Below are 115,343 nucleotides of genomic sequence, written 5' to 3' on the forward strand. Positions count from 1 at the left end.
GACCTAAATGAAGCTTTCCTGTTATATTTGGAGGTGGCATCATTATTGTATAAGGCTTTTTATTTTTATCTACCTTAGGTGTAAAAAAGCCTTTTTCTTCCCACCATTTATATATTCTATCTTCAAATTCCTTAGGATCATAAGTTTTTGCCATTTCATCAAATTCTTTCATTGAAATCCTTCCTTTCTTCTATGTAAAATAAAAAAGCACAGAAGTCCATCAAAGGACGACTGTGCGCGATACCACCTTTATTCCTGCATAATGCAGACTCTCTATAAAATAACGGTAAGAAAACCACCGCTTCTATCTACTTAAACTTTCAATAGAAGAACTCAGAAGCTACCTTCAAAGTACTTTACATAGGAAACCTTACAGCTAAAAATTCCCCTCTCTTAATGCTATTTACTTTTACTCTTCTTCTTCAACGTTTATATTTAATTTATTAGAGCATTATAAAGCTACTCATTCTTATTATAATTAAATTTAGAATTATGTCAATATAATCATAAGCACATATACATATTTATGTAACAAATATCATTTTCTTTTATAAGCTAATATTAAGAATAACTTTATTTTGACATAAGATTAAAAAGAAGGTGTGAATAATGAAAAATAAAAAGCACAGCAATACAATAATAAAATTAGAAGAATGCAAATTTCTAGGTAAGGGGCATGGTGGAAGTGTTTACTTAATGCCAGACAATAGGGTTGTAAAAATATTTAAAAATCCAAATTCCTGCAAAGATGAATATCATATATTAAAAAAACTAGGGGATAATCCTTATTTTCCAAAGCCTTATGAATTCCACAATCATTATATGATAAGAGAATATATTGACGGTATAAATATATCAGATTATATAACTCAAAATGGCTGCTCAGAAAAATTAATACTAGAACTTATCTATTTTTTAGAATATATAAAGAATGCTGGATTTAAAAAGATAGATGTAAGATTTGTACATGTGTTCATTGAAAATAACAGTAAACTTAGGGTAATTGATCCTAGGCGCAGCTTTACAGAAAAGCTAAAAGCACCCTATCATTTAATATCTGACTTAAAACATTACGGCTGCATTGATTTGTTTTGGAGAATTTTAAAGTATGAAAAACCAGATTTATATAAAAAATGGCATTAAATAAATTTATTATTCTGTTAAATACAAAAAATAAATGACAAGTTAATAAAAACTTGCCATTTATTTGATTAAATACTTGATGTTTCTTCTACTGCAGCGGTCTCTTCACTAGCTATATTTTCAACTTCATTCTTAGAACCCTCTAAATTTTTAAAGGCAGTTGAAAGCATAAGCTTTATTCTATTTAACTGATTAACCTCACTAGCACCAGGATCAAAGTCTACAGCTGCTATATTTGCCTTAGGATATCTTCTTTTAAGTTCTTTTATCATACCTTTACCAGTAACATGGTTTGGCAGGCAAGCAAATGGCTGCATACATATAATATTTTCAGTTCCACCTTCAATTAATTCTACCATTTCAGCAGTTAAGAACCATCCTTCACCAGTTTGGTTACCTAATGAAACTATGTCAGCTACACCTTCTGCTAATTCTTTAATAGATTTTGGTGGCTCAAATCTTTTACTTTCAGAAAGCGCTTTTTTCATAGGTTTTCTAAAATACTCTATAGCTTCAATCAATACATTTGAAAGTAACTTAGCCTTCTTGTTAGTATGAAGATACTTATCTTTAAAAGTAGCATTGTATGAACTATATAGCATAAAGTCCATTAGATCAGGCATTACAGCTTCTGCCCCTTCATTTTCGATAGTATCAACTACATTGTTATTTGCTGTTGGATGGAACTTTACCAAAATTTCTCCTACAAGTCCAACCTTAGGCTTCTTTATATCATTTATTTCTAATTGATCAAATTCTTTAACTATGTCGTTAACATTTTTCTTAAAGGTTTTGATTTTTTTATTTTTAGAATCCTCTTTACATACATTTACCCACTTGTCATAAAGCTCATTTGCAGAACCTTTAACTTTTTCATAAGGTCTAACTTTAAATAGTACCCTCATTAAAAGATCTCCGTATAGAACAGCTTTTATCGCTTTTATTCCCGTAGATAATCCATATGTTATTCCAGGATTTTTTTCAAATCTTTGAGCACTTATTGCAACTACAGGTACATTTCCATAACCTGCATCCTTTAAAGCTTTTCTTATAAAACCTATATAGTTAGTCGCTCTACATCCACCACCTGTTTGAGAAATTAAAACAGAAGTATTATTCAAATCATATTTTCCTGATTTTAACGCTTCTAGCATTTGTCCCACAACTATTATAGATGGATAGCAAGCATCATTATTTACATGTTTAAGTCCTTCATCAACACACTTCTTGTCCACAGACGGCATAACAACAAGATTATAACCCTCACTTATAAGCGCTGACTCTAAAAATTGAAAATGCATAGGTGCCATTTGAGGCATTAAAATAGTATGTTTTTTTCTCATTTCTTTAGTAAATACTATTCTCTTCTGATTTTCAAATTTTCTTTCTGGCTTTACATTATTTTTCTCTCTTTCAGACATAGCTGCCTTAAGAGATCTAACTCTTATTCTTATAGCTCCTAAATTACTTCCTTCATCTATTTTTATAAGAGTGTATATTTTACCATATTGATCTAGTATTTCTTCAACTTGATCTGTTGTTACTGCATCAAGTCCACATCCAAAGGAATTAAGTTGTACAAGTTCAAGATTATCCTCTCTCGCAATAAAGCTTGCCGCTGCATAAAGTCTTGAATGATATACCCATTGATCTACGATTCTTAAAGGTCTCTCAACCTCTCCAAGATGAGCTATTGAATCTTCAGTTAAAACTGCCATATCAAAACTATTTATAAGTTCTGGTATACCATGATTGATTTCAGGATCAATATGATATGGCCTTCCAGATAAAACTATTCCTTTTTTACCTGTTTTCTTTAAATAAGCTAAGACCTCTTCACCTTTTTTCCTTATATCCTGCCTTATATTTTCCTGCTCATCCCATGCTTTATTAACAGCTTCATTAACTTCACTTTGAGTTAAATTGAACTCTTTAAGTTCCTCTAAAAGCCTTGTCTTTAATTTTCCTTTATCATCTAATGACACAAAAGGATTTTTAAAAAGTATATCCCCTTCTCTAAGTCCATCAATATTATTCCTTATAACCTCTGCATATGATGTTACTATTGGACAGTTATAATGGTTAGATGCACCCTCTTGCTCCTTTTTTTCATAAGGGATGCATGGATAAAATATAAATCTTATACCTCTTTCCATAAGACTTACAATGTGTCCATGTGTTATTTTTGCCGGATAACACACTGATTCTGAAGGTATTGTATCCATTCCTTTTTCATAAACCTTTTTAGAAGACCTCGGAGAAAGTTCAACTCTAAAACCAAGTTCTGTAAAGAAAGTATGCCAAAATGGATAGTTTTCATACATATTTAAAACTCTTGGAATTCCAACAACTCCTCTTTTTGCTTCTTCCTTCTTTAATGGAGTATATCCAAAAATCTTTTTATATTTGTAGTCATATAGATTTGGAAGATCATTTTTCTTAATCTCTTCTCCCGCACCTCTTTCACATCTATTACCGGTAACAAAATTTCTTCCATCAGAAAATTCATTTACGGTCAAAAGACAATTATTAGCGCATTTTCCGCATCGCCTCATATTTGTGTTAGCTTTGAATTTTTCAAGTTCATCTTCCTTTAATAGAGAAGATTTATAACCTTCACTTAAATTTTCCTTTGCTATAATAGCTGCTCCAAATGCGCCCATAAGTCCCGCAATATCTGGTCTAACTACTTCTCTTTCAGATATCATCTCAAAACTTCTTAAAACTGCATCATTGTAAAAGGTACCACCTTGTACTATTACTTTTTCCCCTAAATCCTCTGGATTTCTAATCTTAATAACTTTAAATAAAGCATTTTTAATTACGGAGTAAGAAAGTCCTGCAGAAATTTCCCCTACTTCAGCGCCTTCTTTTTGGGCTTGTTTTACTTTTGAGTTCATAAACACAGTACATCTTGAACCCAAATCCACAGGGTTTTTGGACATAAGAGCTGCTTTAGCAAAATCACGTACATCCATATTTAATGATTTAGCAAAGGTTTCTATAAATGAACCACAGCCTGAAGAACAAGCTTCATTCAATGTTACAGAACTTATTACACCTTCCTTTACCCTAATACACTTCATATCTTGTCCACCTATATCTAATATGAAGTCCACACCAGGCTTAAAGAAATCCGCAGCCTTATAGTGAGCAACTGTTTCAACTTCACCTATATCAATCTTCAATGCTGCTTTTATTAAGCTTTCACCATAACCTGTAACTGTACTATTGGCTATATATGCATCTTTAGGAAGCCTACCGTATATGTCATTTAAAATTTTTATAGAACTATTTAAAGGACTTCCTTCATTACTTCCATAGTGCGAATAAAGAAGTTCCCCTTCTTCCGACATTAAAACTGCCTTTGTTGTTGTAGAACCTGCGTCTATTCCTAAGAAGCACTTTCCACTGTAATCTTTAAGCTCTCTTCTTTTAACCTTGTCCTTATCATGTCTTTCCTTAAATTTATCATAATCTGATTCATCCCTAAAAAGTGGAGCTAGCCTAGTTACATCATCACTATTAGCCTTATTAAGCTTTAAAAGTCTCTTTTTTATCTCTCTAAAAGTTATAACTTCTTCACTTTTAGATGATAGTGCTGCTCCCATTGCTACAAAAAGTTGAGAGTTTTCAGGAAAAATCACTTCTTCTTCTGTAAGATTTAAAGTTTCAATAAATCTTTGTCTTAATTCTGATAAAAAATAAAGAGGTCCTCCTAAAAAAGCGACCTTACCTTTTATAGGTTTACCGCAAGCAAGACCACTTATGGTTTGATTTACTACCGCTTGGAATATTGATGCTGAAATATCTTCTTTTGCCGCACCCTCATTTAATAAGGGTTGAACGTCTGTTTTTGCAAAAACACCACATCTGGCAGCTATTGGATATATACATTTATGCTCACTTGCCAGTTTATTTAATCCAGAAGCATCTGTCTTCAAAAGAGTAGCCATTTGATCTATAAACGCTCCTGTACCTCCTGCACAAGTTCCATTCATCCTCTGATCTATATTATTATCATAAAAATAAGTTATCTTTGCATCTTCACCACCAAGTTCTATTGCAACATCTGTCTCTGGAATAATTTTTTCAATAGTGTTGGTACAAGCTATTACCTCTTGAATAAATTTAACATCCATCCATTCAGAAACAGATAATCCCCCCGAGCCTGTTACCATAACGGTAACATCATCATCTTTAAATTTTTCATAAGCTTCAGTTATAAGGCTTATAATAGTAAACTTAATATCTGAGTAATGTCTCTCATATTTGCTATATATAATTTCATCATTACTATTTAAAATTACTATCTTTACAGTAGTTGACCCTACATCTAAACCTAAATGTAAATTTTTTCTCATAGTTACCTTCCTATCTATTTTGAATTCAATTTAGTATAACACATAAATTATTTTTTTTAAACATTTTAGAAAATAATTTAAATTGTATATTCCTTAATATGCATTATCTAAGAACAACTATTATTGGAACTATTTTTTATAATGGTTGAATAGCATTACATATTTTGGATATAAATTTAAATACAAGTATAACGAGGAGGTTATTAACATGCTATATTTTAATAAGGCTACAGATTACTATAATAAAAAAGATTACAAAAAAGCACTTTCTATGTATAAAAAAGCTTTAGAGTTAAAAGAAAATGAATCTGCTTCATTATATAATTCAGCTGTGTGTCTCATAAAACTTAAAGAATATGAAAAGGCAATACCATTCATAAAAGAAGCAATAAAAACCAAAATAGATAGTAGATACTTCTTTAATCTAGGTTATTGCTATGCTATGCTTCGCGATAAGAAAAAAGCTTTAATGTATTTTAACAGAGCTTGGGCTCTTAATTATGATGATGTTGACTGCGAAAAAGCTATTACTCTTATTTTAAATGGTTATAAAAAGTTTTCCTTTTAAGTTAATATATACATCTGAATATAGTTCTTACATTGTTTCTTTTAAAATATTACCAATTAAGAGGTTCAACCCTAAGATATTTTAAAAGAAATAAGGTACTATAACTCTCACAACTTATAGCTTTGTTTTAAATATCACATATAAAAAGATTTATTTAAAACAAAGCTTTTCATAAAACACAATATTATTTAGATTTACAACTCTTAAACTTATTCAAAATTTTATTTATGAAATTAATTTTTTTATACAAGAAAATATATAATAAAATTGATAACCCTTCAAATACAAAGCTTCCATAATATATTTTTCTTAATATTACACTAATATCTCCACTTCCACTCTTATTTGTAATAAAACCAGAAGTTAATCCATTTACCGCCAAATCTCCTCTAACACTATTCCCATCTAAATTCAAACTCCAGAGAGGTGTTGTTGATTCTATATAATTTATTAATATTTTTTCTTTTTTAGAATTTGAAACCGAAAAATTTCTCTTCATTGAATCAACCCTTGAATATTTCACCTTTTTTCTTTGCACCCTTGAAGGAAAAAATTCATTAAAATTATTTCCTTCAAACATAATTAAATTATCAATGGATATAAGTTCTGAATAGTGGTAAATATTATAATTTTTCATTTCTACATATCCATCACTCTTTATATCTCCCCTACATAATATATGAAATTGCATATATGCTGCTCCCTTAGGCACCTCTACTATTTGTTGATATGAATTCCAATCCTGTTTAAATCTTTCATCAATATCATTTATATATACATCAGATATTACTCTTGAATCTTTATCCATAAATACAACTTTCATATGTCTATCTCTCACAAATTTTGATATTAAGTCAGCCTGAAATAGATATTCATTTTCCTCAATCACATCTATTTTTTTAGATGCATAATCATACCAATCAGTAGATTTAGTATTTTTTACATCTATCCTAAATATGCCGTTGTCAACGTGACTACTCATCATATTATCGTTTATTTTTTCTTCCGGCTTTTCTGCCTTCTCCTTCTTCTTATTATTTTTTTTGCCTTTGCCTTTCTTATCTGTTTTCTTTTTATCTATTTGTTCATTATATGCAAACTTATGAATATCACTAAAATCGCTTAATTCTTTAGCATTACTGTTAAAAATTACTCTTATAATATATTTTCCCTTTTTAAGTTGTATATTTTTTAATTCTACACATTTCATATAGTTCATTTGATTGGGTATATCCTTTAATGTATACTGAAAATTCGTATTTAAGGGATTTACATCTATAATTTCATTTTTATTATCATTATTTGCATTAAATTCATTACTGGATATCTGCCTCTCAATAATACTATTGTCTTTAAGATTTTCAATTTGAAAAGTTATATATCCATTATTCCCCTTAAAAGCACTCATATTTATAGCAAATGAATATTGACTATCCTTTATGATATCTAAATTACTTTTTAAAACACCATTCTGTGAAGTTATAGCTTTTCCCATACTTAATTTTGGATATCTTCTATCACTTTGAATATTGCCTGAATAATCGAAATCATTTTCTGCTTCTAGCTCGCTAAAAACATTGCAATTTTTTGCTTTTTTATAAACCTTTTTTATAACTTTCGTATATTCTGATTCAGGAACCACTGAAAATAAGTTTATAGCGTTAAACCCATCTTTATTTTCAACTTTAATATTATTCTTTCCAGAATTTAAATTAAAATCGCCTAAACAGATCCATTTAAATTGGCTTTGTGAAGTATTAACTGTATTAACACTAACAGATTTGTTTCCTATAGTTACTTTAAGCTGTCCCCCATTTTTCGAAACCAATGTTCTTATATATACTTTTGCTCTTTCAGCCTTTTTTAACTTTTTAGTCATTACAAAGGTATTAGGTATTTTATATTCACAAAGGTCATAAATATTAATATCGTGAACCTTCCAATAAATCCTATGTTTAGGATTTTTATAGGATAAGAGCTCTAATCTCATGTATTTGGTTTTAGGTGGTGTTACACACTCTCCCGTAAAATTCATAGATTCAAAACTTGTATCATCAGATGGCTTAACAACATAACTATTATATATCTCATGCATATCTGCATCATAAAATTTAGCCTTAAGATGCATCCTGTTAGTATTTTCTCCCGAAATATTTATTTTAAATTTATATGGATTATTTTCCTTTGCTTTTATTACACCTGATTTAGCAACCTCCCATATATTATGAGAATTACCTTTTTCTATTTCCCCTTTAACCTCAGGAGCATTCCTATTTTTATTTTTTGTATCAGCTTCAATTTTATATTCATCTGGGTTCTCTGATACAAAAAAACTACCGTTCTTTATAATGGTTTTAAAATCAACTATATTTTTCCCCTTGATTCTATCTACCTTATTTGGAGCTGCATTTAATTTCATAGTAGAAAATGTATATACTACCCCTGAATTAAAATCAAAATCGAAAGGAAAATTTTCTATACCAATTGAATTTAAAAGCCATATCCAATCTCCATTTTGACATAAGGTTTTAGCCCAATTCATGTACGCATCAGCACTATCTACTGCATCAAAAGGCAGCACATAATCATCATCTTTCAAATTACACATTACAATATCATCCAAATTGGAACCTTCTATATAATCTCCCTTATTTAAAAAATCTATATAAGGCTTTCTATCTATTGCAGAAAATATAACTCCAAAATTTTTAAAATTAAAGTTTGGTATACTATTATAGCTTTCCAGTCTACTAAACCCATATGGCGTATATATTTTTTTAGGCACATTGTATAAATAAGGTAAATTACTATTAACATTATAAAGCGAAGCTATTTTATTTTCATATACTTTTTTAAGAGAGGTACTATCTTCTAATATTTTTTTATTAAACTCCTGTCGTTCACTTTGTCCATTATACTCATTATGATATACAAATTGATCCACTCCAAATGCACTTATTAAATTTCCCATATTATGGGACATTCCTCTATCCATTAAGTACTGAAGAAAATTAATATAATACTGTATATTAACTGAATTGCCTTCATGTTGAAAAACAGTATTCTTTGAAGATGAGTACACTTGTATATCTCCTGTTGCCTTTTCCATACCATACTTTTCTCCATTAACATTCCAATATGGTGTTGCAACCCCTGTTTTTGATTGCGTCATATTATCTGCAATAGGAAGATATAGTACTTTACTTGTAAAATCCTTGTTTTTAAGTTTATCTTGAAGTTCTATGTATTCTTTAGGCTGCTTAACAGGACTATAAAATCCAGCTAAGTAGTGTATATAATAAGGATATATGTATATTAACAAACTTACAATGATTAAAATCACGGTTAAAGCTGAAAAAGGTTTAAAAAATTTAAATTTACTAAACCTTTTTGCTATTGAATATACGCCAAATATTAGAAGCAAACTAAAAAAGCACAACATAAGTGCTACCATTTTGTTGGGATCTCTAAATATACTGCCTATAACGGGCAAACTATTTATTCCTATAAAAATTTTATAAAACCAATCGAAATTAGGCCCCGTTGATACTATAAGAAAAATAACTGAAAGTAATGCAAAGGAAAGTATAAGATATCTTCTTTTTGTCTCAAAAATTATTGCATATAATATTGTAATTAAAATTATTCCCCCAGCTACATAAAAGCTCCAATTGAGACTTTGTATATTGAACATAGGCCACCAATAAGAAATAGCATATAGTATATTTTTTATAGAACTATACTTACCAAATAAAAAAAATGTATCAACCACATTTACATTATGCTGGGAAACTTGAGCTTTTAAGAGTATGCTAAACACATACATAGATAGCCAATATGCATTTACACATATAAATATTGGGATAAATATCATAATCTTAGCTACAAAATTCACCATTATAGCTTTAAACTTAAATTGTTTTTTTCTCTTTGCATCTAAAAATAATTTAAATAATATAAAAGAAGTTATGATAAGAATAACTATAATTCCATAAAAAAAATAATGTATTGCAGCAGCACTTAATGCAAAAACAATACTTAACATAAACATATCAAATATATTTCTCTTATAAATTTTAGGACTCCCTATATCATAATCTTTAATTATTGTCTTTTCCATTCTAGGATAAAAAGCATTTAAATAAAACATTAACATCAGTGGAAATAGGCTGTATCCACATAAAAGATATATATGTTGAATTCTTGTTATAACCCATGGATTTATAGCATAATATAAAGCTCCAGTTAAAAGCACAGATTTTTTTAGAAAACTATTTTTTTTAGGATAATATAAATTTATTACTGTATTAGCGAATACATACATAGCTATTCCTGACGCTAATATTATACCTGTAAGAAAACTTTTAAAAAATACTGCTCCACTGTAATTAAATATAGCTGATAATAAATAAAATGGAGTTACATATAAAAGACGTGGTACATTAAGAAGCGTTGAAGTACTCCATCTTTCATTCCAAACCCCAAATATTTCACCCATATAACCTTTTGAAGAAAATCCAAAATCAATATCACTAAAAACAACATGTCCACTTTTGTATAAAGGATTAAGTATAAGAATTATTAGTAAGCTCAATATTGAAATGCATATAATATCATATTTATATTTTAAAAAAAATTGTTTTAATTTAATCCTTATTTTCTTCATATATAGTAAAACTCCCTCACTTTTTATGTTTTATAATTTGAAACACTCCTATAAGCGTGAGAATCGTATACATATTTATTACACCCAGTGTTAAAATAGGATGCCTTACATATCTTTTAAGATTGCTAGCTCTATATAAAACTGGTCTGAAAAAATACCACCTTTTAAGAGTTTTCATAAATCCACCTTTTTCTGATTGTATTGTTTTATCCATTACAGAAAAATAATACTTTTTCTTTTGAAGCAAATTTTTTAATGTTACAAATTTTTCATCATGGTAAACCTTTGTAAATGTCGCTCTTTTTACACAGCCTCCCTTTTCTACATATCTTATAGTAGGTTGTGTTTCTTCAAAAGATATTTGTCCAGGATTTATTCCTCCTGACAAATCGTAAGCATCTATTTTCCAAAATCTTGCTGCTTCTATGGAGTTTTTTCCCATTTCTTCTCCTGCATTATTTATTATATTTCTTTCAAAAACCTTAACCTTTGAATAAAAATTTTTATATTCTGAAAAAGCATGCTCTGGTATTATAAGCGCTCCTACTTTTTTATTATTATTAAAAAAATCTACACACTTTTGTATAAGCTCTTCCTCTAATATCATATCTGAATCTATTATATAAATATAATCACTCCCAAGCCTTTTTGCACGAGATATTGCTTTACTTCTAGCTATTCCTCTCTCTTTGTGCTCAAGTAGTATGGCTCTAAACCTAGAGTCTGTCTTTTGAATTTTTATAAATTCCTCTTGAGCCCCATCACTTGATCCATCATCTGCTACTATTACATATAATTTATCATATTTTTGTTTCAAACAACTTTCAATACACTTTAATGCCTTTTCTTTATTGTTATAAGTTGAGAAAACTATTGATACTATGCCTTCCAAATCTATTTCTCTCCTTTTATATAATTTATGAAACTATCAAAATATTTTGATGTACTATCCCAATTAAATCTTAGTGAAAAATCATAGGCATTTTTTGCCATCATATTGTATTCATTATTATTTTCCATCACTCTTTTCATAAGCAAACATAGGTTTTCAGGTGTGTTATTCTCACACAAATATCCTGCTTTTCCATTGTCAACAGCATCCACTAAGCCTTTTGAGTTATATACTATTGTTGGTGTACCAACTGCACCTGCTTCTATTACAGTAAGTCCAAATCCTTCTCTTATTGAAGGGAATAAAAGAGCTTTCATTTTACTCATTAACACAAGTTTTTCACTATCAGATACGAAACCAAAAAAAGTTATATCTTTATTTTCTTCCCTACTTCCATATGATATATTGTTTTCTTGCAATATTGGCAATAACACTTCTTTAATATATTTCTCTTTCTTTTTTCCTATAATCCAAAGCTTAATATTCGGTTTAGATTTTTTAAGGCTGACATATGCTTTAACTGCAGCGTCAATACCTTTATAATTCACAAACCTTCCTATATATCCAAAGATATCGCCCTTATTTTTTACAAGCTTATCTTCTTCCCAAGGTTTAAAATCAATGCCCTCAGGAAAAATATGTACCTTATCCTTATTAAACCCTATATCTAGAAGATCATTTTTAGTTGAATTTGATACTGTTATAGTGTAATCATTTCTATATAATCTTAATGTAGGGGTTTCTGACAAATAGCCTATAGTGCTTATTGGAAATTTAGTATTAGCATACCAAATTTCTCTCGTAAGCTGATGTATAAAGAATATTCTTTTTTTCTTTTCAACCCATAGTGGCGTAAAGAACTTATGAGTATTACATTGATCTACTACAAAATGGATCTTTTCTTTATTGTATTTATAATACTTCCTGGCTTCTCTTAGTACTGATAAGATATTTCCACGTCTTATATATTCTATATTATCTATAACTTCTTTTTCCTTAGCTCCCTCAAACATAGGTGAAAAATGAGTTATATTATATTTATTAAAGTCTACTCTTTTAAGCATTTCATGTGTAAATACCTCTGCTCCTCCACTTTTAGGACATTTTATATCCCTCCAGGATAAAAATAATATATTAATTTTATTATCAATCATTGTTAATCTCTCCCTTCTGTCTTAAATCCTTAGCAAAAACCCCTATTAGCAACATAAGAAAGAGTACCGCGTAAAAAATTATTTCAATATATATAATAGAGCTTATACTTCTATGGAATAATGCTATTATAATAACAAATAAAATAGCTGCTACTGAAAGAGTTATGAAATGCATCCATTTTTCAATTATCATATAAATATTTATTATAATAAAAATAAAACTTAAGAAAATATATGATATTATTCCAATAAACAAATATCCTTTAGCCTGTGCATATTCCTTTCCGAAAAACATTGTAACTGTATAAGGCATTACAAATTTATAAAATATGAGGGTAAGAGTGCTTACCGCTAACATTATTAAAAATAAATTCTTAATACCCTTATTAAACTTTTTCCTATCATAAATTCTCTCAGTAAGAAGAGGAATAAATACTGTAAATATACTTGAGGATGCAAAACTTAAAAGTTGATTATATTTTAAAACAACAGCAAATATACCTGAACTTTGAGGCAAATAATAGTTAACCATTATCATATCAATTGAAGTAAAAAAATTAAAAAAGAAATTAGTTACATAAATATTAGTAACCTTTTTAACTATAGTTTTAGGTATATTTCCTTTTTGTTTTTTATTAAAAAAGCCTCTTGCTGCATAAATACCATGAATCAAAGAAAATACCATACCAAACAATATAGATAGAAGCGCTGAATGTATGCTCCTATTGTTTTTTAATAACAAAAACAGTACTATAATTTTTGTTCCTACTTCAATATAAAAACTTATATTAAGCATAAAAAAGCTCTTATTACCTTGGAAAATTCCTCTTATAACACTTAATATAATATTAGAACCAAGTATAAAAATAATTATAATAATACTTATAAAATCACTTTTTGTAGTTTTTATTATTAACGGTGAAAAAATAAGCATGCAGCACATAAAAAGTATAAAACATAATATAGAACAATTGAATATACCTTTTAATGTAATTTCATCATCTTTTCCTTTTGAAATATACTTTGCTGTATATGTCTGAAAAGACACACCAATGACAGTAAGAATTGATATTAAGGATAAAAGAGAATTAAGTCTCCCATAATCTTTAGGAATTAAATACCAGCTTACAAATATATGAAAAAAATAGTTTACTCCATTTAAACTAACATCTAATACAGGAAATATTACTTCTTGAATCTTCTTTTTTTTACCTAGCAGATTTGAGATAATTTGAATATTCAATAGTTTCCTCTATTATTTTTTTATAATTTTCTCCTACATTCAATGGTTTAGTTAAATATCTATAGACTTCTCCTTTATTTATAGCGTCTATTATGAATGAAGAATTATAATTTCCTGACAGAGCAACTCTAACTATTTTAGGGTATTTATTCTTAACTATTTGTAAAAGTTGAAGACCATTTATTCCTGGCATAAGTATATCCGTTACTATTACATCAATTTCATTATTCTCAAGTACATCTAATGCCTCATTAGCATTTGAAGCATAAAATTTGTTGAACTTCTCATCTTTCAAAAGGTCATCTAGTGTCTTTAAAATAAACTTAACATCATCAACAAACAATATTGAATTTTTGTACATAATTTTACCCCCTAAGGTTACCTCATATTTTTATGTAACTTTTTTATTTTAAAAATACTCTTAATAAATTTTAAAGAATCCTTTACTACATTCACATGTGAACCTTCTCTATCTGTACATCTAACGGGAAGCTGAAAAACCCTAAAATTAAGTTTTTTTGCAATATATAGCATCTCAAGATCTATAGCTAGCTGCATATCCTCATGTAAATACGGCAATATATATTTAGCACAATTCCAATTCATTATTTTAAGACCTGTCTGCGAATCGTCTATTTTTCCTGGAAGCAAAGGTTTAGTAATAATTCTTTTAAAGAAACTTACAAATTTCCTAATAACACTTCTATCTTCTGCCGTTTTATCCTTAGTTCCAATCACTATATCATAATATCCAAGTTTAATTGTATTGAGCATAAGAACTATATCATCAATTTTAAAAGAATCATCAGAGTCCACAAAAATTATAGTATCTGCACGTATATGACTAAGTGCTTCTATATATGTACCTGCTTTTCTAGTGTTATAACTGAGCTTGTAGTAAGATATACTTGCTTTATCATCTATCCACTCTACATTCTTTTTATAGTGGTTCAATAGCTTGTTTACTAATTCTTCTGTTTCATCAGTACTTCCATCATTTAAAAAGAAGATACTAGCATTTGTAAAGCCCTTTTCTATCATAATTTTTATTTTACTTATAAAATCATAAACATAATTAATTCTTGTTGCTTCATTATATATTGGAATAACTACTGCTATGTTTGATGCCTTTATAAAATACATTGGTTTTAAAATACTTTGAATTCCATCTACAATTTCATATGGATATTTATCCTTCCACCTAAGTAATTTTATTTGTCCGAGTCCTTTTATATTATTTAAATACTCTAGTTCTGTTTTTAATGAAGTTTTTGCATCTACTACTATAAGAATTGGCATCCACATATTTGATAGTCTTATAATATTTGCTACAGAAATACACTTTAAAGAACTATTTGCATCTATTATAACTAGAGAATAGGAGAGTTCTTTTATAAAATTTAGTTCCTCCAAATCAAACGTATCTATATCATAGAATGTTATTATATCCTTATATGGTATATTCCTTTTGCCATCAGTTATTATAAATATTTTGCTATCCAAACTTTGTCCCCCCACTGATTCTCAATTTTAATGCTTTATTTTGTCACTGACCTTAATTTAATTTAATTTTTCTATATAAGTGCAATTCATTATTAATATTGTATTCTTACCAAATTATATCATAATATGGATTAGCCTACAACTAGTGTAAATTTTTTTATTAACAAAATTATTATGTACTAGCTATTTTTCTTTGTATTATGACAAAAAAATAAAGGATAATGCTTTACATTATCCTCATTTTTTTATTTTCCTTTTTTTGTACTAAATTTTACATTTATCTATTAAATTTTTAATTACCATTCTCCAATTACTTTTGCATTTCTATGATCGATATTAAAGGAATTATTGTTGAAATAATTTCCACCCTTAGCAAATGTCGTATCAACATTAATCCATGTATTACTTTCAGGAATATATACTTGATTCCATGCATGGCTTACCCATGATGTACCATTAAATCCCTCTCCAGTCACTAATCTTACTTTGATATTGTTAGCTCTTGCCATAGCAACATACAAGCAAGAATAATCAAAACATATCCCTTTTCTAGTATTAAAGGTTGGGATTGCTCCAGATTTCACATTATAATTGTTATTCAAAACCATATTAGCTTTATCATAATCGTACTCTATATTATAGCCTATCCAATCATATAATTTTCTTGATTTACTTAAATTTCCTCTAGAATTATAGGTCATATTTCGAGCAAAATTATTAATTTGATCATTAGATTTTACTCCATCTTCTAGAGTTACACCATTATAATAAACAATTACATTAGGATTATTATTATCATCAGTATTTACATTATTTCCATCTTTAGAAACATTTCCTGATTTATTAATATTGTCTGGTTTTGTCACAATTTTAAATGAATTATCTAAAATATTAGGAAAGTTTTTAGCCACACTAGAATTTGTTACTGGAACTATGATTCTTTTACACAAATAATTATATGCCTCAGAATCCTTAAGATAGCTATTTATTTTCATGCCCGGATTTATTATGGCTACAGCATTTAACAAAAATAATACTGTCACAAGATAACATATTCCTCTTGGGAGTTGAACTATTGCCCCAAGTACTCTCTTAACAATATTGCTTTTATTAGATATCATTTTATCCACAACATCATATATGTTAAAAAAAGTAAACCTTGCAATTAAATTAAGTACTGCTCCAATAAGTTTATAAACTATATATACGAAAATGGGTATAATTACAAAATACAATATATAAGGTCTACTAACTAAAATACTTGATATTTCTTTTGGTATAAATTTAAATACCTCACTACTTTCATAATTCAAAAAAATAACTTTATAATACTTTATTCCTATGAAAATAGCTGCAATAAACGCTATGCTATTCAACAAATTTTCTGTATCCCTTTTTAAATCATAGGAAGAAAATTTAAATAAAAATCCTCTAGCTATTGGAAATAAAAATACAAATATTAAAATTAAAGTTATAGGATTAATTTTCAAATTTATCACCTCCATATTAGTTATATATAACGTACTAAAATCCTTAAATTGTGGGTTATAAAATATTCCTGTTAAAGAGGTCCTGTCAGAATCTCTTATGAATCAGAATGTAATAGAATTTACGCGTTATATCTAATAATTCTCCATAAAAATTTCTTTTAGGATATCTCCTATTTCACTCCATGAATAACCTCGTCCCATTAAATAGCTAGACAGTTTTCTCTTTATTTTGAATTTATCAGTTTCTTTTTTAGCAATACTTGTATACTTTTTTAATGCTGCTTCTCTCATTGCATTTATATACTTTTCATCCTTGCTCTCATATTTACTTAACTTCTCGTCTATAATGCTATCGTCTATTCCTTTTTTTACAAGGGAGTACTTTATTTTTAATTTACCTTGTTTAGCTATTCTCTCCTTTATATATAATTCTGCATATTTTGTGTCATCTACAAAATTATATTTTCTAAGAAATTCAATCACACGATCTATTACTGTATCATTAAACTCTTTTTCTTTTAATTTTACGCGTATTTCATTTTCAGTTTTAAAGGTCCTTTCAATAAAACTTAACGCCCTACTTTTAGCATATAAGTAATTATCCTCCTCGATTATATCCTTAAGATAATCCATATTGACAATTTTACCCTTTTTCAAGGCGTGTATATATATGAGTTCGGCATTGCAAGAAAAGGAATATTCACCATCTATATATACGTTAACTCTATCCTTTTTCTTCTTTTGAGTTTCTATTTTTGTTATAGTATTATCCATACTAAACACTTCCTTTTGCTTTTACTATATAAATTGAAGGATTAGAAAGAACCTTTCTAGCTATTTGTCTAACATCTTCATTTTTTATAGTATCAACATATTTCATATCTTCTAAAAACTCATATATATCTTCATCATCAATATATTGATGGACCACATAATTTCCTATATCTGTTGTATCTTCTATTGTAAACGCGAGAGATGTTTTCAAAACCTTTTTCATAAGTAAAATAGAATCCTCATCTAGAGTTTTTTCGTCCTTTTTTATCTTTTCTATAGACTCATTTATACTATTCATAGCTTCTTTAACATTTTCATTATCTACAGCCGTATAAATGTACATTGTTTTAACATGCTTCGATAAATTAAGATCTGAATATATATCATATGCAAGTCCTTTATTCTCCCTTATTTCTCTAAACAATATACTGTTTGCACTCTCCCCTAATTTATAATTTAATATTTTTAGTGCTGCTTCTTCAAATCTATTTAAATTATAGGCAGTAAACATATATATTATACTACTTTGTGTTATATCTTTTTTATAATTAGTAACAATCTTTGGTATATTTTCCTCAACTATTATTGATTTATCCTCTAGTTTTCCTTCAGTCCATGAATTGAAATGTTGTTTTACTAAATCAAAAATTTCTTCATGATTAAACTTCGATACAATGACTATATAAGAATTATTAGGTAAATAATATGTCTTATAGAAATCCTTAATAAATTCCGCTGTAAAACCTTCGATATTTGATTTTGTACCTATCGTGTCATATTTTAATGGACTTTTTGAAAAACCAATTTCATGTACCTTGGTATAACAATAATCTTCTATATCATCTTTATTACTATTTATTTCTGATAGTATTACTTTCTTTTCCTTTTTAAATTCCTTTTCATCAAAAGAAGGATTTTGAAGCATGTCTGAAATCAGTTCTACTGCCTTATTAATTTCATCACAAAGTGCAGTTATGCTGTATACTGTACAATTGTAGTCAGTATAAGCATTGTATTCTCCTCCAAGATTTTCAAAACTCTTATTCAACTCTTCATTAGTAAGATTTCTAGTTCCTTTAAACAGCATGTGCTCTACAAAATGTGCTGCTCCTCTTTGTTCATCGCTTTCATATATAGATCCTATTTTAACACCTGCATGCAGTGAAAATAACTCTGTTTCTTTTTTTATAGAAACAATTCTTAGTCCATTATGTAATTTTAATTCCTTTGAATCAAAAATATTGTTATTCATTAATTTCTCCTTCTATTAAACCTACATATTCAAATTTAAGCTTATTAAATTTGATATAATAAATTATACCCTAAAATCTTTATGACCTGATATAAAAAAGCAAAAAAATATAGGGCTTAATTATCACCTTACTCTATACCAGCTAAACAGAATTTAGAAATGCTTTAAAATACTAGTTTAAAAGCATAATTCTATTGCCAGTTAACTAAAAACCTATTAAAGTGATTTTAATATTTAAACCCTATACCCAATAAATCATTATATTTTCGCTAAATGTACAATTTCTTTAGAGAAAGTATACTCTTCACTTCATCATTTAATTTATCATAATTGGAAAATAACTTTTCCACCATATCTCTTCCATACATGTTAACAATAAAATACTTTTTTGCAATTTCTCCCATTATCCCCTTATCTATAGGATCATCGCTTACAATTAAATAATTACTTATTTGATCTGTGTATTTATCAATAATATCCATTATGTTCTTACTTGAGGTTATTTCCGAATTTTTTAAAATGCAAACTCTAATTATGTTTTTACTAAAATTAAGCTTATCCTCGCTTATAATAAGATATGAGTTTTTATTATCATTATCAAAATGTGAACTTACCTTGTATTCCATAGCTGTTAAAATTTCTTTTAAAATCATATCAAATTTGCTGCTATCCATTTTGTAAATTATTGTTTTAATACATTCAATTACATCATTATATAATCTCTTTTCCTTTTCTATTATATCATTTACATTACCACTAGAAACAAGTAATCTTCCTATTTCTGCTTCACATCCGAAAACCATGTAAACACAACTATTTGACTTTAATGATTTTTTAAGCTCACTTGACATATCATCTTCATTTATTTGCTTACCAAGCCATTTTACTTTAAACGTGTTAGGACAATCCGGATAACCAGATGGATCATAATTATAATTTGATTCCACTACACCTATATGATATTCTCTTTTTTGTGAATCATATGCAAACAACTTATCTCCCTTTAAAATCTCTCTAGCGAACTTCCATATATATCCTTCACATTGAATTCTCATCATTGGTGTTTTATCACTATAAACCTCATCACATCTAACCAAAAGCTTATCTTTTGTATCATATTTCATAGGATCCCCTATTTCAGGAAATCCTAAAGTTACCACGCCATTCTCTATCCATTTTTTTACAATGTCCTCATTATCGTTAACATTGTTTATCATCCACCAGTTTGCCACTCAAATTCCCCCCTAATAATTTACCATAATACATTGTTATATATCAACTAATATACTTTCTTATCATAAAAATATCTTATAAGCATTCTATAACATTATATTTATTTAAAAGTTACAAACCTATTAAGTATCTTACTCTTTTCTATAAAAGATAATAATGGAAGGCCCAAAACAAAGCAAGCCACTATCTCCCCAATTCCAACCCATATTGCATTTACAAAAAATGGTGCATGTGTTGCTATTTTTAATTCTAATCCTACTATTACTGCATTAGATATTATAGGTGGAAGTGGTGCAATATATTTTTTAAATGGTATATTACTTTTTCCAATAAAGTATGTTAAACATGCTGCTATAAAAGTAGCCAATGTTCCAAATATCATATCAAGCTTCATAACACTAAATATATTTGCTATAAAACATCCTAAAGTCAATCCTATAACATAGTATCCAGAAAAAAACGGTAACACCGTTAACGCTTCTGATACCCTAATTTGAATCTGACCATAACTTAAAAAACTTAATCCAAGTGTTAAAACAGCATAAATTGCTGCTATAAGAGCATTTACTACTAAAATCCTTAAAGTATTTCTTTTTTTCACGTCATTTACCTCCATAGTTTTATTTATAGACAGGATGGTTTCGAACTGTCTTAAATATTAATTATTAGCATATATTTTATAGTTAATTTTAGGAAATATATTATCTGTACTTTCCATCTTTTCAAGTTCACTTACTTCTATTGTATTTTTGGTTATATCCTCATAAAGTCTCATAAATCTCTCGATATGAGTATTTATTCTTTTTATAGCATAATCAACAGTAGTATTATTCTTTATAATAAAAGACCAATCTGAAGCTTCTGCCAGCATAAGTTCTCTTGACGCCTGATTTAAAACTCTCCTCTGAAGATCAGAAGGTTCAGTATACGTATTAGCAATTCTTACCATTGCCTCTTCACATTTATGAATATCTCGGTATACCCAGTGATTTGATGGATTTATCCAAACAGAATAATCTCCATTTTCTCCCCAACTGGAAGGACTGGGGCTACTACATTGAACTACAGGATTTTGCTTTAAATACTCTGTAGGTGTTATAAGTTCATACTCAGTCCATTCTTCCGCACTTTTTCTTATAAATGCATTTATAAAATCAGGTCCTTCAAACCACCAATGTCCATATAACTCAGTATCATAAGGACAAGTTATTATTGGAGGTTTATCCATACTAAATGATGCTGCATTTATTTGCTCATGTCTGCAATTAGCAAAATGAGATGCATGTTCCCAAACCTTATTCATAGCATTTTCTCTATTATATATTTCTTTATTTTCTCCAGTACCTGTTATTCTATAATACTTAAATCCTGTATCAATTCTTATTCCATTTTCATTTATATATGGTGCTATATAGTCCATCGGTAATTCAAAACCTATATCTCTATAAAATTCCCTATAATTAAAGTCTCCCGGATATCCCATAAAATCGCTCCATACCTGATAAGAGGAATCCATATCCCTACCAAAAGCACATACTCCACTTGGTGTTACAATAGGTGCATTAGTTCCATACCTAGGTTTTGGAGAGGCATAATTAATTGCTGTACTTTCAGAAATAAAATACTTTATTCCACATTCTTTAAGCATGCTATCAATCCCATAAGCATATGCACATTCAGGAAGCCATATCCCATTTGGTTCGTGCCCCATAGTATCTACATAAGATTGAACTCCTGTAGCTATCTGTGCTTTAACAGCTTCTCTATTGACTAAAATAAGAGGAAGCAGTGCATGTGTTGCTGAACAAGTTATTATTTCAACACAACCCAACTTATCATACTTTTTAAACGCATTCATTAAATTATAATCATACTTTTCATATATTTTAAGGGTATTTTCAGCTCTTTCATTATAAAAAAGTGCTACTTTATTTTCGTCCTTATTATTTTTTGTTCTTACTATTTCTTTCTCCGAAAGTTCTATAGTTTTCTTTAAATAATTTAAATATCTAGAATTTAAATATTCATCTTGAAGCATTGACATAAGTGGCGGTGTTATAGACATCGTCATTCTAAATTTTATATTATCCTTCAAAAGGTTATCATATATTTCAATCAGTGGAATATAGCACTCACTTATAGCTTCAAAAAGCCATCTTTCCTCAAGTGCATCCTTTATTTCTGGATGTCTTATAAATGGCATATGGCTGTGTAAAACGAAATTAACATATCCCTTTTTCAAATTATCCCCCTCCGTTACTATTTCTTTACCTTAGATGATCCAGGTGATATTTTGCGATACTTTGTTTCATTTTCTTCCATTTGTTTTTGAAAATATTCATTATAATCACTATAAGAATATATATTTATGCGAGGATAGTTTCTAATTTTTTTTTCCTTCCATAAAGGTATATGGCTTTATTCCCTTATGGATATATTCTTTATTTACTTTTTCCTCAGTTGTTAAAGCTATTGTTTCTTCTTCTTTTTCAAAATTTTGAGAAACATCCATATAGTACACTGCTGAGTCCCCTGATATATGATTTCTTGGGGTCGTTACTGTATTTGAAGCAACCACAGCTACAAATGTATCATCCGGAAGCTTTCTGCCAAGCTTTACAAAAATGTCCATATCATCTCTATCCAATTTTATATACCAATTATCAGCCATAGAATCTATGTATAGAGTTTTAATTTCTTGTGCATTTCCATTTATAATTTCATATATTTTCAAAACAGGCTTTGAATTTTCCCACAAATTTTCTCCATATCTATACTCAAATTCCTTAATTGTAATAGGTGAAACATTAAAATAGCAAAAAACATTATAAGCATTTTGAACAAGCAGAACTAATTTTGTCTCATAATTTCCTAGCATTAACTCACCTCTTTGTCATTACATAAATTTATAACAATCCCTTTTGTGTGAAAATATCAACGTCTATTCTATTATTCAATTCCTCTTTTGTTAAATTTATTATAACTTAAAACTATAAACATGTCACGCATAAATTACCAATTCCTCCTTAAGCTTATATTTTAATTATATATACTGCTATTACATAATATTATTGCCATAACTAAACGTTAATTTTCACACTTTACACAAATCTAGTATATTACCTTAGGTAGAAAAATATAAATAAATATAAAGTTTTTATAGAATTATTTTAATTTTAGAGAAGCTGTATGAAAATTAATTTAAAAAATATCAAAATCAAGGAAGATACTTTTAATAAACTAATTTAATAAACCATTCAGTCTCTCTATATAAGGAGGTACATAAGACTTGAAAATATCAAAATTCCAAAAAATTATTTTCATTCTCACCCTTATTTTAATTATAGAAGTAATATTAATAATTAAATTTTACAAGCTAAACCCTACTGGTTCTACAATTTCTGGATATAGTCCTAATAAAAAAATGCTTATAGTAGTAGATGTGGTTAGCAGCAAACTATGTGTATTTCAGAACGATACTCTCATGAAAACCTATACTATTTCTGGCGGAAAATCTAGTACTCCATCACCTATTGGTACATGGACAATTGTTGGAAAGGATACTTGGGGTGAAGGTTTTGGAGGTAGATGGATGGGATTTAATGTTCCTTGGGGAAAATACGGAATACATGGTACAATATATCCGGAACTTATAGGTTCTAATTCATCGCACGGATGTATAAGAATGAGAAATTCAGATGTAGCAGAGCTTTATAAAATAATTCCTGTAGGCACAAAAGTAATCGTTCAAGGTGGTCCTTATGGAAATTTCGGCTCCTACTTAAGAAATATACGTCCTGGCATGCGGGGATCTGATGTTTATGAAATCCAAAAAATTTTAAAAGAAAAGGGCTATTATAATGGTAATCCTGACGGAATTTATGGGGAAGGCATGAAATACTTCATACATAAATTTCAAAAGGATAATAATTTATATGTTTCTGATATTATAGATAAAAAGTTCTACAAAAAATTAGGTGTTGAATTAGTTGAATAAGCTATTATAGCTGTTGACATTTAAGATTACATTTTTTATAATCAACTTAAACGTAGCAGAGTAGATATTGTGCGTCAAGTGTTAGAGGATGGGAAGTTGTCTCTAAACGAAAAGCTTAGTCTTGCGGTACAATATCGCTTCCGCTGTTACATTAAAGGGATTTTGGAAATACTTTTACTTCTTCCACTCTTTAATGTGGCAATCATTAAGGAGAGAGGAGGTTTTTTTGTTTTTTGAAAAAAAGCTGCGTAATACTTAAAGATTGGGGTAATAAATATGAACAAAACAAATACAAAATTCCTTGTAACAACAGCATTATTTATAGCTATATCTATTATAATAAAAACCTTTGGAATTTCTATAACCGGAGGTGGAATTGTAATAATGAAAATAAATTTCAGTGCTGTTTTCTACATACTTCCTGGTATACTTTTCGGACCACTTTATGGAGCTATAGCTGGTGGTTCCTGTGATTTACTAGGCTTTCTTATAAATCCTACTGGTTCCTACATACCAATTTTCACTCTTACAAATATTCTAGCTGGCTTTCTTCCTGCTGTTTTATGGAAAAAAGTAAAGTTGACCTCAACAAGTAAGTTGAAGAAATTATATATTTCGTTTTTTGTTTCTCTTCTTATTTTAGGTATAATCTTTAATTTTATACTTAAGATCAATATATTAAATAGTTTATTTAAACCTAGTAATACTTTTAGCAATACCACTGTTAATATTATATATGCTAGTCTTATAGGAATACTTGTATTTATAATTAATTCAATTATAGAAAAGACTTTAAAAAAGACCTATGGATATTTATTGAAGGACTTTTTCAAAATATTCATTTCCGTTGGTTTTTCTGGAATAATTGTATCAACATTAAATACTATTTTTATGCTTATATTCACTCCAGCTCTTCTTAAAAATGGTTTTGCCATCTTATGGTTTCCACGGATTGTACAAACTATAATAATGACAATGATAAATTCTTATATATTATCTTTTTTAATTTATTTATATAGTTTTGTGGATAAAAAATCCTTAAGCAGAGCTTAAAATTCTACATCACATATAATTTAATAAAATACTAGCATTGTGACTTATCGATTATTCTTATATAAGACTTTTTACCTTTAAATCTTCTATAAGTCATAATGTTTTAGTATTTTCCCATTATACCTATACTTAATTTATTAAATCTTTTATATTTAATTTTCAGCAATTCACTTTTTCTTTTTTATGCGAGTTTTGCTGTTACTTGGTATATTTTGCGTTTTGTTGTAAAAAAACATTTTTTATTCCCGATAATATTATTGTATATTTTTTTCAATAAATTTATTTATATACAATGACATTTGGAGGGTTTAAAATGAGAATGAGAAAAAAATCAATAATATGTATGCTTTTAATCAGCATAGTTCCTTTACTTGTAGTTTCTATATTTTCAAATCTATATTTCCAAAAAACTCTGACTAAAGAAATAACAGATAAAAATTTAAATTTAGTTTCTCAGACTAAATTTAAGGTAGAATCTTTTATAAGCGAACCTATTTCCCTTATAAAAACTTTATCTAGTTATCCTGTAATAACTTCATTCAACACATCTGATTCCAAAGCAATTTTAGTTAATGCCCAAAATAATGAAAAAAGTAGTTCAGGAGTGCAGATTGTTCTAGATGATGCTTCTGGTAATCAAATTGTACGTGGAGATGCTAATAGCCTTGTTAATATATCTAAACGTAGTTATTTTAAAGATGCTATTAATGGTGTTAACGAGAGTAAACAAATAGTACTTGGTAAAAACACAAATATTTTAACCTTAAACGTTGGTATACCAATAAAAGATTCTAATGGTTCAATTAAAGGAATTATACAAGGTGGTATACCACTAAAAAAAATAAGTGATTATGTTAAAAGTTTATCTAATAATGGTTCAACTGTTTATATAGTAGATAATGATGGTTTAATAGTTGCTCATCCAAACAATAATTTAGTAGTTTCTAGGAAAAACTTAAGTAGCCTAAATTATATAAAAGCTGCACTTTCTAGTAAAAAAGATGGTACGTATACCTATAATGATAGTAAAAAAGGTAAAATGCTTGTAAGTACTACTTATGATTCTCATACAGGATGGGTTATTTGTAATGAGATTCCTTATTCTGTTGCTATGAAAAGTATAACAACTTTAAATACTTTCATGTTAATATTTTGCATTTTGATTTGTATTATTATCATTGCTATAGGTATTATTATTTCTAACAAATTAACTAACCCAATAATAAAGCTACAAAATTTATCAGAACGTATTGCAAAGGGAGATTTATCTGTAGATGATTATGAAATAAAAACAAAAGATGAATTTGCAAACCTAGCACATTCCTTCTCTACTATGTCACAAAATTTAAAGTCACTTATACTTCACATTAAAGAGAGTTATTCCAATCTTGAAAATGTGTCTAACGAAATGTTAAAAAGTTGTAGTGAATCAGCCTCAGCTTTTTCAGACATATCTCAAAATATTGTCAATGTAGCTGATGATTCTAATATATCTGTTAATAAATTAAACGAAGCTAATAATAGTGTTTTAGAATTAATGAATGTATTTTCTGATGTTATTTCTAATGTAGATGATATAATTTCTAAAGTAAAACAAACCTCCTCAGTATCATTAAAAGGAAAAACAGACATAAATAAAATAACTGAGCAAATGACTAATATAGACAATAGAGTTAATTCCTTATCAGATTCTATTGCCAAATTAAAAAAGCATTGTGATAACATACATGAATATAGTAAAGTTATTTCAGATATAGCTGAGGAAACAAACTTACTTTCACTAAATGCGAATATCGAAGCTGCCCGCGCTGGCGAAAATGGAAAAGGCTTCAGTGTAGTAGCTGATAAAATAAGAAGTCTTGCAGATGAATCAGGTAAAGCCGCTAGCGAAATAGGTGATTTGATAAATGAGATGAATGATGATTCAATAAAAGCTATGGAATCAATGAATATTGGAAAAACTGAAGTTAACACAGGTAAGGTTATTGTAAAAAATACTACTTTGACATTTAATGAAATAGAAAGTTCAATCAATTCTATTTTATCGAGAGCATCCAAGGTAACTTCTTCAATGGAAATTGTAAAAGCTTCAAGTGAAAATGCCACTTCTAATATGAATTCTATAAAAAATATAACTTTAAATAATTCTAGTAAAATACAAAATATAGCTGCCTCCTCTGAGGAACAATCAGCGTTTTCTGATGAAATTAAAAATCAAGCCTCAAAACTTCAAGAAGTATCTAATAAACTACATGATAACATATCCATATTTAAGATATGATAAGAGTTGGGATAAAACCCAGTTCTTATTAATTAAACCATTCTTTTATTACCTCTTTGCTCTCCTTTGATGGATAATAATTTTTTATTCCCTCTGTATTACCAATAGCAAAAACAGAGAAGCCTAAAAACCAACTTTGAGTAAATACCATTTTATACGCCTTAAAACATCTTGCTTGTTCATTACCATCTTCTATATTGGATGGTTCCGGGTTCCAGGGCTCTTTGGATGCAAAATCTCTTCTTGGGAATCCTAATTCTCCAAAAAATATAGGTTTATTCCACTTTTCATGTAATTCATTTAATTCATCAACAATTCTTTGCCCTCTTCCATTTATCGTTGTTGCGTATAAACTATTTTTTATGTAATCTACATTGTTAACAGCATTTGGGGTAATCTCAAAATATGCTGCTACTGATATATAATCTACCTTAGAAAAAATCTTATTATTTAATTTATCATTAAACTTTTTTTTCGATTCTTTATCCCAAGTTGCAGTATACCACCAATTAGTTTTATATGTAATTAAACCTTTATATCTTGAACGGGAAAAATCTATTATATCACACCACTTATCACTATAATTCTCTAAATTCACAAAATTTGAAGCAATACATAAAGCATCCACTCTTTTGGGTACTGCTACCTCATCTATAATTTTGCCTACAACTTGATTTTTCCAAACATAGAAGAACTTATTTATATCTTTAGGCTGCATTTTTGTTTCATAATCTTGTCCTTTATTTATCCAAGGGTAGGGTTCTAATATAACATTTATATTCCTCTTATTTAATTTATCTATAATAATTTTAGCCTTTTCAATACTTTTTTTATTTACCGATATGGAATTAGCACTTAAATCTGATATATCAACCTCGATTGGAACATTTACAGTATTTAATTTCATACTGTCTACATCTTTGAGTGTTTGATCAACTGTATAATCTACAGATAAGTTTCCTGACTTTATTTTTGTCTTAAAGAATGAATTAAGAGTTTTTCCATGAATTATATTTAATACCTTTGATTCATAAGCTCTAAATAATTCAGAATTTTTATTACTCAATATTGCTCCCACTATTATTACAACAAGTACTCCTGCTAGTAATTTTATTCCAGCTTTTTTCTTAAACAATTATTTTCTACCTCACAATCAGTTATAGCCTTCTTAATTCTTCAATTTTGTAATTATATTCTCCTTTAAGAATAACACTAATTACATTCAGTATTTTATTTTTATCCTCTGGTAAAGTTCCACCCACATCAGCATAATTAGAAGCATGATTACTCCTAAAAATACATTTTCCTTTTACATCTATGTTTTCAATTAGCTTTTTCATTTCAAGCATATTTTCTTCGGGTTTTAAAATTTGAAATTTTCCTTCCCTTATTTTTTCTTCTAACTCTGTTTTTCTTTGAATCATAAGTGTTAAAATCCCTACATAATCAGGATTTATTGAATTTATAACTTTTGCAGATTCTATTGCATTTTCGTTTATGTCATTTCGACCACCTATACCGGATATGAGAGTTACGGATAATTTGATACCACTTTTTTTAATCTTCTGACCCGCTTCTACTATATTATTTGAAGTAACTCCTTTATGTATTTCTCTAAGCACTTTATCACTGCCACTTTCTATTCCCATATAAATCATACCAATTCCAACTTTTTTTAATTCTAATAAATCTTCATATTTCTTATTTAAAACATCTCTAGGAGCTGCATACATTCCAACTCTTTTGCACTCCGGGAATAGTTCTTTTATCTTTAATAATATTTCTTTTAAAATCTTTGTCTCAACTACAAGCGCATCACCATCTGCTAAAAATATTCTGTTGACTCTAGAATATACCTTTCTCATTTCATATAAATCCTCAAATATTTCCTTTATGCTTCTTATCCTGAATTGTTTTCCTTTATACATACTACAAAAACTGCACTTATTATGAAAACATCCTATGGTAACTTGTATTATTAAACTATAAGCCTCACTAGGAGGTCTATAGACAATTCCTTCATACTGCATTTGCTTCCTTCCCTTCTATATAAAACCCAAATTATTCAAAGCATTATATATTCCATCCTTATCAGCGCTATCTGTTACCATATCTGCTTCTTTTTTCACTTCCTCTACTGCATTACCCATAGCTATACCTAGGTCTACCTTCTTAAGCATAGTAACATCATTTTTTCCATCACCAAAAGCTACAGTATCTTTCATATCTCTTTTAATATATTTAACAAGATATTCTATACCCTTAGCTTTATCCCAATCTTTAAATGATACATCAGCCGATAAATGTGGTTCGTGAGTATTAAATATCAATTTATCCTGAAAATATTCAACACATTTTCTCAAGTGTTCTCTGTTTTTAAAAAACACATCTATATTATTCGCCTTAATTTCCTTAAGGTTCCAGTTTTCTAAAATATACGGTTCTTCATTTTTATAAAATCTATTCATTTGACAAACTGTAGCTTTATCCATATTATATGCGTAACCATTATATGCACCACTAAAACTTACACCCATGTCTAATTTCAAAAACTCTTCTTTCAAAAATTCTATTGTCTCTACATCAATAAGTCTATTGTAAATACATCTATTTTTATACACAATGAATGTACCATTGCAGCCAATATATCCATCAATCATTCCCTTAAATTCTTGAATTATAAATTTGGCTGGTCTTCCACTACAAATAAATACTTCATGTTTATTTTCCCTAAGCCTATTTAGTGCCTCTTTAGTGCTATCGAGCACTATATATTCATTATTGCTGTGAACTATCAAAGTACCATCAATATCGAAGAAAAATATTCTTTTATTCATTAAAAGCCTCCTATAATTTTATGACTATATCTTTTACAATAGATTTATTACTTATATTATATCCTTTTTAAGAACTTCATGTAGTACATAATTATATATAATAAATTATTACTTTACAATCCTCATAAAAATATTATAAAATTTATTAAAAGGCAGGTGTTTATATTGAACAATATAGGACTTATATTAGAAGGTGGCGGCATGCGTGGAGTATATACTGCCGGTGTTCTTGATTACTTTATGGACAAAAACTTATATTTCCCTTACGTTAGCGGTGTATCCATGGGCGCTTGTAACGCAGCTTCCTATATATCTAAACAAAGAGGAAGAACAAAATCTGTTACTGTAGACTTAGCTAATGATTCAAGATATATAAGCGTTAAAAACATCATTAAATACAAATCTATATTTGGTATGGATTTTATATTTGATGAAGTACCAAATAAACTAGTTCCTTTTGATTTTAACACTTTTTCAACCTCTTCACAAAAACTTGTTATAGGTGCTACAGATTGCTTTACTGGAAAAGAAGTTTACTTTACTAATTCTTCTTCTAATGAAATTTTAAACATAATAAGAGCTTCAAGTAGTTTACCTTTCATTTCTAACCCAGTAAAAATAAATAATTATATCCTTATGGATGGAGGTATAGCTGATCCCATACCTGTGAAAAAATCTATAAGTGACGGAAATACTAAAAATGTTCTCATACTCACAAGAGAACCTAAATACATAAAAAAACCTTTTAACCATAATTGGATACTTTCAAAAAAATATTCAAATTTTAAAGGGCTTTGCTCATCAATTTTAAACAGACATAGACTATACAATGAAACCTTAGATTATATTAACGATTTAGAAAAACAAGGCAAAGTTTTCATTATACGCCCTAGCTTGCCTCCAAATGTAAAACGCATTGAAAAGAACAAATCTAGATTAAACAATCTGTACCTTCAAGGCTATAAAGATGCAGAAAAAAATTACACTAGCTTACTAAATTTTTTAAATTCATAGTCCTTTAAGATGTTGTAAACAACTTTTACAACATCTTATTTTTTTATAAATTCTTTTAAAATTTCAGTATTGCCATTCCCAATAATTTAAATGCGCTTTGAATATAAATTTCAATTAAGGTTAAAATAATCCAATGTAGTTATAATCTTTTTAAAGGAGGCTTACTTATGAAAATAGGTTTTCCAAAAGGTCTTTTATATTGCGATTACTCCCCTTTCTTCAGTACTTTTTTTACCGAATTGGGATGTTCTGTTGTAAGTTCACCGGATACAAATAAGACTATTTTAGATTTAGGTGTTAAGCATTGTATTGATGAAGCTTGCCTTCCAATAAAGATATTTCATGGTCATGTAGCATATTTAAAAGATCAATGTGATTACATATTTATCCCCAGATTTATGTCAATTAGCACTAATGAATCAATATGCCCAAAATTCTGTGGACTTCCTGAAATGATTGAAAACAATATAAAAGATTTACCCAAAATTATATCCTATCCAATCTATATGGATAATGAAAAAAACTTTATGAAATTTATAAAAAAGTGTGGTCACCACTTTACAATGAATAGTTTTAAAATTCAAAAAGCTTATTTAAAAGCTAAAAATGCTCAAGAGGATTTTATTTCTAAAAAGACTACTCATAAAATACATAATATAAAGGTAGCCTTAGCTGGTCATCCCTATAATCTATATGATTCTTATATAAACCTAAATCTAATAGAAAAACTCGATAAATTAAATATAAGCGTATTAACTGAAAAGAATATAGATGAAAGTCTCATCAATAAACAAATGACACACCTATTTAAAAAACCTTTTTGGACCTTTGCTAGAAAATCATATGGATTTTCAACATTTTGCGCTAAAAACCATCTTGTTGATGGCATTATATACGTTTCGTCCTTTGCCTGTGGTATAGATTCTGTAGTACTCGAATTAATAAAAAAGGAAGTGGAAAACTTTCCTATATTGGTGCTTAAAATTGATGAACAAACTGGGGAAGCTGGCTTTAATACAAGACTTGAAGCTTTCTCTGATATGCTAGAAAGGAGATACAATTTTAATGAAAATAACATTTCCTAATTTAGGTAATACTATTTATGCTGCAAAAGCAGTTTTTGATAATCTAGGAATAGATTATGTTCTTCCTGAGGCTAGCAGTAAAAAATGCCTTGAACTAGGCTCCCTTTATTCCTCAGAAGATATTTGTCTTCCTTTTAAAATAATGCTAGGAGCCTACATAGATTGTATAAAACGAGGTGCCGATACCATACTCTTAACAGGGAGTTGTGGTCCTTGTAGATTTGGCGAATATTGTGAACTTCAAATGAATCTATTAAATAAATTGGGTCATAACATAGATTTTATAGTATTAGATAGGCCTTCTGCCATTGGTAAAACTGAGTTTTCAAACAGATTAAAGAAGATATCTAATGAAAGTCATGTTAGTAATTATAAAAAGTTTAAAACACTATATTTAGCTTATAAAATTATAAATTTGATTGATTATATTGAAAAAAGTGCTCGTTTTAAAGCAGGTTTTGAATTAAAAAAAGGTGAATGTAAAAGAATACTAGAGTCTTGTAAAAAATCAGCCATAAAATGTAATACAGCTGAATCTATGTTTGATATTCTCATTAAGTATAAGCATATGATAAATCATGTTCCTATAGATGTAAATAAAAAACCATTGAAAATATCAATAATAGGTGAAATTTACACAATACTCGAACCGTTTTCCAACTTTTATATTGAAAACAAATTAATGGATTTAGGAATATCAACAACAAAAACTTTAACTCCAAGCTGGTGGTTTAAAGATGCTATTTTATCTTATTTAAAACTAAACTCTCTAAATTTAAAATTTAATTCGAGAAAATATCTTCCTTACTACATAGGCGGACATGGTAGAGAATGTATAGGTGAGGCTGTCATTGCAAGTAATTCAGGCTTTGATGGTGCAGTACAGCTATTTCCTATGGGCTGCATGCCAGAAATTGTATCCAAATCAATATTACCTACAATATCAAAAGATAAAGACTTTCCAATATTGTCATTAATTATAGATGAAATGACAGGTGATACTGGTTATATGACAAGGATTGAAGCATTTATAGATTTACTAGAAAGGAGAAAAGATAGATGTATTATATAGGTGTTGATGTTGGTTCTGTAAGTACCGATATAGTTATGTTAAACGAAAATATGGAGGTTATAGATAGTTTATATTTGCGAACTAAAGGTAGACCAATAAGCGCTATTAAAGAAGGCTTCAAATTTTTAAGCACCAAATATACTGATGATGAAATACTTGGTGTTGGAACCACTGGCAGTGGAAGAGAGATAGCTTCTTATGTTCTCGGTGCAGATGCTGTAAAAAACGAAATAACTGCTCATGCAGTTGCTGCATTAAATATAAATAAAAATGTAAAAACCATAATTGAAATAGGCGGACAGGATTCAAAAATTATAATACTAAAAGATGGAATAGTTACTGATTTTGCTATGAATACCGTTTGCGCTGCTGGAACAGGTTCATTTCTTGATAGGCAAGCAGAACGATTGGATATTCCTATAGAAGACTTTGGTAAATATGCTCTTAAAGCAACTTGTTCTGTACGTATTGCTGGAAGATGCGCAGTTTTTGCAGAATCCGATATGATACATAAACAACAATTAGGCTATAGGGAAGAAGATATAATAAAAGGATTATGTGATGCTCTTGTTAGAAACTATTTAAGTAATGTTGGTAAAGGCAAAGAAATACTTCCAGAAATTTTTTTTCAGGGTGGTGTAGCTTCAAATATAGGAATGAAGACTTCTTTTGAACATTACTTAGGTCTAAAAATTACAATTCCACCACACCATAAGGTTATGGGTGCTATTGGTGCTGCCTTAATAGCTAAAGAAACCTTATTAAAACAAAAAAAGCATACAAATTTCAATGGATTTTCTCTATCTAATACAGATTTTAACTCTCAAAGCTTTGAATGTAAAGGCTGTTCAAATAGGTGCGAGATAGTACAAATTAAAAATAATAATTCCATAATAGGTGCTTTTGGTGATAGGTGTGGTAAATGGAGTAAACGTAATGCTGTATAGAAACTTTAATCACATTTAAAATTAACAAAATAATTAGAAATTATTTTGTTAATTTTAGTTCTATATTGTATAATAACATATATATTATACAATATAGATTCTTTTATAGTACTAAGGGTGGTTGATTTTATGAGAAAAAAAATTGAACAAAGAAAATTTAAAAGAACAGATTACAAATATAACATAGACTCTTATATACTAAATGGAGAACTTCAATATGAACAAGTTGAAATCCTTGATATAAGTGAATCTGGGGCAAGGATTCATGTTCCTAAGCGTCTTAATATTAATGACAAAATCACTTTTAATTTTAAGATGGGTTCTTTAAATGTAACCTGCAATGCAACAATTGTTTGGGGTACTAGTGATTTAACTGATGGATTTATAAACGGTTGTAAATTTGATCTTATTGCTACGGATAAACGTCTATTAAAACTCTTTATAGACTCACTCTATAACAAAAAATTTATTTCTTATTATAAAGACAAACAAACTTATATAGTACCTAATATGTATTGTACATTAAACATTTCAAATACTGATATATATAGAATATTTCAATATTCTACTTACCAATTAGGTACTCTAAAAAAGCTCAATAACAAATATGATTTATGTATTCATAATAACTTAGTTAACAGACTAAATGATTACCTCAATAAAAATTTAGATTTCTTTATAGTAAGCATATATGAATATGCTCAATTTAATAAAATAATCGATTTTTGTGTATTAAGTCTTCAATATAATGAAGAAAACATAGCCGCACTTAGATTACGTGAATTAGATTTATCTGATTTAGAAAATGAAAGTGCAGAAAAATACAGGAGTGATTTTGAAGTATTTTCTGAAGACATAAAATTAGGAATTTTAGATGAAATAGCTAAATCCTTAAGTTCAAAAAACTTAAACGATATAGATACGATTTAGTATTAAAGTATAAAATTCTTGAAATAAGTTGAATTTAGTAATATTATATATATAGAGAAACTAAGTTAAATACTATATTAAAAACTATTTTTAGCTTCAGTTTCGTTATATAATTATATTCTTGAGTTAAAATATACATATAATATATGTATATTTTTTATGTGGAAATCAATATACATATGCTTAAATTGATTTTTCATTTATACACAAAATTTAAGATAGTGGGTGTTTATTAATGAGTAGTAAGATTTTAACAGAATCAGGAAAGAAAAAGCTTGAAGAAGAACTTGAATACCTAAAAACCGTTAAAAGAGCTGAAATTAAAGAGGCTTTAAAATTTGCTCGTTCTCAAGGTGATTTAAGCGAAAATGCTGATTATAGTGCAGCAAAAGATGATCAATCAATAAATGAAACAAGAATTCAAGAAATCGAAGATATACTAAAAACTTCTACAGTAGTTGAGAGCTCTGAAAATGAAAATATATTTGATTTAAACAAAAAGGCATTGGTTAAATTTTGTGATACTGACGAAACAGAAGAAGTTACATTAGTAAGTTCTGTTGAGGCAGATATTAAAAACATGAAGGTAAGTATAGATTCTCCTCTTGGAAAAGCTTTATATAAATCAGAACTAAATAAAAGAACTGTTGTCCAATCACCTGATGGTAATTACGAAGTTGAAGTTATTAAAATTTTATAAAAAAAAATAGCTTAAATGATTTATCATTTAAGCTATTTTTTTATTTTGAAAAAGATTTAAGCAAATTATGATTTAATAAATCATCTGAATACTCTAATTGAGTAGTAGCTGCCTCTTTCTTTTTCTTAAGTTCAGGGGTTTCCTTTATTTTCTTACCTGTCTTTATATCATAATACGTATTAGTCCAAGACACATAAAATACATTACCATCTGTAAATGATCCATTTCTAAATGTAACATTTGTGCTATCACCATCATTTACATTTAATATGTCTCGTCCAAACATATATTTATTATCAATATTATACATATTTGCTATTGTAGGATATAAATCCATTTGACCCGAATAAGTATGATTGACACCTTTATGATTATCATCTGGGAAATGAATAAACATAGGTACCTTTTGATATTCATACCAAGTAAGATCTGTAGGATCTTTTATTCCTTCAAAACTATAAAGTTGATTTATATTTTCCTTTGGTATAGCAAAGTGATCTCCATATAAAACAATTATAGAGTTTTTCGTTATTCCTTCTTTATCAAGTTTGTCCAGGAATTTACCTAATTCTTCATCTGTATAGTGTATACCTTCCAAGTAATTTCCTAAAAGAGTGCTCTTATACTCACCAACATCTAATTTATCAGTAGTATATTTTTCATAACCATCCGTGTCATTAAATGGATAATGGCTACTTAAAGTTATAAGGAACGAAAAATATGGCTGCTTAAAAGTTTGCATTTTTTCTAAAGACTGATTTAAAAACGACTCATCACTTAATCCCATACCAACTGTTTGATTATTTTTATAGCTAGTTTGACCATAAAAATCATCAAATTTTTCTGATTTGTACATTACATTTCTATTCCAAAAACCTTCACTATATCCATGAAGTGCTGCTGTATAATATCCCTTTTCCCCTAAAGCTTTGGGAATGGAATCAAAGGTATTACCCGCATATGTATAATATGCAGCTCCTGATTGTGCAGGATATAAGGAATTTAACGACATAAATTCAGCATCAGAAGTATTTCCTTGAGCAACTTGATAAAAATAATTATCAAAATACAAACTTTTATTTACCCACTTATTTAAATTAGGTGTTATTTCTTTTCCATTTATACTTTTATTTACTACAAATCCCTGAAGTGCCTCTACTTGAATCATTATTAGATTCTTTCCTGATCCTTCTGATTTAAACTTAATGCCACCAATGGAATTATTATTTTCAAGATAATTACTTATTGCGCTTTTTCTTTTTTCTGGTAACTTTTTAGAATTTTTAACTTTTGTACTTGTAAAATTATACGCATCTACTACATGGAAATTTAAATTTCCAATCATCTTTGTTAAATAAATTCTATTGCTCATTGCAGTAAGCAGCGTTGGTTGTTCAACATTAACTTCATGAAATACCTTTATATCTAATCCTACTCCTAAAGCGAGTATAATCAAAAATAAGATTACTCTAAATTTTAGCTTTATACTGTTTTTATTTATACTTTTAAAATAAATAAAAACTGGTACAAGTATGATAATATCTAATAAATATAAAAAGTCCTTAATGCTTAAAACATCTGCCACACTTGATTTTACTCCTACCAATAATTTGGCCGTTTGTACAGCAGAAACTGTTATAATATCCTTATTATATCTAAAATAAGCTATATCAGATATGAGAATGAGGCTTATTATCAAATCAATTATAATAAGATATGCTGTTCTTCTTTTTCCTTTGAATAAAAAAGAAAAGCTAAATATCACTAAAAGCGATGCAAATATTGGTTTTGTAACTGAGGAATCAAAGTACTCTGGCGAAATTTCTCTACCATAAGTAACTAATTTTAAAAATAAAATTATAAAAAACAATATAATATCGATATAATTTAATATTTTTAATGGTATTCTTCTTGTTTCATTCGATACGTAATCTCTATTTACTACGGAAAATCTCATTTATTCATCTCTTTTCTAATTTAAAAAATATGACAACACTTTATAAATATAATATAAAAAAATTAATAATACATAAATAACTTATTAACTTTCAATAAATTATTTATGTATTATATTAAATATAAAGGTTACTTTTTTAACTTTGCATTGTCATGAAACCTTTACTTCAAAAACATCAAGTACAAACATAAATAGCGGTATACCTAGTAATAATCCCCAAGTTCCCATAAAATCACCTGAAACAATGAGTATTATAAAAGTAAAAAATATTGGTATTTTGGTTTTGGATGACATTAATTTAGGGTTTAAGAAATAACTCTCTATACAATGTATAACTATGACCATAAGTATTACATATATTACCTCTGTAAATCCATTAATATTAAATGCAATAAGTGACAACGGTACAAGTGAAATTATTACACCTGCTACTGGTATAAGACTCAACACAAATATCATAACACCTAAAGTCATTAAATTAGGGAAACCCATAATTGCAAGCGCGATGGATGATAATATCGCATTAACCATAGCTATAAGTATTTGAGCTTTTATAACTTTACCAAAGGAATTCAAAAAATTATTTCCGTAATAAACGAAATATCCGTACATAGTAGCTAGTTTACTCTTCTCAAATTTTTTTCCGAATTTTTTTATTGTTTTTTTCTCAAGTACGAAAAATAAACTCAATACAAATGCTAAAAATAAATTTAAACTTACCTTTCCAAAACTCTTAGCAAACTCTATTACATAACTTAACCCCTGCTTAGTGTAAGACCCTATATCAAACTTATCAAGCATTGGTTGTATGTATTTACCTAGTGCACCAAAATCACTATCATTTACAGTATTATATACATCAGTTGCTTGATTTACAATATTAGTAGTTTCTCTAATTATTATAGGAACATAATTATAGAATACTAAAACTATTACTGCTATTATAATTATATATAAAATCACAGCAACTAATCCTTCTTTTACTTTTACAAACTTACTGAGTTTTGATACAATAAATCCGTGGAGGCTGCTTATCAAATATGTAATTAAAAATGTCAATAAAATAAAATTCATTATTGACCTACAAAAATAAAAGAATGCAGCTAACAATACTAAAAAAGCTCCCCTTTTAAAGGATTCTTTATGAAAAAGCTCTATAATATAACTCAATTTGTACCCTCCTTTTATAAAGTATAGTTTACTATGAAACTTACTTTATTTCAATGTTATAAATTTCAATTCTAAACAACTATTTTACAAAATTGTCACACAGCTGTCACACTCCCAGTTTATTATTAAAGCATAGAAAACAGAAACAATTTAGGAGGTAACGATAATGGACAATTTAAATGGTTCTTCAAATAATATAAACGAAAATGATAATACAATTGAAATGGATAATAATGATACTAATTTAAATACAAATGTACCTGTTCAATATAACCCAGAAAATAATAACAAAACAAAAAAACCCTTCAATAAAAAAATTGCATCTTACATAGCAGTAGGTTTAACCTGTGCTATACTCGGAGGTGGTATATCAACTGGTTCAGCTCTATACCTTCTCCCTAAATCAAACTTCTTCAAGAAAACACCGTTATATAAAACACTTGCTAACAGCGGAACTTCTTCCTTAGGCTACATTAATGCTTCAGCTACTTCGGCAAAAACCTCTACTTCAAATGGAAGCGGATTAACAGTATCTCAGATTGTAAAAAAAGTTAGTCCAGCAGTAGTTGGTGTGTCTACAAAAACAACTGTAACTCAAAATGATTATAATTCCTTCTTTGGCTCAGGTAACGGTGGTAATTCTACTCAAGAAGGAATGGGATCAGGAATAATATTCAATAACGATGGCTACATTTTAACAAATTATCACGTTATAAAAGGTGCTGATAAAATATCTGTCATCTTAAGTAATAAAAAAGAAGTCTCTGCTAAAGTAGTAAACTACGATGAAGCTAATGATATAGCTGTAATAAAAATGACTGGAAGCTTTACAGTTCCTGGTGTTGCAGAACTTGGAAGTTCAAGTTCCTTAAATGTTGGTGATTCAGTAGTTGCTATAGGAAATCCTTTAGGAAAAGAATTTTTAGGAACAGTTACTACTGGTGTTGTAAGTGCTGTTAATCGTGAAGTAAGCGTAAGTGAAGGTCAAAAGCAAACATATATCCAGACAGATGCAGCTATAAATCCTGGAAACAGTGGTGGTCCTTTAGTAAATTCATTTGGTCAAGTAGTTGGTATAAATTCTGCAAAAATAAGTGAGAGTGGTGTAGAGGGTATCGGGTTCTCTATTCCAATAGATAGTGTAAAGAGTAAAATTCAAAATCTTTCTAAGCCAATATTAATGCTTGGTATAAGTGGTGAAGCTGTAGACAAAAATACTGCACAAGACCACGATATACCTCAAGGTGTATATATTGAACAAGTACAAGACTTTAGTTCTGCCCAAAAAGCAGGTCTTCAGGTTGGAGACGTAATAACAAAATTTGATGGCAAAAAAGTAGCTTCTACAAACGATATCGATTCAATAAAATCAAAGCATAATGCAGGTGATACCGTTGATGTAGAAGTTTATAGAGATGATGCTTATAAGACTCTTTCATTAAAATTATCTGATAAATAACTCAACATAAATTTAATGTAAAATAAAATTTAACTCCATCTTTAATATTTAGAACTCCATAGCTTCCATTGTGGAGTTCTATTATGTTTTTAACTATTGAAAGACCTAAGCCAGTACCTCCAACTTTTCTATTCCTAGATTTATCTGTTTTATAAAACTTATCCCATATTTTATCTATTTCACTATCTTCTATGTATTCTCCATCATTTATAACTTCTACTGTAATTTTACTCTTATCCTTAACTATATTTACATATATTTTAGCCTTTGCATATTTCAATGCATTATTAAGTAAATTTGTAAAAACCTGTTCTAATCTATATTGATCCCCACTTACTACTCCATTCACTATATTTATATTAATCTCTATTTTCTTTTCATCTAATATAGCATAGTATTTTTTACAACACTTAAACACCATCTCTCCTATATCAAATTCTCCAATTGTAAGCTTAAAATTCCCACTTTCTAATTGTGATAAATCAAGCATGTCTGACACAAGATTTCCCATTCTAGCAGCTTCATCTATAATTACATCTATATAATAATCTTTTTCTTCTTGTGTTCCAACTACATTATCCTTAAGTCCCTCTGCATATCCTTCTATTATTCCTATCGGAGTTTTTAGTTCATGAGAGACACCTGCTACAAATTCTTTTCTCATTTTTTCAAGTTCTTTTTCCTTTTCTATATCCTTTTTAAGCTGTCTATTTGCTTCTTTTAATGAGTTCATTGACTTATTCAAATTCTCGGCTAAGAAATTCAAGCTTTTTCCCAGATATCCAATTTCGTCTTCAGATGTAACACTGCACTTTTCACTAAAATCTAATTCTGCCATCTTAGAAGCTGTTTTATTTATTCTTTTTAAAGGATTAGTAATCATTTTGGAATATATAAAAGCTAAAATAATTACAACCACTACAGCACTAAAGAATATATAACTAAAAAATTCTCTCATTACTGAAGATGCCTCTGTAATTGATTGAAACGAAGATATTGCGAAAATAATATCATTGTTTGCCCCTGGGACTACACAAACTATGTTTTTCACATTATATGTCTTACTTTGAAAAACATACGTCTCACTTTTTCCTGTTCTTCTCATGCTTAAAAAATCTGCTGGATTAGAAACCCAAGTATGCATTATGTCTTTAATTATATTTATCTCAGAAGAATTATCTCCATTACTATTTTCAAAATACTTTAAATTTCCATAGCTATTAAGTATTGCTACCTTACAATTATTTTTTTGTTCAAACTCCTTTATTATACTGCTCATATCATCATATTCATTACTATTATTAGCGTTGTATTGTTTTTTTAGTTCGCTAGTTGAAGACTCAAGACTTTGCATTTTTTTATTTTGATAGAACTTGCCAAAAAGTGCGCTTTGAAAAATAAGTATTGCCAATATAAAAAAAACATAAAAAGTCAAGGTTATAACAAACAATTTAGTTGTTATACTGTTCTTTATTTTCATTTTTTCACCTCAAATTTATATCCACATCCTCTAACTGTAGCTATAAGATATGCCTTATCTTGAAGTTTTTCTCTGAGTCTTTTTACATGCGTATCTACCGTTCTAAGATCACCATAATAATCATCTCCCCATACATTATCTAGAATTTTATCTCGTGTAAGAGTTATACCTTTGTTTCTAGAAAAATATATAAGAAGATCATATTCCTTTGGCGAAAGATAAATCTCCTTACCTTCAATAGTAACTTCATGAGAAAGAGTATCAATTTTAAGTCCATCAAAGTCCTGAACCTTTGGTTTTTCGTTTGCTTGTATTCTTTTTAAGAGAACCTTCACCTTAGCAGTAAGTATCTTAGGGCTAAATGGTTTGGTAATATAATCATCTGCCCCTAGTTCATACCCCAAGAGTTTATCATCCTCTTCACTTTTTGCTGTTAACATTATTATTGGGACCTCTGATTTTTCCCTTATATGTGTACATACACTCCATCCATCCAAAAGCGGAAGCATTATATCTAAAATAACCAGTGAAACAGCGTTTTTATTAAATATATCTAAAGCCATTCTACCATCAGCTGCTTCAAGCACATTATAATTTTCTCTTACTAAATAAGCCTTTATAAGCTCTCTCATTCTATCTTCATCTTCTACTATAAGAATACTCTCAGACATTGTATCTCTCCCCTTATTTTTAATCACACCACTATTTTTCTTCTATAGTACTATTATCTTCACTTTTAATTTTTATCTTTTCTTTTTTTAGTATCATTGCAGAACAAACAGCTGTAAGTGGTATTGTAAATATAAGTCCAATACTACCAGCTAAGGTTTTTACAAGTTCAGAGGCTATTACATCTTGATTTATAATTCTGTATATTGGAAGATCATAAGAAGAAATCCATATCATAACATACATAGCTCCGCCTGCATAAGCTAAAATAAGTGTATTTGCCATAGTTCCCATCATGTCTCTTCCTACATTCATTCCTGATTTTATAAGTTCTATAACTGTAGCCTCTTTATGTGTTTCATGAAGTTCATTAATTGATGATGCTATAGACATACCTATATCCATTACAGCACCAAGCGCACCCATTAGTATTCCTGCAAACAATAAGCCGCTAAAGTTAAAACTTGTATTTTGAGAAATATAAATTATCATCTGTTCTTCTTCATCTGTTAATCCAGATAGCCTAAGTGTAAGTATACTGAAGGTAGCAATCAATGCTGATAATATAAGACCTCCACTGGTACCTATTATAGCCGCAAGTGTTTTTTTATTTTTTCCACTTATTATTATAAGATTTATAGTACTTACAATTATACAAATTACAATTGATACTACGGTAGGATTAAAGCCGGCAATTATAAGAGGAATCATCACTTTCAATACTGCAAATGCTGTTATAGCAAGTGCAATAACTGATTTAATTCCTTTTTTTCCTCCAACTACACAGAGTAATATTACAAATGCAATCATAAGTCCATAAACAAATTTATATCTTACTACATCATATATGTATGCACTACTTATATTTCCTTTGCTATCCTCATCTATGTTAATTAATACCTCATCACCCTTTTTCGTAAGAGTTTCATGAGCGGTTTTTTCATTAACTAAATTTTCAAGCCTTATTATCTTACCTTTATAATCTCCATTTAATATTTTAACCAAAACATAGGATCTATTTAAAGAATTTTTATTCTTCTTTGATTTTTTGTTCTCTGGTACATTTATTACATTCTTTTTAGTTGTATTCTTTTTACTATTTGCAGCTAATTCCTGTATTACTCTACCGTGTATAACTGTATCTGATTTATTGTTATCACTAAGGCAAAAATGCCATATTGAAATAAGTGCAATAAATATAGCTATAGCTACTGACCATATTATTATTTTTTTCTTGGTCATAACTCCATCCCCTTTTTATAATAAACTTCTAAGCATTTTAAATATATCACAGCTTAACATAATAAAAAAAGTGATTTTTTAAATGTTAATCATATGTTAAAATTATTACTATATAAAACATTGTGTAAAAAGAATAGAGGAATGTTACATGAGCAAATTAAATTTTAAAGGCAGTGTTATGCTGAACCCAACTCCTGTAGTATTAGTCACTTCAAAAAATACAGCAGGAAAACTCAATATTTTTACTGTTGGCTGGGTTAGCACTGTATGTACTAAGGATCCTATAATTGCTATGGGAATAAGACCCGAAAGACTCTCATATGAGTATATTAAAGAAAGTAGTGAATGTGTTATAAATTTACCAACTACAAGCATGGTTAAAATTGTTGATTACTGCGGTGTTGTCTCTGGAAAAAAAGAAAATAAAATAGAGCATTTTAATTTACCTTTAAGTGAAGGCGCAGCTATATCAACTCCATCTTTAGAAAATTGTCCTGTTGCCTTGGAATGTAAAGTCAAATCAATTACACCTCTCGGCACACATGACTTATTTTTACTTCAAGTATTAAACGTAAAAATAGATGAAGCCTTATTAGATGAAAACAACAAAATATGCTTCAATAAAGCAAACCTCATTTGTTATAACCATGGAGAGTATTATGGTCTAACAGAAAAAGCCTTAGGTTCTTTTGGATTCTCAGTTAGAAAGAAAAAGAAAATGAAAAAAGCACACAAGAAGAAAAAGGACTAGAAAAAGTCCCTTTTCTTAATCCATTTCTTCTATATACTCACTTGGAATACTATCCGCAAGCCAAATATTATCATTTCCTGTATAAAATTTCACTCCAGCCTTCCATGCACAGTATGAGTCTATTTTAAGGATAACTGGCACATCATCATGTCGTTTTCCTACCTCCATGGCAGTTTCAAAATCTAATGAAAGATGTACATACTGTCTTTCCTTAGGAAGTAGTCCCTCTTTTTTTATTGAATTTACGAATCGTCTTGCTGTTCCATGATATAATAATCTTGGCGGCTCTTTTTCTTCTTTTTTTATTTTTTTTGACACAGAATGTCCATATAGAGCTCTTATCTTGTCACCTATTATTTCATATCTTTTTTTCTCTGAACTCTTAATCATTTCTTTTAAATCATTTTCCTTAACTTTTTTCCACTTGCTATGTTTTTTTAAAGCTTCTAAAAGATCTAATTTTTTTACAAATCCACTATCATCAAGTTCTAAACCATATTTAAATGGATTATGTCTTAATGCATATGCAACTTCTTTACTTAACTCTTTATAGTCCATGCTCTATCCCCCCAAACCATAATTAAACCTATTCCATATAAAGTTTTGTACTAAAACAACATAAACATAAATATTTATATTGATATATTTACCATTTATTATAACATAAGGTTTCCTAAGGTCAACTTATAATAAAATTTACTTTTCCATAACCTTAATTTAATAATAATTTCATAAAATAATATAGATAGCTTACCTAAATTTATTTTTAAAAGGGAGATATTGATATGTTCTTATTCATAAGAAAATTAGATAATTTCATAATTTCTCGCTTAACCTTTAGATCCAATAGACGTTTTCTAGATAAAATTATGATCTTTTCCTCATATTTGGGTAACGGAGGAGCAGTATGGCTACTTATATCAGCTTTTCTTATTGCATATGAACCCTATAGAATTGCAGGCATAAGTGTTTTATTATCATTGATAGTTAGTTCAATTGTAGGTGAAGGCATAATCAAACATTATGTGAAAAGGATTCGTCCTTTTAAGGCTAATTCCAGCATAAATATTTTAATTACAAAACCTTTATCTTACTCTTTTCCATCAGGTCATACTTTTTCATCCTTCGCTGCTGCAAATATGCTTCACTTTTATTTTAATAATTTAGGAATTATTTTTTTTATATTAGCAACTATGATTGCAATTTCAAGGGTATACCTTTGCGTACACTATACAACGGATATAATTGCTGGTTTCATCCTTGGAATTACCTTATCACAGATTCTTTTTACTTTAATAAATTATATTTTTATATACTGTACTTAAATTAATTAAATATTGCCCTTAAAATCAAACTAAAAAGCATTATAAAAAAGAGTATTATCATAGATATTTCAAAAAAGCCTAATATAAGTATTCCTATTCTAATTATATCAATAGCAAATGAATAATTTGATAAATTAAAAGCATCAATAAAATTCAATATAGCAATAAAAATAAATATAACACAAAATCCCCTTAAAATACCTCTTATGTCACCTTTGTCCGGTGACATACTTAAAACTATATATGCTGCTAATGCTAAAAAAGCAAAAAAGTGTACATTATAAGCGTTAGTTACACTAAAAAACACTTTGAGAAGCTCTTCATCAGCATTTTTTATTCCATTTAAAGTGTCAAAATCCAAAGTTAAAGAATTCGCATTTTTTGATACTACTACACAAAAATCATTAAACACATTCGGAATACTAATTTTCATTACAATAAAAGTCACTATAATTCCAAACAAAAAAGGCGTTAAGCCTATAAAAAAATCCCCTAATCTTTGATAGAAATTTTCATTCTTCTTAAAACATTTTACATATCCAAGTGTATTGTTTTTATCAGGCTCTTTAATTAATTTAACATCTTCTATATTATGAGCATATACAACAGCCATAAAAACATGCATAAGTTGATGAAAGGTGGAGCCCACTGCCCCCATTATCATTACAGCTTTACTTCCAATACTATTTTTAAGATTACTTACTATAATACTTCTAAATCCTCCCATAACAAAACTAAAACTAACTATTACAACTATAAAATATACAGCTTCAATTAAGGTTCTAATAAGTACAGCTATTTCTGTTATTGAGTATCTTTCCATTTTTACACACCTCTTATGACTTTAAAACTCTAAAAATCAAACTAATTAAAAATGTAATGCATGAAAATACTATTGCTACTGAAAGAAAACCTGTCATTAAAACATTATACTTAATCATTAATGCTCCTGATATATACTTAGATAATCCAACTACATTTACAACAAGTATAAGCATAAATATTGATACAAGTCCTACAAATGCTCCATTTACATCTGCTTTACTTAAAGATATATGTGAAGATATGCATATAGCTACAAGCAAAAATAAATAGAAATATGGATTTTTAAAATTAGAAAGAGCAAATATACTTTTTATAACTGCTATATTAGAAATTAAAACACCATGAACTGAATCACTGTTTAAAATATTTATACTCAAATTTTGTTTTAAGGTCATCATAAAATTATCAAATGCAACTGGGGTAGTCAATTTAAGAAGCGCCATTATTACAGTTATACCCCCAAATATTGGTGCAACGCCTATGAAGAAATTTCCTATTCTTTGATATACATTTGATGGATTATAAGTATGATTAACATATCCTAAGGTTCCTGTTTTATCTGGATTTTGAAGTAACTTTATATCCACAATTCTATGTCCAAATATAATAGCTATTAAGGCATGACTTAATTCATGAATTGGAGTTCCTATTAGTGCGGTTATCATAACAGCTTTCATTCCAAAACTTCTTTGTAAATTTGCTATGGTGTTATTTCTAAGAAAACCTAATATAAAACCAGCTACTATTATAATTCCTGTTAGATATATTGTTTCTATAAACGTTCTTATAATTAAATTTACTATTGGATTCATTTCTTCACTTCCTATTCGGTTATCTCTACTCTATTATTATCAACATCTAAAACTATACTTTCATAATATCCATCACCTGTCATTCGAGGTTCTCCTAGTATTTTATAATCATCCTGTCTAAGCTTTTCAGTAATTTCATTTACCTTCTCTTTGCTTCCTACTGAAATAGCTATATGTGTTAAACCAATATATTGCTCTACAGTATTGTTTAAATTATCTGGTATTGATGCCATACTCATTATTTCAAGTCTTGCAGTCTCATCAAATTTAATAAAATAGGATTCAAAATGTTTTTTCTCATTTATATACTTCTCTCCTGTAGTTCCATTAAAATACTTAATATAAAACTCTTTTAATTTTTCTATATCTCTAGTCCAAATTGCTACATGTTCAATTCTCATATCCATCCTCCTATATTTCTATTTACAAAATCTTAATTCTTTTAACTTAAATCACAGCATTAATTATACCATAACATAAGGTAGTTACAATTTACATTTTTTGAATATACGGTTAATTGTAATTCACAAAATAACATGATATACTAAGCATAAATATAAAAAATGTAATACGATGCTTTAGGCACCTAATTTTTAGGTTTAATAGGGAAATCGGTGAAAATCCGATGCAACCCCCGTTACTGTATACAGGTACAAAACCAATATCCACTGGACTTATTCTGGGAAGGATGGTAGAGGCTAAACTGTGAGTCAGGAGACCTACCTAAAGTATTATGGAACTTCGGAGGGAAGTAAAATCCATAAACATAATTATTATAAATATATGTTTGTATATGTATATGAATTGGCTCTCCGCAATGGCGGAGTTTTTTATTTTGCATATAAATTTAGCTCCTCTTTGAAGTCTTAATTAACTCATTTGAAGGGAGAACTCTCATGTATAAAAAAAGAAATACTTTAATTTCAACGTTACTTCTTATAATGATGCTTATACTAGCCTCATGTTCTAATGCTCAAAACGAAAATAATTCCTCAGCTAATAATTCCAATGTAAACAAAACCAATATAGCTTTAATAAACTACAATGGAAAGACCTATATTTCCTTAAAAGATGCTTTCAAAACCACTGGTGGAAATGTATCAATAAAAGGAAATAACGTTACCGCCACTAAAGACACGGATGTTATAAAATTATCTACAAATAATACTACAGCATATTTAAATTCTTCAAAAATATCAATGAGTGATTTACCCAAGGTAAAAAATAAAGATGTATATGTTTCAATGGACTTTTTAACAGATATACTTGATGCAAAAATAACCTATTCTGACGGTAAAGTAAGCCTCTTAGAAGAAGTACCTTTAAAATATACAAAAGCCTTTAAAATACAATACCTAAAAGGTGGATTTAAAAAAATTACTGACGGCAACAATAAAGTTATAATACTCGCACCAAAAGGAAAAGCTGTTCCTAATATATACAAAAATAATACAATAATAAACTATCCTACTTCTAATATACTTGTATCTTCTTCTACTGAAGCCGCATTACTTCGTCCACTTGATGAAATAAAAAGTATAAAAGCTGTGAATTTAAAAGAAGCTGAATGGGAAATAAATGATATAAAATCAGCACTTAAGGATAATAAAATAACCTATGTTGGAGATACCACTTCTCCTGATTACGAAAAAATTTCTTCTTTAAAACCAGATTTAGCTATTCTTTATGGTGGAAACTACGGTCTTAATAATATGATGAAAAAATTTGATGAACTTAAAATACCTTATGCCGCTGATAATGAATACTTAGAAGAAGATCCTCTTGGAAGATTAGAATGGATTAAATTTTTAGCTGCCTTTTATGATAAAGAAGATATAGCTGAAAAGTATTTTAATTCTGAAGTATCAAAGGTTAAGGCTATTGAAAATAAAATATCCTCACAAAAAAAGACGAAAGTTGCTTTTGGAATGGTTGATAACGGTAAAGTTTATGTTCCCGCTAAAGATTCATATGCTGCTAAAATGATTGCTTTAGCTGGTGGAGATTATGTTTTTAAGGATTTAAATACAAAAAGTGGGTACATAACTCTTGAAAATTTCTACGCAAAAGCAAAGGATGCTGATGTACTTATTTATTCCTCTTCAAAAGAATACACTCCATCCATTAAATCTGTATTAAATGAAGCTCCAGTACTAAAAGACACAAAACCTGTTAAGGATAAAAAGGTATGGTGCCTTGGACGGGATTATTATCAGGCTACAGACAAAACCTCTGAACTCATAGAAGACTTGTCATCAATATTTCATCCCGAAAGCTTTAAGGGTTACAAACAAAAACACTATTCACACTATTAATTTTAGGAGGCTCTTATGGATCTTAAGCCTAAAAGAAATACAAAAAATTTAGTTATTTTACTTCTATTATTTATAATTTTCTTTTTAACTTTTATATTTTCTATCAGCATGGGTTCACTTAAAATATCCTTTAATGAGGTTATTAAAATTCTCTTTAGAACTAGCTCTTTTAAAAGTGGCAACTATCAAATCGTATGGAATATCCGCTTTCCAAGAGCTGTTGGAGCACTTATAGGCGGTTCTGCCCTCTCCGTATCTGGACTATTACTTCAGGTATTATTTAAAAATCCAATAGTAGAACCCTATGTACTTGGAATTTCCTCTGGTGCAACCTTATTCGTAGCCTTAGTAATGCTTTCTGGTATAAGCTTTGGTTTTAATGCTGCTTCACCTTTTTTAGTATTTAGCGCTGCTCTAATTGGTTCAATTTTAATAATGCTTATAGTAATTTTGTTTGCAAATAAGGTTAAAAATGTAGTAACCTTACTTGTTATAGGTATTATGGTTGGTTACATATGTAGTGCTGTAACAAATGTACTATCAGCTTTTGCAGATAAACAGCAGCTTCAATTTTTTACAATGTGGACACTAGGCAGTTTTTCTGGTTTTACTCTAAAAAACATATACCTACTATTTTTTATTGGAGTACCAACACTTTTAGCTTCTTTTCTTATTATAAAGCCTTTAAACGCTTTTCTTTTAGGTGAGGCGTATGCTAAAAGTTTAGGAATAAAAATACAGTCATTTAGAACCATTGTCATTATTATTTCAAGTATTCTTTCAGCTATAGTAACAGCTTTTGCAGGACCTATTGCTTTTATAGGTCTTGCTGTGCCACATATAACCAGACTTATTTTCAAAAGCTCAAATAATATGTTTTTAATTCCTGGAACAATTCTTATGGGAGGAATAATAACCTCCTTATGTGATGTTATATCGCGAACGGTGCTTGCACCAACAGAACTCCCAATTAGTGCTGTAACTTCTTTTATAGGTGCTCCTATTGTAATATTTTTAATACTAAGGAGGAGAACCCTATCATGATATTATCCACTAAAGACTTAACAGTTGGATATAATAAAATTCCTACTATCCAAAATATAAATTTTAATGTAGAAGAAGGAGAAATAGTTTGTCTATTAGGTCCAAATGGTGCTGGAAAAACCACACTTATTAGAACTCTATCCGGGCTCCTTTATCCAATTGAAGGATCTATATATATAAATGACAAAAATGTTATAGGCATAAAAAAAGATGTTCTCGCAAAAATAATTTCAGTGGTATTAACTGAAAAACCAACTTTTGACCTTATGACAGTTTTTGAAGTTGTCTCACTTGGACGCTATCCTCATACTGGATTTTTCGGGGCTATTTCAAAAGAAGATGAAACAAAAATAGAAACAGTTCTTAAAAATGTTGGAGCGTTTAATCTCATAAATAGGTATTTTCAGGCGTTGAGTGATGGTGAAAAGCAAAAGGTTATGCTTGCAAGAGCCCTAGTTCAAGAACCTAAACTAATAATTTTAGATGAACCCACAACTCATTTAGATATAAACCATAAAATTGAACTATTGAACACCCTTAAAGATTTAAGTCGCAAAATGAAACTTACTGTAGTATTATCTCTTCATGAAATAGATTTGGCGCTTAAATATTGTGATAAACTATTACTTATACGTGATAAAAAGGTTCTTTCTTTTGGAACGCCTGAAGCTACTATAAATAATACTAATATAAATAATGTCTATAATATAAAAAATGCTGCTTTTAATACCCTTACCTCTTCCATAGAACTAAAAAATTTTATGCACAATAATATATTTGTTGTTGGCGGTGGTGGAGTTGGCACTCCTATTTATAGAGTTTTAACTAAATACAATTTAGGTTTTTCAACAGGAATACTTCATGAAAATGATATTGATTATGAAACAGCTAAAACAATGTCTGTGAAAATTCAAAGTGAAAAACCATTTGATAACATAACAGACACTTCCTTTAAAAATGCTTTAAAAATGATTGATGACGCTGATGTAATTATAGATTCTGGCTTTCCTACTGGAGAAATAAATAATAAGAATTTGGAACTTTTGAATTACGCTTCAAAAAAGCATAAGAAGATAATTACTTTCAGAAAAAATTCAAAGTATGATGCAATATTATGTAGTAATATAGATGATCTAATAAAATATATATTGAAGGTGATAATATGAGTAGTAATTATAAATTTTTCAAACACGAAAGCTGTGAATACTTTCCTTGCCACAAAACACAAAATACTAGTGATTTCAATTGTTTGTTTTGCTTTTGTCCACTTTACTTCTTAGAAGATTGTGGTGGAAATAATAAAGAATCAAATGGGATAAAGGATTGTTCAAACTGTCTTATTCCTCATTCTAAAAATGGTTACAAATATATTGTAAATAAAATTCGTGAAATTAACAAAGACAAAAGACTTTCTAAATAATTTGACTTATATTTTCATATATTATATAATTTTAGTAAAAAAAGAAGATCATGCAACTGGCGGAAATGGAGTTCACCATAGGAAGCATGATTAATAAAAATCGACCGCCTGGGTAAATTAGTATTTTATCCAGGTTTTTTTGTATTTAAATTTAGGAGGTTTTATAAAAATGAAGGTTCAACAAATAGAATTAAAATATGGCTGTAATCCACAGCAAAATCCTGCTAGAATATATGTTAATAAAGGCACACTACCACTTGAGGTTTTAAATGGAAATCCAGGCTACATAAACTTTATGGATGCTCTTAATTCCTGGCAGCTTGTAAAAGAGTTAAAGAAAGAAACTGGCTTAACTTCCGCTGCTTCCTTTAAGCATGTTAGTCCTGCTGGTGCAGCTGTAGCAATCCCTCTAAGCGATACTCTAAAAAAAACTTATTTAGTAGAAGATATCGATCTTACTCCCCCTGCAATCGCATATTCAAGAGCAAGAGGTGCCGATAGAATGTCCTCCTATGGTGATTTTGTAGCTATAAGTGACAAAGTAGATGTAGCTACAGCTAATATACTAAAAAAATCTGTTTCTGATGGAATAATAGCACCTGATTATGATAAAGAAGCTTTAGAAATATTAAAATCAAAAAAAAGAGGTAAATATAACATAATAAAAATAGATGCCGATTATGAACCACATGCACTTGAAAGAAGAGAAATTTATGGTATAACCTTTGAACAAAAAAGAAATACAACCCCACTTAATGAAACACTTCTAAAAAATATAGTGACTAAAAATAAGAATCTTTCAGAAGAAGCTAAACGTGATCTTATAATTTCTATGATAACTTTAAAATATACTCAATCAAATTCTGTTTGCTTTTCTTTAGATGGTCAGGTTATAGGAGTTGGTGCTGGACAACAATCAAGGGTTCATTGTACTAGGCTTGCAGCTTCAAAGGCTGACATCTGGTACCTAAGACAGCATCCTTTAGTTTTAGCTCTTCCTTTTAAAGAAGGGGTATCAAGACCAGACAGAGATAACTTAATTGATCAATATCTTAGAGATGATATTACTAAAGAAGAAACTGTCAACTGGAATAGAGTTTTAGAATATATACCAAAAAAACTTTCCTTAGACGAAAAAAATAAATGGCTTTCTAATTTAAAAAATGTTTCTCTTGCCTCAGATGCATTTTTTCCGTTTAGTGATAACATTGATAGAGCAGCAAAAAGTGGAGTTAAATATATCGTTCAACCTGGTGGTTCTATACGTGATGACTTAGTAATAGAAGCCGCAGATAATTATAATATGGTAATGGCATTTTCTAATACTAGATTATTTCATCACTAATACCATTCAAAAAGAGGACTCTAAAGTTCTCTTTTTCTATTAACATAAATCTATTTTTATTCATATAAAATATACAGAATACAATTTTTTTAAGGAGTTTTGTATGGATAGCAATAAAAATTCTATTGAAAGTAAAATAAGTCAAGCCTCTGATACTATATATTATGGAGAATACGAAAAATTAATAGTTAATATTCTTACCATGAAAAAGCCAAATTATCCAATACTCGCCATTGATAATACTAGTAATATTGTTACAATAACCGATGCCAAAATAGATTCACCAGTAAGACAGGTATCTGAAAACTGGAAGGGTAGTATTCTTTTAGATGGATATGTAGACAACACTATAACTTATAGAACTGCTTCTAACACTTCCTCTAGTACCATAAGTGGAAATATTAATTTTTTAAGTACTAGAATATACTTTCAAATTAAATCAACTGTTATTTCTTCTTCTAAATTCAGCAAAAAATCAAAGGTAGAAGTTATTTCAGCTTATGTAGAAAATGAAAAAAGAGACTTACTTGATAAAAATCCCATTCCCGAAAATTATCCAACCTGGGCTATAACTTATAATAAGCTATCACAAAAAATATTAGTTAAAATCCAAGTAAAAGTTATAGATTCATAGATTTGAATTGTATACGTTACAATTCTTATTTATAGTTTGTCCCTATTAAATAGGAAACAGAGTTATAAAAATTAAAACTCTGTTCCTTATCTAGTTTATTGATTCATAAATTTCCTTTAATCTTTTCAAATCCATGTCCATTAATTCATTAATCGAATATCTTCCACTATCAAATTGTAGAATTTCTTGTCCTTCTATAGTTTTTGTTTTATTGATCTTAGTAGCCTTCTTCATATAATACTGAAATTTTATTTCACCATACACTTCAATATTTATACTGTCTCTATGTCTTCTTTCTTGTGGCTCTACTATTTTCACAGAAGGTTTAAAAGAAAGCCCTGTAATATTACCAACGGTATTCGTGTTTATTTTATTCCCTAATATGTCTTCCTCTGGAATTACAACACATAAATCTCTAGTTATAAGTCTACCCTTATAATTATAAACTTCATTTTTATACCCAAATTTTTTATATAATAAATATATATTGTAATGTCCATAGATATATATTCCCTCATTAGCAATATTTTTAGAATAAACTTTTGAATTTTCAACTTGGCTATCTACTATCAAACTTCTCTCTCCATTGTCCTCTACTTTTATGATATTGGAAATTTTTTTAGTAAAAGATGCCATCTAAATCGCCTCTTCTTAATAATTAGTCTCACTAATATAATATTTATATTTTTAAATTACTGTTACAATATTTAATTTTAATTTATTAATTGCCTCTACTAGCATATAATTAATGTAAAAAGTATTTTCGTATTATATCTATAAAAAACAAGATTTCAGATACAATAATACTTATAAAGAACATGATTATGGAGATGATTTATATGAAAAGCGTACAAATTTTAATTATAGGCTCTGGTCCTGCTGGTTTCTCTGCTGCAAAAACTGCTTTAGGTAAAGCTAATAATATGACTATGTTAAACAATGAAAGCTATTTGCCATATTATAGAACACGTCTTAATGAAGTGATAGCAAATAATAAATCTATCGATAATATATTAATAAAAAACAGTGATTGGTATAAAGAAAATAATATAGACATTATTACCTCTGTAATAGCAAATAATGTAGACACAGATAATAAATTAGTAACTTTAAATTCTGGTGAAAAAATAAAATATGAAAAACTTATCATTTCAAGCGGTTCTACTCCAAATAAAATCAAAATTCCACATGCAAGTGAGGTTTTAAGTTTATACTCTTACGATGATGCTTTAAAAATAAAAGAAATGTCCAAAAATAAAGGAAGGGCTTTTATAGTAGGCGGAGGCATATTAGGTATTGAACTTGCTCATGCACTTATTACCTCAGGAATTGAGGCTTCAATCGGAATAATATTAGAATATCCTCTAGAAAGACAGCTCGATAAAATCGGAGGATTATTTTTGAAAGATAAACTAGATAAAATAGGCATAAAAATATATAATAATTCTAACTTTGAAACTATGGGTGATTTAATTGAAGGTTCATGTGTTATTACAACTGTTGGTGTTAAACCAAATTTAAATTTTTTAAAAAACACTAATATATCTATAAATCGTGGTATTGTTGTAAATGAACACATGGAAAGCTCAATACCTGATGTTTATGCTTGTGGTGATGTGGCTGAATTTAACGGAAAAAACCCTGGTTTAATAAATATAGCAAACAAACAAGGAGAAATAGCTGCTTTAAATGCCTGTGGTGAAAAAGCTTCTTATACTGAAATAGTTCCTTCTCCTATATTAAAGGTTTCTGGTATTTCTATCATATCTTGTGGAGATATAGAACATATTTCATCCTCAAATATTTTTAGGTTTCAAGATGAAATGAAATACATCCTTTGCAGTATAAAAGATGATAAACTCGATGCTGCCGCTGTTATAGGTGATGTAAATCTTGGTATGAAACTAAAAAAAGCAATTGATACAAAAAAAACCTTTTCATCACCTAACTCTTTAAATGAAATACTGAATAGTTTATAAAGGCTTTAACTATGTATACCCTTGTAATTTTTGTGACATATTAATCCTGTAGAAGTTAACCAAATTTAATTCTACTATGGAGGTATTAAAATGAATAACGATTTAGAAATCTATATATGCAAAAAATGTGGCAACGCAGTTCTTCTAATTGAAGAAGGCGGTGGAACTTTAACTTGCTGCTCTGAGCCAATGACTAAAATAACTGCAAATACTACTGATGCTGCTCAAGAAAAACATGTACCTCACATTACTAAAAACGGTAGTGATATTGATGTTTCTGTGGGATCTGTAGAGCATCCAATGACTCCTGAACATTTTATTCAATGGATTGTTTTAGTTTCTGGAGATAGAATGGAAATGGTAAAGCTTTCTCCAGATAAAAAACCAACAGCACATTTCAAAAATGTTACTAACGGAACTATTTACGCTTATTGTAATCTTCATAGTTTATGGAAGGCAGACATATAGCTAGAGCATTTTATAACAATTTATTAAAATTAATAACAAAACCGCTCCCTACGTTAGGAGCGGCTAATTTTTATTTATGTAAATATCCCCAGTAAAATCAAGCTATCTATTAATAATTAAGCCTTTCTATTTCTTTCAAATAATTCATCTATAATTGTAGCGAATTTGGCATCTGAAAGATTATACAAAACTCCAACTATAAGTGCTGCTACAGCTGTTGCACATGCAGGGTAAAGTAATAATAGTCCTTTTATTCCAATCAAAGTATGTTCTGATTGGTGTGCGTTAGCAATATATCCTACAAAAGCTAATCCTACACCAGAAGCAGCACCCGCTATAGATTGAGCTATCTTTCTTGAAAAATTAAAAACTGAATAAGTTATTCCTTCTCTTCTCTCACCATTTTTCCACTCACCATAATCTATTGAATCCGAAACAAACGCCCATGTAACACCATTGGTTATGCTTATTGACATAAATGATATACTAGCAAGTATTATAAATATAGTGAAATGGGTGCCTGGAAGTAAAAAGTTCACCGCATCTGAAATACTACTTAACGAAAAGGCTATAACAGCTGTTCTCTTTTTTCCAAATAATTTAACCAATTTAGGAAGAAATGAAACTCCTATTACTGCACATCCTATTGTAAAGAAATTTACATAAGATACTAACTTAGCATTTCCTAAATTGTATTTGCAATAATATACAACCATAGCTGTTTTTATATTATATGCTGAAATTGAGAATACAGTCATAAGAATTAATGTAAGTAATGCCCTATTGTGAAATATTGCATTTGCTACCTTACGTAATGTGATTTTTTCTTCTTTTTTAGGATCATGAACAATGATTTCTGTTGTATTTTTATAAGTTGTATAAAATGCTGCCACTCCAACAATTGACATAATAGCAGTAACAATTGGATATGCTATTCTTGGATTTCCGAATAAGCCTAAAAGCGGTATGAATACTATACCTGTTATTAATAGTGCAGTAGATGAACCCAATTGCCTAAATGTAGATAATGCTGTTCTATCCTGTGTATCTTGGGTAATAACTGAACCAAGAGACCCATAAGGTACATTAGTAAATGAGTACAAAACTCCCCAAAGCATATATGTTACATATGCAAATGCTAATTTTGAACCTGGTGTCTTACCAGGATTAGTAAAGGTTATAACTGTCATTATAGCTAAGAGTATACTTGACAAAAGCATTACAGCTTTAAACTTACCATTTTTACCTGGTTTTTTTGAATCTATTATAGTTCCTGCTAAAGGATCCATAAATGCATCAAATAATTTAGTAATAAGAAATATACTCCCTGCTGCCGCTGCCGCTATTCCAACAACATCTGTATAAAATTGTAAAAGATATGCTTGACCCAAATCAAACATAAAACCATTTCCTAAATCTCCAAGTCCATATGATATCTTTTCTTTTAAAGTCAACTTCTTGCTTTTATTAATCATAATTTATTTCCTCCAACTTTAATTTGATATACGACTAAATTTCTTATTGCAATTCTTTACTCGATAATTAATGCACACGTTAACAGTAGGTGCAGTAGTAATAATAAGTATAATTTCAAATTGTTCACATGCAGAATTATATGATCATAATAACATCATTCTCTACTTTTTACATTTCTCCTTTCGTTTGAAGTATTTTTTGTTAACGTTTCCAACCTATAATTTTATTATATACTATTTTCGACAATTTTCAAGCTTTTTTTGTACACGTTAACATTTTTATTTTATACAATCTAAACCATCACTTATCATGATATTTCTATAATAAATGTATAATTAACTACATGCTGATATATAAGTTTTTTTTCTAGTGATTCGACATAATTCTTCATTTCTTCAATATCAGTATAATATTCATCCTCTATTACACCCCACTCTTTTTCTCTTTTATTGGAAATAAACCACTTCTTTTTTCTTTCTCTCTCTTCTTTATTTAAAAACATTAAATCTGCAATGACTATTTTTCCATTATTTTTAATATATCTAAGCAAATTTCTTACTGCAACTTTTTTTTCATCTGGTTTTAGATGATGAAGTGCAAAGGAAGAAATCACAACATCAAATTCATTTTCTATAAAAGGTTTATCGAGAAAATTTCCTAATCTAAGTTTTATATTTTTATTTTTTTCTTTAGCAAGTATAAGCATTTCTATACTTTGATCAATACCTGTATATTGAACATTTTGATTTAACTTTTTAACTATATTGGCTGTACCACATCCAATATCAATAACTTTTCTCCTATCGCCTATTTTTCGTACTATACTTTCAAGTATAAAATCATATTTGCTAAATAGCCCAAGAGTATCTGCTCCATCCTTTTTTACACAATCATCATAGCTTTTTGCCCATGTGTCAAATCCCCACTTATCTATCCATGTGCTCACATTTTTTGTACTTTCCTTTATGCTGTTATCTATTTTATCAAAAAAGTTTCCATACTCTATATTCTTGTTTAAAGCTTCATTAATTCCTTCCTTGAGTACATTTTCCATCTTTCTTAATTGTATTCTTTTAGCTTCTATAACCTTTAACTGCAGATATAGAGTGTGAATTATCTTATCACTTTCATATGTCCCTTTGTCTAATATTCTTTTTATATTTTTTAATTCTAATCCTACATTTTTTAATATAATAATCTGTCTTAATTTTAAAAGATCATCATCACTATAATTTCTGTAGTCATTTTTATCCCTTTGGGGAATTACTATATTAAGTTTTTCATATACCCTAAGTGCTTTGTAGGAAATCTTTAGTTTTTCACACACTTTTTTTGTATTCAAAAAAATCACCTCAATAAAAATATAACCCCTGCCTTTAGGACAGAGTCAACACTTATTTATCAAAAATTTTATTTTTAAATTATATTATAGCAAACTATGGCATAAAATAAAAAAGTAGTGTATAATTAATAAAAACAGTTAAATAATAATAGTTATTATATAGGAGGAATTATCTATGAAAAAAATCTCTATAATTTATTCAAGTAATGGTGGAAATGTGGAAGTTTTAGCTAACGAAATATACGAAGGTGCAAAAAGTGTTAGTTCAGATGTAACTATAAAATTAGTTTCTGAAGCAACTAAAGAGGATGTGCTTTTAGCTGATGCTGTAGCTTTTGGAAGTCCTTCAAAAAACAATAATAATATAGATCAAGAAGAACTTGCTCCATTTTTAAAACAATTTGAACTCACTCTTAATAATAATAAACCAGTTCTTTTATTTGGTTCCTATGGATGGGATAATGGCGAATTCATGGAAAAATTCAAAAAATTAATGAAGGATTATGGCTTTAATGTAATTGGAGACCTTACTGTAAATGAAGCTCCTAACAAAGATGAACTAAAAAGAGCTAAAGAACTTGGGGAAATGCTCGCAAAATAATTTAAATAAAGATTTCTATAGAGCTTTTAGTTTTATAACCTCTATAGAAATCTTTATACTATATTTTAAAAAGCTTACGTGCATTATCACCCAGAATATTATTTCTTGCTGTTTCGTCATTGCATAGTTGCTCAATTGAAAATTTATCTATAGTTAAATTTCCATAAGGCAAATCAGTACTAAATAAACACTTATCTGGTATTTCGTTTATTGCCATACTTAAAGCTACTGCAGTATAACTGGCTGACAAATCCATATATAATTTTTTTCTTTCCTTTATCGCTTCAATTACCTCCATCCAATTGGCACCACCTAAATGTCCAATAATTACTGGAATATCTGGATACTCATCATAAAGTCTTATAATCTCTTTTATATCATTTAAAGTCAGTGGAAATAAACAATGAATCCAAATTGGCAAATTAGAAAATTCTTTTGAAGCTTTAAATATATTTTTAAGTAAAAAAACCTCTCCATTTGGAATAGTAAATTCGCCTAGTCCAACTAATTCATTTTTTATTATATAATTTTCTATAAATGAGGTTGTATCTTTATAATTCATACCTAATGGAACTGATGAAGCACCACAAAATCTTGAAGGATATTTACGAATAACTTTAACCAATTCATTTATAGAAGCTATCTTTGCATCAATAGGACTTGTCTCTCCTGATATAATTTTATTCAGCTTATTCATTTCCCCTTTAAATTCTTCTAAATTTTTAGCATTTTCAGGATGAACCGTAGTTGAAAATAATATAGTTTTATTTATACCTTCCCTGTTCATTAAATCTATATGTTTTTCAATTGGCAAATTTACATGTGCATGACTATCTATTAACATTTAAACATCTCCTTTAATTAAAAGGATATCACCTAATATTAAAGACTTGAAGTACGCACAAATTTGATATATAGTTTCAAAAATGATACTATTGATTATATAATTTCTGAAAGATTGGAGAATAAAATGTCAAAGACCTTTAATTTAGATAACAATTGTCCTATGGATCTAACAATAAATATACTTAGTGGAAAGTGGAAACTCTCAATACTATGGATTTTGTCCAAAAAAATCACACGCTTTAATGAACTTCAAAGATCCTTACCAAATATAACACAAAAAACCCTAACCATGCAGCTCAGGGAATTAGAGGTGGCTAAAATAATTTATAGAAAGGTTTATGCTGAAGTTCCTCCAAAGGTTGAATATGGTTTGACTAGTATTGGAGAAAACTTGAAACCAGTTTTAAATGAAATGTGTAACTTCGGGAAATACTATAGTGAAAACTTAAGCTAAATCAATATTTTAGCCTTAAAATCAATTCAATTTAATGCTATATCCCAAGGTGTCACGATTCCCAAAACCTTTTCTCTTACTTTTCCTGTTTCTGTGATAAATATAAGTGTAAGCTTTTTCTTACCTTGAAGCCTTTTTTTAAACATATCCTCAACTTCCACAGCCGTAGTTCTTCTTGAAACAAAAGCAAAAAATTCATTTTCATGCTTATTAATTGGTATAAATTCTTTAAAATCATTGATTTTAGTATCTCTTTTTATTTGAACACCTTCATTTTCTACCATATATGAAAAGACCGTGTTCTTACTAAAAACTCCAACTAACATACCTAAACTATCTACTACTGGTACATTAGCATAATTATTGTCCTTCATAACTGTCATCACATCTAATACACTTTCGTTTTGAGTGATAAAATAAATATTTTTTCCTTTTACAGCTATACTTTCTAAAGCTAGTGGTGGATTTAAAATTTCATCTCTTATCTTAGAATACTTTACAATTATCTTGTCATGTGGTTCTGCAATGGGATCTATATCTGCATTATAAGGATTATGAATTATTGCATTTCTAAGTCTTGAAAACAGCATCAGTTCATCTTTATATTCATCAAATACTTTATCCCTTTTAGCCATTTTCTTTATCAAATCTACATTTCCAGTTCTCTCATTTTCATCAAGTGCTTTTCTCATGTGTCTATCTATTTCATTGTATATCGTTAAAAACTTTTCAGCATTGGATTTTACATTGTTTCCCATTTAATTCCTCCCCCTTAAGAAGTTTTCATATATTTTATATTTTATCCTGTAAACTTTATCATATTCCTTTTTATCATCGTAACAAATTTAACTTTTCTAAAATTTCATCTACAGTATCATAATATTTTCTATTAACTATACTTGTCTCCACTTTATTTGAAAAAAGTATTTTCTTTTCAACATCATCTCTATCTTGATTATAATCATAAGTTTCTTCTAGATCCTTAACCTTTTCCTGACTAAAAAATTTATTATTTACAAAATAAAAATATGATTCCACATTAACCTGTTCTTTACTATTTGATATTAAATTAGATTTTTCTATTTCATTCATAAACTCATACATCCTAGAAGCTATTTGATTTTTATCTGATATATTATTATCATCCACCAAAATATATAAAATGATTGTGAAATCACCCTTCTGCTTTAAAATACTATTAATATTAAAATCACTTTTATCAGAGCTTTGATAATTTGCTTTAATATTGACTGCATACTTAAAATCATTAAATTTATTTTTTATAATTCCTTTAAGCCTCTGCTTTACTAGTGGCCTTAATAAATAGTCATAATATCCATCATCATAATCATTAGATACTCCTATTAGATCATGTGATCTAGATACTATAAAGGTTTTAGAAGGCTCGTTTATAGGATACATTACACATTTATCACTTTTCCCCTTAAATCCATGAGTAAATAGATTATATCCTACAGACATACTTTTAATATCAAACTTCATTGAGTGCTCATTTTTCATATACCCTTTAAAATCCCTTTTCATATCATCTTTTGATTCAGAATTACAACTGCACAGAATTATTAATAAAGTTACTATCATGCATGTACCCAATATTTTCCTTAGTTTATTCAATCAAAAAATCCTTTCTATCCATATAATGCATTAAAATTCTTACATTGTGGGTTATAAAATATTCCTGCAAAAGCGGTTCGACCTCAGAATCTTTTATAAGTCAGAATGTACTAGCATTTATGCTTTATATCTAGTAATCTGTAAATTGTACTTTTATGCCATTTTTATAATCCTCCCAGTTTTGAAATTTAATATAGACTGATTTTTCTGCCTCCTTTTTCTTTACCATATCAAATTTGTATCTTTCGGGCTTGATTTTTTTATAATTCTTTTCACTTACAAGGTAGAATATAAAAGATATATTTATATTCTTATTCGAGAATCTATTATCCATGATTATATATGCAAAATCTTTTATTTCCTCAGATAATTTTTCCTCATCAAGCTTTTCTCCATAATTTATAAAAGCTTTTATTTCAATTGAAGATTTACTCTCTTTATTTAAAAAGTCCTCTAAATCTGGTATACCCTTATAATTATAATTCGTAACAGATAAAAGACCATCCTCATCATGAGATATCATAACTGAGAACTTTAAATTTTTAAAATCATTATTTTTTATTCCTTCTATTCTTTCTTTAAGCTGAGGTTCTACTAATCTATAAGCATACCCATCTCTATAGTTTTTGCCATTTTGTTCTGCATAAAAAATTTTGCTTTGATCATTTCTAGGGTATACTGTTATTCCTCTATAGCTTGTTCTATAGTTTTTAATCTTTAAATATAATGCATACTTATCTTCTTCGTGTTTAACAATTTTATAATTCTTATATTGAGTAGCTACTGATATTATCAAAATTATAAACATTATAACTAAAAATGCTGCAAATATTGTTTTTGCCTTTTTCTTCATTTTTCCTCCAAAATGTGTTTTTACTTTAATTCATTTCATATTTTATCATCTATTTGTTTGCTTTTCTACGAAAAAGTAAAATTCAATTAAAAATGTACGTAAAAAAGGATGCTTATCAATTAAAGCATCCTTTATAATTATATTACTGTGCAAACCTTCTATTTAATATATCACAAATATCATTTACATTATTCTTCTGCTCTTTTATTCCTGGTATATACTTCTTAAGCTCAAGTTCCAATTTAAATTCATCATTAAAATAAACATTAATTGTAAATCCTGTATTTAAAAGCCATTTGGAAATTTTAACATATTTTATTTTCTTGTAATCAACTGTTATGGCTTTTATAGGCTCCTGTGAAGCATTTAACTTAACTATAATAAATTTCTTATCTGTAAATCCCATTATATAACTTTTGTCATCCGCAGTTATCATATTTCCTATTATCGCATTTATAATACCATAACAATAATATAAAACCGAATCATTTTCGTTTAAATATTGTGATAATATCTCTTCAAGCGTATTGTCATTAATCTTCATAGCTTTCCCCTCAATTCATCTTTCGTCCTTTGGCTGTATACTGCCTTTGTATCCATAGTCATAAAAGCTTTTAGAATATACCTCTAGCTCTTTTCATTTTTTCATTAAATCTATAATCCCTTATTGCCTGCAGTGTACATGTCCATTCCTGTGGTGCAACTTCTGGTTCCTTCTTTTCTTTACTTATATTATCCAAGTGCTTATTTACTATTTTCCCTATAGCATCCTCGTTCAAAATATCCATCTTTATTTTCTTTTCCATCTGCAAATATAATTCATCGTACATTAACTTACTTATCCTGTTTAATCTTATCTCCCTATTATCCATTTTATTTTTCCTCCGTACAAGATATTTCAAAAATCCTGTCAACCCTTTTAACTACCGAAGGAGTATATACCATATATATTATGTTCTATTATTTTCTTTTAATTTTAATTGTATATCTTCTAATTTCTGCCTAATATTGGAATAAGCTCATACAAAAATACAATTTCCTTATTCACATTCAATAGCTTTGTTTTCATAATATTACTTTTTATTATGTACATTTTTAATAAACAACCTATCAGATAACACATAATTTAAATATAATAATATATTTAAATTATAATTTTATTATTATTTATTTTATTTTTGTCTTATGTATATAATACTACTTTTTATATCATTTTTCCACTTTTTTTATTACTGTTTAATAAATTTATAAAACTTTTTTGAATTTTTCATTAAATTTTATATTTATATAATTTATAAAATTTCCGAGATTAATGATTTTATAATAATATTATTTTTTTATAAATTTAAAAGCACAGTATTCACCTGTGCTTTTAAATTTATCCACTATATATAGTTCTGATATTCAAACTTATCCGATACTATTTTTTTCATCTTACAAAGTATTTCTTTCGTTTCTTCCAATAAATAAATACCACCACTCAAGTTCTCCAATAAATCACAAATAAGCATACAAATATCATTAGCTTCTTCTGCCATAATTAGTTTTTTTAATTTTTTCAAAAAACTATCTCTAGATTTAAATTCTTTGAAGATATAATCATAAGCTATAATATCCTTATACTTCTTTATATTTCTCATTGTAACAATTACCGCACATAAAAATCTTCTATCTTTAAAAAGCTGCTTAAAATTCTCTCTTCTTTTTCCATCCTTTTTTGTAAGTAAAATATTATATATACCATCTGCAAATGCTGCTCCTTCTTTTTTTCCTTCATAAACTGATAAAATATTAGTAAGAAGCGTAATTTCTGAAAACAATATATCTTTACTTTTTTCACCACCATATGAATTATTAAAATTTTTATAACCTATCGCATCGCCAGATTCATTATATATAAGCTTGAGAAATATATTAGGTTTATGATTATCTCTGAGAGTACTCACTTTATCAGTTTTTAAACTTATTATATGACCTGATATATTGTTTAAAACGGATGAAACATAATCCCTATAGCTCATGTATGCAATTATTTTACTTCTTATCTCACAAATTTTCCTTTTATTACTTTCAATAAATTTAAAATTAAAACCTGGTGCATCAAAGGTAACTGTTCTTTTTATTATATCTTGTCCAACTTTAACTGCAACATATTGTGCATCGTTACCACCCTTTGAATGTCCTATAGTAGAAAATTCAGTATAACCATATCTATTCTTTACACACTGAAAAAATTCAAGCGCAGCTTTCTGTTGTGGTGTATCTATCTCAAAAGCCAATAAAAAATTATCATACCAGTCTTCTCCACCTATTTTATCTCTGGTTTCACTTCCTCTATAGTCGATTATAGCCTTATAATCACTTGTTTCAAAACAATAAGCCACTAGACCATTTGCTTTAGGTTTTAAATTTGTATAACTTGTAGAATCTTGATTTGTATATGACACTATTTTTAGACTGCATAATTTATTTGAACTCTTTATTGCTTGAAGTACGTGCTTCCATTCATCATAAGACATATTACATCTGCCTTCTAATTTCAAGAGTTTTTTTTCATCTTTAAGATAATCTGACACCATATCACCTATATAATAATTTTCTATTCCATTAGAGCTTTTTATACTACTTGGCAAATCTACATAAGACAATATGGTTAGCATATTATAGTCATTATCCTTTATATCTCTCATATTAACCTTCATAAGTTTCTCCTAAAGACAATTAGCTATCTTATGTATTGCATGCGTTTTAAAATCTCTGAGGTATCAAATTTATCACTTGAAGTTAATCCAAATGACCCAATTACATATTTTTCTGTTGTATCCTTATTTTCATATCCCCACTTGGAATCCATTACTCGTCTACTTTCTCTATTAGAAATATACTCTGGACTTACCTTATTATAATTATTAGACTTTACAAGGTAGAATCCAGCATCAACATATACCTTTGAATCTTCCTTTTTAAGATCATCCACTAATCTTTGCATTAAACTATTTATCTTTTCAGCCATAACATTTTTGTTAAAGTTATCATCACATTTAACAATAGCTCTTATTTCTAGTCTCTTATTTATACTATCATTTTTAATAAATCTATCGTAATCACTTTTATCTGTATACTTATCAAATTCTTGAAAGCTTAACCCTGCAACATGGACTGCAAATTTAACATCTGGAAAGTCTTTACTTAAATCGTCTTTTATTTTTTGATCATACAAGGGTTCTACTAATCTACAAAAATAGTCATCATCATAAGTAATCTCTGTAGATGTTCCTAGTTTAATTCTTTCAACTGTAAAAGCTTTATTTTTGTTATTTACAGCATGTGCTACCATTTTTGCACGCTCAACATCTTTTCCATTGTCGCTATTTTGATATCCATCAATTACAAATTCTGTTCCATATTTTTTCTTTAAATAACTCAAAGCTTTATCATCTTTAGCCGCTGTTCTATTACATCCGCTTAATACTGCTATAATCAGTACTGCTAATAATCCGCTTAATATTCTTCTTTTTTTCATTTATTTTCCTCCTAGTTTTTAATTCTGTAGGATATGGTAGCATATTTTCTATCACTTTTCCATGTTTTTTTGTGTATTTTGTATTTAATTAAAAATGTTTTCTATAAAAAAAGAAAGTCAAATGCTTCAACTTTCTTCTACTTTCCAAATTTATCAATTAAAATTTTACATATATTTTTTAAATTTTCTCCTTGCTTCTTTATTCCTCTAACTCGTCCATAAATACTGAATTTCACTTTCGAAGCATCATCAAATTTAATTGTTACCTTCTTTCCTAATCCAACAATCCAAGTGGATATTTTCACTTCTTTTATATGTTTATATTCAATAGTTTTCGATTCTTTAAGCTTACCTGCCATACTCATTTTAGTCATTATTAATTTATTATTAGTAAAAGTTAGAATATAATATTTCATACCCAATATAGCAAAGTCTCCAAATAAAATCTTTTTTCCTAGACTTGCGAATACAATTCCATAACAATAATATACTTCCAAATCATTTTCATCTAATAGTTCTGCAATAGTTTCTTCGATAATTTTATCGTTAATCATAATGTTAATTTCTCTCCATTCATTTAAAGTTGTATTTTATATATTACCATGGAATAAAAAAAAATCCTATATGAATTCAATATATTCATATAGGATTAGTTTATTTTACATAAAATCTCTATGAGTAATTTCTCCTTTAGGTGAATTGACTTTTATGTCAAATTTACCACTTGCATTTTCTCCAACTATTCTTATTATGTACTTCCCTTTTTCATCTGTTTTAAAACTAATTTCGGATTCTTTATTTTTCTCTTCGATTTTACCTATAATTTTATAATTAGGATCAAGTACTACTATGCAAAACTTTCCCTTTGTAACTTTTGTGTTATCATGTAAAGTTACCTTATCTTTACTTTTAGCATTAATCTCTATCAATGACCATTTACCATCAAATCCACCAAAATTAAAGCTTTCACTTTTACCGGTCTTTTTGTAGTTGGTATTGTATACAAAGCTCGTTTTGTTATCAGATTTTGTTGATAAGTACCCATTTGTAAATTGGCTTCCAATAATATTTTCACTTAAATATATTCCTACTGCCACTACTATTACTATTACTCCAAATACAATCGCTTTACTATTTATTCTCATTATACCCTCCAAATTATATAAAATTTCAATCTTATATTTTACGAGGCTTATTATAACACCAATTACATAAAAAGTAAAAACCTAGTATTCTCTATCTGTTCTAAAAGGACCTGCTGGTAGTCCTGCTTTATTGTATAGATTCACTTCATCATAATTTCTCCAACCGTATCTCACTGCCTTAGGACACTTTATATCATTATTATAAACCACAACTTTATCATCCTCTATATAGGCTGAAGCTTTAACAAATTCCATCTCCCCACATATTTCAAAACCTTTTAAAGCTTCTCCATCTTTTACTGTAAGCTCTCCTTTTTTTACAAAATCAAAATTTATGATCACTTTATCTTCCTTTATTTCAAAGGATTTATAAATTGGAGAATGTGCTGCAATATCTTTTTTGTAAAGCTTATTAATCACAAGAAGTGCTAATCTTTCTCCTACAGGCTTCTTTTTTGTGGGATGTATATTAAACTCTTCTCCACAATCAAGCGCTACTACCATATCTACATTATCTACTTTTCGCATAACAGAAAGCTGCTCATCTCTCAATATTGCCCAACTATTCTCCATTTTGCCTTTCTTATCATCATTATAATAAGGGAGTTGTACAAATATAAACTCAAGCTTATCATCCTCAAAGTCTTCTCTAAAATTTTCTATAAGCCTTCTAAAAAGCTTACCATATAAAGTGCAATTTTGAGTATCCTCTTCTCCTTGATACCAAAGGACAGCATTTATATTATATGGAATTACTTTTTTTAACATGGTATTATAAAGCCCTGATGGCCTTAGATAAGATTTTTTTCCAAATGGAGGTGGCCAAGGAGTATGTCCAACTGATTTTTTAACTTCACTGATAGATTTCTGAGGATTATCTTTTTTATATTTTTCTATCTTTTTATTATAGGCTTCTAATGTGTTTATATATTCATTATTTTTTCTATCCTCCTCCTCCTCTGTCAAGCCTTCTACCGCTTTTAAATACTCTTCTAAATATACTTTTTTGATCTCCTTATCATAACTTAAATATTTTTCACTCATCCAACAGGAAGCTGAAGTTCCCCCCTTGTTACAATTTATTATTCCTATAGGAATTTTTACTTCATTATAAAGTCTTTTAGCAAAATAATGTGCTACAGCTGAGAAATCTTTTGATGTTTCTTTTGAACATACCTGCCAAGCACCATCCTTAAAATCAGGAATTCTCCTACTTTTATCTTCATACTCTATTTGAGGTACATTATAATATCTTATGTTTTCATTGTAAGCCTTCTCTATTTCTTCTCTTCCGTCTTCATCATCCTTCAATCTATATTCCATATTAGATTGTCCCGCTGCAATGAACACATCACCAACTACTATATTATTTAACCTTATTTCCCTATTGTTACTTATAACTATCATATGCAAAGCTTCTCCACACTTTAATGGGTCCAGTTTTATTAAAAACTTACCATTTTGGGCCACTGTGCTTTTTATTTGATTTCCAATTTCAATTTCAACCCTACTGCCACTTTGGGCTTCCCCCCATATATTTAACGAACAATCTCTTTGAAGTACCATGTTATCTGTAAACATACTATTTAATCTAAATTTTTCTTGCATAAATAATACTCCTTTCTATGAATTCAGAAAATTATAAACTGCACCAATAATATTGGCATCATTTCCAAATTCACACTTTTTTACTGTTGGTTTTATTTTTGCAATTTCAACTTTTTTAAGTATGTCATCCACATTTTTATCTATATTATCTATAAAATCTTCTCTTTCACTTATAGCCCCACCTATAACCACCATTTCGGCGTCATAAGCGTATTGAAGATTATATATGGCAGTAGCTATATTGTAATACATTTCTTCAATGTGCTTTTTAGCCACTTCATCGCCATTTTCCATAAGCTTAAAGGCTTTTTCCCCATTAAACTCATCTAAAGGTATACCTTTTTCTTTTGCAATTTTCTTTGCAACTTCAACAGTTGAAGCAGCCTTACTTAGCGTCTCACAACTCTTTGAAAAAATCATATATCCAAACTCTCCACCATGAAGATTTGCTCCTTTATGTATTTTTTTATCCTTGACTACTGCACCTCCAATACCTGATCCACATATTATGAAAAGAACATCCCTTAAACCTTTTGCCGCTCCCTTCCATACCTCTCCTAGCGCTGCACAATTGGCATCATTTTCTATAGTTACAGGCAAGTTAAGTGCTTCACTTATTTTTTTCTTTATGTTAAAGCCATGTATGCAAGGCACTGCACTGTATCCACCTATCACTCCTGTTTCACTATTAACTGAACCCGGCATACTCATTGCTATACCCTCTATATGGTATTTTCCCCCATATCCACCCTTTACTTCTTTTAGTTTATTTATAAGTTCCTCTATATCTTCCTTTGGTGTTTTAAATTTACCCTTTTCTAAAATCTCCCCATTATTATCTACAATAGCATATTTTACACTTGTTCCTCCCACATCAAAGGCAAGTAAATTCATAAATATCATCTCCCTAATTTTATTAATATAAAAGATTGGTTACAAATAATTACACCAATCTTTTAACTTATCAAAAACCTCTATTTTCAGTTAACTTCTTAAACCAGTAACCAGATTTCTTTATAGTTTTTATTTGAGTCTTTAAATCAAGTGCTATAAATCCATATCTGTTTTTGTAGGCATTACTCCATGACCAACAATCTATTGGGGTCCAAAGGTGATATCCAAAACAATTAGAACCTTCCTTTATTCCTTTATTTAAAAACTTAAGGTGTTCCTTTATAAAATTTATTCTGTAATCATCTTCAATTACTCCCTCTTCATTTTTAAACTTCTCTTCTCCCTCTACTCCTATTCCATTTTCAGAAATATACCAAGGTATGTTATTATAATTATCCCTTATATTAATAGCTATATCATAAATAGCCTTTGGATATATCTCCCAACCTCTATGTTTATTTATTCTTCTACCAGGCATAATATAATTATCAAAATATTTTTCTGGTATCCAAGTAGGCATATCATATAATTTTTCTTTTTCTTTAACTCTTCTAGGTTGATAATAATTAATTCCTAAATAATCTACTGTATTTTCTTTAATTATTTCAAGCTCCTTTTCTGATGAATCCCATAGAACCTTATCCTTATCTAAAACTTCCACAAGTTCTTTGGGAAAGCTTCCCTTCACTGCTGTATCCAAAAACATTCTATTATAAAACATATCTGCAAAATCAGCTGCTTTCTTATCCTCCATACTATTACTTCTAGGATAAGAAGGTGTTAAATTCAAAACAATTCCTATTTTTCCACCTTCCTTATGGTATCCTCTCTTCTTAAAAGCATTTATAGCTTTTGCAGAAGCTAAATTAAGATTGTAAGCTACTTGAACAGCTTTTTTACCATCTACAAGCTTTGGATAGTGAAATCTCCATAAATATTCACCTTCAACTACAACTATAGGTTCATTAAAGGTTATCCAATGTTTTACTCTATCTGAAAAAAGCTCAAAACATTTTGAAGCAAACCCCTCATATAAATCCACAACATGTTTTGATTCCCATCCACCATACTTTTTATAAAGCTCTATTGGCAAATCAAAATGATGTAAGTTTATAAATGGTTCCATTTCAAGTTTTATACATTCATCGATAACACTATTATAAAACTTAACTGCTTCAGGGTAAACCTCAAAAGTTTCGAAATCCTTAATAAGTCTAGTCCACTGAATCGAAGTTCTAAAGGAATTAAAACCTATACTTTTCATCATTGCTAAATCTTTCTTATAACTATTGTAAAAATTCGAAGCAACATTAGGTCCAACTCTATCAAAGAAAGCTTCTGGTTCTATATCATACCAGTAATCGAATACACTGTCATGATGCTTTTCAAACCTACCTTCAGCTTGAGGTCCAGAGGTAGCTGCTCCCCATAAAAAATCTTTTTTAAATTCACACTTCAATTTACAAAACCTCTACTTTCATAACAAATTATTATTTTCTTTCGTACATCCTTATAAATCTTTCTGTAAGCTCTATTACAGTACTAGCGGACATAAAGTGATCCTGTGCATGTATTAAAAGTATGGTTTTTTCTATAACTTCACCATTTACTTCTTTATTTAAAAGCGTGGTTTGTATATCGTGGGCTTTATGAAGCTCCTCTTTAGCCTCTTTAAATTTTTCTTTTGCTTCTTTTATTTTTCCATCTTCCGCAAGTATTATTGACTGAATAGCAATCGATTTGGCATTTCCTGCTATATATATAAGTTCCATTGCTCTTTCAGCATCTTTTTCATTCATACTAGAGTCCTCCTTTATTTCGCTTCTTTATTCTTCTCTTTCCTTAATTCCATTGCATCTGCAATTTTTACAAAAGGCAAATATATTAATGTAGCTATAACTAGATTTATAAGCTGCACTAAAGCTCCTTTAAAGGTACCTGTAAACAAAATTCCTGATATAAGTGGAGGTACTGTCCAAGGAACATTATTGGTTACAACAGGTATAAAACCTATTTTAGTAAAGAATACAGCTATATAAAAGCAAAGTGGTTGTACTACTACAAATGGTACGAAGTATATGGGATTTAATATTATAGGAAGTCCAAAGGTTATCGGTTCACTTATGTTAAATATAGCCGGTGCTAGGGCTATTTTACTAACCTGTTTATTTTGCTTTAATTTAGAGAATAAAAGTAAGGCTAGAACAGGTGCTAAAGCAAAAGTTCCAGAGGCAATAGTGGAAAAGTTCATAAATAAAGTAGAATACATATGATGTGCTGTTCCCATCATATTTTCAGTATCTGCAATACCCCAAGTCACTCCAAATATAGGTCCCCATATAGAAGTCGGATGAATTCCAAACCACTGAAATAGTGGCCAGGTTATTTGAGAAACTAGTGCAAAGGCTGCTGTACTTGATATTGCCATAGCTGGCTGTTGAAGTACTTTTAACAATAGCTCAGGCATAGAAAGTCCTGAAAACTTATTGCTTAAAGTAGTAAGTATTATAAATATAGATAATGTTATTAAACCCGGTACTAAAGATTCAAAACTTCTAGCAACTGCTGGTGGTACTGAATCAGGCATTTTTATAGATATATCCTTTTGCAAAAGCTTATTGTATATATATACAGCAGAGCCTGCTATAAGAAGTCCTGCAAACATTCCCTGTGGTCCTAAAAAATTAGGGTTTATAATTCCACTTAAAGGAACATTTTTTTTATTTATTATGGCAGTATAATTCCAAGGTAAACATATAAAATAAGCTGATATTGCATATAACACTGATACTATATGCTCCCTATTTTTAGGAAAGAACTTCTTAGAAATTACATATGCAAATACAACTACTATAAGCAGCGTATTTATTGACATTGCGCCTTGTACAAAAAATGAAAATAATGATTGTACATACTTTAAATTATTCATAAATCCGGAAGCTTGCCACGCCTTATCGCTTCCATACATTATTTTACCTAAATTTAATCCTGAACTTCCAAATATAATTCCATTGGGATCTAGAAATACACTATTAATCATTGTAGCAAAACCAGCTATCATAATTACTGATCCTACAAGAACAAAAGAATCCCTAAATGCCAAAAGCAACTTATTGCCAGCTATTTTTCCTACTATCATGGTGAATTTTTTTTGAAATTTATCGAAATTGTAACCTCTTTCCATATCATTTCACCCCTAATATCTATAACTCGTTTTCGAGTTTTTCAATTATCTTGTTGCCATTCATTGACCCAAATTCAGCCATAGTAAGTAATATTACCCTTTTATTTGGGTATTTCTCCTTAACTTGATCATATGCCCATGAAATTTGAGGTCCAATCATTATAATATCTACATCCTCCTCAACTTCGTCTATCATGGCAAAATCAAAGGCCTCGATAACATTATCTGTTATTCCCTTCTCCTCATAAGCTTTTTGCATTTTTTTAGCTAATAAACTAGTTGAAAACCCCCCACTGCAAAATAATGAAATTTTCATAATAACTTCCCCTTTCGTAATATAAGTTTCACACTATTTTATAGAGCAATTCTCATGCCAACTTAATAAAGCTTAGTTTATCTAGGTTCTTTTACGTAGATTTTGTACACAACTAAAATTTAATTGTACACATCTATCTTTTTTTGTACACATGGCTTTTTTATTTTTACAGATATACTTTTTTGTACACTTCCTCTTACAATGTGAATCCATTTATTAAGATAATAATATATATAGCCTGTCCTAATGAAAATTTCACTTTAAAGGCCTCTTCTATAAGAACCATTTCTTCACTTATTATTTTTATTTCATCCTTATATTTTTCAATAAGCTTATCTGAATTTTTGTTTTCTTTTAGTTCTTCTCCCATCTTAAGCTTTTCTATACCGCAAGCTATATGAAATGCCAACCCTATCTTCTTATCACCCTCTAAAGTTATATTAAGTCTTCTTTCAATATTTTTTATAAATATTAAAATTAAGCTCTCATATCTATTAAAATCATATGCCGTTATGTCTTCCTTTAAATTATCAAGCATAGAAATAACCACTTCATCTGACACATCAACCTTTTTATTGTTAGCAGTAACACTGTTTACAAGTAGCTGTATCTTATTATATTTATTATCCCTAAACAGTTCACTTACAGAAATATAAGGAATTCCATATATCTCAGGATTAACAGTTCCTACTATACAAAGAATATTTTTTTCTTCTGCTATTTTGTTAATCTTAAAATTCATGTCCTCCTTATTTACTATTGCCATAGGAAAAACTTCTATATTTTTATTCTCAAAATTTATATTATCCTCAATCATTTTTCTTAGCTTTATGGCACTTCCCTCTCCTGTCATACACATAGTTATTATCACGTTATTCATGTTCATTTCAGTAGTATTAAAGGATTTTCTCTCATAATATATACTGTACCCTATTTTATCAACCACCTCATCAAAAATAACATCTATATTACTTTCAAGCACAGCTTTCCTTGAACACTCTAGTCCTATAACTGTAGTAGCCATATCTATAACTTTTATCTTAATCCCCGTTTCCTCACTTATCATTTCTCCGAACATACCTAAAGATCCCATATCCACAAGAAGAAGTATTCCACTTCCTTGGTCTATATCCAAAATTAGCTCTTTAAGCTCATAATAAGCAGTATCTGTAGACTTACTTAAGGGCATATCATAAGCATATGTATTATTTTCTCCTACTAGTTTATTAACAACATCTGCCATAGAAGATGCTGTACTAACACCATGCATAGCTATTAAAACCACAGGATTGTTTTCTTTCTTATCCTGACTTATTATGTCACTTAATATGAACATTGCTAAAAATCCTACTTCATCTAAAGGAAGCTTTATTCCTTTTTCCTTTTCAAGCATAGTTGCAAATCTCATACTTACTGCATACTCATCCGGATGATTTTCTATTATTTCTTTAAGTTTATAATTTATTATTCTCTTACCGTGTCGTATCCTTTCAAAAGATGAGGAAAGATGCATACTTAATCCATAAAATACCTTCTGCGAGAACAGTCTGTTAAGTTCTTTTGTTGCATAATCTAAAAAGTTTTCTACTAAAGAAATAACACCTTTGTCTACAACCTTAGATAATTCTTCTCTATTTATAGTACTGTCTATTTTATATATGTATCTTTTAAAATAGTTATCTACATCTATACTCATTAGCATCTGTATATCTTTTTCGCTTATTCCCCTCTTTTTTAATTCCGCAATCCTTTTTTCTATTTCTTCGTAAAAGCTGCTTGTAACACCATATTCGCCCTTTTCTACTAGTTTTTCCACTCCTCTTGGTGTATACACATATCTTATATTTTCATTAATTAAATTATCTATGTTTTCTTTATGTTTTTTATAGTTTAATATTCCACGTTTAACATATTGATTAAAATCTGATATATCCACCTGTATTTTCTTACTTCCTTTTGATACACATCTTAAAAAGGCGTTTGCACAGCCTAATTGTATATCATTTTTAAGTTGTCCAATATTTCCCACGCAATTATAGAGCAGCAGCGATTTAATTATTTCTGGTGTTACTGATATTTCCTTATTAATTCTTGTAGATTCAACTTTGAAAAACTCCCCTATTAATTCAAATCTTTCTGTAAGCGTTCTCTCTTTTAAGTAAGGCAGTGTTATTATCATAGGAATTCTTCTTAAAAGCGTAGGCAAAAGAAAATCTTCAACACTTTCTGTAGTTGCACATATTATGAGTAAATTTACTTTCTCACTTTTTTTAACCTCTCCTAAAGGCTTAAATTCACCTTTATCTATTATATAAAAAAGCATCTCCTGACCCTCTGGCGGAAGCCTATGTACTTCATCTAAAAATAATATTCCAAAATTGGCTTCCTTAACAATACCACTTTTATCCTCATTAGCTCCTGTAAAAGCCCCTTTCTTATAACCAAAAAGCTGTGACATTAAAAGCTGAGTATTATTGGCAAAATCAGCGCAGTTAAAAGATATAAAAGGAGCGTCATAATTTAAAATTCCATCTTCCACTGCAAATTTATACATACACTCTGCAAACATAGTTTTTCCAACCCCTGTACCTCCTAAAAGAAGAGTATGAAGCCCACTAGGTGGGTAAAGCATAGCTGCTTTTGCTTGCTGTACACATTTTTTAAGACTTTTATCACTTCCTATAAGTCCCTTGAAATTAAGCAATAAACTTCCTTTTTGTTTTTTGATAACGTTATCATCGCTCTTAACAATATAAATTACAGGTTTGTGCTTAAGTTTTATTACCTTATCATTTTTGTACATACTATTTAATAGTGAACTTACATATGTCCTTTGCATATTTAAAGCTTTGGATATGTATTCTGTGGTACATCCTAATGCTTTTCCCTCACGTTTTTGCCTTTCACAATTTTCCTTTAGAAAAGCAAAAACTATATTTTCTCTATTATCTTTCATAATACCATCTCCCCAAAATATGTTCGTACACATTTTAACACAGATTGTAAACCTTTTAAACAAAATAGAAATACACTAAAACTTAGTATACATTTTAAATTAGTGCCGAAAATTGATATTTAAATGTGTACGTAACATATATGATAGTCTATAAATTATGTTATAATAAGCATTATAAAAAACTTCAATTAATAAACAATAATAACTCATATTATGATTTTAAGGATAGTAAGGTGATTATTTAATGAAAAAGGAAAAGATAAAGATAGAAAAGCAGGTAGAAATTTTATTAAATGAGTTTAAAGAAATGTATGAACCTAAAAACAAAATTATTGATGAAATTATATTGAAGGGACAAAATGAATTGATGAAAGGTCAAATTCCTCAGGTTATTTTACAACATATAGTCAGTGCAATTTATAGAGTAGTTTTTATTGAAAAAGTCACAGTTGGAAATAAAGCAGGTGAAATATTAAAAAAGATGGACAAACTTTCAAGATCAAATGGTTATTTTTTAAATTTCTTTTATCGCCTGTAAACCCATTATTCTTGACTTTCAAAATTAAATATTTATTTCATTTTTATTGAGCATGTGAAGAAAAGTCTGTAAATAAAAATAATAAGGCTTTCTATGGTAAAATAAAATCATAGGAGGCCTTTTATTATGGCAAGAAAAAAAGATATTTATAAGGTAAAACCAATGAATGAAGGAAAAAGAAATATTATATCAGCTCTTATAGACGAATATGATATTCAGTCAGCTGAGGATATTCAGGAAGCTTTAAAAGATCTATTAGGTGGAACTATTCAATCTATGCTTGAAGGTGAAATGGACGAGCATTTAGGTTATGAACCATATGAACGAGCCGAAACTACAAACTCAAGAAATGGGAAAAAACAAAAAAGGATTCGAAGCAAATATGGTGAGATGAATATAGATGTACCACAGGATAGAGAAAGTTCTTTTGAACCTAAAATAGTACAAAAACACCAGAAAGATATTTCTGGTATAGAAGAAAAAATTATTTCTATGTATGCTAAAGGATTAAGTACCAGACAAATTTCAGAACAAATTGAAGATATATATGGGTTTGAAGTTAGTGAAGGAATGGTTTCAAATATAACCAATAAACTTCTTCCTGAAATAGAAGCATGGCAACATAGACCTTTATCTACAGTATATCCAATTGTTTTCATTGATGCAGTTCATTTTTCCGTAAGGGAAAATAACGTTATACGTAAGCTTGCAGCTTACATTATTCTTGGTATAAATAATGAAGGCAGAAAGGAAGTACTTTCTATAAATATTGGAGAAAATGAAAGCAGTAAATATTGGCTTAGTGCTCTCAATGAATTAAAAAATAGGGGTGTTCAAGATATCCTTATCCTTTGTGCAGACGGTCTTACAGGGATAAAGGAATCTATATCAGTAGCTTTTCCAAATACTGAATATCAACGTTGTATAGTTCATCAAGTAAGAAATACATTAAAGTATGTTGCTGATAAAGATAAAAAAGAATTTGCAAAAGATTTAAAAACTATATATCATGCACCTTCTGAGGAAATTGCATATAAGCAATTAGAAGAAATCACTGAAAAATGGGAAAAACATTATCCTAACTCAATGAAAAGCTGGAAATCAAATTGGGATGCTATTAGCCCTATTTTTAAGTTCTCTGCTGATGTAAGAAAAGTTATTTATACTACAAATGCAATCGAAAGTCTCAACAGCACATACCGTAGATTAAATAGACAAAGAACTGTATTTCCAAGCGATACATCACTTTTAAAAGCTTTATACCTTGCTACTTTTGAAGCTACAAAAAAATGGCGTTTGCCACTAAGAAATTGGGGTAAAGTGTACGGTGAATTATCCATTATGTATGAAGGACGACTTACTGAATAAAAAGCTTAATATGCCAAAAACGCCTGTTTTTAAAGGCGTTCTTGACATACATATTTTTAGAATGTATATTTAAAACAAGATAGAAAGTCACTTTTGACAATCTTGTCTTTTAAAACTTACCATAGAAAGTTATTTTACAGAAAGAATTTTACACTCTCTTTTTATTTAACCTTCGTATTAAAAAAAGCTGCACTAAAACTTGATGCAGCTTCTCTAACTTTACCTTACCTCTATAGCATATCTTGCTGTGGCTGCCACTTGATTGCCTCTGCCATAATTTAATACTATAGTGTCTCTTCCCATTTTAACTGCTTTTATTACCCATATGTCTCTTCCAGGTGTTCCTGGTATAAGTGGTGCTGGTGGCAAATAAAAATGCCTATCAACTGTATAAATTCCTTTGTTATTAGGTATTAATCTCCATGAATATCCTGTTGATGCAGTATTACTTTCTAAAATAATCCATCCCTTTTGTCCTACCTTTAATACATTTAGTCTATTTGGCACAAGCAGTACTTCATTATATTGTGCTCTTTCATTACGCATTTTCTCAATATACGGACAAACCATGTTTCTTCTCCATTTTTTCATATAACTTTCTATATTATTATATTAAAAATCCTAATTTATGTGATTCCATTATATATATTGCCCCACTACATCCTTTATTCTCTTCAATTGAATTTTTAAGGACTCTCTAATATAATCTTCAGTTTCACCCTTTATTCCTGCATATTCTAACGTTACAATTTTAGGTGTTGCAAATTTCAAAACCCATTCAAGCATTTCATAATCTATTTTTTCCATAGATTGATGAGTATCCATGGGAAATCCATTTTTATCATAGCCTGAACCGTTAACATGAATTTCACGTACACGGTTAAGTGGAAGTTCTTTCAAGTATTCTTTAATATCTATCCCATGATACTCTGCCGCTATTTTCGCATGGCTTATATCAAGCAAAAAATCCACATCATTTTCCAAAAATAATCTAGTAAGCTTCTCTGGTTGAAAATATGGATAACAATTAAATATAGTATGTTCTGTAGGGCAGTCTGGAACATTTTCTAATAAAAGTGGAACATTTATATTAGTTTTAAAAATTTGAATCTGCTTACACATATGCTTATGTATATCTTCTTCATTCATGCCCTCAAGCATATCTGATTTTTTTATCTCAATGTGTATACCAAAATGCGGAGACTGGCACTTATCAAAAAGCTTATTAGCGCGCTTAAAATCTATAACATAACTATCCTTCATTCCTGTACGCTCGAAATTTCCAAGACCATGAACTAGAATTGGCTTAAAAGAGCGCATGATAGAATACTCCTCATCAAAATCTCCATAAGCTCCTGCTTTTATATAATCTACTTCTATCTCTTCTTTTTCTAAAAGAAATTTTAAGTGTTTTGAAAAATTACATCCAATAAGCATATTGCATCTCCTTTAAGTATCTTTTCACTATGGCTTACTCTACTACAATTGAATAAGCAACATTTTTTATAGGTTTTTTATCAAAGCTCCTAGCATAATTTAAACTTACTACAGTCTCTCCCTTATCAGTTGCCTTTAAAATCCATATTGCTTTACCTTTAGTTCCTACCGACTCTGTTCTCGAAGGTAAAAAGAAACTTTCTTGAACCCTGTATATACCTGAATCCTCAAAATTAAGATTCCAATTATAACCTGTTGAGGGATTTTCATCCAATATAATCCAAACTTCTTCCCCAAGCTTAATTTTGTTAATACCAGTAGTTATAAGCAGTATTCCATAATCCTTACTATTCATCGCTCTTCCCCCATCTAATAATACAGTTTACGAAAGCCTTTAACACCGTCTTTAAATCCAAGTCTTTCATAGAATTTATGTGCTCCCTCTCTAAAATCCGAGGATACAAGAATTGCATAAGCACAATTTTTTTCTTTTGCGAACTCGTCCATCTTCTCCATTAACTTCCTTCCTACTCCTTTTCCTCTAATCTTCTCTTTTACTATTACAGCTTCAATTACCAAGAAAGATTCTAATAAGCTCTTACAACGTATCCCCAGCATTGAACCTAAAATTTCATTTTCTTCCTTGGCTACAAGTAAAATATAGTTTTCATTTGCTGTTATTTCTTTATATACTCCAGCTGATTTTTCATATTCAATTTCAAAAGGCATAAGTTCTTTATACAATTCTAAGAGTTCCATAATATCCTGAAACTTTAATTTCTCTATAATCAAAATATAACATCCCCTTTGTATTATCTTATTTATTATTAATACATACATTATACTTCAATTGAACCTTTTTACAATAAAATGCCTCAAATTATAATATAAATTTCATTATTGATTTAATTCTTTATCGCAGTAATTGCCTTATATATATTTCATACTCAAAATTACATTTTTCCTAAATTATATAGAGAATTTATATGTAGTAGAAGTTTTCATTCTTATTAGTTTCTAAAGATAAGCTCTCTTGGAAGCTTATATACAAATAGCCTCCATTAATTATATATTATTACTTAGATTATATATTATTACTCCATTTCCATTATTGTATAGTAAAGCGTAGTTTAAAAATATCGATACATTAACGTAGCTAAAAATCATGTTGTATATTGTAAAATAAGTCCAAAGCAACTTGATTTTCGGTAGTCAATAGGTTTAATTACAACAAATAATATACTAGGAGGTAATAAATTTTGATACAATTGTTTAAAAATTTAAAGGTAATTCATAAATTAATTTTGTGTTTTGGGATGATAATTATAGTTATCATAATAAATGCAATCATGAGTTATCAAAAGATGACGGAGGTTAACGCTAATCTAAATACTATATATTCTAAAAGCTTGACGAAATTGTCAATGATACAAGATATCAGAGCTCATATGGCTGATTTAACTTCTGGATCTCTTATTTTAGTTAATCCTGATAAAAAAGCAGTTGTTGATAAAACCATTTCAGATATGAATGGTTTAATAGAAAAAGATAATGACCTTACCCAAAAATATGAAGTGCTAATTAATGATGAAAAAGATAGAGCTATATTTACTCAATATTCAGCAAATCTTAATGATTACAATAATGCAAAAGATAAATTTTTTGAAACAGCAAAAAACGGAGATTACAATGCTATTAAAAATCAATTTGCTATTTTTGATGGGTATAGAGCTAAAATAAATGATTTACTTGATGAAGAAATAGCATATAATCAAAAAATCGCAAACTTAAAATATGAAGATAGCCAAATAAAATATAAGAAAGCCACTCTAATTACAGTGATACTTGCCATAGTTGCTATTGGTTTAAGTATTATATTTTCATACTTACTAATAAAAAATATCGATGATGCATTAAAGAGAATTAAGCAATTTGCTGGAAGAATTGCAAAATTCGATTTTTCAAACAATATAAACATATTAGGTAAAGATGAATTTGGAGAAACATCAGTATCACTAAATGAAGCACAAAGTAATGTAGTTAATTTGTTAAAAAACATAAGTGATAGTTCAGATGAATTGAAGTCAGATAGTGAAGATTTATCTTTAACATCAAATGAACTTATGTCAAAAATGGAGGACATGAATACTGCCTGCAAGACTATCAAGATAGCTATAGAAGAAAATAGTGCTGCTTCAGAAGAAATAACTGCATCTATTGAAGAGATAAATTCGGCAGTAAACGAATTAGCTCAAAGGGCATTAACTGCAAGAAATGTAGCAAGTAAAGCCAAAAGTAATGCTGAAAATGTTCAAGAAAAAGGAAAAATTGCAGCAAATACTACAGAAAATTTATATAAAGAAAAAAAGGAAGCGATACTTAAAGCTATTGAGGAGGGCAAAATAGTTAATAAAATAAAAGATATGGCTTCCGCTATTGAAAGTATAGCAGATCAAACAAATTTACTTGCACTAAATGCAGCTATTGAGGCAGCAAGAGCAGGAGAAAACGGTAAAGGTTTTGCAGTTGTAGCAAATGAGGTAAGAGAGTTAGCAGAACAATCAAAAACAGCGGTAAATGATATTAATGAAAATATATGGAAAATCGATAAAGCTTTTGATAACATTTCTTCAGGTAGTAATGATATTTTAGTATTTATGAATGAAAAAGTAATACCAGAATTCAATGGCTTTGTTGAAGGTGGACATCAATACTATATGGATGCAGATTACATTAATAAGTTATCTGAAGAACTAGCTTCAACCTTGGGAGAATTCTCAGCAACCATAGGTCAAATAAGTGAAGCAACTCAAAATGTAGCACTTAATGAACAAAAATCTTCTGAAAAAGTTGAAGTTGTAGATAATATTGTTAAAGACACTACAGGAATGGCAGTTACCGTATCTAACACATCACAAAATCAGGAAGGATTAGCTCAAGGATTACATGGGCTAGTTGGTAAATTTAAAATAGATATATAACTTTAAGGGATGTTGCCTAGTATATAATTTTTACATTCTCTCACTTCACATTAATGATGGGAACTTATTAAACAAGTTCCCATCATTAATATCATATTTTAAATATTATTCCATGCAGGAAGCTTAGACATCGTATCCTTAGCAATATTTTCAGCTGCTTTAATATCAAAACCTTGAGTTTTAACTATAAATTCGGTCATGCTTTTAAGTTTTTCATCATAGGACTGCATTGTTCCGTCTTCTCTAGCACAATATTTACAGTAATCCTTCTTTTCATCCCTCTCTGCAAAATCCTCTTTTTTACTCATTGGCATACCACAAGCTATACATCTTTTCATAATTTTTCTCCTTTCACTGACTAATTACTCATTGACTATATACTCATTATATTTTATATACTTCTTAATGTCAATAATATTTTATATAACAAAAAAGTCCTCTGCAATTAAGCTGAGAACTTTTTTAACAGTAACCTATTTCTTTATAAGCTCTATAAAATTATTTATTAATTCCTCTTTATGTGTATCTATAACAGATTTTCCAGGAGAAAAAAGTTCTCTATTTACTATATAGTAATTAACAAGACCTATCCAACTGTTAAAAATAAAACTTAGTGGAAGTTTTTTTATACTTTCTGCCTCTACTTCTATTTCTAACGCTTCACTTAAATGCTTTGAAAGTGCTGATTGTATGGATATAAATGTACTTTTTTCTTCTTTTTCAAGAAAATTAATCTCAAGTATAAGTCTACCATAAAATTCTTCAAATTCCTTTATTCCTTCAAGATGAGCACTTAAAACCTCTTTTACTGTATATGCTTTTTTTGAGGCAAGATGTGTATTCATAACTATCTTTGTACAAAACACCTCAATAACTTCCTTTACTAACTCCCCTTGAGTTTTAAAATGAGCAAAAATTGTACCATGAGATACACCTGCCGCCTTTGCAATATCTGAAGTTGTTGTTTTTATGATTCCTTTATTTTTAAATTCTTCATAAGCAGAATATATTATTTTTTTTCTTGTTTCCCTTTTCTGAATTTGTCTCTGAGATTCCTTCATTTTACCGTCTCCATCCTATGTATTCCTATACTACATATCAATTTATGCTCATTATATTTTATAGAATTATATATGTCAACAATTTGATTTTAACCACACAAATAGCTTGACACAAAAAAATCCACATGTTATATTTTGGATGTACATTTAGTACAATAAAAACTTTTTTTAGAGGTGTTATTTAATGGCATTAAGACAAATTAGGCTTTCTGACGACGATATATTAAGAAAAAAAAGCAGAACTGTTGAAGTAGTGGATGCTAAAATAAAACAAATTTTAGATGACATGGTAGATACACTTAAAAATACAGAAAACGGTGCTGCCATAGCTGCTCCACAAGTGGGAATACTAAAAAGACTAGTAGTAATAAATCCTGGTAACGGTGAAGATATAATAAAATTAGTTAATCCTAAAATAATTCAAAAAGAAGGCGAACAAGAAGTTATAGAAGGTTGTTTAAGCATTCCCAATGTATTCGGTAAACTTAAAAGGCCTTCTAAAGTTGTGGTTAAAGCTTTAGATGAAAATGGAAAGCCCATTACACTTACAGGTATCGGTTTTTTAGCAAAATGCTTTTGTCATGAAATTGATCATTTGGACGGAATTTTATTTACAGACTTTGTTACTGAATATCTAAAATAAACAGAAAAACATAAGGAAATCTAAAAAATTAGACCTCTTTATGTTTTTTCTTCTTTACCTTCTTAACTTGAAATGGAAGTTCTTCATAGGTTTCGTATACAAGCTTTGCTAAGTACTCTCTATCTTCTAAGTTTTCAATTAAAAAAGAAGGTCTTGCTCCATTATAAGCTGGTGCTTCTACAACTTCTTTTAGCAATTCTCTTCCAACCTTTGTTACCTTTAAAAAGAACTGATTATCACATACTAACCCTATTATTTTTCCGTTACAGTAAACTCCATAATCTCCAAACATTTTTCTATAAGTTATTTTGCCTGCACCACTTATTTGTTCGCTAACATATTCCATAAATTCTTCACTTGAAGCCATTATTTTTTCCTCCTCTAGTAATTCTTTTTATATCTCCATTATACTATTCAAAATCATCCCTGCAACTACTAAAAGAATTCCTAAAGCTGCTAATATCATAGGTGCTTTATCATGAAATATTAAAACTCCACCTAAAAGTGTAAATATAACCTCTCCTGATTGTGTTGACTCTATAACCGCAAGCTTTCGTGTATTATTTTTCACTATATCCGTTGCCTTAAAAAATAAAATAGTAGCAATAATTCCTGAAAATACTGCAACTATAAAAGCTTCAATCAGTTGACTTTCACCTGGCATACCCACAGATAGAACTCCAGAAAACAATATAATTATCCAAAAGGGCATACTACAAAGCGTCATTCCAAAAACTCTTTGAAAGGTATTAAGATCACTTCCACAAAGCTCCATCATCTTTCTATTGCCAAGTGGATAAGAAATTGCTCCTACAATAACAGCTGATATTCCTAAAAATGTTTTTACATTTAATATATCTCCTTTTGCTTGTTCAAATTGCATTAAAAATATACCTATTAAAATTATTGAAGACATTAAGAGTGCTTTTTTAGGCAGCATATTTCTAACTTTAATACTGCCTTTATCAGTTTCTACAGTTTTAAAAAATAAAGGCGACATAAGTGCTCCACAAATTATGGTTATCTGCCAGGTTCCTGCAATTAACCATGAACTTCCATAAGCTGCTGCAAAGCTAAGTGGAGCATAAAAAAATCCAAAGCCTACCGTACTCCACACCACCCATTTTAAAGGACTTTTTATTATACTTTTTACTACATCTAATACATCTCTTTTTATTATAAGTATAATGAACAATAAAGGAAGGGTTAAAATATATCTTAAAGAAGAACTAAAAAGCCAGCTGCCGCCAGATACATTCATTTGTTTGTTTAAGATAAAAGTAAATGCAAAAAAGAAGGATGCTGCTATTCCAAGTATAAGTGCCCTTATCATTTTGCGCCCCCTTTTGTATACTATATTATATATTATACGTTATATTGTACAATATAAAATTTACAAATGCAATAAATTATTATAAGATACTAAGGTATAAGTATTGATTTATTTTTAATGCTTACTTAAGAATTCAAAGGAGTTTAATGATATGAGTAATCAAATTATAAAGCTTAAATTGCTTGAGAAACAAGATCTACAAAAAATTATTAACTGGAATGTTGATAAATCTGCTGATGATCTAATGCAGTGGGCAGGTCCTAAATTTAACTATCCTTTAACACTTAAGCAACTTGAAAATTATTTTTTAAGTGAAGTATTCATAGAAAAAGTTTTTGTTTATAAAATACTACTTGCTAGTACTGACGAAATGATTGGCACAATTGAAATTAGAGAAATAGATGAAACTAATAAGATAGGCAAAATATGTAGATTTCTAATAGGTGAAAAAAATAATAGAGGCAACCATATAGGTACCGCCGCATTAAACGAAATATTAAAAATCGGTTTTAAAGATATGAATTTTAAAAAAATAACCCTTGGTGTATTTGATTTTAATTATTCTGCTATTAGATGTTATGAAAAAGTAGGCTTTGTTAAGGAAAGTTTATCAAAAAATATACGGAAAGTATCAAATGCTTATTGGAATTTATATGAAATGAGTATTTTAAAACCTGAATCCTAGTTAGTATTAACATATTATTCAAAGAAAAGAGGTGAATTTTAGCTGGAGTTTTGTACTTATTATACCTACCCTAGCTAAATATTAGACAATGCAGGATTTAAATTTGATTATAGGAAACAAGTTAAAAGCTATAAGAACTACTAGAAATTTAAGCTTAGATGAAGTATCAAAGCTTACTGGTGTTAGCAAAGGAATGCTTGGTCAAATAGAAAGGGGGCAATCAAATCCAACAGTTTCTACCCTTTGGAAAATTGCCACTGGTTTAAAGGTATCCTTTTCACTATTTACTTACGAAAATCAAGAGGAACTTAAAATCATATGTCAAAATAATATTGCTCCAATACTGGAAAACAATGACAAAATGAAATTATATCCAATATTCCCCTTCAATGCAAATAACGGCTTTGAAATATTTACAATAGAGCTAGAGCCGTCTTGTAATCATATGTCTCCTCCACATAACAAAGGTGTTGAAGAATACATAATAGTTACAGATGGAGAAATTGAAGTTTCTATAGCTGAGAAAAGTTTCACTTTAAAAAAAGGAAATTCTATAAAGTTTATGGCTGATAAGCCCCATACCTATAGAAATCTAACTAGCACAAAATCTACTTTTCAAAATATCATACTTTATTTTAAATAGAAAAAGAGAAGCTTAAAAACTTCCCCTTTTCTAAAATGTCATTATTCTTCACTTAAAACTTTAATCTTATAGCATTTCCTTAAATTTAAGATTAAAAATACTAAGTACATAATAAAAAATATAATTCCTACTATTAAAGTTGCTGTACTAACAAGTGAATCACTTGAAGTAGTTGCATTCGAACTACTCTTTGCTCTCTCAATAAAAAAAGTAATGCAATTATTAAGGGCATGTAAACATATGGCTGGTACTAATGATTTATATTTATAAGTTAAAATAGCTAAGGCCATACCTAAAAAGAATATTATAAAATTAATTGTAAAATGTAATAGAAAAAATATAAGGGAAGACAATAAAATACCTATTATTATGCCAAATTTACTATATAATCTCCTAAAAAGTATTCCCCTAAATATAAATTCTTCCACTATAGGCGCAGCGACAACTGTACCTAAGAATGATATAACAACAAAAATATTATTGCTTAATATTGTTGGCTGTTCTTCTACATTAGATTGTACACTACTTAGTAAATTTGGAGTTAATTTAGAAACCATAAAATATAGTATTAAAATAGCTCCTAAAGCCCCAATATAAGTTATTATCCATGTCAATGGTACCTCAAGTACAAAACTTTTCTTTGGAAATTTTCCTAAGAATGACTTCATACTTATATTTTTCTTCCTTACAAATACTAAAGCCATAACAAACCAGGCTAAGGTTACAATTAAACTATATACTTCAGCATAATCATTACTGAAACCTAATCTTAAAGCTGCTTCAATAAAAACTAAAGCTATACTACTAATTATTGTTACGGCTGTCATAGCTATAAATAGATATCTAGTTTTTATATTTTTAAAAAGATTAAAATCCAAGCCAATTCCTCCTAAAATTTTTCTTATGTATAATTTTCAAACCTTGCTATATGTATTTCTAAAATTAAAGCATTTTCTATTTTAGCATTACTTCTTTCTTTTTCAAAATACTTTCTACATAAATTGCATCCATTACTCTAGTTACTAGGCTCGACATACTAACTAGTTTTTTATTTAATCCATTCCCTTTTTAGCATAGAGTATATAAGTTGGTCATATCTGTTTTCATCAATAAAATAATGTTCTCTAAGCCTTCCATCTAGCTTAAATCCACTTTTCTCCAAAAGCTTTATTGAGGGATAGTTATTTGAAGCTGTTGTTGCATAAATTTTATTTAAGTTTAATTTATCATCCTCAAATACTGTTTCAATAAAACTCTTTAACATAAAACTGCCAAGACCTTTGCATCTATTTGGGGAGGGAATATAATATCCTACCTCTGCACTTTTATTTCTAGTGTTAAAATCGAATAAGGTTATTTTACCTAAAACCATATCTTCTTCTACCAGAATATGGACCATTTGCTTTTTCGTTGAAATCAAATCTATTATTCTGTTTCTATAGTCCTCAAAAGTTTTATGCTCATTTAGTGGTCTACAAGTATAATATTCATAATGCTTTTCATTTATATTCCAATTAAATAGTATTTCTATATCCTCTACTTTTAGTAATCTAAGCTTTTTAATCATAGAAACTTCCTTTCTCCCCTTTTCCAAGTATTTCATAAGAATTTTTATCCGCATAGAAAATAACGGGAAATTCTGTACTACCTAAATGTGATTGAAATTTAACCACATAAACTTCTCTATTACTTAAATCTTCCTTGTTGGAAAAAATCGTAACCGGCTTATCCCTATTAAATTTCTCTTCTGTCACCTCAGAATTTTTCCAATTCTTAATTTCTCCATCTTCGTATGTAACCTTTTCATATGCTTTAAGTCTTGCAATATCTATAGCTGTAGTGGGCTTATAATTTTCAATGTCTTGCCTTTTTCTTTTTTCTAAGATTTTTTTTGTTTCCTTTGGTGATAATATTTTCAAGGTAAAATTTTTGCTTTCAGGTTCAATCTTCTGTTTTTTGCCAATAACTGTAACCGCAATAATAGTTATAAAAACAATACCTATAAAAATAATCTTTTTTCTCACAATACCTCCTAAAGAGATTTTATAAAATTATTTGAATCATTTCTCTTTTTAAAAATTATAATTTTCTTATTACTATTTTCATTTATAATTTTAAGGTTCCTTTCTCCAAAGCTTTTAGGGAAATCCCATATATATTTTGCAAATTCAAAATCAAAATTTTCCTTGCAGCCCTCTGCCATATCATCTCTTACTTTATTTATATTTGATATATATCTCTTAAAAGCTCTAAAAAGACAAATGGTTCTTGGAAGATTAAAACATACAATAGTATCTGCTTCTTTAAGCCTTATATCCATTGTAGAACCATAATTTCCGTCTATAATCCATTTGTCTCCTTTTATAAATTCCTCCTGCTTTTCTCTCCACTCCTCTTTAGGTGTTTGAGCCCAGCCAGAGTTCCAATATTCCTTATCCAAGTGTATTAATGGAAGCTTTAGCATCTTAGCTAGCTTTTTAGAAAAAGTGCTTTTCCCACTTCCCGGAGAACCTATTACTATTACTTTGTTGCCTACTTTTTTCATATTAATCACCTATATACAATTATAGCATTTTACATTATAAAAAGTACCGTAATTATAAGTTTAAGTTTAAATAAAAGAAAGAGGAACCCCCATTATAAGAATCCCCTACTAATACAAATATTTACTTTAAAATTTTAACCTCACCAGCTTCATGAAAGTATTTCGCCTTTACTATTTTAATTTCATCTTTTTCATAAAGTTCTCTAAGCATTTTACTCTGAAGGAGTTTACTTGCTGAAAGCTCTACATTTTTATCCTCTATAACGTCCATAAGTTCACTTTGTGTAAAGTTTTTATTATGTTCTATAGCTTCAACCACTATATTCTCTAATGGTTTAATAAAACCCTCCAGTTTATTATAAGTTTCTATTCCTTTAACAGCCTCTTCAACTGCACCACATTTTTCATGCCCCATTACTAAAATATATTTTGCATCTAAATGACTTACTGCAAATTCTACATTTCCTATTACATTTTCATCTACAACATTACCTGCATTCCGAACAGTAAATATATCACCAATACCAAGATCAAAAACTATTTCAGGAGGAACGCGTGAATCAGAACAGGAGATAACAACAGCCATAGGTTTTTGTCCATTATCTTTTAAATCTTTCCTATGTTTTTTTGAAAAATCCTTATTTTCTAATTTATTTGATATAAATCTCTTATTACCATCCATAAGTTTCTTTTCTATAGCTAAAAATTCTTCCTTCATATTTTCACCTCATTAACACAATATATTATTTAGTCTGATAAATTTGTTTTTTTCTATTATAAACAAGCAAACATAAAAAATCAATCTACACTAATTTAGTCTATAATTATTCATAAACTTTACCACCTTAAGCTAATGAAATTTATGTCGAAATTTAATATATAATTTAAAACGTTAAATTTGATATTAATCTATTTTTTTATATAAATTTAAGGAGGTTTTACTATGAATACATGCTGCGGATATAGTTTTTCTAGTAGTGCTGAAACTGCTGTTAATGAAGCTTCAAAAGATATTAAGGCTCCAAAACTAATTATATATTTCTCAAAAGTTAGTTTTTTTAAGGATGTTACTACATTACTCAAACAAAAATTCCCCAACTCAACTATTATAGGAGGTACGTCCTGTGGTGAAATATCTAAAGATGGAATAAACGACGGTCTATCTCTTATAGCTTTTGGTGAAAACATTGAGTGTAAAACAATGATTATGGAAAATATAAGTGGAGCACCTATTACGTACATTGAAAAATTAAAGGAATTCAAAAAAGGCTTTAACACACAAAACACTATAGTTTTTGAAATGACAGATGGCTTGTCAAATTCAGAAGAAAAAAGCATTGCTGTTCTTAACAGTGTTTTTGAAGATGACAATATTCCTATTGTTGGCGGTAGTACTGCGGATGATTTAAGTTTTACTAGAACTTTTATTTCCTATAATGGTGAAATTTACTCAAATGTAACAATTGTAACTATGCTGCATAACAATAACGGAAAAATACGTGTTTACAAAGAAAATATATATGAACCCACTGAACGCGAATTTGTTGTTACCAAAGCAAATCCCCATGAAAGGAAAATATATGAACTGGATGGTAAACCTATAATCGATGTATATGCAAATAGCTTAAAGATATCTAGAAACGATATAGCGAAATACTTCATGTCTAATCCTATAGGAAAAATTATAGGTGATGAAACTTTTATATCTTCTTTTAAAAAAATTGAAGATGATGGCTCTCTATCACTCTATGCAAGAATATATCAAAATTCCTATGTAAACATTTTAAAGCCTAAAGATCCCATGAAAGTTTTAACAAACACTATAAATAAAGCAAAAAAAGAAATACCAAAAATATCTGGTTCCATTGTAGTTAATTGTATATTTAGAACTCTTCTTTTTAAGAATACCAACTTTACAAATAAGTTCACAAATAAGCTTCAAGATTTAGGTGAATTTGCCGGAATTACAACTTATGGTGAGCAGCTTAACAATAAACATCTTAACCAAACAATGGTTTTAATTTGTTTTGAATAGGAGGGATTTTCATGTCATGGTTTAATAAAAGCAAGGAAGAAACTAATCCTAATAATGTAAATTTACATTCTCAAATAAATACTTTATCTCAGGAAAAATTTTCATATACAGACAAAACTATAAACGAAACAACTATACTCATAACAAAAAGAGTGTCTTCACTTATGGATGCAGAGGCCGATTTTATAAAATTTATTAGTAAAATTCACAACTCTGCTAAAGCTACTAATTCTAGTTTGGATCATATCTCCGCTTCTGTTGAAGAATTTCACTCAAATATACAACTATTAGTAGAAAACTCAAAAACAATCGATGATACTGTTAAAAATGGCAATTCTCTTATATCTAAAGGTGAAAATAGTGTTACTTCTATAAATGCTGAAATAATTTCAATATCCGATTCTATAAAATCCTTTGAATCTAACTTTAATGATCTTCAAAATAGTATAAAAGAGATTAATTCTTTTTCAAATAAAATTATTGATATATCTGAACAAACTGATATGTTATCCTTAAATGCAAGTATTGAAGCAGCTCGTGCTGGTGAAGCTGGTCGTGGTTTTGCAGTTGTTGCTAATGAAGTTAAAAATTTAGCTAACGAAACAAAAAATTTATCAAGTTCAATATCTGCAAATTTAAAAAATATAAGTTCTTCCGCTAGTGAACTAAACAATAATTTAGTAAGCATCCTAAAAAAACTAGAAAATGGAGTAGAGAAAACAAATAATTCTCTTGAAATTTTTTCTAATATAAAAGAATCCAATGGTAATATTAGTAACAAAACCGCAGCCATGACCAATTCCTTCACCGAGTCAGTTTCTGCTATGGATGAAATAAATAACTCTGTAATGGAAATTTCACATAAAACAATAGATGATATAAACCTCGTAAAAGGACTTCAAAAACAAGAAACCTTAAAGACAGACTACTTTACTGATATTTTAAGCTTCTTAGAGCAACTAGAATATGTAATTAAAAACAAACCCAAATATTAACTCCTTTAGGGAATGAAATTTATATTTTTCATTCTCTATTTTATTTAGCTATACAATATATTCAACGACTGTTATAATTACCATATTATATATTTTATGGAGAGTGATTTAGAAGTGAACTTTATTGACGTAGAAAGCTTAAAAAGAAAAGATCATTATAATTATTTTAAAAGCCTAGATTCTCCTCATTTTAACATTTGCGCAAATGTAGACATTACTAATTTTTATAATTATATAAAGAAAAACAATCTACCGTTTTTCGTATCAGTTCTATATGCCGCTACTAAAGCTGCAAACAGCATAAAAGAATTCAAACTCAGAATAAGAGGAGATAAATTAATAGAACATGAATTTGTAAATCCATCCTTCACTGTGATGGCTAAAGATGAGGTATTTAATTTTTGTGAAGTAGACTTTCTGCCGGAATATAAATCCTTTAAGTCCAGCGCCCTAACTGAAATTGAAAAAGTGAAGAATGCTAGAACTTTAAACAAAGATTCAAATCGTGATGACCTTTTATACATGACTAGTATACCTTGGATTTCATTTACAAGTATAACTCACCCAATTAGCTTAAGTCCTGCTGACAGCATTCCACGAATAGCCTGGGGTAAATACTTTAATGAAGGCACTACAATTAAATTACCTCTTTCTGTACAAGTTCATCATGCTTTAGTTGATGGTGTTCATGTGGGCCATTACTTTAATAATATACAACAAATTTTAGATAATCCTGAAAATGAGTTATAAAAGGAAGGAAAAAATACACTTCCTTTTTATAATTTAATCCAATATCTCTTAACTAATGTTCCACCATTTAACACTTCATTTTCTAATACTCCACCACAAGCCTTTATTGTTCTTTCAGAGGCAATATTATTAGCATCACAGGTAAGTAGTACCTTATCCATTTTAAATTTTATACAATGCTGAAGTGCCATTTTAAGCATTTCTTTAGCATACCCCTTTCTACGTTCACTCTTCTTTACACTATATCCTATGTGACCTCCATAATTATACAAATATCCATTTAATGCATGTCTTATATTTATCATACCAATCACTCTATTATCATTTTCTCTGATTAATAAAAATTCATCAGCAGTAACTTCAGTATGTTTTGTGCTTTCTTCTTCATTATCCTTTAAAAATTCTAGCCACTGTTCATATGAATCGTATTCTTGAAGATATGATGCCCCTGCTAAATTTTCTTTATAGTCTAAAAATTCCTTTTTATATTCTATAACTTGATTTTTGTATTCAATATTTGGTTTTACCAATTTCATAAACTCACTCCCCTTATCTAAACATTCTCTTTCTTTCTTATAAATTCTCTTTTTATTTCAAGAAAATATTCCAAATCATTTAAAAATTGAAACAGCATTGCTCTATTTTCAAATTCTTCTCTTATTTCTGGCAGCTTTTGATCTTTAAAGGTTTTAAAAAGTCTTTTTAAATCTTCTATAAGAGTATCCACTGGATTTTCTTCATGAAGTTGTTTGCCTATTTTTTCAGTCACCTCTGCTACCAGTTCTGTTTGCTCAAGGGTCATATAAAATTTTGTAAAGTGATTTCTCATGTACTTCAAAATTTCAAATTGCATATTTCGCATTTCCATGTACATAACATAGTATTTATCATAACTAATTATGTTGTTATTAAGATTTCTATACGCTCTTTCACTTCCACTTTTTATTGCCAATGAAAGCTCATTAAATAATTTATGGTTTTCGTCTTCTATTTTTTTTCCTCTAAGTTCATCTGCCATATTTAAAAGTATTTTTCTCATAAAGCCTTCTATCTCAATTTGATTTTCCTTTATCTTTTTATCTATTTTAGGCATATATGTGTTTAAAAGTATTGCTATACCTGCACCTATTACCATTAATAAAAGTTCATTTTCAAGCCAAAATAAAGATATACTTTTTTCAACTAAAAGATGGGTAACTAGTACAGAGCTAACTGCAATCCCCTCTGTAAGGTTTAATAATACTGTAAGTGGAATAAAAATAGCCAGATAAACTCCAAAACTTACAGGATTGTAGCCTGAAACTTTAAATATTATACAGCTTATAGTAAGCGCGAGTACTGTTGATGCCAACCTTTGAATGGCTATAACAATTGAAGTTTTCTTTGTGTTTTGAACGCTAAGTATTGTTATAATTCCCGCTGCTGTTGGATATTTCAAGCCCAAAACTCCTGCAATTATAATTGCTAGTGCTGCACCTACTGCTGTTTTCAGGGTTCTAAGTCCAATGATTCTCATTAACGTCTCCTATTTTAAAACATTATTTTAAGAACTATTATACACTATATATTTTATAAAACGTAGGTAATATATAAAAAACATCTCGTCCCCATGGACAAGATGTTTTTCTCCCTAATAAATTGATTTGTAAATTTTATATATTTCTTCAATGCTTGTATCCCTTGGATTTCCAGGTGTACATGCATCTGCCATAGCTGATTCTGAAAGTGCATGAAGATCTTCTTCTTTAACGCCTATCTCTTTTAATGTTTCAGGAATTCCTACATCCTTTGAAAGCTTTTTAACTGCATCAATAGCTGCTTTTCTATATTCCTCCTGTGACATTGAATCTACATCTTTAACTCCCATCTTGCGGGCTATTTCTCTATACTTCTCTCCTGTAGCTGGTGCATTGTATTCCATAACATATGGTAATATTACAGCATTTGCAACTCCATGTGGTGTATCATAAAAAGCTCCTAGTGGATGCGCCATTGAGTGAACAATTCCAAGACCTACGTTACTAAAACCCATACCTGCAACATATTGACCCAATGCCATATCCTCTCTACCTTTAGGCTCATTTTTCACAGCACTTCTAAGTGAACGAGAAATAATTTCTATAGCCTTTAGGTGAAGTGTATCTGTTAATTCCCAGGCTCCCTTTGTAACATATCCCTCAATAGCATGTGTTAATGCATCCATACCTGTTGCAGCTGTTAAGCCCTTTGGCATTGATGACATCATTTTTGAATCCACAATAGCTATAACTGGTATATCATGTGGATCTACACATACAAATTTACGTTTTTTCTCTTCATCAGTTATTACATAGTTAATTGTAACCTCCGCCGCTGTTCCTGCTGTTGTTGGCACTGCAATTATTGGAACACATTTATTTTTAGTTTCTACTGCTCCTTCAAGACTTCTTACATCTGAAAATTCAGGATTATTTATAATTATTCCTATAGCCTTAGAAGTATCTATTGAAGAACCTCCTCCTATTGCTATTAAGTAATCTGCATTTGCAGTTTTATATTTTTCTATACCACTTTTAACTACCTTTATAGTTGGATTTGCTTTTACCTCATCAAATATTTCGAAGTCTAGGTCATTTGCCTTTAAAAGCTCTGTTACATTGCTAACTACATTAAACTTTATTAAATCCTTATCTGTAACCACTAGTGCTTTTTTATATCCTCTTATTTTAGCCTCTGTCACAATATTTTCAATTGCGCCTTCACCTATATAGCTTGTTTCATTTAAAACCATTCTATTTGCCATAATACCTAATCTCCTTCACAATATAATTTAAAATTAAATCGTTTACTTATTTTTAAATTATACGCCCAATATTAGCGTATTATAATATCCAAAACAATTAATTTATTTATCCTTATGTGCAAGTCTTTGAAAAAAAAGCCTAAGATTAATAACTCTTTGGCTTCGTAAACATTTTTTATTATATGTATTTTTTAACTCTATACAGTATATTATTTAAGTAACATCCACCCTGGAATCTCCACAACTGTTTTATCGTATTATTTATTATATCCATATATGAAAATATTATAATTTTTTATTTATAAGTTACATCTCCATTTTCATCTATATCTATATTCAACATTTTTTCAAATCTACTCATATTTTTCACATAAACACTATAAGCTCTACTTAATATCTTTAGGTTTTCGTTAAAGTTTTTATGATAATTTATATTTTTCATTTGCTTTTTTATTTCCTTATCCATAACAAAAGTTTTTTTCCAATTATCTTTGACTTTCTCATCATGTTTAACTTTTTTCATAAAATCAAGTAGCACTTTTTTTTCTTCTAAAAGCTGCTCATCTGTAATAGAAATCCATTTTTCTACTCTCTTTTGCGTTGTTATTTCAATTTTTTCAATCTCTTCCTTAGTTAGCTTTTCATACATTTTTTCAAATCCAACAGGATACCTTATTTCTTGGGCTTCATCCATAAATTTGACTAGATTTATAAATGCCTCTTCCTTTTCTTTTGTATCTATAGGTTCATTTAAAAATGGACTGTAATTTGCAAACATTAGTTTACCAAAGTCCCCAGGAAAAATCTTCAATATTTCACGTTTCATAAAGCCACTTCTGTTTTTTTCATCCATATCAATGCACTTACTTAAAGTTACAAGCTCTTCCGTCATATCCTTACTATCGTCAAATTTTTTTATAAAAGCTTCTATAACTTTTTTACTTCTATTAATTTTGCTTATCTTGCTTTCAAGCTTTATAAGATGTTCTGTAAGTGCAATTTTTATTTTTTCTGGCTCTTCCAATATATTTTTTATTTCTCTAACCGTTAAATCAAGTTCTCTTAGTACAGCTATCTTAAGAAGTTTATCTACATCCTTCATAGAATATTCTCTATAGTTATTTATCTTATTTATAGCTGGTTTTATAAGTCCCTCATCTTCATAATAATTTACTGCTCTTCTTGTTAATCCCGATATTTTCATAACTTCATTTATTTTCATAAGTCTCACCTCTAAAACTAAATATAAACTAATACGTTAGGTACTAGTCAAGTAGTATTTTATTTTTAGATAAAAAAAAAGCGTTAGGTAATATAATTAATATCACCTAACCCATTCTATTCTACCATGGTAAATCTGGAAATGATGCTAAAAATGAACTACCAAAAAGCTTTACTCCTACAAACAGTACTCCTAAGCCTAATATAGCTAACAAAAACTTATGTTTTCTAAAAAACATAATTATCACATCCTTCGTAATTTTTATTTAAATTTATCATTAGTTTGTTACTTTTTTATAGTTTCTCTTTAATAAATTTTTCACTAAACTCGCATATTTCATTAATGCTTTGAAAATCTGATATACTTGTATAATACTTTATCATCTTAATCATAAGTCTACTATTTATTTCATCAAGCTTACTTGTTACCATAAAAAATTCCTGCTTAAGCTGAGACATCTCTTCACTACCATATATGTCGATTAACTCAAAAATAATATCTTCTATTACAAAGTAATACTTAAACTTTTTGGCATACTCCAAAGCCTTTAAGTAATATTTTTTAGAATTATTTAAATCTTTTAAGCCATAATATCTGCTTCCAAGTTCAAAATATATATTAGGAATTTTAGGATGGGTTTCATCAAGATTAACCATGTTTTCTTCAACTGTTTTTAAGTATTCCATAGCTTTTTCTATATTAGACTCATCTATAAATATTTCCGCAGCATTAAGCATTACTATTACACTATTTGCATAGTCTCGTTCTTTTGCAAAATGTAACAATATATTATTATAAATATCAAGGCTCTCATCATATCTTTGTTGGTATTGTAGACAAACAGCCTTATGAATCATGGCTCTATAGTATTTTTCTGTACCTATTTCTATTATTCTTTCAAGCTTTTCTAATCTTTTCAATGATTTATCATACTGTTTTAATTTTGTATAACATAAAGCACTATTATATAGGAATATAGCAGTATATTCTTCATTCATATCGTCAAACCTATCTAAGGCAAACTCACAGCATTTAATATCATATTCGTATTTTCCCATATAAAAATAGACCATAGATAATTTTCTCAAAATAGGTATTACCATATTTTCAGGCATGTCTAAACTTATAAGTGATCTAGCTTTTTCATAGTAAATAGAACTTTTATAAAAATCATTTATGCTACAAAAATAATCTCCTGCTAAAGTATATATAGATATCTTTTTATCTTCAAAGCTCCATTTTACTAAAAAGTCTTCCACTTCATTTAGTCTATTTACAAAACTTATGTCTTTATACAAACTCAAATCTTTTAATTCGTCTATGTACTTATCAAGTATTTTTTTTGCCTGTGTTTTTTCGTCTTCAATTAAGTATTCTATATCTTCATTAAATTCTACATTTCTTTCGCTGCAAATTACTCTTAAGTTTTTAAACATTACTTCAGCAGATTTTCTAGTTAACCTGGCTTTATTATGTTCAATTTGGCTTATCAGATTTCTAGTTATCTCACTTCCTGCCAAATCATCTTGATTTACTCCATACTTTTTTCTTAAACTCTTAAGCTTGTAACCTACAGACACTATTTCGTATCTTGCCATAGTATTTCTCCTTATCGTACATATACTTTCTTCGACAATTATACCACTATTTAGTGGCTATGTTAATAATAATCGTATTTTTTTACAAATTCTTAATTATTTTTTTATGTTTATAATTTTTCCATATAATAATTTATACAATTCGGTTACATATTATGTAAATATTTATTTGCATATTTGCATTTAATTTAATTTCTATGTATAATTAAGTAATTATACAGCTTTAAATTAAAGTTCTTATAAATATGGAGGTCTAAATGATTTATAGAAAAGCAACAGAAAATGATATAGAAAAACTTATTGAATTAAGAAAAAAGCAATTAGCAAACGATAGTTGTCAAACTAATATTAACATAGCTGTTGATCTTAAAATTTTTTTAAAAAAGGTTTTAAGTTAGGTTCATTTTTTTCATGGATTGCTGAAGAAGATAACAAAATCATTGCTGCAAGTGAAATTTGTTCTTTTGAGACTCCACCATCTTACTCAAATCCTAGCGGAAAAATTGCATATTTGACTAACGTCTATACTGAAAATAAATATCGCTGCAAAGGTATTGCTTTGGCTCTTCTAAAATTAATAATTTTAGAAGCAAAAGAAAAGAAATATACTTTTATACGTCTTAATCCTTTTAAAAATGATACTCGCATATACCAAAAACTTGGTTTTAAATTTTCTAAACAGTTTATGGAAATAACTATATAAAATAAAGGCTGCAAACCTAAATTAAACTTAGATTTACAGCCTTTATAATTCATCTATATCTAATGAAACAAGATTCTTGGAGCAAAAAAAATAAATATAAGTTCACAAAGTACTAAAGCTAAGTTCATTATCACTCCTAAAAGTCCTGTCATATTTTTATTTTTTATAAGTGATAGTATTCCTATTATAACACCTAAGGGAGACACATATATAGGTATTAATAAGGGAAGACCCCCTAACTTAATAAAAGGTATTACCATAAGAAACACATTTAAAATCAAAATAACACTAATTATTGCTATTACCAAGGATAAAACTGCTAATATTCTTTTTAACTTATTAATACTCATATTCTCATACTCCTAAAATACTGGATCTTCCAAATTAGTTACGCCTGAAAAATCAGCATTAAATTCTGCTGTACTATTTTCACTTGTCATCCATTCATTTGGTTCTGAATTTAAGACATCATTTCCATTAACATCTATTTTTAAACCTTTAAAAAGCCAGTTTGAGGCTATGGAACCTGTACTTTCTTTTCTAACCCATACTTTATCAACCATTTTAGGCAAGAAATCTATATCGTTTATATATAAATAATATTCATCAGTAGCTCCGTTTTCAAAATCATTATAGGTTTCCTTATCTAAAAGCCACTCTTTTTTAATACCATTATTCAAATGAATTCCAAAATAGATATTATCATCTGTACCAGATCCTATGTTTGTTCCCGTACTAATTATTGTTGTAAGTGAACTTATGGGTGAATTACTTTTGCCAACATCTAAATTCCATCTATCGGTAAACTTTGTATAATCTCCATTTTCAGAGTAATTTAATAGTTTGTAACATTGATTTATTCCTTGACTAAAAGCGCATTTAAGGTTAATTTCTCTATTATTACTTGATAGAAATTCTTTTGACTCATTATAGTCTGTATAACTGTATCCCACTCCAGTTTTAAGACCTGCTAAAAGCGTTGTAGCCCACAATTTTTCTTCTGCTGTTGAAGGACTTTGTCCATAAACTTCCTCTGAGGTTTCATTCATTAAATCAAAAGGTATATCATCTACTCCTTTAAAAATATTGCCTGCCATATTACTAGAATTATAATCCGCTATGCTGTGTCCAGCTATATTAACCCAAGCATAAGGTTCTGCTTCTGATTCCATGTGCTTATGCTGCTTTCTTCCATCCTTATTGTCAAGATAGACTCCACACTCAAGATTAACGTAGATACCATGACAAGCCAAATCTCCCGTAACGTGTGATATCCAACCAGCTGCAAAAGCTATTTTTTTCATGTCCTTTGATTTAAGTGCATTTTGAAGTTGTTTGGATGCATAGCTTCCTACCTTATAATAATGATATCTATCTCCCCAAGGAGAATAATCACCTAAAGAACCTATTTGCATATATCCTAAATCCGGTCCAACACTTCCCCATGCAGCAACGTTAGGATAAGCCTTTACCGCCTTACGTATCAAACTATTCTCTGATAATTTACTTGTTGCTTGTTCAATAACAACATAATGAGAGACAGGCTGAAAAGCTTCAACTTTACTTCCAAAAACAAATATTATTCCTAAGGCTATAATTAAGGTTAAAAATTTATTTATATTTCTCATTATATCCCCCCTTTTTTATGTAATTTTATTCATTTTGTTTATACCATTATTTAGCCTTATATGTCAATATTTTATTTTATTAAATAAAATTTACATATAAAAAATAACAGCTGAATAATCAGCTGCTAATATCTTTTATGATAAATTATTACAAGTAAGAAATAAACTATCGGCATAAAAATCAAAGTAATTATTAAAAAATTATCTAATGATAATAATAGCTCTCTTTTCAGAACCACTACTAAAACCATATAAAAATATGAGATCCAGAAAGCTTTTTGTGCTGCTTTTGAATTTATAAATATATTTCTCTCTTCATTCTCAAGTTCTATATTTTTAAGCATACCCTTCTTTTTTTCACTAATACTATAAACTATAATACTAAAAATCCCCAATGGAATACATCCAAGTGAAATTCCAAGCATAAGACTTTTTTCATATCCAAAAAAATCCCCTAAAATTAGCGCTATAACTCCTACAAAAATAAATATAATCGAGTATATTTTTTGTCTTCTTATATAATTTGCTATTTCCATATTAAACTCTCCTTAATTTTCAAATTATTCTTCAAATATAAAAACTTCTTCAATATTAAGCTTAAAAATCTTTGAAATTTTATGTGCTAAAAATATTGATGGGTTATATTTTGAAGTTTCAAGTGATATAATTGTCTGCCTTGATACACTTACTTTATCCGCCAAATCCTGCTGTGTAAAACCAAATTGTTCTCTTAAATTTCTTATATTATTTTTCACACTGCTTCTCCTTTACATGTAAAGTTTACTTTACACTATTAGTATAGTAATATTTCATATATATGTCAAGCTGACTTTACATTTATCATGAAATTTATGCATGCTAGATTAATCACTACTACTCAAGCATGCATAGTTATTTTCCATTATATGTGTACTATCAATCGCAAATTAATTTTGAAATATCAGATTTAGGTTCATAATACCAATTATCTACATTATTTATAACAAATTTATTTACATTTTTATAATATGTAATTTTCACATAAGAACCATCTTTATAACATACATTAATTTCCTTACCATTTCCCTTTTTATCTACTGCTAATCCTATATTATGTACTGTTGAATCTTCAAGAACATTTAAAAATTTTTTCATCAAATTACCATCAAGTATTTTAATTTTACTATTTCCAAGCCCATCATTTATATCATTTATTTCCACGTCATTCACATTTCTAAATTCTAATTTAGAAGGATCTAGCTTTTCAGGTCGCGGTGGTAAATTTTCATTTAATGAGGTTACACCGCAAACTTCTCTAAACACTTTTAAATATGCACCTATTACACTATTATTTTTATATATAACAACTGCTTTAAGTTCTTTACCATCCATTGGCTGTGATTTTTCATGTACGCTATAAGTTACTGATTTGACCTTTTGTCCTGCATATTTTTTAAGATTCAGTCCACTTAAGCTTGATGCAGCATTATATATATTTAACCTATAGCTGCCCTTACCTGGAAGTCTATTTTCTCTAATCTCTTCTTTCTTATTTATTTCAAGACCATATCTGGCAAGTAAACTTTTAGCTTGTCCGTTAGTCTCCTCTGATTTTACCTGCTTGAATGAAACTATTGCTATTATTAATATAAAAAACATAGCTAATACTACTATTTTATTTCGTTTATTCATCTCAAAACCCTCTCAAAACAAAGTAAATAACTTTTTTTACTTTATTATAGCATATTTCATAAAATGTCATTATAAAGTTTTTATGAATTTCTTTACCTTTTATTAACAATTTCAAAATTTTTCTACTTGAATTTTGCGTATAATGCAATAACAAGCGAAATATCATTTTATATATTTATTTATTAAAATTATTATTACCTAACATTAATGCATATGTAAAAAAGTAAGCGAACCGTTTCAGCTTAAGTAAATTTAAGTATTTCAGCGTATATTCATATTTCTATAGGCATTTTTTGCTATTATGGCTGTTTTTTGTAATCGATAACATTGATTTTTAATTTCACCTTATCTATAATTAATTACATGGTTGTTAACGTTTTCAGTCATTATTATATTTTATTGCTAGGAGGTATTATAAAATGAAAAAAAAATTTATAGCCGCTCTTATTTTAGCCGTAACTACTACTCTTTTAGTTTTAGGTACAGGTAATTCAAGAGCGTATGCTGCATCAACTTATAATTCTATAGTAGATAGCTCTTTTAAAGGTACTGATGGAACAAAACTCAATGGAATACCAACTTATAAAACTATAACTTCAGCTCTTAATAATGCTCCAGCTTCCTCCAATGTAAGCTACAAAATATACATAAAAACTGGAACATATTATGAAAAATTGAATATAAATAAGCCCAATATATATTTTGTAGGCGAGAATGAAAATACTACAAAATTAACCTATAATGTTGCCAGTGGCTCTAAAAAAAATGATGGAACAACCTATGGAACTTCTGGTTCTGCTAGTCTAAACGTTTCTTCTCCAAGTTTTGGTGCTGAAAATTTAACTATAGAAAATAGCTTTGATTATCCAAAAAACCTGGCAAAAAAAAGCAATGATCCGTCCAAACTCCAAAGTGCACAAGCCGTTGCCCTGAATTTATCCGGTTCTAGCAATAAAGCTTATTTTAAAAACTGTAAAATAACAGGCTATCAAGACACTTTATGCAGTAACACTGGAACCTCTTATTTTACAAATTGTTATATCTCTGGTTGTATTGATTTTATTTTTGGAGCTGGTCAGTCTTTTTTTAATAGCTGCAATATTGTATCAGTTGATATGAAAACACCTTCAAACAACGGTTATATTACTGCCGCAAGTACAAATATATCAAATAAATATGGTTTTGTTTTCTACAAATGTAGCCTTCAAAAACAAACTTCAACAATGGCCACAAACTCTGTTTCCCTTGGGAGACCTTGGCATCCTACTATAACACTTAGTAATGGAACTAGAGAAGCTGACCCTAATGCCATTGCCAGCGTAATCTACATGTATTGTAACATGGATAATCACATTAAAAGCTCTGGTTGGGATTCTATGACTGGAATTGGTCCAGATGGTAAAACTAAAATATTTACACCTGGAGAATCTAGATTTTATGAGTATCAAAATAAGGGACCTGGAAATATAGTTAATTCCTCAAGAAAGCAACTTAATGATACTGACGCTTTAAAGGTTACAATAAAAAATGTTTTAAATGGATGGAATCCACAATAAAAATATTATTAAAGGTGGTATATAAAATGAAAAAGAATTCTATTCTTGCAATGACTGCAATATGCGGTACTTTATTAATTGGTGGCTTAGGCATTTCTACAAAAGCTCATGCTGCTACTAATTATAATTCTATTGTAGACAGTAAATTCACTGGAGTTAATGGTTCAAATGTAAATGGTGTTCCAACTTACAAGGACATGACTTCTGCACTTACAAATGCTCCTTCTGATTCAAAAAAACCTTATACTATATTCATTAAAGCTGGTAGTTATCACGAAAAAATAACCGTTGATAAACCAAACATTCACTTTGTAGGTGAAAGCGAAAACTCAACAAAATTAACCTATGATGTGGCAAGTGGAACAAAAAAGACTGATGGCACAACTTATGGTACCTTTGATACTGCAAGTGTATCCGTAATAGCTCCAGATTTTAGTGCTGAAAATGTAACTTTTGAAAATGCTTTCGATTATCCAGGAAATGCAGCTAAATCAGCTGATGATCCAACAAAGATAGCTGATGCTCAAGCTGTTGCTTTAAAATTAGATGTAAACAGCGAGAGGGCTTACTTTAAAAATTGTAAAATGACAGGATATCAAGATACCTTATATGCAAATGAAGGAACTGCTTACTTTAAGAACTGTTATATTACTGGAAATGTAGACTTCATCTTTGGTGCAGGACAAACCTACTTTGATAAGTGTGATATTGTATCAATTGATAGAAAAGATCCTGTTAATAACGGTTATATAACTGCTCCAAGCACTCTTATTAGTAATAAGTATGGTTTCGTTTTCCATAAATGCAATATAAAAAAGCAAACTAATGTTATGGCTGCAAATACTGTTGGTCTAGGAAGACCTTGGCATCCAACTACAACCTTCCCTGATGGAAGATATGCAAACCCAAATGCCATAGGAAGCTCTGTCTACATTAATTGTCATATGGATAATCATATTACAACTGTTGGTTGGGCAAGTATGTCCGGAAAAGATATAAACGGAAATAAAATTTGGTTTACCCCTGCAAGTTCACGTTTCTTTGAATATAAAAGTAGAGGTGAGGGTGCTACTATAAATGCTGATAGACGTCAACTTACTGAAAAAGAAGCAAAAGATTACTCTAAAAAGAAAGTTTTAAATGGTTGGAATCCAGAGTAGTTTTAATAAAAATGCTGCAAAACAAATAGTGTCTTGCAGCATTTTTTATTAATTTTATTGGTTTTCTAGTTCTTCTATTTTTTCTTTAAATTGAGGTAGATGATTTTTATGGGCAATTAGCATTTCATCTAAGAGATCTTTAGCAATTTGTCCACTAGGTATAAGAGGGTTTATTGTGAAAGCATGCAGTGCCTTATTATAATTTCCTGTGTAGGCTGCTTCAATTACAGTTTCCTCCATACCCTTCATGTGCTGAAGTAAAGCTCTTGGTGCAGAATGGAATTTCCCCCAATTAAGAGGTTCTGGACCCTTTGAAGTTATAATTGATGATACCTCTACAATCGAATCATAAGGCAGTTCTGATATAGTTCCATTATTTCTAGTACTAACAACCATCTCTGTCTTTTTATCGTTGTAAATAGAATTAATCACTTCACAGGCAGCATCTGAATAATAAGCTCCACCACGCTTTGAAAGCTGTTCTGGTTTATGGTCTAAGTTAATATCTTTATATAATTCAAATAATTGTGCTTCTAACTTTTTCACCACTTCAGCTCTTGTTTCACCCTTTTTAAATTCCTCCAATTCATTTTTTAACATATCATCTGAAACATAATAATAGCGGTGATATGAACATGGGAGAAGTGCTAAATCTTTGATTTGTTCATAAAGCATTTTTATATCCTTTATATTTTCCATTCCTTTAAATTTCTTAGTACTATTTGGATTATAAACAGTTTCTATAATTTCATTAGTTCTTTCTTTTCCTGTTTTATCCCAAACACGATGCCAATGGAAATGATTCAAGCCCGCAAATTTAAAATTCAAATCTTCAACTGGTATGTCTAAAGCTTCACTTGCCATCATCATATATCTTATAGGAACATTACATAATCCAACAGTCTTTTCAAATCCACCATACTTGATGGCTGCTTCTGTAATCATTCCTGATGGATTTGTAAAATTAATAAGCCATGCATTTGGACATAATTCTTTTATATCTTTAATAATATCAAGTATAACTGGTATAGTTCTAAAAGCTTTAAAAATACCCCCAGCTCCATTAGTTTCTTGTCCTAGAATTCCATGACTTAATGGAATTCTTTCATCCTTAATTCTCGCATCTAAAAGTCCAACTCTAAATTGGGTTGTTACAAAATCTGCATCCTTTAAAGCCTCTCTACGATCTAATGTTAAATGAACCTCACATGGATATCCTGATGCCTCCCACATTCTTTTTGCCATATCTCCAACTATTTGTAATTTCTCTTTTCCCTCTTCAATATCAACTAACCAAATTTCTGTAATTGGTAATTCCTTATAACGCTTGATAAAACCCTCCATTAGTTCTGGAGTGTAACTGCTGCCTCCACCAATTGTAACGATTTTTAATTTTTTCATACGCTCTACCTCCTCATAGACAAAAAGAAACTTTGCTTGTCTTTCTTATGCCTTGAGTTTATCACAATATGAAAAAATCTGACCCATCTAGTGAAATCGTTTTTTTCACAATCTGAAAATTTTACACTAAATCGTCATGATAATAAGTCAAATAATATCTATTTAACATAACCTCTATAAAAACCATCAATTTATATCTTCCACCTTTTGAGGAATCAAAATCACCCATATAAAGAATTTCATCAAACATATTTGATAGCCTTATCCTTGGATTTTGAGTTATAAGCACAAGCTTCTCCCCTTTTGTCTTAGCTTTTACTATAATTTCTCTAGAAGACTCTATAAAATTTCCATCTACTGAAAAAAACAAAGACAGCTTACTTTTTTCCGGTGCACTCAAATCTAAATTTGATAAATCATAATATTCACAGTACTTTCCAAAGGAGATCATGGATAATTGATAATGCCTAGCTAAAGAACCTGGAAGTAAAAAACCATATATTGATATATGCTCACTTGAATAAATCATTTCATTTATTTTATCAATTTTTTTGAACTCCATATTCCCTTTTAATCTTTTTAGTGAACTGCAAATTATATCTATATAATTATTAAAAATCTCCTCATCATGGAGCTTATCGAATTTCAAATCTTCAAGATTGTCATTCATGCTTATAAATCTATTAACCTTACTAGATTTAGATAATTCCTTTAATTCAATAAAATTTCTATACCCTATACTTCTAACAAATCTTGATATTGTAGATGTTGAGGTAAACGATAACAAAGCCATTTTTTCAATGGTCATATGCTCAAACTTATTTATATTTTCTATTAAAGTTTTTGCTATGGCCCTATATGGATCATTTGCATCAGATTGATTTATTATTTTTTGCAATTTAAGATACAATTCACTGTTATAATTTCGCATAAATACCTCCAACACTAATTAAATATATTTCCATATATATATATTATCATAAAATAACAAATTCATTAACTTAATTGTTTTGAGTAAAATTTTTGTTTAATAGAAGAATTTTCAAGTATTTTAACGCATATTCATATTTTTCTAGGGATCTTTTGCTAAAATGCCTGTTTTTTGTAATCGATAACATTGATTTTTTCTTTTCCGCTTTATATAATTAATCACATAACTGTTAACGTTTTCAGGTGTTATGTATTTTAAACTTTCATAAAACATAAAAGGTGGTATATAAAATGAACAAAAAATCTATTCTTACAATAATCATGACTATATGTGGTACTTTATTAATTAGTGGATTCAGTACTTCCACAAAAACTCATGCTGCTACTAATTATAATTCTATTGTTGACAGCGCATTTACTGGTACAAACGGTTCGACTGTAAATGGGATTCCAACCTATAAAGACATGACCTCTGCACTTACAAATGCCCCTATTAATTCAACAACACCTTATAATATATTTATCAAAGCTGGTACTTATCATGAAAAATTAACTATTGATAGGCCAAATATACACCTTATAGGTGAAAATGAGAACACTACAAAATTAAGCTACGACGCAGCTAGTGGAACTAAAAAAGCTGATGGAACAACTTATGGTACCTCTGGTTCTGCAAGTGTATCGGTTATAGCCCCAGATTTCAGCGCTGAAAATGTAACCTTTGAAAACGCCTTCGATTATCCTTCAAATGCAGCTAAATCCAATGATGATCCTACAAAATTAGCTTCTCCACAAGCTGTTGCCTTAAAATTAGATGTAAATAGCCAAAGAGCTTACTTTAAAAACTGTAAATTAACTGGATATCAAGATACTCTAGAAGCAAATGAGGGAACTGCTTATTTTAAAAGATGCTATATTACAGGAAATATAGATTTTATTTTTGGTGCAGGACAAACTTATTTTGATAAATGTGATGTAGTTTCAATGGATATGAAGAGTACAGTTGACAACGGATATGTTACTGCACCAAGTACCCTTATAACAAATAAATACGGTTTTGTTTTTCATAAATGTAGGCTAACAAAAGAAAGTAAGTCAATGGCTGCAAATACTGTTGCCCTAGGAAGACCTTGGCACCCAACTACTACCTTCCCTGATGGGAGATATGCAAATCCAAATGCCATAGGAAGTTCTGTATATATTAATTGTCATATGGATGATCATATAAAAACCGACGGTTGGTCAAGCATGCCCGGTAAAGACATAAATGGAAACACTATTTTATTTACACCTAGCCAATCACGTTTTTTTGAATATAAGAGCAGAGGAAATGGCGCTGTTACAAACACTGACAGAAGACAACTTACTACAGCTGAAGCTAAGGATTATTCCAAAAACAAAGTTTTAAATGGCTGGAATCCACAGTAGGTATACATACTGCAAAGCTAATATGTGTTTTGCAGTATCTTTTTATATTTCTTGTTTCATTAATTTTAAATGAATAAATTTTAACCTCTACATAATTTTTATATATATGTATTCATGTATAATTACCTTGTAAGTATTTAAAAGAAGGCTCCATATGAATAAAATTAAATTCTTATTTTTATTTATTATTGCACTCATTATTACTACTATATTGGTTTCTACTCCTGAAAGTACCTCAAAGGTTTCAGCTAATCATATTCTACAATACAGCTTTAGTGTTATTTCTGATACTCACATAGGCGTTGATGAAAGCAAAAACTCTTCTAAAATTGCTAAAAACAAATTGGCTATCGCTCTAAAATGTATAGAAAAAAACTTTCCAAAGGATAAATGTATAGTAATAAATGGAGATGTAGTTGATAATTACTACGAATCTTCCTATAATGAATTGACTAACATTATTTTAAATGTAAACTACTCTAAAAAACTTCCTTACATTTATTTTAATTTAGGAAATCATGAATTTAAATATAATGGTGAAGGTCCATCAATATCAGAATGTTATAATGAAAATCTCAATCGATTCATAAATAAAACTCAAAATATTCAAAGTAAATTAACTGCGAACAAAGATATATCCCACACTTTTCGTAGTACCAATAAACCGTATGATTTACAATACGTAAGCAATACTCCTTTTTTCTTTTTAGGAAGTGATTCTGTAGCTAAAGGAAAAACTAATGACTGTGCTTATCTTAAATTTAATGATCAATTAAAATCTTTGAACGACAGTATTGGTACCGGATTGTCCTTTATTTTTTGTCACCAGCCTCCCTTTAATACTGTAAAAGGCTCAAATGCCTCCAATTGCATATCAAATACAAATGAACTTCTAGAGGTATTCAAAAAACATCCCAATGCAATAATGTTCACCGCTCATACTCATAGAACCTTTGATAATTCACCTCTTACCTTTGGTAATAACTACAGTAAATTAGGCTCATGTCCTGTAATAACCTCTCCTTCTGTTTTCAGAAGTCTAGAGGGCATTCATGTTAATGTATATGAGGATATGATTTCTGTAGAAGGTGTAAAATATCATTCTGATTATCACTGCACAACTAAACCTGATTGGTGTATAACTTTTAGATGATTATTGAATATTTTTATTTCTTAATCTGGAATGCTTAAAAGCTTATCTACATCATGAATACATTTTTCTATTCCACTGTCTATAATGTAGATAACTTATCATAACTATAACGGCAAGTACAGCAATAAATATGCATAAGGAGTATTTCATACTTATACCTAAAAAAGTGTATAAAAGAATAATAGGAGTATCCGCTATAAATATTGTTAAAATGTACTTGCCAAAAGGCATTCCAGTTAAAACGGAGAAAAAACATACCACATCTGAAGGTACCACTGGTGATGAAACCCCTAAAGCTAAAATTTTAATATTATTCTTTTGAATCATTGAATATATTTTAGGATATTTATTAATTATTTTTTCTTGATATCCCATACCAATTGTAGCCTTCACAAATAAAAACAAAAATATCTCACTCAATAAATTTGCTATTGAAACTAATATAAAAGCTTTTAGTGGATCAAAAAGTACTCCTGCACTAACTATAAAAACAGTACATGGAACAAGAGTAAAAATTCTTAAAGACGCAATTACCAAAAATAATACTGTACTATACTTAGGATATGCTGCTAAAAATCTCGTGATTTTACTCATGCCATTAATATACAATTGATATTTAAAAAATATAACTAAAATTACTATCCAAATAAATAAAGCTGTCCATTTAAATAATTTATTCATAATTACACCTATACCTTTACTATTATTTTTGCTACTTGAAAATTATTTACCGTTTTCACTATAAAACTTATTATAAAGATTATTTATTAAATAAAGGTATAAAAAAATATTAAGATTTATTAAGGTTTCAGCTAATAACCCCTTAATTACAATCAGGCAATTCAATATTAAATTCAATTTCATTGTCATTGCATTTAGCCCAAATTCTTCCACCGTGAAGTTCAACAATTTTTTTTGAAATAGCAAGGCCTAATCCTGAACCTTCAATTTCAGCATTTCTTGATTTATCTACTCTATACATTTCATCAAATATTTTCACTAAATCTTCTGTGTTTATATTATTGCTCTTATTTATAAAAGAAAATCTAGTACTATTATTTTCTTTCCGCATCACAATTTTAAAAATAGAATTTTTATAGCTGTACTTTTCTACATTCTTTATTAGATTTTCAATAACTCTAATAAATTTTTGCATATCAATTTTACATATTAACTCATTTTCAATACACTCAATTTGAACCTTTATGTTCTTTTCTGATAAAAATATAATATGTTCACCTACGATTTGATTTACTAGAACAGCCACATTAAATGGAACTTTGTTTAGTTTTATATAATTATTTGAAAGCTTGGTATACTCGAACAATTCTTCAATTAGTTTTTTTAGATTTTTGCTTTTTTCATAAGCTATTTTTAAAAATTCTTGCTGATTTTCTGTAAAAGTTTCTTTTTCTTTATTGAGAAGTTCTAGATAGCCAATTATAGATGTTAGAGGTGTTTTTAAATCATGGGAAACCGCAACAATTAGTTCATTTTTAGCTTCTTCTTGTTTTTTTTCCTTTTCATAATTTTGTTTAAGCTTTTCAGACATTGTATTTATATCTTTAGCCAAGTGAGCAATTTCATCATTGCCTTTTATATCTATAGGCTTTAGGTATTTTTGAGTCTTTATATTTTTAACATTTTCACCAATATATTTTAAATATTTAATTCTTCCATTAATTGCAACCAAAAAAATGACTCCAAAAATCACCAACTCAAATATGAAACTTCCCATAGCCATGATAGCTCCATATTTTTCGTAAAAACCAGGAGTAACGTTAGCTATCTTACTAAACATATTCATAAAAAAAACAAAAATCAGCCAACTTATTATTATATCGATAGGAATTAATATTAATAACTTTATTCCTACCTTATTAATTATTCTCTTCTTCATATCTTATAGCCAACTCCCCAAATTGTCTTAATATATTTAGGATTTTTAGGATCTAGCTCTAGCTTTTGTCTAAGATTTGTTATGTGAACCACAATAGAAGTATCTGATACTGCAAATTGTTCATTCCAAATAGTTTCGTATAATTTTGGGACAGAAAATACTGTACCTTTATTTTTAGCTAAACATTCTAGTATATCAAACTCTTTTGGTGTTAGCTTAACCTTATTCCCTCTTACTGTAACTTCATGGGCATCAAAATCAATAACTAAATCATCAATAGTAATACTACTTTTATTTTCAGGTTTTGAATTAAATTTTTTATATCTTCTAAGCTAAGCTTTTACTCTAGCTATAAGCGCCATAGAGCCGAAGGGTTTTGTAACATAATCATCTGCCCCAACTGTCCTTGGATTTTTTATATATTGTTTTACAAAATTAATAATATCCATTTTATCTTGCCCCCTAAGTTAATATGTGAACAGTATAAAATGTAACTATTAATCTTTTACCAAAAAAACTCTTAAGATTTATTAAGACTTTTATATTAAATATTTGAAACAAAAAATAAAATATCAAATTTAAGTTTAATATGAATTCAATTTCTCTCCTTTGTAAATACTAAATATCAGGATTTATAGTTAAATGGATTAAAGTACTGAAATTAAAGCTTCTATACCTTTAACTATAAAAACTAGATTTAAAAATTTCTTTTTTACAGGGAGGAATAAAGTATGGCAAAAAAATTAAAAACCATGGATGGAAACGAGGCTGCTGCTTATGCTTCATACGCCTTTACGGATGTCGCTGCAATTTATCCTATAACTCCATCCACTCCAATGGCTGAATTAGTAGATAATTGGTCATCGCATGGGAAAAAAAATATTTTTGGGCAGTCTGTTAAGATAGTTGAAATGCAATCAGAGGCTGGTGCTGCTGGAACTGTCCACGGCTCCTTAATTGCAGGTGCACTTACAACTACATACACCGCTTCTCAAGGTCTTCTTTTAATGATACCTAACATGTACAAAATGGCTGGAGAACTTCTTCCTTGCGTATTTCATGTAAGTGCTCGTGCCCTTGCAACTCATGCTCTTTCTATTTTTGGAGACCATCAAGATGTTATGGCAACAAGACAAACAGGATTTGCTCTTCTAGCATCTTCAAACGTTCAAGAAGCTATGGATTTAGGTATGGTATCTCATTTATCTGCAATTAAAGCTAAGGTTCCTTTTGAACACTTTTTTGACGGTTTTAGAACCTCACATGAATAC

115 protein-coding genes, 3 riboswitches and 1 other annotated feature (2 of these 119 running past the window's edge) are annotated in these 115,343 nt (G+C 28.9%); of the genes, 40 read left to right on the forward strand and 75 right to left on the reverse strand.

What is annotated here, in order from left to right; all coding sequences use genetic code 11:
* Positions 1-172 carry the beginning of a valine--tRNA ligase gene (locus CLFE_RS15100; RefSeq protein ID WP_077851242.1) on the reverse strand. 2,474 nt of this gene lie to the left of the window's left edge, so the window shows 172 of its 2,646 coding nt (coding positions 1-172); it begins with the start codon at positions 170-172; the stop codon falls past the left edge of the window.
* 48 nt (positions 173-220) lie between these two features.
* Positions 221-435: a binding site (T-box leader), on the reverse strand.
* Between the two features lie 174 nt (positions 436-609).
* Here CLFE_RS15100 and CLFE_RS15105 point away from each other — a divergent pair.
* Positions 610-1,143, forward strand: coding sequence for an RIO2 family protein (locus CLFE_RS15105; protein WP_077892799.1), 534 nt, complete (start codon positions 610-612; stop codon positions 1,141-1,143).
* 68 nt (positions 1,144-1,211) lie between these two features.
* Here CLFE_RS15105 and CLFE_RS15110 read toward each other — a convergent pair whose 3' ends face one another.
* The gene (locus CLFE_RS15110; RefSeq protein ID WP_077892798.1) at positions 1,212-5,507 is read right to left on the reverse strand and encodes a 2-hydroxyacyl-CoA dehydratase; all 4,296 of its coding nucleotides are present in this window, start codon (positions 5,505-5,507) and stop codon (positions 1,212-1,214) included.
* A gap of 208 nt (positions 5,508-5,715) precedes the next feature.
* Here CLFE_RS15110 and CLFE_RS15115 point away from each other — a divergent pair, with 208 nt between their 5' ends.
* On the forward strand, positions 5,716-6,075 hold the full coding sequence (locus tag CLFE_RS15115; RefSeq protein WP_077892797.1) for a tetratricopeptide repeat protein: 360 nt from the start codon (positions 5,716-5,718) through the stop codon (positions 6,073-6,075).
* A 184-nt stretch (positions 6,076-6,259) separates the two neighbouring features.
* On the opposite strand, the gene CLFE_RS15120 is transcribed toward CLFE_RS15115, so the two are convergent.
* From CLFE_RS15120 to CLFE_RS15180, 13 genes are all read right to left on the reverse strand, one after another.
* Positions 6,260-10,741 carry a hypothetical protein gene (locus CLFE_RS15120; protein WP_077892796.1) on the reverse strand — a complete coding sequence of 1,494 codons (4,482 nt, stop codon included), beginning with the start codon at positions 10,739-10,741 and terminating at the stop codon, positions 6,260-6,262.
* A gap of 16 nt (positions 10,742-10,757) precedes the next feature.
* Positions 10,758-11,633, reverse strand: a complete 876-nt coding sequence (locus tag CLFE_RS15125) for a glycosyltransferase family 2 protein (protein WP_077892795.1) — start codon at positions 11,631-11,633, stop codon at positions 10,758-10,760.
* Positions 11,634-11,635: 2 nt separating this feature from the next.
* Complete coding sequence (locus tag CLFE_RS15130) at positions 11,636-12,787, reverse strand: glycosyltransferase family 4 protein (RefSeq protein ID WP_077892794.1); 1,152 nt, start codon at positions 12,785-12,787, stop codon at positions 11,636-11,638.
* A complete protein-coding gene (locus CLFE_RS15135) occupies positions 12,780-14,030 on the reverse strand; it encodes an oligosaccharide flippase family protein (RefSeq protein WP_077892793.1) in 1,251 nt (416 codons plus the stop codon). The genes CLFE_RS15130 and CLFE_RS15135 overlap by 8 nt, the downstream gene beginning before the upstream one ends.
* Positions 13,996-14,391 carry a response regulator gene (locus CLFE_RS15140; protein WP_077892792.1) on the reverse strand — a complete coding sequence of 132 codons (396 nt, stop codon included), beginning with the start codon at positions 14,389-14,391 and terminating at the stop codon, positions 13,996-13,998. The genes CLFE_RS15135 and CLFE_RS15140 overlap by 35 nt, the downstream gene beginning before the upstream one ends.
* Before the next feature lie 17 nt (positions 14,392-14,408).
* Positions 14,409-15,533: a glycosyltransferase gene (locus CLFE_RS15145; protein WP_176091528.1), complete on the reverse strand. Its 1,125-nt coding sequence runs from the start codon at positions 15,531-15,533 to the stop codon at positions 14,409-14,411.
* Positions 15,534-15,829: 296 nt separating this feature from the next.
* Positions 15,830-17,023, reverse strand: coding sequence for a transglutaminase domain-containing protein (locus tag CLFE_RS15150; protein ID WP_077833024.1), 1,194 nt, complete (start codon positions 17,021-17,023; stop codon positions 15,830-15,832).
* A 132-nt stretch (positions 17,024-17,155) separates the two neighbouring features.
* Positions 17,156-17,797: a recombination regulator RecX gene (gene recX, locus CLFE_RS15155; RefSeq protein WP_077892791.1), complete on the reverse strand. Its 642-nt coding sequence runs from the start codon at positions 17,795-17,797 to the stop codon at positions 17,156-17,158.
* 1 nt (position 17,798) lies between these two features.
* Entirely contained in the window at positions 17,799-19,049 is a 1,251-nt protein-coding gene (locus CLFE_RS15160) for a M16 family metallopeptidase (RefSeq protein WP_077852581.1), read from the reverse strand.
* Positions 19,050-19,318: 269 nt separating this feature from the next.
* Entirely contained in the window at positions 19,319-20,281 is a 963-nt protein-coding gene (locus CLFE_RS15165; RefSeq protein ID WP_077833027.1) for a restriction endonuclease, read from the reverse strand.
* Positions 20,282-20,382: 101 nt separating this feature from the next.
* Positions 20,383-20,883, reverse strand: a complete 501-nt coding sequence (locus CLFE_RS15170) for a QueT transporter family protein (protein ID WP_077833028.1) — start codon at positions 20,881-20,883, stop codon at positions 20,383-20,385.
* A gap of 57 nt (positions 20,884-20,940) precedes the next feature.
* The gene (locus tag CLFE_RS15175) at positions 20,941-22,524 is read right to left on the reverse strand and encodes a glycoside hydrolase family 57 protein (protein WP_077892790.1); all 1,584 of its coding nucleotides are present in this window, start codon (positions 22,522-22,524) and stop codon (positions 20,941-20,943) included.
* A gap of 141 nt (positions 22,525-22,665) precedes the next feature.
* On the reverse strand, positions 22,666-23,160 hold the full coding sequence (locus CLFE_RS15180; protein WP_077833030.1) for a DUF4912 domain-containing protein: 495 nt from the start codon (positions 23,158-23,160) through the stop codon (positions 22,666-22,668).
* Positions 23,161-23,577: 417 nt separating this feature from the next.
* Here CLFE_RS15180 and CLFE_RS15185 point away from each other — a divergent pair, with 417 nt between their 5' ends.
* The 3 genes from CLFE_RS15185 (at position 23,578) to CLFE_RS15195 (ending at position 27,613) form a co-directional block, all read left to right on the forward strand.
* Positions 23,578-24,279: a L,D-transpeptidase family protein gene (locus CLFE_RS15185; RefSeq protein ID WP_207651368.1), complete on the forward strand. Its 702-nt coding sequence runs from the start codon at positions 23,578-23,580 to the stop codon at positions 24,277-24,279.
* A gap of 54 nt (positions 24,280-24,333) precedes the next feature.
* Positions 24,334-24,427, forward strand: a riboswitch (THF riboswitch).
* A 128-nt stretch (positions 24,428-24,555) separates the two neighbouring features.
* The gene (locus tag CLFE_RS15190; protein WP_077892788.1) at positions 24,556-25,332 is read left to right on the forward strand and encodes a folate family ECF transporter S component; all 777 of its coding nucleotides are present in this window, start codon (positions 24,556-24,558) and stop codon (positions 25,330-25,332) included.
* Between the two features lie 313 nt (positions 25,333-25,645).
* A complete protein-coding gene (locus tag CLFE_RS15195) occupies positions 25,646-27,613 on the forward strand; it encodes a methyl-accepting chemotaxis protein (protein WP_242951571.1) in 1,968 nt (655 codons plus the stop codon).
* A gap of 28 nt (positions 27,614-27,641) precedes the next feature.
* Here the strand turns inward: CLFE_RS15195 and CLFE_RS15200 are convergent, their stop codons facing one another.
* From CLFE_RS15200 to CLFE_RS15210, 3 genes are read right to left on the reverse strand one after another with little or no spacing between them, the layout of a single operon-like run.
* Positions 27,642-28,748, reverse strand: coding sequence for a glycoside hydrolase family 113 (locus CLFE_RS15200; protein ID WP_077892786.1), 1,107 nt, complete (start codon positions 28,746-28,748; stop codon positions 27,642-27,644).
* Positions 28,749-28,770: 22 nt separating this feature from the next.
* Positions 28,771-29,643, reverse strand: coding sequence for a radical SAM protein (locus CLFE_RS15205; RefSeq protein ID WP_077892785.1), 873 nt, complete (start codon positions 29,641-29,643; stop codon positions 28,771-28,773).
* A 15-nt stretch (positions 29,644-29,658) separates the two neighbouring features.
* Positions 29,659-30,450 (reverse strand): Cof-type HAD-IIB family hydrolase, encoded by a 792-nt coding sequence (locus CLFE_RS15210; RefSeq protein ID WP_077833036.1) that lies wholly within the window; start codon positions 30,448-30,450, stop codon positions 29,659-29,661.
* A gap of 165 nt (positions 30,451-30,615) precedes the next feature.
* Between CLFE_RS15210 and CLFE_RS15215 the strand changes: the two genes are divergently transcribed.
* From CLFE_RS15215 to greA, 6 genes are all read left to right on the forward strand, one after another.
* Entirely contained in the window at positions 30,616-31,464 is an 849-nt protein-coding gene (locus CLFE_RS15215) for a patatin-like phospholipase family protein (protein ID WP_077892784.1), read from the forward strand.
* A gap of 167 nt (positions 31,465-31,631) precedes the next feature.
* Positions 31,632-32,549, forward strand: a complete 918-nt coding sequence (locus tag CLFE_RS15220) for an acyl-CoA dehydratase activase-related protein (protein WP_077892783.1) — start codon at positions 31,632-31,634, stop codon at positions 32,547-32,549.
* Positions 32,530-33,621 carry an acyl-CoA dehydratase activase-related protein gene (locus tag CLFE_RS15225; protein ID WP_077852578.1) on the forward strand — a complete coding sequence of 364 codons (1,092 nt, stop codon included), beginning with the start codon at positions 32,530-32,532 and terminating at the stop codon, positions 33,619-33,621. Before CLFE_RS15220 ends, CLFE_RS15225 begins: the two co-directional genes overlap by 20 nt.
* Positions 33,609-34,568: an acyl-CoA dehydratase activase gene (locus CLFE_RS15230; RefSeq protein WP_077892782.1), complete on the forward strand. Its 960-nt coding sequence runs from the start codon at positions 33,609-33,611 to the stop codon at positions 34,566-34,568. Before CLFE_RS15225 ends, CLFE_RS15230 begins: the two co-directional genes overlap by 13 nt.
* 129 nt (positions 34,569-34,697) lie before the next feature.
* A complete protein-coding gene (locus CLFE_RS15235; protein ID WP_207651361.1) occupies positions 34,698-35,498 on the forward strand; it encodes a PilZ domain-containing protein in 801 nt (266 codons plus the stop codon).
* A 235-nt stretch (positions 35,499-35,733) separates the two neighbouring features.
* Positions 35,734-36,198 carry a transcription elongation factor GreA gene (gene greA / locus CLFE_RS15240; protein WP_077833042.1) on the forward strand — a complete coding sequence of 155 codons (465 nt, stop codon included), beginning with the start codon at positions 35,734-35,736 and terminating at the stop codon, positions 36,196-36,198.
* A 40-nt stretch (positions 36,199-36,238) separates the two neighbouring features.
* Here greA and CLFE_RS15245 read toward each other — a convergent pair whose 3' ends face one another.
* Positions 36,239-38,155, reverse strand: a complete 1,917-nt coding sequence (locus CLFE_RS15245; RefSeq protein WP_077892780.1) for an LTA synthase family protein — start codon at positions 38,153-38,155, stop codon at positions 36,239-36,241.
* A gap of 150 nt (positions 38,156-38,305) precedes the next feature.
* A complete protein-coding gene (locus CLFE_RS15250; RefSeq protein WP_077892779.1) occupies positions 38,306-39,325 on the reverse strand; it encodes an AI-2E family transporter in 1,020 nt (339 codons plus the stop codon).
* A 166-nt stretch (positions 39,326-39,491) separates the two neighbouring features.
* Here CLFE_RS15250 and CLFE_RS15255 point away from each other — a divergent pair, with 166 nt between their 5' ends.
* Positions 39,492-40,784, forward strand: coding sequence for a S1C family serine protease (locus CLFE_RS15255; protein WP_432706051.1), 1,293 nt, complete (start codon positions 39,492-39,494; stop codon positions 40,782-40,784).
* Between the two features lies 1 nt (position 40,785).
* Here the strand turns inward: CLFE_RS15255 and CLFE_RS15260 are convergent, their stop codons facing one another.
* From CLFE_RS15260 to CLFE_RS15270, 3 genes are read right to left on the reverse strand one after another with little or no spacing between them, the layout of a single operon-like run.
* Positions 40,786-42,264 carry a HAMP domain-containing sensor histidine kinase gene (locus tag CLFE_RS15260; RefSeq protein ID WP_077852572.1) on the reverse strand — a complete coding sequence of 493 codons (1,479 nt, stop codon included), beginning with the start codon at positions 42,262-42,264 and terminating at the stop codon, positions 40,786-40,788.
* Complete coding sequence (locus CLFE_RS15265; protein WP_077892777.1) at positions 42,261-42,935, reverse strand: response regulator; 675 nt, start codon at positions 42,933-42,935, stop codon at positions 42,261-42,263. The genes CLFE_RS15260 and CLFE_RS15265 overlap by 4 nt, the downstream gene beginning before the upstream one ends.
* A gap of 31 nt (positions 42,936-42,966) precedes the next feature.
* Complete coding sequence (locus CLFE_RS15270; RefSeq protein WP_242951570.1) at positions 42,967-44,175, reverse strand: YibE/F family protein; 1,209 nt, start codon at positions 44,173-44,175, stop codon at positions 42,967-42,969.
* A 148-nt stretch (positions 44,176-44,323) separates the two neighbouring features.
* Here CLFE_RS15270 and CLFE_RS15275 point away from each other — a divergent pair, with 148 nt between their 5' ends.
* Entirely contained in the window at positions 44,324-44,926 is a 603-nt protein-coding gene (locus CLFE_RS15275) for a flavin reductase family protein (protein WP_077833048.1), read from the forward strand.
* A gap of 15 nt (positions 44,927-44,941) precedes the next feature.
* On the opposite strand, the gene CLFE_RS15280 is transcribed toward CLFE_RS15275, so the two are convergent.
* The gene (locus tag CLFE_RS15280; protein ID WP_077892776.1) at positions 44,942-45,484 is read right to left on the reverse strand and encodes an RNA 2'-phosphotransferase; all 543 of its coding nucleotides are present in this window, start codon (positions 45,482-45,484) and stop codon (positions 44,942-44,944) included.
* A gap of 227 nt (positions 45,485-45,711) precedes the next feature.
* Here CLFE_RS15280 and CLFE_RS15285 point away from each other — a divergent pair, with 227 nt between their 5' ends.
* Positions 45,712-46,251, forward strand: coding sequence for a phosphatase PAP2 family protein (locus CLFE_RS15285; protein ID WP_077852570.1), 540 nt, complete (start codon positions 45,712-45,714; stop codon positions 46,249-46,251).
* A gap of 1 nt (position 46,252) precedes the next feature.
* On the opposite strand, the gene CLFE_RS15290 is transcribed toward CLFE_RS15285, so the two are convergent.
* From CLFE_RS15290 to CLFE_RS15300, 3 genes are read right to left on the reverse strand one after another with little or no spacing between them, the layout of a single operon-like run.
* Positions 46,253-47,074 (reverse strand): hypothetical protein, encoded by an 822-nt coding sequence (locus tag CLFE_RS15290; protein WP_077892775.1) that lies wholly within the window; start codon positions 47,072-47,074, stop codon positions 46,253-46,255.
* A gap of 13 nt (positions 47,075-47,087) precedes the next feature.
* Positions 47,088-47,888, reverse strand: a complete 801-nt coding sequence (locus tag CLFE_RS15295) for a hypothetical protein (RefSeq protein ID WP_077833052.1) — start codon at positions 47,886-47,888, stop codon at positions 47,088-47,090.
* Positions 47,889-47,899: 11 nt separating this feature from the next.
* Positions 47,900-48,289 (reverse strand): VOC family protein, encoded by a 390-nt coding sequence (locus tag CLFE_RS15300; protein WP_077892774.1) that lies wholly within the window; start codon positions 48,287-48,289, stop codon positions 47,900-47,902.
* Between the two features lie 162 nt (positions 48,290-48,451).
* Positions 48,452-48,629: riboswitch (cobalamin riboswitch) on the forward strand.
* A 155-nt stretch (positions 48,630-48,784) separates the two neighbouring features.
* Here CLFE_RS15300 and CLFE_RS15305 point away from each other — a divergent pair.
* The 6 genes from CLFE_RS15305 (at position 48,785) to CLFE_RS15330 (ending at position 54,646) form a co-directional block, all read left to right on the forward strand.
* The gene (locus CLFE_RS15305; protein ID WP_077892773.1) at positions 48,785-50,203 is read left to right on the forward strand and encodes an ABC transporter substrate-binding protein; all 1,419 of its coding nucleotides are present in this window, start codon (positions 48,785-48,787) and stop codon (positions 50,201-50,203) included.
* 15 nt (positions 50,204-50,218) lie between these two features.
* Positions 50,219-51,247, forward strand: coding sequence for a FecCD family ABC transporter permease (locus CLFE_RS15310; protein WP_077892772.1), 1,029 nt, complete (start codon positions 50,219-50,221; stop codon positions 51,245-51,247).
* Entirely contained in the window at positions 51,244-52,413 is a 1,170-nt protein-coding gene (locus CLFE_RS15315) for an ABC transporter ATP-binding protein (RefSeq protein ID WP_242951569.1), read from the forward strand. Before CLFE_RS15310 ends, CLFE_RS15315 begins: the two co-directional genes overlap by 4 nt.
* Complete coding sequence (locus CLFE_RS15320; RefSeq protein WP_077833057.1) at positions 52,410-52,667, forward strand: cysteine-rich small domain-containing protein; 258 nt, start codon at positions 52,410-52,412, stop codon at positions 52,665-52,667. The genes CLFE_RS15315 and CLFE_RS15320 overlap by 4 nt, the downstream gene beginning before the upstream one ends.
* A gap of 42 nt (positions 52,668-52,709) precedes the next feature.
* Positions 52,710-52,788: riboswitch (ZMP/ZTP riboswitch) on the forward strand.
* A 48-nt stretch (positions 52,789-52,836) separates the two neighbouring features.
* Positions 52,837-54,012 carry a phosphoribosylaminoimidazolecarboxamide formyltransferase gene (locus CLFE_RS15325; RefSeq protein ID WP_077892770.1) on the forward strand — a complete coding sequence of 392 codons (1,176 nt, stop codon included), beginning with the start codon at positions 52,837-52,839 and terminating at the stop codon, positions 54,010-54,012.
* Between the two features lie 103 nt (positions 54,013-54,115).
* Complete coding sequence (locus tag CLFE_RS15330; protein ID WP_077833059.1) at positions 54,116-54,646, forward strand: hypothetical protein; 531 nt, start codon at positions 54,116-54,118, stop codon at positions 54,644-54,646.
* 90 nt (positions 54,647-54,736) lie between these two features.
* Here CLFE_RS15330 and CLFE_RS15335 read toward each other — a convergent pair whose 3' ends face one another.
* A complete protein-coding gene (locus tag CLFE_RS15335) occupies positions 54,737-55,282 on the reverse strand; it encodes a hypothetical protein (RefSeq protein ID WP_077833060.1) in 546 nt (181 codons plus the stop codon).
* Positions 55,283-55,485: 203 nt separating this feature from the next.
* Here CLFE_RS15335 and nroR point away from each other — a divergent pair, with 203 nt between their 5' ends.
* Both nroR and CLFE_RS15345 read left to right on the forward strand, forming a co-directional pair.
* On the forward strand, positions 55,486-56,625 hold the full coding sequence (gene nroR, locus CLFE_RS15340) for an NADH-rubredoxin oxidoreductase NroR (protein ID WP_077892769.1): 1,140 nt from the start codon (positions 55,486-55,488) through the stop codon (positions 56,623-56,625).
* 90 nt (positions 56,626-56,715) lie between these two features.
* Entirely contained in the window at positions 56,716-57,093 is a 378-nt protein-coding gene (locus CLFE_RS15345; protein ID WP_077833062.1) for a desulfoferrodoxin family protein, read from the forward strand.
* A gap of 116 nt (positions 57,094-57,209) precedes the next feature.
* On the opposite strand, the gene CLFE_RS15350 is transcribed toward CLFE_RS15345, so the two are convergent.
* Entirely contained in the window at positions 57,210-58,568 is a 1,359-nt protein-coding gene (locus CLFE_RS15350; protein WP_077892768.1) for a glycoside-pentoside-hexuronide (GPH):cation symporter, read from the reverse strand.
* A 308-nt stretch (positions 58,569-58,876) separates the two neighbouring features.
* Positions 58,877-59,920: a MerR family transcriptional regulator gene (locus CLFE_RS15355; protein ID WP_242951942.1), complete on the reverse strand. Its 1,044-nt coding sequence runs from the start codon at positions 59,918-59,920 to the stop codon at positions 58,877-58,879.
* Between the two features lie 166 nt (positions 59,921-60,086).
* On the opposite strand from CLFE_RS15355, the gene CLFE_RS15360 reads away from it, so the two are divergent.
* The gene (locus tag CLFE_RS15360; RefSeq protein WP_077833064.1) at positions 60,087-60,512 is read left to right on the forward strand and encodes a flavodoxin; all 426 of its coding nucleotides are present in this window, start codon (positions 60,087-60,089) and stop codon (positions 60,510-60,512) included.
* 58 nt (positions 60,513-60,570) lie between these two features.
* On the opposite strand, the gene CLFE_RS15365 is transcribed toward CLFE_RS15360, so the two are convergent.
* Positions 60,571-61,356, reverse strand: a complete 786-nt coding sequence (locus CLFE_RS15365; protein WP_077892767.1) for an amidohydrolase family protein — start codon at positions 61,354-61,356, stop codon at positions 60,571-60,573.
* A gap of 126 nt (positions 61,357-61,482) precedes the next feature.
* On the opposite strand from CLFE_RS15365, the gene CLFE_RS15370 reads away from it, so the two are divergent.
* A complete protein-coding gene (locus CLFE_RS15370; protein WP_077833066.1) occupies positions 61,483-61,812 on the forward strand; it encodes a winged helix-turn-helix transcriptional regulator in 330 nt (109 codons plus the stop codon).
* A 26-nt stretch (positions 61,813-61,838) separates the two neighbouring features.
* On the opposite strand, the gene CLFE_RS15375 is transcribed toward CLFE_RS15370, so the two are convergent.
* The 16 genes from CLFE_RS15375 to CLFE_RS15450 all read right to left on the reverse strand — a co-directional run bounded on the left by CLFE_RS15375 (position 61,839) and on the right by CLFE_RS15450 (position 77,926).
* Positions 61,839-62,570: a CBS domain-containing protein gene (locus CLFE_RS15375; protein ID WP_077833067.1), complete on the reverse strand. Its 732-nt coding sequence runs from the start codon at positions 62,568-62,570 to the stop codon at positions 61,839-61,841.
* 73 nt (positions 62,571-62,643) lie between these two features.
* On the reverse strand, positions 62,644-63,414 hold the full coding sequence (locus CLFE_RS15380) for a hypothetical protein (RefSeq protein ID WP_077892766.1): 771 nt from the start codon (positions 63,412-63,414) through the stop codon (positions 62,644-62,646).
* Positions 63,415-63,577: 163 nt separating this feature from the next.
* Complete coding sequence (locus tag CLFE_RS15385; protein WP_077892765.1) at positions 63,578-64,300, reverse strand: hypothetical protein; 723 nt, start codon at positions 64,298-64,300, stop codon at positions 63,578-63,580.
* Positions 64,301-64,442: 142 nt separating this feature from the next.
* Positions 64,443-64,844, reverse strand: coding sequence for a PH domain-containing protein (locus CLFE_RS15390; RefSeq protein ID WP_077833070.1), 402 nt, complete (start codon positions 64,842-64,844; stop codon positions 64,443-64,445).
* A gap of 70 nt (positions 64,845-64,914) precedes the next feature.
* Positions 64,915-65,172 carry a hypothetical protein gene (locus CLFE_RS15395; protein WP_077833071.1) on the reverse strand — a complete coding sequence of 86 codons (258 nt, stop codon included), beginning with the start codon at positions 65,170-65,172 and terminating at the stop codon, positions 64,915-64,917.
* A gap of 513 nt (positions 65,173-65,685) precedes the next feature.
* The gene (locus tag CLFE_RS15400) at positions 65,686-67,002 is read right to left on the reverse strand and encodes an Mbeg1-like protein (protein WP_077892764.1); all 1,317 of its coding nucleotides are present in this window, start codon (positions 67,000-67,002) and stop codon (positions 65,686-65,688) included.
* A 23-nt stretch (positions 67,003-67,025) separates the two neighbouring features.
* Entirely contained in the window at positions 67,026-67,823 is a 798-nt protein-coding gene (locus CLFE_RS15405; RefSeq protein ID WP_077892763.1) for a hypothetical protein, read from the reverse strand.
* A 137-nt stretch (positions 67,824-67,960) separates the two neighbouring features.
* Complete coding sequence (locus CLFE_RS15410) at positions 67,961-68,377, reverse strand: PH domain-containing protein (RefSeq protein WP_077892762.1); 417 nt, start codon at positions 68,375-68,377, stop codon at positions 67,961-67,963.
* Between the two features lie 105 nt (positions 68,378-68,482).
* On the reverse strand, positions 68,483-68,968 hold the full coding sequence (locus CLFE_RS15415) for a hypothetical protein (RefSeq protein WP_077892761.1): 486 nt from the start codon (positions 68,966-68,968) through the stop codon (positions 68,483-68,485).
* 81 nt (positions 68,969-69,049) lie between these two features.
* Positions 69,050-70,576: a sialate O-acetylesterase gene (locus tag CLFE_RS15420; RefSeq protein WP_077892760.1), complete on the reverse strand. Its 1,527-nt coding sequence runs from the start codon at positions 70,574-70,576 to the stop codon at positions 69,050-69,052.
* 15 nt (positions 70,577-70,591) lie between these two features.
* Positions 70,592-71,470, reverse strand: a complete 879-nt coding sequence (locus CLFE_RS15425; RefSeq protein WP_077892759.1) for an ROK family protein — start codon at positions 71,468-71,470, stop codon at positions 70,592-70,594.
* A gap of 70 nt (positions 71,471-71,540) precedes the next feature.
* Entirely contained in the window at positions 71,541-72,929 is a 1,389-nt protein-coding gene (locus CLFE_RS15430) for a glycoside hydrolase family 1 protein (protein WP_077892758.1), read from the reverse strand.
* 31 nt (positions 72,930-72,960) lie between these two features.
* Positions 72,961-73,269, reverse strand: a complete 309-nt coding sequence (locus CLFE_RS15435) for a PTS lactose/cellobiose transporter subunit IIA (protein ID WP_077892757.1) — start codon at positions 73,267-73,269, stop codon at positions 72,961-72,963.
* Between the two features lie 14 nt (positions 73,270-73,283).
* The gene (locus CLFE_RS15440; RefSeq protein ID WP_077892756.1) at positions 73,284-74,654 is read right to left on the reverse strand and encodes a PTS sugar transporter subunit IIC; all 1,371 of its coding nucleotides are present in this window, start codon (positions 74,652-74,654) and stop codon (positions 73,284-73,286) included.
* 19 nt (positions 74,655-74,673) lie between these two features.
* The gene (locus CLFE_RS15445; RefSeq protein WP_077892755.1) at positions 74,674-74,970 is read right to left on the reverse strand and encodes a PTS sugar transporter subunit IIB; all 297 of its coding nucleotides are present in this window, start codon (positions 74,968-74,970) and stop codon (positions 74,674-74,676) included.
* A 196-nt stretch (positions 74,971-75,166) separates the two neighbouring features.
* Positions 75,167-77,926 (reverse strand): sigma-54-dependent transcriptional regulator, encoded by a 2,760-nt coding sequence (locus CLFE_RS15450; RefSeq protein WP_169850893.1) that lies wholly within the window; start codon positions 77,924-77,926, stop codon positions 75,167-75,169.
* Positions 77,927-78,170: 244 nt separating this feature from the next.
* Between CLFE_RS15450 and CLFE_RS15455 the strand changes: the two genes are divergently transcribed.
* Positions 78,171-78,464 carry a hypothetical protein gene (locus CLFE_RS15455; protein WP_077833808.1) on the forward strand — a complete coding sequence of 98 codons (294 nt, stop codon included), beginning with the start codon at positions 78,171-78,173 and terminating at the stop codon, positions 78,462-78,464.
* Positions 78,465-78,626: 162 nt separating this feature from the next.
* Positions 78,627-79,832, forward strand: coding sequence for an IS256 family transposase (locus tag CLFE_RS15460; RefSeq protein ID WP_250944770.1), 1,206 nt, complete (start codon positions 78,627-78,629; stop codon positions 79,830-79,832).
* A gap of 219 nt (positions 79,833-80,051) precedes the next feature.
* Here the strand turns inward: CLFE_RS15460 and CLFE_RS15465 are convergent, their stop codons facing one another.
* Genes CLFE_RS15465 through CLFE_RS15480 form a run of 4 tightly spaced genes read right to left on the reverse strand, consistent with a single transcriptional unit; the run spans position 80,052 to position 82,061 of the window.
* A complete protein-coding gene (locus CLFE_RS15465; protein ID WP_242950847.1) occupies positions 80,052-80,423 on the reverse strand; it encodes a protease inhibitor I42 family protein in 372 nt (123 codons plus the stop codon).
* 48 nt (positions 80,424-80,471) lie between these two features.
* Positions 80,472-81,269 (reverse strand): multinuclear nonheme iron-dependent oxidase, encoded by a 798-nt coding sequence (locus CLFE_RS15470; RefSeq protein ID WP_077833809.1) that lies wholly within the window; start codon positions 81,267-81,269, stop codon positions 80,472-80,474.
* A 34-nt stretch (positions 81,270-81,303) separates the two neighbouring features.
* Positions 81,304-81,624: a protease inhibitor I42 family protein gene (locus CLFE_RS15475; RefSeq protein WP_077894897.1), complete on the reverse strand. Its 321-nt coding sequence runs from the start codon at positions 81,622-81,624 to the stop codon at positions 81,304-81,306.
* A gap of 14 nt (positions 81,625-81,638) precedes the next feature.
* On the reverse strand, positions 81,639-82,061 hold the full coding sequence (locus tag CLFE_RS15480; protein ID WP_077894898.1) for a GNAT family N-acetyltransferase: 423 nt from the start codon (positions 82,059-82,061) through the stop codon (positions 81,639-81,641).
* Positions 82,062-82,528: 467 nt separating this feature from the next.
* On the opposite strand from CLFE_RS15480, the gene CLFE_RS15485 reads away from it, so the two are divergent.
* Positions 82,529-84,250 carry a methyl-accepting chemotaxis protein gene (locus CLFE_RS15485; RefSeq protein WP_077894899.1) on the forward strand — a complete coding sequence of 574 codons (1,722 nt, stop codon included), beginning with the start codon at positions 82,529-82,531 and terminating at the stop codon, positions 84,248-84,250.
* A 98-nt stretch (positions 84,251-84,348) separates the two neighbouring features.
* On the opposite strand, the gene CLFE_RS15490 is transcribed toward CLFE_RS15485, so the two are convergent.
* Positions 84,349-84,588 (reverse strand): zinc ribbon domain-containing protein, encoded by a 240-nt coding sequence (locus tag CLFE_RS15490; RefSeq protein ID WP_077833813.1) that lies wholly within the window; start codon positions 84,586-84,588, stop codon positions 84,349-84,351.
* 135 nt (positions 84,589-84,723) lie between these two features.
* The gene (locus CLFE_RS15495) at positions 84,724-85,311 is read right to left on the reverse strand and encodes a TetR/AcrR family transcriptional regulator (RefSeq protein WP_077833814.1); all 588 of its coding nucleotides are present in this window, start codon (positions 85,309-85,311) and stop codon (positions 84,724-84,726) included.
* A 184-nt stretch (positions 85,312-85,495) separates the two neighbouring features.
* On the opposite strand from CLFE_RS15495, the gene def reads away from it, so the two are divergent.
* Positions 85,496-85,954 (forward strand): peptide deformylase, encoded by a 459-nt coding sequence (def, locus tag CLFE_RS15500; protein ID WP_077894900.1) that lies wholly within the window; start codon positions 85,496-85,498, stop codon positions 85,952-85,954.
* Between the two features lie 28 nt (positions 85,955-85,982).
* Here the strand turns inward: def and CLFE_RS15505 are convergent, their stop codons facing one another.
* Both CLFE_RS15505 and CLFE_RS15510 read right to left on the reverse strand, forming a co-directional pair.
* On the reverse strand, positions 85,983-86,321 hold the full coding sequence (locus CLFE_RS15505) for a TfoX/Sxy family protein (RefSeq protein WP_077853343.1): 339 nt from the start codon (positions 86,319-86,321) through the stop codon (positions 85,983-85,985).
* 27 nt (positions 86,322-86,348) lie between these two features.
* Complete coding sequence (locus CLFE_RS15510; RefSeq protein ID WP_077894901.1) at positions 86,349-87,287, reverse strand: DMT family transporter; 939 nt, start codon at positions 87,285-87,287, stop codon at positions 86,349-86,351.
* Between the two features lie 151 nt (positions 87,288-87,438).
* Between CLFE_RS15510 and CLFE_RS15515 the strand changes: the two genes are divergently transcribed.
* Both CLFE_RS15515 and CLFE_RS15520 read left to right on the forward strand, forming a co-directional pair.
* Positions 87,439-87,972, forward strand: coding sequence for a GNAT family N-acetyltransferase (locus CLFE_RS15515; protein ID WP_242951704.1), 534 nt, complete (start codon positions 87,439-87,441; stop codon positions 87,970-87,972).
* An 88-nt stretch (positions 87,973-88,060) separates the two neighbouring features.
* A complete protein-coding gene (locus CLFE_RS15520) occupies positions 88,061-88,615 on the forward strand; it encodes a helix-turn-helix domain-containing protein (RefSeq protein WP_077833818.1) in 555 nt (184 codons plus the stop codon).
* A 41-nt stretch (positions 88,616-88,656) separates the two neighbouring features.
* Here CLFE_RS15520 and CLFE_RS15525 read toward each other — a convergent pair whose 3' ends face one another.
* The 5 genes from CLFE_RS15525 to CLFE_RS15545 all read right to left on the reverse strand — a co-directional run bounded on the left by CLFE_RS15525 (position 88,657) and on the right by CLFE_RS15545 (position 91,878).
* Positions 88,657-89,493, reverse strand: coding sequence for a CPBP family intramembrane glutamic endopeptidase (locus tag CLFE_RS15525; protein ID WP_077894902.1), 837 nt, complete (start codon positions 89,491-89,493; stop codon positions 88,657-88,659).
* Between the two features lie 170 nt (positions 89,494-89,663).
* A complete protein-coding gene (locus tag CLFE_RS15530; protein WP_077894903.1) occupies positions 89,664-90,182 on the reverse strand; it encodes a GNAT family N-acetyltransferase in 519 nt (172 codons plus the stop codon).
* Complete coding sequence (locus CLFE_RS15535) at positions 90,175-90,639, reverse strand: hypothetical protein (RefSeq protein WP_077894904.1); 465 nt, start codon at positions 90,637-90,639, stop codon at positions 90,175-90,177. The genes CLFE_RS15530 and CLFE_RS15535 overlap by 8 nt, the downstream gene beginning before the upstream one ends.
* 8 nt (positions 90,640-90,647) lie before the next feature.
* On the reverse strand, positions 90,648-91,160 hold the full coding sequence (locus CLFE_RS15540; RefSeq protein ID WP_077894905.1) for a DNA topology modulation protein: 513 nt from the start codon (positions 91,158-91,160) through the stop codon (positions 90,648-90,650).
* Positions 91,161-91,281: 121 nt separating this feature from the next.
* Entirely contained in the window at positions 91,282-91,878 is a 597-nt protein-coding gene (locus CLFE_RS15545) for a carbonic anhydrase (RefSeq protein WP_077894906.1), read from the reverse strand.
* A 225-nt stretch (positions 91,879-92,103) separates the two neighbouring features.
* Here CLFE_RS15545 and CLFE_RS15550 point away from each other — a divergent pair, with 225 nt between their 5' ends.
* From CLFE_RS15550 to CLFE_RS15560, 3 genes are all read left to right on the forward strand, one after another.
* Complete coding sequence (locus CLFE_RS15550; protein ID WP_077894907.1) at positions 92,104-93,195, forward strand: FIST signal transduction protein; 1,092 nt, start codon at positions 92,104-92,106, stop codon at positions 93,193-93,195.
* 11 nt (positions 93,196-93,206) lie between these two features.
* Entirely contained in the window at positions 93,207-94,190 is a 984-nt protein-coding gene (locus CLFE_RS15555) for a methyl-accepting chemotaxis protein (RefSeq protein ID WP_077894908.1), read from the forward strand.
* 114 nt (positions 94,191-94,304) lie between these two features.
* Positions 94,305-94,940 (forward strand): chloramphenicol acetyltransferase, encoded by a 636-nt coding sequence (locus CLFE_RS15560; RefSeq protein WP_077894909.1) that lies wholly within the window; start codon positions 94,305-94,307, stop codon positions 94,938-94,940.
* 26 nt (positions 94,941-94,966) lie between these two features.
* Here the strand turns inward: CLFE_RS15560 and CLFE_RS15565 are convergent, their stop codons facing one another.
* The 5 genes from CLFE_RS15565 to CLFE_RS15585 all read right to left on the reverse strand — a co-directional run bounded on the left by CLFE_RS15565 (position 94,967) and on the right by CLFE_RS15585 (position 100,542).
* On the reverse strand, positions 94,967-95,476 hold the full coding sequence (locus CLFE_RS15565; protein ID WP_077894910.1) for a GNAT family N-acetyltransferase: 510 nt from the start codon (positions 95,474-95,476) through the stop codon (positions 94,967-94,969).
* Between the two features lie 17 nt (positions 95,477-95,493).
* Positions 95,494-96,456 carry an aromatic acid exporter family protein gene (locus tag CLFE_RS15570; protein WP_077894911.1) on the reverse strand — a complete coding sequence of 321 codons (963 nt, stop codon included), beginning with the start codon at positions 96,454-96,456 and terminating at the stop codon, positions 95,494-95,496.
* A 114-nt stretch (positions 96,457-96,570) separates the two neighbouring features.
* Positions 96,571-97,722 (reverse strand): lactaldehyde reductase, encoded by a 1,152-nt coding sequence (gene fucO, locus CLFE_RS15575; RefSeq protein ID WP_077894912.1) that lies wholly within the window; start codon positions 97,720-97,722, stop codon positions 96,571-96,573.
* Positions 97,723-98,017: 295 nt separating this feature from the next.
* Positions 98,018-98,944, reverse strand: a complete 927-nt coding sequence (locus CLFE_RS15580; protein WP_077894913.1) for a MerR family transcriptional regulator — start codon at positions 98,942-98,944, stop codon at positions 98,018-98,020.
* A gap of 293 nt (positions 98,945-99,237) precedes the next feature.
* Entirely contained in the window at positions 99,238-100,542 is a 1,305-nt protein-coding gene (locus CLFE_RS15585) for a helix-turn-helix transcriptional regulator (protein WP_077894914.1), read from the reverse strand.
* Between the two features lie 257 nt (positions 100,543-100,799).
* Here CLFE_RS15585 and CLFE_RS15590 point away from each other — a divergent pair, with 257 nt between their 5' ends.
* Together CLFE_RS15590 and CLFE_RS15595 are read left to right on the forward strand one after the other, a co-directional pair.
* A complete protein-coding gene (locus CLFE_RS15590) occupies positions 100,800-100,940 on the forward strand; it encodes a hypothetical protein (protein WP_242951705.1) in 141 nt (46 codons plus the stop codon).
* 56 nt (positions 100,941-100,996) lie between these two features.
* On the forward strand, positions 100,997-101,245 hold the full coding sequence (locus CLFE_RS15595; RefSeq protein ID WP_490246361.1) for a GNAT family N-acetyltransferase: 249 nt from the start codon (positions 100,997-100,999) through the stop codon (positions 101,243-101,245).
* A 59-nt stretch (positions 101,246-101,304) separates the two neighbouring features.
* Here the strand turns inward: CLFE_RS15595 and CLFE_RS15600 are convergent, their stop codons facing one another.
* From CLFE_RS15600 to CLFE_RS15620, 5 genes are all read right to left on the reverse strand, one after another.
* Positions 101,305-101,595, reverse strand: a complete 291-nt coding sequence (locus tag CLFE_RS15600; protein ID WP_077894915.1) for a hypothetical protein — start codon at positions 101,593-101,595, stop codon at positions 101,305-101,307.
* Positions 101,596-101,607: 12 nt separating this feature from the next.
* The gene (locus tag CLFE_RS15605) at positions 101,608-102,873 is read right to left on the reverse strand and encodes a zinc dependent phospholipase C family protein (RefSeq protein ID WP_077894916.1); all 1,266 of its coding nucleotides are present in this window, start codon (positions 102,871-102,873) and stop codon (positions 101,608-101,610) included.
* A 125-nt stretch (positions 102,874-102,998) separates the two neighbouring features.
* Complete coding sequence (locus CLFE_RS15610; RefSeq protein ID WP_077894917.1) at positions 102,999-103,409, reverse strand: hypothetical protein; 411 nt, start codon at positions 103,407-103,409, stop codon at positions 102,999-103,001.
* 24 nt (positions 103,410-103,433) lie between these two features.
* Positions 103,434-103,628, reverse strand: a complete 195-nt coding sequence (locus CLFE_RS15615) for a helix-turn-helix transcriptional regulator (RefSeq protein WP_077894918.1) — start codon at positions 103,626-103,628, stop codon at positions 103,434-103,436.
* Between the two features lie 160 nt (positions 103,629-103,788).
* Entirely contained in the window at positions 103,789-104,544 is a 756-nt protein-coding gene (locus CLFE_RS15620; RefSeq protein ID WP_077894919.1) for a DUF4830 domain-containing protein, read from the reverse strand.
* A gap of 419 nt (positions 104,545-104,963) precedes the next feature.
* Between CLFE_RS15620 and CLFE_RS15625 the strand changes: the two genes are divergently transcribed.
* On the forward strand, positions 104,964-106,100 hold the full coding sequence (locus tag CLFE_RS15625) for a pectinesterase family protein (RefSeq protein ID WP_077894920.1): 1,137 nt from the start codon (positions 104,964-104,966) through the stop codon (positions 106,098-106,100).
* A gap of 26 nt (positions 106,101-106,126) precedes the next feature.
* Positions 106,127-107,260 carry a pectinesterase family protein gene (locus CLFE_RS15630; RefSeq protein WP_169851010.1) on the forward strand — a complete coding sequence of 378 codons (1,134 nt, stop codon included), beginning with the start codon at positions 106,127-106,129 and terminating at the stop codon, positions 107,258-107,260.
* A gap of 54 nt (positions 107,261-107,314) precedes the next feature.
* On the opposite strand, the gene CLFE_RS15635 is transcribed toward CLFE_RS15630, so the two are convergent.
* A complete protein-coding gene (locus CLFE_RS15635) occupies positions 107,315-108,661 on the reverse strand; it encodes a 6-phospho-beta-glucosidase (RefSeq protein WP_077894921.1) in 1,347 nt (448 codons plus the stop codon).
* A gap of 121 nt (positions 108,662-108,782) precedes the next feature.
* The gene (locus CLFE_RS15640; protein WP_077894922.1) at positions 108,783-109,592 is read right to left on the reverse strand and encodes a MurR/RpiR family transcriptional regulator; all 810 of its coding nucleotides are present in this window, start codon (positions 109,590-109,592) and stop codon (positions 108,783-108,785) included.
* 290 nt (positions 109,593-109,882) lie between these two features.
* On the opposite strand from CLFE_RS15640, the gene CLFE_RS15645 reads away from it, so the two are divergent.
* Both CLFE_RS15645 and CLFE_RS15650 read left to right on the forward strand, forming a co-directional pair.
* The gene (locus CLFE_RS15645; protein ID WP_207651414.1) at positions 109,883-111,019 is read left to right on the forward strand and encodes a pectinesterase family protein; all 1,137 of its coding nucleotides are present in this window, start codon (positions 109,883-109,885) and stop codon (positions 111,017-111,019) included.
* Between the two features lie 154 nt (positions 111,020-111,173).
* Positions 111,174-112,172, forward strand: a complete 999-nt coding sequence (locus tag CLFE_RS15650; RefSeq protein WP_077894923.1) for a metallophosphoesterase family protein — start codon at positions 111,174-111,176, stop codon at positions 112,170-112,172.
* Positions 112,173-112,223: 51 nt separating this feature from the next.
* Here CLFE_RS15650 and CLFE_RS15655 read toward each other — a convergent pair whose 3' ends face one another.
* From CLFE_RS15655 to CLFE_RS15665, 3 genes are all read right to left on the reverse strand, one after another.
* On the reverse strand, positions 112,224-112,853 hold the full coding sequence (locus tag CLFE_RS15655) for a TVP38/TMEM64 family protein (protein ID WP_077894924.1): 630 nt from the start codon (positions 112,851-112,853) through the stop codon (positions 112,224-112,226).
* 142 nt (positions 112,854-112,995) lie between these two features.
* The gene (locus CLFE_RS15660; RefSeq protein ID WP_077894925.1) at positions 112,996-114,072 is read right to left on the reverse strand and encodes a sensor histidine kinase; all 1,077 of its coding nucleotides are present in this window, start codon (positions 114,070-114,072) and stop codon (positions 112,996-112,998) included.
* The gene (locus CLFE_RS15665) at positions 114,069-114,356 is read right to left on the reverse strand and encodes a winged helix-turn-helix domain-containing protein (protein ID WP_349497246.1); all 288 of its coding nucleotides are present in this window, start codon (positions 114,354-114,356) and stop codon (positions 114,069-114,071) included. Before CLFE_RS15665 ends, CLFE_RS15660 begins: the two co-directional genes overlap by 4 nt.
* A gap of 447 nt (positions 114,357-114,803) precedes the next feature.
* Between CLFE_RS15665 and nifJ the strand changes: the two genes are divergently transcribed.
* Positions 114,804-115,343, forward strand: the beginning of a protein-coding gene (gene nifJ / locus CLFE_RS15670) for a pyruvate:ferredoxin (flavodoxin) oxidoreductase (RefSeq protein ID WP_077894926.1). 2,982 nt of this gene lie beyond the right edge of the window; the window shows 540 of its 3,522 coding nt (coding positions 1-540); its start codon is at positions 114,804-114,806; the stop codon falls past the right edge of the window.

The sequence above is a fragment of the Clostridium felsineum DSM 794 genome, assembly GCF_002006355.2.
GTDB lineage: Bacteria > Bacillota > Clostridia > Clostridiales > Clostridiaceae > Clostridium_S > Clostridium_S felsineum.

Coding starts and splice junctions, on each gene's coding strand:
- CLFE_RS15255 (WP_432706051.1), top strand. CDS start 39,492: ATGGACAATTTAAATGGTTCTTCAAATAATATAAACGAAAATGATAAT.
- CLFE_RS15410 (WP_077892762.1), bottom strand. CDS start 68,377: ATGATTAACGATAAAATTATCGAAGAAACTATTGCAGAACTATTAGAT.
- CLFE_RS15475 (WP_077894897.1), bottom strand. CDS start 81,624: ATGAATAGTAAGGATTATGGAATACTGCTTATAACTACTGGTATTAAC.
- CLFE_RS15190 (WP_077892788.1), top strand. CDS start 24,556: ATGAACAAAACAAATACAAAATTCCTTGTAACAACAGCATTATTTATA.
- CLFE_RS15345 (WP_077833062.1), top strand. CDS start 56,716: ATGAATAACGATTTAGAAATCTATATATGCAAAAAATGTGGCAACGCA.
- CLFE_RS15310 (WP_077892772.1), top strand. CDS start 50,219: ATGGATCTTAAGCCTAAAAGAAATACAAAAAATTTAGTTATTTTACTT.
- CLFE_RS15660 (WP_077894925.1), bottom strand. CDS start 114,072: ATGAAGAAGAGAATAATTAATAAGGTAGGAATAAAGTTATTAATATTA.
- CLFE_RS15630 (WP_169851010.1), top strand. CDS start 106,127: ATGAAAAAGAATTCTATTCTTGCAATGACTGCAATATGCGGTACTTTA.
- CLFE_RS15655 (WP_077894924.1), bottom strand. CDS start 112,853: ATGAATAAATTATTTAAATGGACAGCTTTATTTATTTGGATAGTAATT.
- CLFE_RS15245 (WP_077892780.1), bottom strand. CDS start 38,155: ATGAGATTTTCCGTAGTAAATAGAGATTACGTATCGAATGAAACAAGA.
- CLFE_RS15605 (WP_077894916.1), bottom strand. CDS start 102,873: ATGAGAAATATAAATAAATTTTTAACCTTAATTATAGCCTTAGGAATA.
- greA (WP_077833042.1), top strand. CDS start 35,734: ATGAGTAGTAAGATTTTAACAGAATCAGGAAAGAAAAAGCTTGAAGAA.
- CLFE_RS15510 (WP_077894901.1), bottom strand. CDS start 87,287: ATGATAAGGGCACTTATACTTGGAATAGCAGCATCCTTCTTTTTTGCA.
- CLFE_RS15315 (WP_242951569.1), top strand. CDS start 51,244: ATGATATTATCCACTAAAGACTTAACAGTTGGATATAATAAAATTCCT.
- CLFE_RS15540 (WP_077894905.1), bottom strand. CDS start 91,160: ATGAAAAAAGTAGGCAACAAAGTAATAGTAATAGGTTCTCCGGGAAGT.
- CLFE_RS15260 (WP_077852572.1), bottom strand. CDS start 42,264: ATGAAAATAAAGAACAGTATAACAACTAAATTGTTTGTTATAACCTTG.
- CLFE_RS15530 (WP_077894903.1), bottom strand. CDS start 90,182: ATGATTAAAAAGCTTAGATTACTAAAAGTAGAGGATATAGAAATACTA.
- CLFE_RS15650 (WP_077894923.1), top strand. CDS start 111,174: ATGAATAAAATTAAATTCTTATTTTTATTTATTATTGCACTCATTATT.
- CLFE_RS15280 (WP_077892776.1), bottom strand. CDS start 45,484: ATGGACTATAAAGAGTTAAGTAAAGAAGTTGCATATGCATTAAGACAT.
- CLFE_RS15270 (WP_242951570.1), bottom strand. CDS start 44,175: ATGACCAAGAAAAAAATAATAATATGGTCAGTAGCTATAGCTATATTT.
- CLFE_RS15120 (WP_077892796.1), bottom strand. CDS start 10,741: ATGAAGAAAATAAGGATTAAATTAAAACAATTTTTTTTAAAATATAAA.
- CLFE_RS15290 (WP_077892775.1), bottom strand. CDS start 47,074: ATGGAAAGATACTCAATAACAGAAATAGCTGTACTTATTAGAACCTTA.
- CLFE_RS15625 (WP_077894920.1), top strand. CDS start 104,964: ATGAAAAAAAAATTTATAGCCGCTCTTATTTTAGCCGTAACTACTACT.
- CLFE_RS15335 (WP_077833060.1), bottom strand. CDS start 55,282: ATGGCATCTTTTACTAAAAAAATTTCCAATATCATAAAAGTAGAGGAC.
- CLFE_RS15490 (WP_077833813.1), bottom strand. CDS start 84,588: ATGAAAAGATGTATAGCTTGTGGTATGCCAATGAGTAAAAAAGAGGAT.
- CLFE_RS15635 (WP_077894921.1), bottom strand. CDS start 108,661: ATGAAAAAATTAAAAATCGTTACAATTGGTGGAGGCAGCAGTTACACT.
- CLFE_RS15640 (WP_077894922.1), bottom strand. CDS start 109,592: ATGCGAAATTATAACAGTGAATTGTATCTTAAATTGCAAAAAATAATA.
- CLFE_RS15580 (WP_077894913.1), bottom strand. CDS start 98,944: ATGAAAATAAATGAAGTTATGAAAATATCGGGATTAACAAGAAGAGCA.
- CLFE_RS15460 (WP_250944770.1), top strand. CDS start 78,627: ATGAATGAAGGAAAAAGAAATATTATATCAGCTCTTATAGACGAATAT.
- CLFE_RS15445 (WP_077892755.1), bottom strand. CDS start 74,970: ATGAAAATTTCATTATTTTGCAGTGGGGGGTTTTCAACTAGTTTATTA.
- CLFE_RS15645 (WP_207651414.1), top strand. CDS start 109,883: ATGAACAAAAAATCTATTCTTACAATAATCATGACTATATGTGGTACT.
- CLFE_RS15220 (WP_077892783.1), top strand. CDS start 31,632: ATGAAAATAGGTTTTCCAAAAGGTCTTTTATATTGCGATTACTCCCCT.
- CLFE_RS15385 (WP_077892765.1), bottom strand. CDS start 64,300: ATGAAGAAAAAGGCAAAAACAATATTTGCAGCATTTTTAGTTATAATG.
- CLFE_RS15495 (WP_077833814.1), bottom strand. CDS start 85,311: ATGAAGGAATCTCAGAGACAAATTCAGAAAAGGGAAACAAGAAAAAAA.
- CLFE_RS15405 (WP_077892763.1), bottom strand. CDS start 67,823: ATGAAAAAAAGAAGAATATTAAGCGGATTATTAGCAGTACTGATTATA.
- CLFE_RS15555 (WP_077894908.1), top strand. CDS start 93,207: ATGTCATGGTTTAATAAAAGCAAGGAAGAAACTAATCCTAATAATGTA.
- CLFE_RS15325 (WP_077892770.1), top strand. CDS start 52,837: ATGAAGGTTCAACAAATAGAATTAAAATATGGCTGTAATCCACAGCAA.
- CLFE_RS15230 (WP_077892782.1), top strand. CDS start 33,609: ATGTATTATATAGGTGTTGATGTTGGTTCTGTAAGTACCGATATAGTT.
- CLFE_RS15105 (WP_077892799.1), top strand. CDS start 610: ATGAAAAATAAAAAGCACAGCAATACAATAATAAAATTAGAAGAATGC.
- fucO (WP_077894912.1), bottom strand. CDS start 97,722: ATGGCAAATAGAATGGTTTTAAATGAAACAAGCTATATAGGTGAAGGC.
- CLFE_RS15375 (WP_077833067.1), bottom strand. CDS start 62,570: ATGGGAAACAATGTAAAATCCAATGCTGAAAAGTTTTTAACGATATAC.
- CLFE_RS15205 (WP_077892785.1), bottom strand. CDS start 29,643: ATGCAGTATGAAGGAATTGTCTATAGACCTCCTAGTGAGGCTTATAGT.
- CLFE_RS15110 (WP_077892798.1), bottom strand. CDS start 5,507: ATGAGAAAAAATTTACATTTAGGTTTAGATGTAGGGTCAACTACTGTA.
- CLFE_RS15300 (WP_077892774.1), bottom strand. CDS start 48,289: ATGAGAATTGAACATGTAGCAATTTGGACTAGAGATATAGAAAAATTA.
- CLFE_RS15305 (WP_077892773.1), top strand. CDS start 48,785: ATGTATAAAAAAAGAAATACTTTAATTTCAACGTTACTTCTTATAATG.
- CLFE_RS15620 (WP_077894919.1), bottom strand. CDS start 104,544: ATGAATAAACGAAATAAAATAGTAGTATTAGCTATGTTTTTTATATTA.
- CLFE_RS15585 (WP_077894914.1), bottom strand. CDS start 100,542: ATGGCAAGATACGAAATAGTGTCTGTAGGTTACAAGCTTAAGAGTTTA.
- CLFE_RS15180 (WP_077833030.1), bottom strand. CDS start 23,160: ATGCTAGGAAATTATGAGACAAAATTAGTTCTGCTTGTTCAAAATGCT.
- CLFE_RS15520 (WP_077833818.1), top strand. CDS start 88,061: ATGCAGGATTTAAATTTGATTATAGGAAACAAGTTAAAAGCTATAAGA.
- CLFE_RS15350 (WP_077892768.1), bottom strand. CDS start 58,568: ATGATTAATAAAAGCAAGAAGTTGACTTTAAAAGAAAAGATATCATAT.
- CLFE_RS15470 (WP_077833809.1), bottom strand. CDS start 81,269: ATGCTTATTGGATGTAATTTTTCAAAACACTTAAAATTTCTTTTAGAA.
- CLFE_RS15565 (WP_077894910.1), bottom strand. CDS start 95,476: ATGAAATTGGTAAAACCAAATATTGAATACAAAAATCAAGTTATAGAA.
- CLFE_RS15420 (WP_077892760.1), bottom strand. CDS start 70,576: ATGCAAGAAAAATTTAGATTAAATAGTATGTTTACAGATAACATGGTA.
- CLFE_RS15195 (WP_242951571.1), top strand. CDS start 25,646: ATGAGAATGAGAAAAAAATCAATAATATGTATGCTTTTAATCAGCATA.
- CLFE_RS15235 (WP_207651361.1), top strand. CDS start 34,698: ATGAGAAAAAAAATTGAACAAAGAAAATTTAAAAGAACAGATTACAAA.
- CLFE_RS15265 (WP_077892777.1), bottom strand. CDS start 42,935: ATGTCTGAGAGTATTCTTATAGTAGAAGATGAAGATAGAATGAGAGAG.
- CLFE_RS15425 (WP_077892759.1), bottom strand. CDS start 71,470: ATGAATTTACTTGCCTTTGATGTGGGAGGAACAAGTGTAAAATATGCT.
- CLFE_RS15130 (WP_077892794.1), bottom strand. CDS start 12,787: ATGATTGATAATAAAATTAATATATTATTTTTATCCTGGAGGGATATA.
- def (WP_077894900.1), top strand. CDS start 85,496: ATGGCATTAAGACAAATTAGGCTTTCTGACGACGATATATTAAGAAAA.
- CLFE_RS15400 (WP_077892764.1), bottom strand. CDS start 67,002: ATGAAGGTTAATATGAGAGATATAAAGGATAATGACTATAATATGCTA.
- CLFE_RS15365 (WP_077892767.1), bottom strand. CDS start 61,356: ATGTTAATAGATAGTCATGCACATGTAAATTTGCCAATTGAAAAACAT.
- CLFE_RS15275 (WP_077833048.1), top strand. CDS start 44,324: ATGAGCAAATTAAATTTTAAAGGCAGTGTTATGCTGAACCCAACTCCT.
- CLFE_RS15515 (WP_242951704.1), top strand. CDS start 87,439: ATGAGTAATCAAATTATAAAGCTTAAATTGCTTGAGAAACAAGATCTA.
- CLFE_RS15295 (WP_077833052.1), bottom strand. CDS start 47,888: ATGAATCCAATAGTAAATTTAATTATAAGAACGTTTATAGAAACAATA.
- CLFE_RS15285 (WP_077852570.1), top strand. CDS start 45,712: ATGTTCTTATTCATAAGAAAATTAGATAATTTCATAATTTCTCGCTTA.
- nroR (WP_077892769.1), top strand. CDS start 55,486: ATGAAAAGCGTACAAATTTTAATTATAGGCTCTGGTCCTGCTGGTTTC.
- CLFE_RS15450 (WP_169850893.1), bottom strand. CDS start 77,926: ATGAAAGATAATAGAGAAAATATAGTTTTTGCTTTTCTAAAGGAAAAT.
- CLFE_RS15550 (WP_077894907.1), top strand. CDS start 92,104: ATGAATACATGCTGCGGATATAGTTTTTCTAGTAGTGCTGAAACTGCT.
- CLFE_RS15570 (WP_077894911.1), bottom strand. CDS start 96,456: ATGAGAATCATTGGACTTAGAACCCTGAAAACAGCAGTAGGTGCAGCA.
- CLFE_RS15545 (WP_077894906.1), bottom strand. CDS start 91,878: ATGAAGGAAGAATTTTTAGCTATAGAAAAGAAACTTATGGATGGTAAT.
- CLFE_RS15610 (WP_077894917.1), bottom strand. CDS start 103,409: ATGGAAATAGCAAATTATATAAGAAGACAAAAAATATACTCGATTATA.
- CLFE_RS15435 (WP_077892757.1), bottom strand. CDS start 73,269: ATGAATGAAAAAGATGCTGAAAGAGCAATGGAACTTATATATATAGCA.
- CLFE_RS15320 (WP_077833057.1), top strand. CDS start 52,410: ATGAGTAGTAATTATAAATTTTTCAAACACGAAAGCTGTGAATACTTT.
- CLFE_RS15390 (WP_077833070.1), bottom strand. CDS start 64,844: ATGAAGATTAATGACAATACGCTTGAAGAGATATTATCACAATATTTA.
- CLFE_RS15140 (WP_077892792.1), bottom strand. CDS start 14,391: ATGTACAAAAATTCAATATTGTTTGTTGATGATGTTAAGTTTATTTTA.
- CLFE_RS15380 (WP_077892766.1), bottom strand. CDS start 63,414: ATGATAGTAACTTTATTAATAATTCTGTGCAGTTGTAATTCTGAATCA.
- CLFE_RS15360 (WP_077833064.1), top strand. CDS start 60,087: ATGAAAAAAATCTCTATAATTTATTCAAGTAATGGTGGAAATGTGGAA.
- CLFE_RS15225 (WP_077852578.1), top strand. CDS start 32,530: ATGAAAATAACATTTCCTAATTTAGGTAATACTATTTATGCTGCAAAA.
- CLFE_RS15465 (WP_242950847.1), bottom strand. CDS start 80,423: ATGAAAAAATGGAGAAGAAACATGGTTTGTCCGTATATTGAGAAAATG.
- CLFE_RS15600 (WP_077894915.1), bottom strand. CDS start 101,595: ATGAGTATTAATAAGTTAAAAAGAATATTAGCAGTTTTATCCTTGGTA.
- CLFE_RS15395 (WP_077833071.1), bottom strand. CDS start 65,172: ATGGATAATAGGGAGATAAGATTAAACAGGATAAGTAAGTTAATGTAC.
- recX (WP_077892791.1), bottom strand. CDS start 17,797: ATGGATAATACTATAACAAAAATAGAAACTCAAAAGAAGAAAAAGGAT.
- CLFE_RS15505 (WP_077853343.1), bottom strand. CDS start 86,321: ATGGCTTCAAGTGAAGAATTTATGGAATATGTTAGCGAACAAATAAGT.
- CLFE_RS15210 (WP_077833036.1), bottom strand. CDS start 30,450: ATGAATAAAAGAATATTTTTCTTCGATATTGATGGTACTTTGATAGTT.
- CLFE_RS15455 (WP_077833808.1), top strand. CDS start 78,171: ATGAAAAAGGAAAAGATAAAGATAGAAAAGCAGGTAGAAATTTTATTA.
- CLFE_RS15160 (WP_077852581.1), bottom strand. CDS start 19,049: ATGAATAACAATATTTTTGATTCAAAGGAATTAAAATTACATAATGGA.
- CLFE_RS15415 (WP_077892761.1), bottom strand. CDS start 68,968: ATGAGAATAAATAGTAAAGCGATTGTATTTGGAGTAATAGTAATAGTA.
- CLFE_RS15370 (WP_077833066.1), top strand. CDS start 61,483: ATGTCAAAGACCTTTAATTTAGATAACAATTGTCCTATGGATCTAACA.
- CLFE_RS15330 (WP_077833059.1), top strand. CDS start 54,116: ATGGATAGCAATAAAAATTCTATTGAAAGTAAAATAAGTCAAGCCTCT.
- CLFE_RS15590 (WP_242951705.1), top strand. CDS start 100,800: ATGATTTATAGAAAAGCAACAGAAAATGATATAGAAAAACTTATTGAA.
- CLFE_RS15115 (WP_077892797.1), top strand. CDS start 5,716: ATGCTATATTTTAATAAGGCTACAGATTACTATAATAAAAAAGATTAC.
- CLFE_RS15440 (WP_077892756.1), bottom strand. CDS start 74,654: ATGGAAAGAGGTTACAATTTCGATAAATTTCAAAAAAAATTCACCATG.